The organism is Vibrio sp. nBUS_14 (assembly GCF_051201655.1).
Taxonomy (GTDB): Bacteria; Pseudomonadota; Gammaproteobacteria; order Enterobacterales; family Vibrionaceae; genus Vibrio.
In genome coordinates, this window is the sequence record NZ_CP179206.1 from 2,132,371 (window position 1) to 2,247,713 (window position 115,343).

General features: G+C 43.8%; 73 protein-coding genes and 27 pseudogenes (2 of these 100 only partly in view). 49 read left to right on the plus strand and 51 right to left on the minus strand.

All coding sequences use genetic code 11. The features are described from left to right. From ACMAZD_RS10040 to ACMAZD_RS10050, 3 genes and pseudogenes are all read right to left on the minus strand, one after another. Window positions 1-678: the 5' portion of an ATP-binding cassette domain-containing protein gene (locus tag ACMAZD_RS10040; RefSeq protein ID WP_435247128.1), read on the minus strand. The gene continues 969 nt to the left of window position 1, outside the view; only the first 678 of its 1,647 coding nucleotides appear in the window; its start codon is at window positions 676-678; the stop codon falls past the left edge of the window. Continuing rightward, the gene (locus ACMAZD_RS10045) at window positions 675-2,285 is read right to left on the minus strand and encodes an ATP-binding cassette domain-containing protein (protein WP_435247129.1); all 1,611 of its coding nucleotides are present in this window, start codon (window positions 2,283-2,285) and stop codon (window positions 675-677) included. Before ACMAZD_RS10045 ends, ACMAZD_RS10040 begins: the two co-directional genes overlap by 4 nt. Before the next feature lie 80 nt (window positions 2,286-2,365). Next, window positions 2,366-2,822 (minus strand): annotated as a pseudogene (locus ACMAZD_RS10050) (IS5 family transposase); the annotation flags it as partial. An 899-nt stretch (window positions 2,823-3,721) separates the two neighbouring features. Between ACMAZD_RS10050 and ACMAZD_RS10055 the strand changes: the two are divergent. Further along, on the plus strand, window positions 3,722-4,342 hold the full coding sequence (locus tag ACMAZD_RS10055) for a DJ-1/PfpI family protein (RefSeq protein ID WP_435247130.1): 621 nt from the start codon (window positions 3,722-3,724) through the stop codon (window positions 4,340-4,342). Continuing rightward, window positions 4,339-4,773, plus strand: coding sequence for a MarR family winged helix-turn-helix transcriptional regulator (locus ACMAZD_RS10060; RefSeq protein ID WP_435247131.1), 435 nt, complete (start codon window positions 4,339-4,341; stop codon window positions 4,771-4,773). The genes ACMAZD_RS10055 and ACMAZD_RS10060 overlap by 4 nt, the downstream gene beginning before the upstream one ends. Window positions 4,774-4,930: 157 nt before the next feature. On the opposite strand, the gene ACMAZD_RS10065 is transcribed toward ACMAZD_RS10060, so the two are convergent. From ACMAZD_RS10065 to ACMAZD_RS10080, 4 genes and pseudogenes are all read right to left on the minus strand, one after another. Further along, window positions 4,931-5,986, minus strand: coding sequence for an ADP-ribosyltransferase (locus ACMAZD_RS10065; protein ID WP_435247132.1), 1,056 nt, complete (start codon window positions 5,984-5,986; stop codon window positions 4,931-4,933). A 24-nt stretch (window positions 5,987-6,010) separates the two neighbouring features. After that, a complete protein-coding gene (locus tag ACMAZD_RS10070) occupies window positions 6,011-6,454 on the minus strand; it encodes a CesT family type III secretion system chaperone (protein ID WP_435247133.1) in 444 nt (147 codons plus the stop codon). Between the two features lie 97 nt (window positions 6,455-6,551). Next, entirely contained in the window at window positions 6,552-7,313 is a 762-nt protein-coding gene (locus tag ACMAZD_RS10075) for an IS5 family transposase (RefSeq protein ID WP_435247134.1), read from the minus strand. Window positions 7,314-7,525: 212 nt separating this feature from the next. Beyond that, window positions 7,526-8,445: pseudogene (locus tag ACMAZD_RS10080) on the minus strand (IS5 family transposase); the annotation flags it as partial. 187 nt (window positions 8,446-8,632) lie between these two features. Between ACMAZD_RS10080 and ACMAZD_RS10085 the strand changes: the two are divergent. The 3 genes and pseudogenes from ACMAZD_RS10085 to ACMAZD_RS10095 all read left to right on the plus strand — a co-directional run bounded on the left by ACMAZD_RS10085 (window position 8,633) and on the right by ACMAZD_RS10095 (window position 12,527). Continuing rightward, window positions 8,633-9,334 (plus strand): hydrophilic protein virA protein, encoded by a 702-nt coding sequence (locus tag ACMAZD_RS10085; RefSeq protein ID WP_435247135.1) that lies wholly within the window; start codon window positions 8,633-8,635, stop codon window positions 9,332-9,334. A 189-nt stretch (window positions 9,335-9,523) separates the two neighbouring features. Continuing rightward, window positions 9,524-9,700, plus strand: a pseudogene (locus ACMAZD_RS10090) (ISL3 family transposase); the annotation flags it as partial. Between the two features lie 208 nt (window positions 9,701-9,908). Continuing rightward, the gene (locus ACMAZD_RS10095) at window positions 9,909-12,527 is read left to right on the plus strand and encodes a hypothetical protein (protein ID WP_435247136.1); all 2,619 of its coding nucleotides are present in this window, start codon (window positions 9,909-9,911) and stop codon (window positions 12,525-12,527) included. A 298-nt stretch (window positions 12,528-12,825) separates the two neighbouring features. On the opposite strand, the pseudogene ACMAZD_RS10100 reads toward ACMAZD_RS10095, so the two are convergent. After that, window positions 12,826-13,182, minus strand: a pseudogene (locus tag ACMAZD_RS10100) (transposase); the annotation flags it as partial. 10 nt (window positions 13,183-13,192) lie between these two features. Here ACMAZD_RS10100 and ACMAZD_RS10105 point away from each other — a divergent pair. Then, window positions 13,193-13,456, plus strand: a pseudogene (locus ACMAZD_RS10105) (group II intron reverse transcriptase/maturase); the annotation flags it as partial. A 245-nt stretch (window positions 13,457-13,701) separates the two neighbouring features. On the opposite strand, the gene ACMAZD_RS10110 reads toward ACMAZD_RS10105, so the two are convergent. Next, entirely contained in the window at window positions 13,702-13,983 is a 282-nt protein-coding gene (locus ACMAZD_RS10110; RefSeq protein ID WP_099165482.1) for a hypothetical protein, read from the minus strand. A gap of 156 nt (window positions 13,984-14,139) precedes the next feature. Further along, window positions 14,140-14,460: pseudogene (locus ACMAZD_RS10115) on the minus strand (GNAT family N-acetyltransferase); the annotation flags it as partial. 81 nt (window positions 14,461-14,541) lie between these two features. Here ACMAZD_RS10115 and ACMAZD_RS10120 point away from each other — a divergent pair. After that, window positions 14,542-15,461, plus strand: a pseudogene (locus ACMAZD_RS10120) (IS5 family transposase). Between the two features lie 40 nt (window positions 15,462-15,501). Here ACMAZD_RS10120 and ACMAZD_RS10125 read toward each other — a convergent pair. The 3 genes and pseudogenes from ACMAZD_RS10125 to panB all read right to left on the minus strand — a co-directional run. Further along, window positions 15,502-15,690, minus strand: a pseudogene (locus ACMAZD_RS10125) (MBL fold metallo-hydrolase); the annotation flags it as partial. A 55-nt stretch (window positions 15,691-15,745) separates the two neighbouring features. Beyond that, window positions 15,746-16,636, minus strand: a complete 891-nt coding sequence (locus tag ACMAZD_RS10130) for a hypothetical protein (protein WP_435247137.1) — start codon at window positions 16,634-16,636, stop codon at window positions 15,746-15,748. Between the two features lie 142 nt (window positions 16,637-16,778). After that, the gene (panB, locus tag ACMAZD_RS10135) at window positions 16,779-17,543 is read right to left on the minus strand and encodes a 3-methyl-2-oxobutanoate hydroxymethyltransferase (protein WP_435247138.1); all 765 of its coding nucleotides are present in this window, start codon (window positions 17,541-17,543) and stop codon (window positions 16,779-16,781) included. Window positions 17,544-18,001: 458 nt separating this feature from the next. Between panB and ACMAZD_RS10140 the strand changes: the two genes are divergently transcribed. Then, complete coding sequence (locus ACMAZD_RS10140; RefSeq protein WP_435247139.1) at window positions 18,002-19,825, plus strand: M4 family metallopeptidase; 1,824 nt, start codon at window positions 18,002-18,004, stop codon at window positions 19,823-19,825. Window positions 19,826-20,412: 587 nt separating this feature from the next. On the opposite strand, the gene ACMAZD_RS10145 is transcribed toward ACMAZD_RS10140, so the two are convergent. From ACMAZD_RS10145 to ACMAZD_RS10175, 7 genes and pseudogenes are all read right to left on the minus strand, one after another. After that, complete coding sequence (locus tag ACMAZD_RS10145; protein WP_435247140.1) at window positions 20,413-20,811, minus strand: MaoC family dehydratase; 399 nt, start codon at window positions 20,809-20,811, stop codon at window positions 20,413-20,415. Continuing rightward, complete coding sequence (phaC, locus tag ACMAZD_RS10150) at window positions 20,811-22,562, minus strand: class I poly(R)-hydroxyalkanoic acid synthase (protein WP_435247141.1); 1,752 nt, start codon at window positions 22,560-22,562, stop codon at window positions 20,811-20,813. Before phaC ends, ACMAZD_RS10145 begins: the two co-directional genes overlap by 1 nt. Before the next feature lie 73 nt (window positions 22,563-22,635). Beyond that, on the minus strand, window positions 22,636-22,986 hold the full coding sequence (locus ACMAZD_RS10155; protein ID WP_435247142.1) for a phasin family protein: 351 nt from the start codon (window positions 22,984-22,986) through the stop codon (window positions 22,636-22,638). Between the two features lie 310 nt (window positions 22,987-23,296). After that, window positions 23,297-23,488, minus strand: a pseudogene (locus ACMAZD_RS10160) (dihydromonapterin reductase); the annotation flags it as partial. Window positions 23,489-23,520: 32 nt separating this feature from the next. Beyond that, window positions 23,521-23,640: pseudogene (gene folX, locus ACMAZD_RS10165) on the minus strand (dihydroneopterin triphosphate 2'-epimerase); the annotation flags it as partial. 146 nt (window positions 23,641-23,786) lie between these two features. After that, window positions 23,787-24,856 (minus strand): annotated as a pseudogene (locus ACMAZD_RS10170) (efflux RND transporter permease subunit); the annotation flags it as partial. Between the two features lie 49 nt (window positions 24,857-24,905). Beyond that, window positions 24,906-25,073 (minus strand): annotated as a pseudogene (locus tag ACMAZD_RS10175) (transposase family protein); the annotation flags it as partial. Window positions 25,074-25,422: 349 nt separating this feature from the next. Between ACMAZD_RS10175 and ACMAZD_RS10180 the strand changes: the two are divergent. After that, a complete protein-coding gene (locus ACMAZD_RS10180; protein ID WP_435247143.1) occupies window positions 25,423-26,631 on the plus strand; it encodes a DUF3103 domain-containing protein in 1,209 nt (402 codons plus the stop codon). A gap of 92 nt (window positions 26,632-26,723) precedes the next feature. On the opposite strand, the gene ACMAZD_RS10185 is transcribed toward ACMAZD_RS10180, so the two are convergent. Beyond that, a complete protein-coding gene (locus tag ACMAZD_RS10185; protein ID WP_435247144.1) occupies window positions 26,724-27,041 on the minus strand; it encodes a Dabb family protein in 318 nt (105 codons plus the stop codon). Between the two features lie 214 nt (window positions 27,042-27,255). Further along, entirely contained in the window at window positions 27,256-27,495 is a 240-nt protein-coding gene (locus tag ACMAZD_RS10190) for a hypothetical protein (RefSeq protein WP_435247145.1), read from the minus strand. A 241-nt stretch (window positions 27,496-27,736) separates the two neighbouring features. Between ACMAZD_RS10190 and ACMAZD_RS10195 the strand changes: the two genes are divergently transcribed. Beyond that, window positions 27,737-28,615, plus strand: a complete 879-nt coding sequence (locus tag ACMAZD_RS10195) for a LysR substrate-binding domain-containing protein (RefSeq protein ID WP_435247146.1) — start codon at window positions 27,737-27,739, stop codon at window positions 28,613-28,615. Between the two features lie 122 nt (window positions 28,616-28,737). On the opposite strand, the gene tnaA is transcribed toward ACMAZD_RS10195, so the two are convergent. Further along, window positions 28,738-30,210 (minus strand): tryptophanase, encoded by a 1,473-nt coding sequence (gene tnaA / locus ACMAZD_RS10200; RefSeq protein ID WP_435247147.1) that lies wholly within the window; start codon window positions 30,208-30,210, stop codon window positions 28,738-28,740. Window positions 30,211-30,802: 592 nt separating this feature from the next. After that, window positions 30,803-32,422 carry an IS1634 family transposase gene (locus tag ACMAZD_RS10205; protein WP_435247103.1) on the minus strand — a complete coding sequence of 540 codons (1,620 nt, stop codon included), beginning with the start codon at window positions 32,420-32,422 and terminating at the stop codon, window positions 30,803-30,805. Window positions 32,423-32,609: 187 nt separating this feature from the next. Here ACMAZD_RS10205 and tnpA (ACMAZD_RS10210) point away from each other — a divergent pair, with 187 nt between their 5' ends. Genes tnpA (ACMAZD_RS10210) through tnpC form a run of 3 tightly spaced genes read left to right on the plus strand, consistent with a single transcriptional unit; the run spans window position 32,610 to window position 34,857 of the window. Further along, a complete protein-coding gene (tnpA, locus tag ACMAZD_RS10210; RefSeq protein WP_016767112.1) occupies window positions 32,610-32,921 on the plus strand; it encodes an IS66 family insertion sequence element accessory protein TnpA in 312 nt (103 codons plus the stop codon). Continuing rightward, window positions 32,918-33,271: an IS66 family insertion sequence element accessory protein TnpB gene (tnpB, locus tag ACMAZD_RS10215; RefSeq protein WP_016785808.1), complete on the plus strand. Its 354-nt coding sequence runs from the start codon at window positions 32,918-32,920 to the stop codon at window positions 33,269-33,271. Before tnpA (ACMAZD_RS10210) ends, tnpB begins: the two co-directional genes overlap by 4 nt. 59 nt (window positions 33,272-33,330) lie before the next feature. Beyond that, the gene (gene tnpC, locus ACMAZD_RS10220) at window positions 33,331-34,857 is read left to right on the plus strand and encodes an IS66 family transposase (RefSeq protein ID WP_435247148.1); all 1,527 of its coding nucleotides are present in this window, start codon (window positions 33,331-33,333) and stop codon (window positions 34,855-34,857) included. A 259-nt stretch (window positions 34,858-35,116) separates the two neighbouring features. Here the strand turns inward: tnpC and ACMAZD_RS10225 are convergent. Then, window positions 35,117-35,371: pseudogene (locus tag ACMAZD_RS10225) on the minus strand (GTPase family protein); the annotation flags it as partial. After that, window positions 35,350-35,703 (minus strand): annotated as a pseudogene (locus tag ACMAZD_RS10230) (GTPase family protein); the annotation flags it as partial. The pseudogenes ACMAZD_RS10225 and ACMAZD_RS10230, both read right to left, overlap by 22 nt. A gap of 204 nt (window positions 35,704-35,907) precedes the next feature. On the opposite strand from ACMAZD_RS10230, the gene ACMAZD_RS10235 reads away from it, so the two are divergent. The 3 genes from ACMAZD_RS10235 to ACMAZD_RS10245 all read left to right on the plus strand — a co-directional run bounded on the left by ACMAZD_RS10235 (window position 35,908) and on the right by ACMAZD_RS10245 (window position 39,106). Then, window positions 35,908-36,402, plus strand: a complete 495-nt coding sequence (locus tag ACMAZD_RS10235; protein WP_435247149.1) for a peptide-methionine (S)-S-oxide reductase — start codon at window positions 35,908-35,910, stop codon at window positions 36,400-36,402. Between the two features lie 181 nt (window positions 36,403-36,583). After that, a complete protein-coding gene (locus ACMAZD_RS10240) occupies window positions 36,584-37,201 on the plus strand; it encodes a toxin-antitoxin system YwqK family antitoxin (protein ID WP_435247150.1) in 618 nt (205 codons plus the stop codon). A 351-nt stretch (window positions 37,202-37,552) separates the two neighbouring features. Then, entirely contained in the window at window positions 37,553-39,106 is a 1,554-nt protein-coding gene (locus ACMAZD_RS10245; protein WP_435247151.1) for a methyl-accepting chemotaxis protein, read from the plus strand. A gap of 128 nt (window positions 39,107-39,234) precedes the next feature. Here the strand turns inward: ACMAZD_RS10245 and ACMAZD_RS10250 are convergent. Further along, a pseudogene (locus ACMAZD_RS10250) lies at window positions 39,235-39,987 on the minus strand (FadR/GntR family transcriptional regulator). 7 nt (window positions 39,988-39,994) lie between these two features. Then, window positions 39,995-40,756, minus strand: a complete 762-nt coding sequence (locus ACMAZD_RS10255) for an IS5 family transposase (protein WP_435247152.1) — start codon at window positions 40,754-40,756, stop codon at window positions 39,995-39,997. 213 nt (window positions 40,757-40,969) lie between these two features. Here ACMAZD_RS10255 and ACMAZD_RS10260 point away from each other — a divergent pair. From ACMAZD_RS10260 to ACMAZD_RS10270, 3 genes and pseudogenes are all read left to right on the plus strand, one after another. After that, window positions 40,970-41,179: pseudogene (locus ACMAZD_RS10260) on the plus strand (sugar kinase); the annotation flags it as partial. A 73-nt stretch (window positions 41,180-41,252) separates the two neighbouring features. Beyond that, entirely contained in the window at window positions 41,253-41,879 is a 627-nt protein-coding gene (locus tag ACMAZD_RS10265) for a bifunctional 4-hydroxy-2-oxoglutarate aldolase/2-dehydro-3-deoxy-phosphogluconate aldolase (RefSeq protein WP_435247153.1), read from the plus strand. A gap of 181 nt (window positions 41,880-42,060) precedes the next feature. Then, window positions 42,061-42,858: pseudogene (locus tag ACMAZD_RS10270) on the plus strand (transporter substrate-binding domain-containing protein). 75 nt (window positions 42,859-42,933) lie between these two features. On the opposite strand, the pseudogene ACMAZD_RS10275 reads toward ACMAZD_RS10270, so the two are convergent. From ACMAZD_RS10275 to ACMAZD_RS10285, 3 genes and pseudogenes are all read right to left on the minus strand, one after another. Beyond that, window positions 42,934-60,503, minus strand: a pseudogene (locus ACMAZD_RS10275) (retention module-containing protein). A 339-nt stretch (window positions 60,504-60,842) separates the two neighbouring features. Further along, window positions 60,843-61,271 carry an IS200/IS605 family transposase gene (tnpA, locus tag ACMAZD_RS10280; protein WP_140150538.1) on the minus strand — a complete coding sequence of 143 codons (429 nt, stop codon included), beginning with the start codon at window positions 61,269-61,271 and terminating at the stop codon, window positions 60,843-60,845. Window positions 61,272-61,699: 428 nt separating this feature from the next. Next, window positions 61,700-61,810: pseudogene (locus ACMAZD_RS10285) on the minus strand (agmatinase); the annotation flags it as partial. Between the two features lie 389 nt (window positions 61,811-62,199). Here ACMAZD_RS10285 and ACMAZD_RS10290 point away from each other — a divergent pair. From ACMAZD_RS10290 to ACMAZD_RS10310, 5 genes and pseudogenes are all read left to right on the plus strand, one after another. Then, window positions 62,200-63,393 (plus strand): IS91 family transposase, encoded by a 1,194-nt coding sequence (locus ACMAZD_RS10290; RefSeq protein WP_435247154.1) that lies wholly within the window; start codon window positions 62,200-62,202, stop codon window positions 63,391-63,393. A 404-nt stretch (window positions 63,394-63,797) separates the two neighbouring features. Further along, window positions 63,798-65,234, plus strand: a complete 1,437-nt coding sequence (locus tag ACMAZD_RS10295; RefSeq protein WP_435247155.1) for a coniferyl aldehyde dehydrogenase — start codon at window positions 63,798-63,800, stop codon at window positions 65,232-65,234. Continuing rightward, entirely contained in the window at window positions 65,231-65,830 is a 600-nt protein-coding gene (locus ACMAZD_RS10300; RefSeq protein WP_435247156.1) for a TetR/AcrR family transcriptional regulator, read from the plus strand. Before ACMAZD_RS10295 ends, ACMAZD_RS10300 begins: the two co-directional genes overlap by 4 nt. Continuing rightward, window positions 65,793-66,470, plus strand: a pseudogene (locus tag ACMAZD_RS10305) (ATP-binding cassette domain-containing protein); the annotation flags it as partial. The gene ACMAZD_RS10300 and the pseudogene ACMAZD_RS10305, both read left to right, overlap by 38 nt. Window positions 66,471-66,585: 115 nt before the next feature. Then, window positions 66,586-67,824 (plus strand): leucine-rich repeat-containing protein kinase family protein, encoded by a 1,239-nt coding sequence (locus ACMAZD_RS10310; protein ID WP_435247157.1) that lies wholly within the window; start codon window positions 66,586-66,588, stop codon window positions 67,822-67,824. Window positions 67,825-67,968: 144 nt separating this feature from the next. Here ACMAZD_RS10310 and ACMAZD_RS10315 read toward each other — a convergent pair whose 3' ends face one another. The 7 genes and pseudogenes from ACMAZD_RS10315 to ACMAZD_RS10345 all read right to left on the minus strand — a co-directional run bounded on the left by ACMAZD_RS10315 (window position 67,969) and on the right by ACMAZD_RS10345 (window position 73,356). Beyond that, window positions 67,969-68,343 (minus strand): hypothetical protein, encoded by a 375-nt coding sequence (locus ACMAZD_RS10315; RefSeq protein ID WP_435249361.1) that lies wholly within the window; start codon window positions 68,341-68,343, stop codon window positions 67,969-67,971. A gap of 103 nt (window positions 68,344-68,446) precedes the next feature. Then, entirely contained in the window at window positions 68,447-68,764 is a 318-nt protein-coding gene (yqfB, locus tag ACMAZD_RS10320; RefSeq protein WP_435247158.1) for a N(4)-acetylcytidine aminohydrolase, read from the minus strand. Between the two features lie 174 nt (window positions 68,765-68,938). Beyond that, window positions 68,939-69,292 carry a 50S ribosomal protein L20 gene (gene rplT, locus ACMAZD_RS10325; protein ID WP_004733517.1) on the minus strand — a complete coding sequence of 118 codons (354 nt, stop codon included), beginning with the start codon at window positions 69,290-69,292 and terminating at the stop codon, window positions 68,939-68,941. Between the two features lie 42 nt (window positions 69,293-69,334). After that, window positions 69,335-69,529 (minus strand): 50S ribosomal protein L35, encoded by a 195-nt coding sequence (gene rpmI / locus ACMAZD_RS10330; protein WP_004738430.1) that lies wholly within the window; start codon window positions 69,527-69,529, stop codon window positions 69,335-69,337. A 104-nt stretch (window positions 69,530-69,633) separates the two neighbouring features. Further along, window positions 69,634-70,104, minus strand: a complete 471-nt coding sequence (gene infC / locus ACMAZD_RS10335; protein WP_009846505.1) for a translation initiation factor IF-3 — start codon at window positions 70,102-70,104, stop codon at window positions 69,634-69,636. A gap of 83 nt (window positions 70,105-70,187) precedes the next feature. Further along, entirely contained in the window at window positions 70,188-72,116 is a 1,929-nt protein-coding gene (gene thrS / locus ACMAZD_RS10340) for a threonine--tRNA ligase (protein ID WP_029223062.1), read from the minus strand. A gap of 320 nt (window positions 72,117-72,436) precedes the next feature. Beyond that, a pseudogene (locus ACMAZD_RS10345) lies at window positions 72,437-73,356 on the minus strand (IS5 family transposase). 485 nt (window positions 73,357-73,841) lie between these two features. Between ACMAZD_RS10345 and ACMAZD_RS10350 the strand changes: the two are divergent. Next, window positions 73,842-74,396, plus strand: a pseudogene (locus ACMAZD_RS10350) (IS1634 family transposase); the annotation flags it as partial. A gap of 36 nt (window positions 74,397-74,432) precedes the next feature. Here ACMAZD_RS10350 and ACMAZD_RS10355 read toward each other — a convergent pair. After that, entirely contained in the window at window positions 74,433-75,380 is a 948-nt protein-coding gene (locus ACMAZD_RS10355) for an IS30 family transposase (protein WP_435247159.1), read from the minus strand. Between the two features lie 105 nt (window positions 75,381-75,485). Here ACMAZD_RS10355 and ACMAZD_RS10360 point away from each other — a divergent pair. Continuing rightward, window positions 75,486-76,553, plus strand: a pseudogene (locus ACMAZD_RS10360) (IS1634 family transposase); the annotation flags it as partial. A gap of 46 nt (window positions 76,554-76,599) precedes the next feature. Here ACMAZD_RS10360 and ACMAZD_RS10365 read toward each other — a convergent pair. After that, entirely contained in the window at window positions 76,600-76,890 is a 291-nt protein-coding gene (locus ACMAZD_RS10365; protein ID WP_241902041.1) for a putative quinol monooxygenase, read from the minus strand. Between the two features lie 185 nt (window positions 76,891-77,075). On the opposite strand from ACMAZD_RS10365, the pseudogene ACMAZD_RS10370 reads away from it, so the two are divergent. Next, a pseudogene (locus ACMAZD_RS10370) lies at window positions 77,076-77,450 on the plus strand (DUF3187 family protein); the annotation flags it as partial. Window positions 77,451-77,540: 90 nt separating this feature from the next. On the opposite strand, the gene ACMAZD_RS10375 reads toward ACMAZD_RS10370, so the two are convergent. Continuing rightward, window positions 77,541-78,284 carry a sporulation protein gene (locus ACMAZD_RS10375; RefSeq protein WP_435247160.1) on the minus strand — a complete coding sequence of 248 codons (744 nt, stop codon included), beginning with the start codon at window positions 78,282-78,284 and terminating at the stop codon, window positions 77,541-77,543. Between the two features lie 181 nt (window positions 78,285-78,465). Between ACMAZD_RS10375 and hutC the strand changes: the two genes are divergently transcribed. The 6 genes from hutC to ACMAZD_RS10405 all read left to right on the plus strand — a co-directional run bounded on the left by hutC (window position 78,466) and on the right by ACMAZD_RS10405 (window position 85,855). After that, window positions 78,466-79,179, plus strand: coding sequence for a histidine utilization repressor (gene hutC, locus ACMAZD_RS10380; protein ID WP_372226478.1), 714 nt, complete (start codon window positions 78,466-78,468; stop codon window positions 79,177-79,179). Window positions 79,180-79,292: 113 nt separating this feature from the next. Next, window positions 79,293-80,543, plus strand: coding sequence for an imidazolonepropionase (gene hutI, locus ACMAZD_RS10385; protein ID WP_435247161.1), 1,251 nt, complete (start codon window positions 79,293-79,295; stop codon window positions 80,541-80,543). Next, window positions 80,530-81,594, plus strand: a complete 1,065-nt coding sequence (gene hutG / locus ACMAZD_RS10390; RefSeq protein ID WP_435247162.1) for a formimidoylglutamase — start codon at window positions 80,530-80,532, stop codon at window positions 81,592-81,594. Before hutI ends, hutG begins: the two co-directional genes overlap by 14 nt. Before the next feature lie 66 nt (window positions 81,595-81,660). Continuing rightward, complete coding sequence (hutU, locus tag ACMAZD_RS10395; RefSeq protein ID WP_435247163.1) at window positions 81,661-83,355, plus strand: urocanate hydratase; 1,695 nt, start codon at window positions 81,661-81,663, stop codon at window positions 83,353-83,355. Between the two features lie 14 nt (window positions 83,356-83,369). Continuing rightward, complete coding sequence (gene hutH, locus ACMAZD_RS10400) at window positions 83,370-84,902, plus strand: histidine ammonia-lyase (protein WP_017085756.1); 1,533 nt, start codon at window positions 83,370-83,372, stop codon at window positions 84,900-84,902. A gap of 227 nt (window positions 84,903-85,129) precedes the next feature. Further along, window positions 85,130-85,855, plus strand: a complete 726-nt coding sequence (locus ACMAZD_RS10405; RefSeq protein WP_435247164.1) for a DUF3581 domain-containing protein — start codon at window positions 85,130-85,132, stop codon at window positions 85,853-85,855. Between the two features lie 127 nt (window positions 85,856-85,982). On the opposite strand, the gene ACMAZD_RS10410 is transcribed toward ACMAZD_RS10405, so the two are convergent. Then, entirely contained in the window at window positions 85,983-86,444 is a 462-nt protein-coding gene (locus ACMAZD_RS10410) for a methyltransferase family protein (protein ID WP_435247165.1), read from the minus strand. Between the two features lie 67 nt (window positions 86,445-86,511). Then, window positions 86,512-89,547 (minus strand): D-2-hydroxyglutarate dehydrogenase YdiJ, encoded by a 3,036-nt coding sequence (ydiJ, locus tag ACMAZD_RS10415; protein ID WP_435247166.1) that lies wholly within the window; start codon window positions 89,545-89,547, stop codon window positions 86,512-86,514. A 222-nt stretch (window positions 89,548-89,769) separates the two neighbouring features. Between ydiJ and ACMAZD_RS10420 the strand changes: the two genes are divergently transcribed. The 8 genes and pseudogenes from ACMAZD_RS10420 to ACMAZD_RS10455 all read left to right on the plus strand — a co-directional run bounded on the left by ACMAZD_RS10420 (window position 89,770) and on the right by ACMAZD_RS10455 (window position 95,899). Beyond that, window positions 89,770-90,453: a DUF3334 family protein gene (locus ACMAZD_RS10420; RefSeq protein ID WP_017106717.1), complete on the plus strand. Its 684-nt coding sequence runs from the start codon at window positions 89,770-89,772 to the stop codon at window positions 90,451-90,453. Window positions 90,454-90,661: 208 nt separating this feature from the next. Beyond that, window positions 90,662-91,351 carry a DUF2786 domain-containing protein gene (locus ACMAZD_RS10425; protein ID WP_029223537.1) on the plus strand — a complete coding sequence of 230 codons (690 nt, stop codon included), beginning with the start codon at window positions 90,662-90,664 and terminating at the stop codon, window positions 91,349-91,351. Between the two features lie 114 nt (window positions 91,352-91,465). Further along, window positions 91,466-92,134 carry an OmpA family protein gene (locus ACMAZD_RS10430; RefSeq protein WP_435247167.1) on the plus strand — a complete coding sequence of 223 codons (669 nt, stop codon included), beginning with the start codon at window positions 91,466-91,468 and terminating at the stop codon, window positions 92,132-92,134. A 157-nt stretch (window positions 92,135-92,291) separates the two neighbouring features. After that, window positions 92,292-92,874: pseudogene (locus ACMAZD_RS10435) on the plus strand (tetratricopeptide repeat protein); the annotation flags it as partial. An 80-nt stretch (window positions 92,875-92,954) separates the two neighbouring features. Further along, window positions 92,955-93,392, plus strand: a pseudogene (locus ACMAZD_RS10440) (hypothetical protein); the annotation flags it as partial. A 165-nt stretch (window positions 93,393-93,557) separates the two neighbouring features. Continuing rightward, complete coding sequence (locus ACMAZD_RS10445) at window positions 93,558-93,746, plus strand: hypothetical protein (RefSeq protein ID WP_017078672.1); 189 nt, start codon at window positions 93,558-93,560, stop codon at window positions 93,744-93,746. A gap of 353 nt (window positions 93,747-94,099) precedes the next feature. After that, window positions 94,100-94,507 carry a SulA-like leucine-rich domain-containing protein gene (locus tag ACMAZD_RS10450; RefSeq protein WP_435247168.1) on the plus strand — a complete coding sequence of 136 codons (408 nt, stop codon included), beginning with the start codon at window positions 94,100-94,102 and terminating at the stop codon, window positions 94,505-94,507. A 288-nt stretch (window positions 94,508-94,795) separates the two neighbouring features. Next, the gene (locus ACMAZD_RS10455) at window positions 94,796-95,899 is read left to right on the plus strand and encodes a phosphoribosylaminoimidazolesuccinocarboxamide synthase (RefSeq protein WP_435247169.1); all 1,104 of its coding nucleotides are present in this window, start codon (window positions 94,796-94,798) and stop codon (window positions 95,897-95,899) included. Between the two features lie 155 nt (window positions 95,900-96,054). Here the strand turns inward: ACMAZD_RS10455 and ACMAZD_RS10460 are convergent, their stop codons facing one another. Further along, complete coding sequence (locus ACMAZD_RS10460; RefSeq protein WP_435247170.1) at window positions 96,055-96,432, minus strand: transporter; 378 nt, start codon at window positions 96,430-96,432, stop codon at window positions 96,055-96,057. A 203-nt stretch (window positions 96,433-96,635) separates the two neighbouring features. Then, complete coding sequence (locus ACMAZD_RS10465; protein WP_435247171.1) at window positions 96,636-99,035, minus strand: helicase-related protein; 2,400 nt, start codon at window positions 99,033-99,035, stop codon at window positions 96,636-96,638. Window positions 99,036-99,219: 184 nt separating this feature from the next. Between ACMAZD_RS10465 and ACMAZD_RS10470 the strand changes: the two genes are divergently transcribed. The 4 genes from ACMAZD_RS10470 to ACMAZD_RS10485 all read left to right on the plus strand — a co-directional run bounded on the left by ACMAZD_RS10470 (window position 99,220) and on the right by ACMAZD_RS10485 (window position 104,708). Next, window positions 99,220-100,908, plus strand: coding sequence for an NAD-dependent malic enzyme (locus ACMAZD_RS10470; protein WP_102434882.1), 1,689 nt, complete (start codon window positions 99,220-99,222; stop codon window positions 100,906-100,908). Between the two features lie 173 nt (window positions 100,909-101,081). Continuing rightward, window positions 101,082-101,834, plus strand: coding sequence for a SanA/YdcF family protein (locus ACMAZD_RS10475; RefSeq protein ID WP_435247172.1), 753 nt, complete (start codon window positions 101,082-101,084; stop codon window positions 101,832-101,834). A gap of 245 nt (window positions 101,835-102,079) precedes the next feature. Next, complete coding sequence (locus ACMAZD_RS10480) at window positions 102,080-103,450, plus strand: SLC13 family permease (RefSeq protein ID WP_435247173.1); 1,371 nt, start codon at window positions 102,080-102,082, stop codon at window positions 103,448-103,450. Window positions 103,451-103,883: 433 nt separating this feature from the next. Further along, window positions 103,884-104,708, plus strand: a complete 825-nt coding sequence (locus tag ACMAZD_RS10485; RefSeq protein WP_435247174.1) for a DUF2797 domain-containing protein — start codon at window positions 103,884-103,886, stop codon at window positions 104,706-104,708. A gap of 149 nt (window positions 104,709-104,857) precedes the next feature. Here ACMAZD_RS10485 and ACMAZD_RS10490 read toward each other — a convergent pair whose 3' ends face one another. Then, on the minus strand, window positions 104,858-106,150 hold the full coding sequence (locus tag ACMAZD_RS10490; protein ID WP_435247175.1) for a sensor domain-containing diguanylate cyclase: 1,293 nt from the start codon (window positions 106,148-106,150) through the stop codon (window positions 104,858-104,860). Window positions 106,151-106,312: 162 nt separating this feature from the next. Here ACMAZD_RS10490 and ACMAZD_RS10495 point away from each other — a divergent pair. Continuing rightward, window positions 106,313-107,463, plus strand: a protein-coding gene (locus ACMAZD_RS10495) for an IS3 family transposase (protein ID WP_435247176.1) whose coding sequence is annotated in 2 segments (ribosomal slippage) — window positions 106,313-106,556 and window positions 106,556-107,463 — 1,152 coding nt in all. Because the reading frame shifts where the segments join, the coding sequence is not laid out codon by codon here. Window positions 107,464-107,682: 219 nt separating this feature from the next. Here ACMAZD_RS10495 and ACMAZD_RS10500 read toward each other — a convergent pair. After that, window positions 107,683-108,567 carry a LysR family transcriptional regulator gene (locus ACMAZD_RS10500; RefSeq protein ID WP_435247177.1) on the minus strand — a complete coding sequence of 295 codons (885 nt, stop codon included), beginning with the start codon at window positions 108,565-108,567 and terminating at the stop codon, window positions 107,683-107,685. Window positions 108,568-108,782: 215 nt separating this feature from the next. Here ACMAZD_RS10500 and ACMAZD_RS10505 point away from each other — a divergent pair, with 215 nt between their 5' ends. Continuing rightward, window positions 108,783-109,454: a type 1 glutamine amidotransferase domain-containing protein gene (locus ACMAZD_RS10505; RefSeq protein ID WP_435247178.1), complete on the plus strand. Its 672-nt coding sequence runs from the start codon at window positions 108,783-108,785 to the stop codon at window positions 109,452-109,454. Between the two features lie 148 nt (window positions 109,455-109,602). Here the strand turns inward: ACMAZD_RS10505 and ACMAZD_RS10510 are convergent, their stop codons facing one another. The 4 genes and pseudogenes from ACMAZD_RS10510 to map all read right to left on the minus strand — a co-directional run. After that, window positions 109,603-110,841 (minus strand): cysteine desulfurase-like protein, encoded by a 1,239-nt coding sequence (locus ACMAZD_RS10510; RefSeq protein WP_435247179.1) that lies wholly within the window; start codon window positions 110,839-110,841, stop codon window positions 109,603-109,605. Further along, window positions 110,825-111,481 carry a 2OG-Fe dioxygenase family protein gene (locus ACMAZD_RS10515; protein ID WP_435247180.1) on the minus strand — a complete coding sequence of 219 codons (657 nt, stop codon included), beginning with the start codon at window positions 111,479-111,481 and terminating at the stop codon, window positions 110,825-110,827. Before ACMAZD_RS10515 ends, ACMAZD_RS10510 begins: the two co-directional genes overlap by 17 nt. 765 nt (window positions 111,482-112,246) lie before the next feature. Next, window positions 112,247-112,675, minus strand: coding sequence for an IS200/IS605 family transposase (tnpA, locus tag ACMAZD_RS10520; RefSeq protein WP_140150538.1), 429 nt, complete (start codon window positions 112,673-112,675; stop codon window positions 112,247-112,249). Between the two features lie 154 nt (window positions 112,676-112,829). Next, window positions 112,830-113,380: pseudogene (gene map, locus ACMAZD_RS10525) on the minus strand (type I methionyl aminopeptidase); the annotation flags it as partial. 323 nt (window positions 113,381-113,703) lie between these two features. Here map and ACMAZD_RS10530 point away from each other — a divergent pair. Both ACMAZD_RS10530 and ltrA read left to right on the plus strand, forming a co-directional pair. Continuing rightward, on the plus strand, window positions 113,704-114,183 hold the full coding sequence (locus ACMAZD_RS10530; protein WP_435247181.1) for a GNAT family N-acetyltransferase: 480 nt from the start codon (window positions 113,704-113,706) through the stop codon (window positions 114,181-114,183). Window positions 114,184-115,030: 847 nt separating this feature from the next. After that, window positions 115,031-115,343, plus strand: partial view of a group II intron reverse transcriptase/maturase gene (gene ltrA / locus ACMAZD_RS10535; protein ID WP_435247182.1) — the 5' end (the start) only. Its footprint extends 1,160 nt past the window's final position; the window shows 313 of its 1,473 coding nt (coding positions 1-313); the start codon lies at window positions 115,031-115,033; the stop codon falls past the right edge of the window.

Sequence of the window (115,343 nt, forward strand, 5' to 3'; positions counted from 1 at the left end):
ATGTACTTTTTCTTGTGTACACCAACTTTGCTCAATCCTTTCTATCGCTCGTTCAGGTCCTGCCGATGAACGAAGCAAATCAAGGTGATCTATGAGTTCGAGCGTTGATTTTGTGGCTTGAACATCAGCGTTGTGTCTTTCGCTGTCAGAGTTATTGAGGTGATTCTGTGCTTTGTATTGCAGCAGCAATGCGCCTATCAATGAGACTGCACTGATTAGTGCAACATCTGCTCCCCCAACGATTCCGATGCCAGCGATCAAGAATAAGGGTACTAATGGCGTGTGCAAAAATGTTTGTAATTGGTGAGCTGGGATTGACATAAAGCCAGGTATGCCTCGTTCGGCAAGTTGAGTCAGTTGCGTTCGATGCTGATCGCTAAACCAAGAAAGTTTTGCTTTACTAAGAGATTGACCGACTGCTGAGTACAAATCGCCGGCTAGTTGCGCACCAGATAGAAAACCCGATCGGGTTACTAGAACCGTCACCAAAATAGCGACAATTGCTGCTGATATGACACCTAGTGGCGGGGCTTGTTTTACTAATGATAGTGCAAGAACTGTGTAGGTTAAGGCTTCGAGTGCTGCAACCAACACCCATCCAGATCCCACTCGGTATAAACGATATTTTGCGCTCGCGGGAATGTTTGATTTGGAAGATGGGGTATTTTGATATGTCATACTTCTTCATCCTGTAATTGAGCATTTTTTGGTAGTGTCAATATAAAGTCGGCTCGTTGGGCTAGCTCTGCATCATGGGTTACCATGACTATGGTTTTATTTTTTTTCTGCGCGAATTCCGTTAGGTTTTGCATGATGGATAAGGCTGTTTTTTTATCAAGTGCACTCGTTGGTTCATCTAACAAGAAAATGCTGGCTTGATTGAGAAATATACTAGCTAGAGCGACGCGTTGTTGCTGGCCACCAGAAAGAAGGCTGGCATCATGATCGAGGTTGATATCCAGTTCGGCTAGAGTTAGTGCCTCAAAAAATTCGTTATCGCAGGTATTTGGTGCCGTTAGTTGTAAGTTCTGTCTCACTGTCGTTTTAAGTACCCCGATATCTTGAGGAGCATAACGTATCGCCATGTGACGTGACATTTCGGTAAGTGTGGACAGTTCATAACTGCCAAGCATGATGTTTCCTGAATGAGGTACTTCTTGACCCGCTAAAATACGCAGCAACGTACTTTTTCCAATGCCGCTTGGCCCCATAATGGCAGTGCATGAACCTGTTGGAAAGCAATGGGTGAAGCTATCGATAATGGTTGTGGTGTCATTAATTACCGAGATTTTTAAAGCCTGTAAAGGAAGTGTTTTTGAACCTACATTGACGTTTCCACAACCTATAGGTGTTTGTTTCAAAAGCTTACCAATGTTCTTAGCTGCATTCTTACCTGCAGTGACATAGTCTAACCCGTGACCAAGCTTTAATACTGGTGATACGACAGCCAGGCCGAAAAAAAACACAGAAGCCATTGCTGATGGACTTAGTCGGTAAGAAATGGAATAGGCTATAGCAAAAGTAGAAACTGCTTGAAGTAAAGCTATAGCGATGGAAGCTGGAAGTGCCACATTCCCTACCCATTTTATAATGCCACTAGTGAAACGCTGAGTTGCCCCGTGATAACTCGCGAGCGCACCTGATTGAGTTCCATAAATCCGGTTAACTCTAATACCTCTGGTATAGTCATTTACTGCGGTGACGATTTCTCCCATGATGCTCATACGTTCTGCACCATATTTAGCTGCGAATCTAGGCAGAAAGACAAGGTAGTATAATGATGCAATAAGGCCAGGGAGTAAGGTGAAGAGCGCTATAGGACCAGCCATTTTTAGCATAATGGTAATGGACATTACCGGAACAATGGCGAAAGTTACAAACTCTGAAGGCAGGTGAGCAACCATATGATGTAGAGTATTGATGTCTTCTGAAACCAAGCGGCGAAGCTGATTATCACCATACCGAGAGAGAGTTTTGCTTGGAAGGCGCGTTAAGTGTCGCGCCACCTGACGACGTAATCTTGCTGAAAATAGAGATTCAGCATTGTGCACTAACCAAGAGGACAAAGATGATAGCAATGCGCTAAAAATCCAAAGTCCGATGGCTCCGTAAACCCATTGGTTAGATAGATCATCGATTAATTGTATTAAACATAGCAATGCACCAATTTTTGCCACTGCAGCAAAAATTTCGCTTAAAGTCCCTAAAGTAAGTTTTGCTAATGAAGGCCTTAAGGCTGGCATTAAGGCTGGTGTAACGTAATGTTGGCTGATCTTATTTATCATTTTTTCACCCTAGTTAACCCACAAAGGGCTTTGTTGCGTAATTCGGACAGAAAATCAAATAGCCCGAAATTGAGCAATGATTAAACAACACACTGAGTTTCAGGCATACCAAGCCCTGTAAGCTTGTTCTGCGCTTTAATCATGGCGTAGGTTTCGACAAATGAGCATTGTAGTTTCTCAGGCTTAACCTCCCACCTAGCAACTGCTTCACGCGATACATGGCTGTTTCAGAGAGCGAACGCTTGTGATAACCATAACGCTTTTTCCATTTCTTGTTGGAGCCGTAGAGCTTCTGACAACCTACTGGTGCCCTTGCTCCCATTCTCGTGACGGGATAAGCGGAACCGCTCGCTTTATCCGTATGGCATCATGGCAATTTCTTGTGTCATAAGCACCATCACCTGATATCTCAATGATTTTGCGACGTGTCTGTTTGAGTAAGTTGGGGAGCACTTCGGCATCAGTTAGGTTAGCTCTGCTCTGCTCTGCTGCGACTATTTCGTGGGTGCTTGTATCTACTGCGATATGCAGCTTACGCAAGAATCATACGAGAAGTCATTTAGAATGCTCTCCAAAATAGTAGGAATATTGAGACGCATCTAAATTCAGGGAAAAAGCAAATAGAATTATCATAAAGAAAATGTCGAATTCTAAAAAATGGTAACTAGGTTTATTTTTAATGAAAAATAAGATCACAACTAAGCTCTCAAAATTTTTAGAGCGACTACAGATGTAAAGTAATTTGGGTCACAGCAGAGACTCACGACTTTGAGCACGGTTAAACTCGCCTTAATAATAATGAGAACCATTGCCAATCCGAAGCAATACTATACTTGACGCATATTTAAATCAATGAATGCTTGTGAATTTACTGCAAAAACATGTAATTACTAAACTATGACTAGGGACTAACATGCTTAACTTCAAGACAAAACATAAAATTAATCTGTCAAATTAGTAAATGATATATTCAAGTAGCTGCCTAAGAACCTATTGGCGGTTCTACAAATACTGAAAGCGACCAGTCGAAATAACCGATTTCCACGTAATTTTTATAACAAATGAGATCATCTCGAAAATATGATCTTAGTCTTAGGAGACGGTTTAGATGAGTCAATAAAAAATGGGGGAATGATTAAGAAAAAGGCCATGCATAAGTTTGTGTTTTAAACTAGTTGCAGCAACCTACTAACTTAGTCTAAATAATAAGTCGACTGTTTTGAGAAGCATCTTTCCTAAGGGAGTTGTACTGAGATAATTAATGTAGGTGTAAAGTTTTTGGACAGAAACTTGATAGGCTGAACTCTGAAATATCAACTTAATTAATGCAAGGTTTGTGAGATTGTATGCTGATCCCATTGAGTTTCTTCCCTTGCAATTATGACAGCGCACTGACACAATGTAAGCCTGTTGTCATTTTTTTTCAGGTGTAATTTATGAAGGAATCTATTTATCTAGCTGTATATGACGGTATATCTGATTGGGAGTATGGGTATGTCTTAGCTCATATCAACTCTCAAGATTTTCAAGCTTTCCCTGACAGGTTTGAAATAAAGACGGTTGGGCTAAATAAAGAATCGATTAGAACTAAAGGTGGATTAACTGTAGTGCCAGATTTATCTCTCGATAAACTAAATCCCTCTGATGGTAAAATGCTTATTCTTTGTGGTTCAGATAATGCTGCTACAGGCGGTATCGATGATTTTGTAGATGCAGCCAAGCGTTTTATCGACAATGGTATTTGTGTAGCAGCTATCTGTGGTGCAACCGCTGCTTTAGCGAGAAAAGGTATATTAGATAATGTTCCGCATACTAGTAATGCAAAAGAATTTCTGGAAATGACAGGATATGCAGGTAGCCAGAACTATATCCAAGAACCCGTTGTATCGACAGACTATTTGATCACCGCAGGGGGTATTGAACCTATTGCTTTTGCGGCAGAGATATTCAGGAAGTTGGAGATCTATTCTGAAACTACACTAAATTCTTGGTTGAAATTATTCGAACAGCGGGACATAACTGGTTTTTACGAGTTAATGGAGAGTCCCCTTCAATGAGTGACCCAAGACATGACCTCAGTACTTTAGCCCTAACTGTTTTTTCTTTAAATGGTCAGTTTTTATCAATAGCTGAGAATATTGCTTCTCGGGCAGATCTCACCGCAACTCGCTGGCAAGTCTTGGGGGCTCTTGTTAATGACCCTCTTACACAAGCTGAAGTCGGACGTCAAATGGGGATCACACGTCAAAGTGTTCAGAGAACCAGCAAACAGCTTATCGATGAAGGTATGTTAGAAACATTAACAAATCCATCTCATCAAAAGGCTATGCTACTTCAGCTAACACCAAAAGGTCATAATGCTCTGTCAAAAATAAGACCATTTCATAAAGCATATGCTGAGCAACTAATTGATACGGTTGGGGAAGAAAAAGTAGCTGAAATGGTCAAAGCCATAACTGAGCTATCAACCGCAATGAAAAGCCTTTAATCTGTATGAGTGATACAGATGGTTCACTCTTATCGCGGTGAACAGCGCTTCATACGACTTCAGGTCGCACGGACAAAAGTCAGTTAGGGTCGAACTCTACTGACTAGTCTTATTTCCTCAAGGTTTTAGTTACCTTATTTCTTCTCTGGCAAGCACATTACGCCAGATCGAGACCGCGCATCTTCAGACGTATATCTTGCTCAGCCGGTTTACCGGTGCTCTCTGTCTCCCTGGCCAGATCCAGCGCATTAAGCAGCCCTTTGTGATGGCAACTCTGCGCTCCCAATGTAGCCTCTTCTAGCACTCGCCGGGTGACTCCCTTCTCATCTTTGGCACTGAACAAGACCCGCATATCGGTTTCTTTGTTATAGAGGATCTCCTGCTCGTCCCCTTCGATAGAGATGTCGCTAACATCGATACCCGAGCGACCGAATACCGTCGAAATGGCACCCGCCCCCCCAAAGTTTTTGGCTACCTGAGGATCCCGAGAAGTCGAAAGATAGGCGGCATCATGACCGACTTCCCCCTCGGTCACACCGTTAAAGGCATCTCCACCACGCGTACCGCGGAATGACTTTACCACCTGCTCGCTATGAGCACTCTTCTCAAATGCGGCAGACATGCCTTGAGCGATCATTGTGTTGTCTGTATTTAGCGGTTTTCCCTGACGCAGCGCACGATTAAGGTCCTGATACTCACCGTTGGTATAGAGCCCAAGGGCCATCACCTCAGCATCGCTGTAAGTAGCGTGAGGTTGTTCACCCAGATATTGCTCGGCTTCCAACCCGAAGTGATTCTGCAAGCTCTCGGCCAGCGCCTTATCGACCGATTCCCTTTTAACCTTACTCTCGGCGGCTGATGGCATGACGGTCAGCTTGGTTTCTCGAGGAGTCGCTTCTGAGTGGCAGTCCAGCACCTTGTTTTGAGCAGCAGCTGCTTTGTTGCTTTTCTTGCTAAAAAGATTGCCTAACGCGTCTGAAATCTGGCTGAAGAAATTTCGGATAGAGCTAAACAGAGACTTTTTCCCTTTACCTGTTGCTTCAGCCTGAGGTGATGTTTCAGTCAGCTTCACTGATTGCATTTTTCCACCTAACTCAAGATGGGTTTCTTGCCCCACTTTATTATTCGGTGTTTGTTCAAGGTTTGTCTTAAATTCTGCGTGTACCTGGGGTGATACTATTGATGTACTCCCAGCCATACTTGGTACAGTCATATACTTATCCTTTACTTTTGCTTACTAACAGCGAATGCCTTGAAATGCTTTTGGAGATACTAACAGTTGATTTTCGGTTTCATCTTTATTAAGCACGGTTTGAATCGTCTCATTGGAAGAAATAACTGCTTCCAGTTGCTCCAGAATACTTTCTTTTGTTGACCCTTGCATTGACTGCCTGTTCCAGAGTAGGAACTGTTGATTCTGTTGATCATATGAAAATACTGGTGGCATAAGTTGCTCAGAGAAGTGGTTTTCATTAAGAATACTTAAAAGTTCTTCCATACTAATTTCTGGCATTTTGTCTAACAAGGAGTAAATAACTAGGTTGTCTGTCGGGAATTCTTTAAAGTGGTATGTAAAATTACCTACTTCTAGAGAAATTATTTCTTTGTTTAAATCTTGTACAGTGGCATCAAGGCCAATTTTCTTCAAAAGTAACTTAAAGCAATTGTGTAAGTTAGACACGTCTTCGAACCTGACATAGCTTGTTGGAATTAAAATAGTGGTTGAATTATAGATGTGATTAACTAGGGCGTGTTGATCTTTGCTGTACATTCCGTGTTCAACAATACATCGGTAGCCACATTAACATGAATGCCAGTGATAACATGCTGGCATAATTCCTTTCTAGCTTGTCATATCTACTTGAAATAGCTCGATAATGCTTAATTCTCCCAAAGGCATTTTCGACCAAGTGACGATACTTGTATAGACACCAATCCATACTGTCTTTGTCTATATCTTGTCCGTAATTGCGTTTAGCAATTACTGTTTCTCCGCCACGTTCCTTAACAAAAGTACGGAAAGGTTCGCTGTCATATCCTTTATCACAAACGATGGTATTAACTTCATCGAGTTGCTCAACTAAGCTTTCGGCATGCACTATATCGTGGCGTTGTCCCTCTGATAAATCAAAGTAAATCGGCAGGCCACCACTATCTACAGCTAAGTGAATTTTGGTTGAGTTGCCCCCGCGACTTTTTCCTATTTGCTCTGAACTTTCAGTAGCTGCACCTGTACTATGCTGATGCGCTCTAACTATAGAGCCATCAAGAAATACCCATTCAAAGTCAGCCATGCTAGATAAGCTTTTGAAAAGATTATCTAAAATCCCTTTCTTTGACCAAAGATTAAATCGTCTGTAAACGGTACTCCACTCTCCGAACTCAGAGGGTAGATCTCGCCAAGGAATACCTGTTCTCATTCGATAAAGTATTCCTTCAAATGTCATTCGATGTTCAGTTTTATCGTAAATACGACCTGTACTTTTCATAACTTGGAGTAGCAGTTCCCAGCGAATATCAGTTAGCATTGTTCTTGGCATGGTATTGGTTATGGTTTTACTTTTGGCGAAGCAAATTATAACTCTTTACCATGCTGTTCAAAAAACACTCACGAAAGATCAACACGCCCTAGTCAGGTTAACAAAAATAAGTTTTATTTTTTATATAAAAGACGAATTGTAGGACTATCAGGGCGCTGGCGGATCAGTCGAGATTGATGGCGCCACGAGGCTTTGTTGCTTAATTCACAATCAATATACTGTGTTTCAGGTATACCCAGTCCTGTAAGCTTATTCAGGGCTTTGATCATAGCGTAAGTATCGCTAACTTGAGCGTTGTAGTTCCTCAGGCTTAATTTCCCACATAGTAGCTGTTTTACTCGGTACATTGCGGTCTCTAATAGAGAGCGCTTATGATAGCCATACCGCCTTTTCCACTTCTTGTTAGAGCCGTAGAGCTTCTTACAACCTACTGCTAAATTGCGAGGATGCCCTTGTTCCCAGAAGGCTGCCCCTTCTCTTGGTGGGATGAGCGGAACAGCTCGCTTGAAGCGTATGGCATCATGGCAATTCCTTGTGTCATAAGCACCATCACCTGATATCTCAATGATTTTCCGGCGTGTCTGCTTGAGCAAGTTGGGGAGTACTTCGGCATCGGTTACGTTAGATAAGCTCAGCTCTGCTGCGACTATTCCGTGGGTGCTTGTATCTACTGCGATATGCAGCTTACGCCAGACTCTGCGCTTCCCGTCAGCTCCATGCTTCTTGACCTTCCACTCACCATCGCCATAAATCTTGAGGCTAGTGGCATCAATGGCTAGATGTTGTATCGCACCTCTGGTTTTAGTTTTAAATGAAACCTCAACATCCTTAGAACGGTGGCTTATACAGGTCAGGTGTAGTGTGGACAAACCAGCGTGATGTTAGCCAGCATAAATACTGAGTCTAGAAAACCTTACAGCGCTCTCAATGGCATAGAGAAAACGCGTTTCACCATCATAGCAGTACTAATGGCTAAGTCGCTGAATCGACGAGGTCTACCACGCTTGCCTTGTTTGTTTTGCTTCCACTCGGCTATCGCTTCCTCTTCAATCCAAAAGGTCAGAGAGCCACGGTTAATTAAGGCTTTATGATACTGCTTCCAGTTAGTTGTTTTGTAACGAGGTTTAGGCATGAGACTACGACGATTGATGGGTGTAGCCGATCAGATCGTAGCTTCCTGATTTAGTTCCATCGATTTAAGCAACAAGGCCTTAAATAATTTTAAAATATAAATTAACATATTTACGACGTAATCTGATATAGATAATTGCTTCCGGTGAATATATTTAGTTTTTATCTTTACAAAAGATGTTTACGTTATGCCCAGATTAAAGCCAAATTTACCACCTCTTATTGTTTCACAGAATACTCCATCACCTGCGCCTAAAGTTTCTCACGAGCTCAAAAAGGAAGATGTGGGAAAATTAATAAAAGATATAGAGGCTCAGCCTAAATCAAGTTTTAGAAATGCAGACTTTCATGGTAGCTATCACGAGTTATCTCAAGGAGGCTACAAGAATGAGTTTTCTGGTTATAAGCTGTCTAATGTGCCATTTGGCGATGTATTTATACATGCGAATAAAGATAATGAATCCCGAGAGTATTTAGGAGATAAAATCCATATCAGCATAGATAAGGCTCAGCTTATCTCCGGGTTTGATGACATTTTACCTATCCTGCTGTCTGAAGACAGTCCGATAGATAAATGGAAAGTAACCGACCTGAATCGTTGCCCACCAGATTCTCGTGTTGCGGAAGGAGCACAGATAACTCTTTATGTTAAAGCTGATAAAGAGTCCGGATATGTCCCCGCTGAATTAAAAAAAGTGAAAGATTTTCTGGAGCAGATTGAGCTCACTTTAGGTCAGAGCAATGTGACACCTGGTGAGAAGCCTCAATCTGACGTATCAGCTGCGAACTGGAATTTTATCTCTTACCGGAATGAGTATAGAAGTGATCGTGAAGGAGGCGCTTCACATCAACTGTTTGAAGAACCATTTTTCCAGGTTATATCAAGCTAGTCGTTTTAAAAGCACATTACCATACTGTCAAAGTCCGAGTGTATTCGGTTGCCTATTGACGGGAGTGAATAGTGTTCAACTTAATCGAATCATTTTTGGTAGGGAGAAACGCACGCACTCTAAATTGGTTTTGGACAAAACCTTGATAGCGACTTTCCTAATTTAGCAAATCATTAATAACTACAGAGGATCTGTAATTATGCAAAATATCAGTTGACGAATGTCCGAGTGGAACCTAGGAATGTATCGATAGGCCTTCTTAGACGGAGAGCCCTAGGAGTCGGGGATACTGATTACTTTAAACTGAAGATTAGACAAACCTCAATCCTAGAAACTCACTCTACCATTTACCCAGAAATCAAGCTCACCTTAGCGGTAAAGGGCCTCACAGGTATGGCTAACTACTTAATACTTTCTCTTAGTCCAATATGGAACTGTATCAGCCCTAAGGTCACAACCTTGCCGATCATATAATCAGCTCAAAAGACAACAAAACAATTGATAATAAAAATGATAATAAATATCATAGACATTTATTAGTTTTATCATAAACATTGAGTTATTCGGAGTATCAATGATTGGAAAATCGTTCAAATTAGTAGGAGTCTCACTCGCTTCCACACTTATGGCTGCTTGCGGGGGAGCGGAGTCTGACCCCAAAATTAATCAATCTCAATCTCAACCTCAGTCCCAATCGATATCGGGTATTGCATTAGATGGTTATTTGCACAAAGCCAAGGTCTGTTTAGACAAAAATAACAATGCGATGTGTGATTCTGCCGATGGAGACATTGCGACAACTGACGCCAAAGGACAATTCCAACTTGATGTCGACGACGATATGGCTCAATACAAAGTGCTGGTTGAAGCCGTAGCAGGCATCACCGTAGATATGGACTCCCCTAACCAAGCCATTGAATCTGGGTTTACCTTAGAAGTACCAAGTAACAAATCGGACGTAGTGAGCCCAGTGACCTCACTGATTGCCAGTGTGTCAAAGTCCAGCGGTATCAGTTTCGATGACGCAACTGAGCTTGTTGCTAACGACCTAGGGATCGACAAAAGCCTAGCATTGGGTGATTACTCTGCATCAAATTCGGTAAAAGGCCGTGAAGTGCACATGTTTGCGCGCGGTGTGACTCGCGCACTGCAAGAAGCCCAAAGAGCTTCAGTAGACGCAGGTATCGACCAAGTTAACGCCCGTAAAGGCACTATGCTCAAATTAGCTGAGCTTGATTTGAAAACGTTAAAAAAAGAGACCGATAAGATCCCTCATGACGTCACTGTAACAGAGGACGCACTAAAACAAATCGGCAACGATTTCTATAATCATATTAAAGTGTCTAATAAAGATATCGGCTCCAACGGATTCGTCGTTAAACCACCGACACCAAAGTCACCTAAAGGTGGCTCAGTCAATGATGCATCAGACACTTTTGACTGGGAATTGGTGCGAGGCTTTAAGCAGCTTAGCGATTACGAGTATTCGTTGGATTCAGGTCAAACCTGGGAAACAGTAATAAATAAACCATTGAATGTCGGAAAAGAGGCGCTAGAGAAAGGTACTGTGCAAATTCGAGTGGCCGCCTCTAAAGAACGTAATCTACCAGCAGGTTCAGCCCTCGTTTCAGAAAAACCGTATACTCTAACACCTGTCCCAGCTTCGCCGAGCTCGGTAACGGCAGACAACGCAACCAACCAATTTGATTGGGCGCTTGTCGAATCATTTCAGACTCCTGAGTTATACGAGTATTCATTAGATAATGGGCAATCTTGGCAGCCAGTAACAGAAAAACCGCAGCAAATTGATGACATATATATCCCAAAAGGACACCTAAAGATTCGCATTGCGGAAAATGAGGCTCTAGGTCATCTAGCGGGATTAATTGCAGCTTCAGATCAACCGATGACAGTGACCCCTGGTAAACCCGAAGCGCCAACTTCTCTTTCTGCAGATGACACTACGAACGATCTAACATGGGATTATGTTGACGGATATGAAGATCCCTCGTTCTATGAAATAGACTTAGGTAAGGGGTGGGTCGATGTAAACGGCTTGCCGCATAATGTCGGCAACATAGACCTACCTGAAACCAAAATATTGATTCGAGTAAAATCAAGTGATTTAGATGGACGCCCTGCTGGTGACCAATCGGATATTAATTTTACTTTTACTCTCTCTGAAACGCAACCTAAGGCGCCTACTACACCAAAAGTCGACGATATTGACGATACATTCGGATGGACAGAGGTTACCAAGTTTCCTGGTATCGAATTCTACGAATATTCCATAGATAGTGGACGTAATTTCACTGATACCACCCAGAATCCACAACCAATCCCAGAAGATGCGTATGCAAAAGGTGAAGTCTGCGTAAGAGTAAAAGCTAGCTCGTCTCCTCAAAGATATGCGGGTGAAAAGTTATGCTCAGATAAACCCTATACAGAAACGCCAAGTGCACCTGATGCACCAACTCAACCTATATCTGATGATGATAAGAATACATTTGATTGGACATTCGTTTCAGGATTCGACAGCAAAGACGATTATGAAATTCAAATTGAATCATCTGGTAGTTGGGAGTCGGTGACAAGCAAGCCCTATCAATTAGAAGAAAAAAATTACTCCATAGGTTCGATCGTCGTTCGAGTTAAGGAGAATCTCCTCACTGGCCGACCTGCGGGCATCGAATTAACCAATGATCAGCCATTTACTGTTAAGAAAATAACGGCAACGTGTACCGTTTTAGGCTTAACCACAGCTGAGGCGTGTATTGATATCTTGGACAGAGACGGTAAGTTATTTACCAACTCACCATCAGATAAATATTTAAATAGCATTAGTTACAACAACAAAACGATGGGTGTCGGTCTAGAGCATGGATTTTCTGGGCCTAAGGGTTCTTTTACCCTTTTCAACCAGAGTCAGGCAAAGGCACTATGCGAGACCTACAACGCCAATAATCTTAACGGCCGATCTAACTGGCGATTAACTACATTGGATGAGTTAAATTTTGTGCGATACGACGAAAGCGATATTCCGTTTAAATCTCTCGGTTGGCCAGCCATTTTTGCATACTGGTCGACGACAATAGATGAAGGTCTTTACATGGCTCTTCATCTTTTCTATGGCCGTGAGACAAATGAATTAAATATCGATGAAGGTTACGCATCCTGCGTCTCGGAGCCTTAACGGCATAGACTTAGAGTTTTAATGTTGAATTGCCAGAGTAACATCTGGCAATTATTGGGAAGAACATGTTTGCATGCCTTAAGAACGTATAGCGTAAGCGTCTGCGACCGACTCATTGTCTTTCTAATATCTACGCAGATACCGCCAACTAAGCCGGTATCTGTCATTCTGAACGCTATTCAGGGAGGGTGGACTATTCCGTTTTGCTATGTTCCAAGGTAGAAGATGACCAGGCTTTGTTGCGTAATTCGGACAGAAAACCAAACAGCCCGGAATTGAGCAATTACCAAACAACACACTAAGTTTCAGGTATACCAAGCCCTGTAAGCTTGTTCAGCGCTTTAATCATGGTGTAGGTTTCGCCAACTTGAGCATTGTAGTTTCTCAGACTTAACCTCCCACCTAGCAACTGCTTCACGCGATACATGGCTGTTTCAGAGAGCGAACGCTTGTGATAACCATAACGCTTTTTCCACTTCTTGTTGGATCCGTAGAGCTTCTGAGAACCTACTGCTAAATTGCGAGGGTGCCCTTGCTCCCAGAATGCAGCTCCTTCTCGTGGCGGGATAAGCGGAACAGCTCGCTTTATCCGTATCGCATCATGGCAACTTCTTGTGTCATAAGCGCCACCACCTGATATCTCAATGATTTTGCGAAATTATAAACCAACAAAGTCTAAAACTTGGATTGCCCTAAAGTACTTCATCAACCGAAAAGGCCAATGGCAGTTTCACGGTTGGCAGAAGATCATGGATATGGATTGCCAGTTCAATCTCTTCCAAATAGCCAAAGTGCCAATAGAAAGGCATGTGAAAATCCGAAGTGCAGCGACACCCTTTGACCCTCTTTACCAAGAATACTTCGTAAAGAGAAAATCAAAAAGGCTAGCTCGTAACTATTGGAACGAACCTGCTTCGACTGTTTTATAAGTTGCTGGGTATCAAACGATGTCTTCGTGGAGGCTTGAGCCTAGTGCAGTGAAAGTTGCACGCTGGGTTCTTAGGGAGACGGCACTTGGTAACAAATGTCGTCCACCCGACAAGATTAGGTAAGCTGAAGTTTCACAAACTCGAAGAGAGATAGAAACAGCTTAAAGGGTATTACCTTAAGATCTAGGCAGCATTGCCGCCTAGTTTAAACCATCACATCATCAGCCAGCGCTGCTAAACAAAAACTAAAGAACCGCGACGCCTTCAATCTCGATCACTGAGTTAGCGTTTGCTCTCTCGATTATTTTTAATAAGGTTGTTTGAATGAGCTCATTGTCTCTGATTTCAGTTTCACATGAGAAGCGCTCTTCTTGGACACTATCGCCCTCGCCTAGCGTGAATTGAACAGCCACTTCAGTTGCGCACTCTTTAGTCGCTCCGTAGTACGCTAAAGTAATTTTAGGATAACCGTTGAAGCCTTTTTTGACCTGTTTAGCGATACGTTTTTTAGCTTTATCCAAGTTCATACTACTTCCTGTTTAATAGTGTTCCTAAGACCAATATAACGCCCAATTCATTAGTAAACCAACACAAATCTGAACCTCACGTAAAACGCCTTTGCAGTAAAACCATTAAGGATTGCAAATGCCAAGTAATAGGAATCATTTTTCAGAGCTTAGCTTTCAATCTGACTCTAGGTTGAACACCTTTTCTAACCACATCGAACTGATGTACTGCCCGTTTTTCTTTGCGTACTCTTTGAATACGCCGACTTCTCGAAAATCAAAACTCTTATGTAACGCAATCGAAGCATCATTTGGTAACGCGACACCAGATATGGCGCGATGAATGTCGTGAATGCGAATGGATGAAAACAACTGAGAATACAACTTCGAACCTAAGCCTTTACCTGTTGCTTCTTCCGACAGATAAACGGTGACTTCGACAGTATCTTCAAATGCTGACATCGCTCTGTACTGTTGAGAGCACGCGAAACCTAATAACGGCTTTGTTGCGTAATTCAATGGAACTAAATCCAGAGCCTAAGATCTGATCTGCTACGTCCACTATATCTCGTAGCCCTCATGCCTAAACCACGTTACAAAACAACCAACTGGAAGCAATACAACCAATCACTTATTAACCGTGGCTCTTTGACCTTTTGGATTGATGAAGAGGCGATAAGCGGGTGGGAGCAAAGCAAACAAAATAAGTGTGGGAGGCCACGTCGGTTCAGTGATTTAGCTATCACGACAGCGATGATGGTGAAGCGAGTTTTTCTATGCCGCTGAGAGCGCTGCAAGGGTTTATCGACTCGATCTTTAGACTTGCCCATATTCCATTAAGCTGTCCACATTACACTTGCATCAGTCGTAGAGCCAAGCAAGTTAAGGTCTCATTTAAGACTAAAACGAGAGGTGCGATACAACACCTAGCCATTGATGCAACTGGCCTTAAGGTTTATGGCGAAGGTGAATGGAAAGTCAAAAAACATGGGACGGATGGCAAGCGTAGAGTCTGGCGAAAGCTGCATATTGCCGTCGATACAAGCACTCATGAGATCATTGCCGCCGAGCTAAGTTTATCAACGGTTACAGATTGAGAAGTACTTCCGAATTTACTGAAACAAACACGCAGAAGTATCCTTGAGGTGTCTGGTGATGGCGCTTACGACACGAGAGCGTGCTACGCTGCTATTAAGATTAAACGAGCCGTTACGCTTATTCCCCCAAGAGAGGGGGCGGCCTTCTGGGAGCGCGGTCACCCTCGAAATCTCGCCGTGGGTTGTCAGAAGTTATACGGCTCGAATAAGTATTGGAAAGGGCGGTATGGATATCACAAACGTTCACTCTCAGAAACAGCGATGTATCGAGTTAAACAATTGCTAGGAGAGCAACTGAGCTTAAGAAATTACAATGCACAGGTAGGTGAAACTTACGCGAGGATAAAAGCGTTGAACAAGCTTACTGGGTTAGGTATGCCTGAAACTTGTCGTATTGGCTAAGAAATATGCGAAACGGGGTTGCTCTATCCCTAAATTTAATTACGCAACAAAGCCCTTTTGCAGTCTCAACCGCATAAGACGACACCCATCTATCACCAACGTAATAAACGTTATCGAACATTTGGAACGGTTCAACATAGCCGTTTTTAATTGACATTTCCGGTACGTCTTTAGATGCCATTGCACTGGTCGAAACCAATAACAACAAAGCCAAAACCAACTTTATCATTTTACTTCCTAGACTGATAACAACGCATAAGTTAGCTGCAACGTCCTAATTAAATTCACTGTTCTAACAAACAACACTGATACTCTGCGACATATTTTAGCTCTGTAGTATGTGCAGGGAATCGTTCCTGAAGAAAACACAGTGCATCCGCTAGCGTTATCTGGTGTAGATTCGACGTATACCCAAAAACCAATCGGTGGACATTGTCATGGAGCTCATCTGAATTATCCGAGCTTTGACACTGCGCCAGGATAACCTGATCAATCTCATCGTCAGGGTCTTCCAAAGGGCTATTGGCCTGTCGATAGAGATTAAAAAGCATTGCGTCATATTGCTCTTTCGACAGATCTTCCTTACAACGCATTATCCACGTAAGCGTAATAAGGTTATGCCCAAAGAAACCAAACTGTTTTAAGCATGCTCGTAATACGCTATTGAGCTCTACGACTTTACTTGTGCCAGTGCTTCGGTCACCCTCAGAACTTGTCGATGTGACAAATTCAGTAAAGCGGTTGAGGAATGCTGGAACTTGATACGGCTCTAACTCACGGTAAACACGATTCAGCGCCAATAAGATAGTCACATTGTGGGAAAGGTATTCGCTTGTTTGAGAAGCCTGTGCAACGTAATGCGAAAAGATATCTTGAAAGCTCTTGTTCTCATACCACTGCATTAAAGCAGCATACGCCGCTGGGTATACCCCGTTTCCCAATATCCTTTGAATACGAAAATCCGTAAACTTGGGTGCTTGTAGCGTTGCGGAGCACTCACCTAACACTTCAATCTCAGTTTGGTCTATCAACTCACTCGTTTTAAGCCACGCATTGTCAGATTTAGCGAAATACCCATTTAGATAACTCGCAGCCAAATAAGCTTTTAAAGAATGAGGTTGATGGATGCTGGCACTGCTATAAAGTGCCTTTTCTAATAGTTGGTCGCTTGTCATGTTTCCTCCGTGAAACTGACGTTTGGTAAGAGAATCAAAACAGCTCAACACCAAACGTCCAAATACACATCATATGCTTATCGTGATGCACGTAAAAATGCCATGCATTACGATTCAATCTAGAGCACTTTGTCTTGGTGGCCTATTTGCTCAGGTTGTTCGGAAATACGTTCGTTTTTACTTCCGTAGCAAACTCATTTGCTGCGTCAAAAATAGTTTGACTGCAATGGGCATACTGTTTTGAAAACGGAGGCCATCGGTTACCAAGTCCGAGCGCATCATTGATGACTAATACTTGCCCGTCACAATCGGCACCAGCGCCAATCCCAATCGTAGGAATGCTTATCTCTTGAGTGATCGATTCGCCAAGTGAAGAAGGTATGTGCTCAAGCACCAACATAAACGCACCCGCTTCTTGAATCGCTTTTGCTTCCTCGCTAACGGTTTGAGCATCTTCAGCAGATTGCCCTACTTTCTTGAAATTTGTTGCCGTTTGCGGAGTTAACCCCGTGTGGCCAACAACTGGAATATTGTTTGCGACAAGGTGAGCAATAACATCGAGTTTCGCGCCTTCCAGCTTTATGCTGTCGGCACCTGCCTGCATCAGCCTTTTAGCATTAACTAACGCTACTTCAGGAGATCGGTCGGTTAAGTATGGGAGGTCACCAATAATGTGAGTATTTGGAGCACCTCGACGCACTGCCCCTACATGATATTCCATGTGCTCAATGGTCACATCTCTCGTACTGCTAAAGCCCATTTCAACCATGCCGACAGTATCACCAACGAGAATAATAGGTATCTCAGCAGATTCGATACTTGCAGCCACAGGGAATGTATAAGCGGTCAACATAGGAATACGTTGTTTCCCTTTCATTTCCACAAAAGAACTTGGAGTGTATTTCATGTTCTTGCTCTCATAAAATCATACGTTATTAAAGCACTGATACTATTAGTTCTACTTAAACTATGGAAGTGAAAATATGGTGTTGGCCAGACGCCCCAAAATTATGTTCTAAGAGTTCTGTTATTTATTCATTTATAATTAAGCTAAAACAGGGAAAATATCAAGTTAGCTTAGATACTTTCACTCTATAAATTAAAACAAAGCGGATTTTAATAACTCCCGACCCTTCATACATTTACGATAAATAATAAAACTGTATTTTATAAAAAATTTGATCAATAAAAATTTTTGTAAACTTTGAATTACATACTTTAAAAATAAATCTCCCTGATAAACTTGTCATAACTCTAAATGCTCTACCAATCTTGATTCGCAACACGTGGGACAAGAGTGTTGCATATAGACTTCCTATAAAGCCGTTGGGAAGAAGGAGTTTATATTAAAATCAGGAACGAAAAATGAACCAACAACGTCAACTAAGCTGGAAAATAGCCGCTATTCTAGGTACGTCTTTTGGCTTCAATGCACACGCTGCAGAAATGGTCAGAGTCGATGAAGATGCATTACTACAACAAAGCCTCGTCGCTCAGTCGAAGAGTGTTGCCCCGCTAGAATTAGGTTTTTCTGAAGTGAAACGGGTGGTATTGCCCAATGGAAAAACGAAAGTCCGCTATCAACAAACTCACTTAGGTTTACCCGTCTTTGATACTTCGGTCGTGGCCACCCTCTCCAAGAGCCAACCTTCTCAGGTGTTCGGTTACATGGCACAAGGGATCAGTGGTGACCTTTCCAGCATCGCGCCAACACTGAATCGAGAACAAGCGATTGAAGCTGCAATATCCTCTCATCGCACGTTTACCGTCGGTAAAAAGTCGATTGAAAATAAAAACGCGAAACTGATGGTGAGATTGGATGAGAACCAAGTCGCCCAAGTGGTGTATCTGGTCGATTTCTTTATCGCGTCCTCTACGCCAGAGCGACCTTTCTACTTTATTAATGCTACGACTGGTGATGTGATCCAAAAATGGAATGGGCTAAACCACGCTAAAGCATTAGGTACTGGCCCAGGTGGCAACCTCAAAACCACTCGATATGAATATGGCAGTGACTTCCCTAGCTTTCCCATCGACAAAACAGGCACAACTTGTAAGTTAGAAAATGAATCAGTTAAGACCGTCGATTTGAGGAACGGAACGTCTGGCAGCGCAGCCTACCGCTACAACTGTGCTGACGGAACCAACTACACCGATCATAAGTACATTAACGGGGCTTACTCGCCTCTTAACGATGCGCACTACTTCGGTAATGTTGTGTTTGATATGTACAAAGAGTGGATGAATACGTCGCCTTTGACTTTCCAGTTGACGATGCGAGTTCACTACAGCACGGATTATGAAAATGCCTTCTGGAATGGTACATCAATGACTTTTGGAGATGGCAAAAATACCTTTTATCCATTAGTCGATATTAACGTGAGTGCTCACGAAGTCAGCCACGGGTTCACAGAGCAAAACTCCGGTCTTGTGTACCGAAATATGTCGGGTGGTATGAATGAAGCCTTCTCAGATATTGCGGGCGAAGCGGCTGAATACTACTTGCGTGGCAATGTGGATTGGGTGGTCGGTAGCGACATATTCAAGTCTGAAGGTGGCTTGCGTTACTTTGATCAACCTTCAAAAGATGGCCGCTCGATTGATCACGCCTCTCAATACTACGATGGTTTGAACGTTCACTTGTCTAGCGGTGTTTACAACCGCGCCTTTTACCTTTTAGCGAACAAATCGGGTTGGAATGTACGTAAGGGCTTTGAAATATTCACAGTCGCAAACCAACTGTATTGGACGGCAAACAGTACCTTTGATGCCGGTGCTTGTGGCGTAGCGAAAGCCGCAGCAGACATGGGCTATGTGGTTGCCGATGTTGAAGATGCTTTTAATACAGTAGGCGTTAATGCAAGCTGTGGTGTAACGCCTCCAACTGGCAATGTACTGACGAAAGGTACACCGATTGCGAACCTAAGCGGGAATCAATCTTCAGAGAGCTTCTACACGTTCACTGTTGATTCGGCATCCAGCGTGACGGTTTCAATGTCTGGCGGTTCTGGTGATGCAGACCTTTACGTGAAATCGGGAAGTAAGCCAACAGCCTCTAGCTACGACTGTCGCCCTTATCGTGTTGGAAACAACGAGCAGTGCAGTGTGAGTGCGCAACCGGGCGTGACTTATCATGTGTTACTGCGCGGATACACCAATTACTCTAGAGTGACTCTGCGCCTAGATTAAGACTACACACCTCGATTGCTGATACATAGCTCATTGCTCATAGGCTAATAATATGAAAACCTCCGATTATGCTAAGTGTAAACGGAGGTTTTATTTTGGGTCTTTTGTTTATTAAGATTCGGGTGGCACAGACATTAGATCATCAATCACCGGCCTCAATGCAGCACTTCGGCCAACTTAGCTTGGCACGGATTACAGAGTCCTATGAAAAGCACTACTTGAATGCTAAAAAAAATTAAGTAGGGAATTCCCTAAGATGACAAGCTCAAGCAGTCGTATCTCAAACATATTCTTTATTCAATAAACTAGGTAGATCCGAAGGAGATTTATTTTCTGGACAAGGGCGTTTTAGTGCCAAAGCACCAAAACGCACATTAGGGTTAGATTCTTCTTTGAGGAAACCGAATTGTACATCCGCTAAAATCTCAAGCGCTTTGGTTTTTTAGTAAAAGTCGAGATGAATAAAACCAGCTAACGCAACTACTTAATGTTGATTTGTTAATTTATCGATAGATGCCGTTAAGCAAATATCGGGTAGCGTACTCTCTATAGGCAACTAATATTACTTTAATTTTGAAGTTCTACGATTAAACGGAGTACATGACTGTCGCTTCACCATCGACGGCGACTTCACTTTTCGCGTTCAATACTTGAGTAGATATCACAGCGATAGGTTTGTCGTCGCGTACGCTAGTCACTTCCACTTTGGCAGTGACAGTTTCGCCAACAAAAATAGGTCGAACAAACTTCAAGGATTGTCCCAAGTAAATGCTGCCTGCGCCCGGTACTTTGGACGCTAGCAGACCGGAAATAAGGCTCGAGGCCAGCATACCATGTACAATTGGACTCTCGAATTGCGTGGTTTTAGCGAAATCTTCATCTAAATGGATTGGGTTGTAGTCTTCCGAAACGCTGGCAAACGCTTCTACGGTTTTCTTATCTAACGTCTTTTCTATGGTGGCAATTTGGCCGATTTCTGGCTTCATTATGCGGACTCCATTTCATTTTCTTTTGCGATGACATCTTGAATACGGTGCTTCACGTATTCACCTGGCGCATCCAGTTCCCCGTCCAACTCACGAGCTTTAATCATTTCTGAGAAATTACGCTCATCAACCCAGTTTTGCCAATGTGACCACCAAGAGCCATGGTGTTTGTTGGCACTGGAAAGCCACTGAGATGATGCTTGGTCGTTATTATCATTTGTCCAAAAGCCATATTTATTGGAATCTGCGTGGTTCATCGGCCCTGCAATATGACCGCTTTCGGTAAGTACAAATTTATTGTCTCCACCCAGCAGTTTTGTGCCTTCAAAGTTGCCGTCCCAAAGCGCGATATGGTCATCAATAGCAGAGAGAAAATAAGCTGGAGATTTTACTTTACCCAAATCAATCGCCACACCATCTATCACCAATTCGCCTTTAGCGAGTCGATTCTCAAGATAGCACTGACGTAATAGCTGGTTATGGGTCGCTGCAGTCACGTTGGTGTTGTCACAGTTCCAATAAAGGAGGTCAAATGCCATTGGGCTCTCCCCTTTCAGATAGTTGGAGATGTAGTAATTCCAATACAGGCTGTTTTCACGAAGCAGGCTAAATGACACGGCCATTTGGCGACCATCCATGTAACCACGTTGGTTGTTTTGCGCTTCGATGCTGCTAATGATCTGGTCATTGATGAAGACCCCTAACTCACCTGGCTTTTTGAAGTCTAGGATTGTTGTAAGCAGAGTGACCGATTTAATTCTCTGTTTACGGCGTTTACCAGAAAGGTAAGCCATGGCTGCGGCTAAGGTGGTGCCACCGATGCAGTAACCAATACCGTTAACTTCTCGCTCTCCTGTGACACTTTCAATGGCATCAAGCGCAGGTAATACACCGTGAGTCACATAGTTGCCAAAATCGACGTCTCGCATTTTAGCGTTAGGGTTCACCCAAGAGATCATAAACACCGTGTGACCTTGGCTTACCAACCACTTCACGTAGGAGGTCTCTGGATTGACATCCATAATGTAAAATTTGTTTACGAACGGCGGTACGATCAGCATCGGACGTTTATAGACTTGCTCTGTAGTCGGCTTGTATTGAATCAGCTCGAACATTTCATTTTGAAAGACGATTTTTCCGGGCGTTGAGGCAATATTCTCGCCCAAGGAGAACTGGTTCTTATCCGTCATTCGAATATTGAGTATATCGGCACTTTGCTCTAGGTCCTGACGGAATTGCTTCATCCCTTGGATCAGGTTTTCACCCTTGCTTTCCATGGTCAGCTTGAGTATCTCTGGGTTGGTCGAAACAAAGTTGCTTGGTGACATAGCATTCAGATACTGCCGAGTGAAAAATGAAAGTCGAGCTTTAGTCTCGTCGTCCAGCCCATCTGCGCTCTCAACTGATTGTTGAATGTTGTCACAAGCAAGTTTGTAGCTCCCTTTGATGTAACGATACAGCGGCGTGTCATTCCATGAGGAATCACGGAAACGACGATCGGTCTCTTTGGTTTGCTCTTGAGTGCCGAGGATACAATCGTTAAGTAAATTTACTTGCTGCGCCCACCAATTCATCTGTTGCTCGACTATATTGGTTGGGTTTTGGATCATCGAGCCCGACCACTTCGTAAAATCTTCCGATTGGATATTCATCAATGTAGATCGTGTTGGCTGACCTAGATTGTCCATCCACGCTTGTCCGTATTCGGACATGAGGTTCATCATACCTTCAAGGGGCGATTTATTTTCCATTCTGACATCCTTGTTAGAAGTGACGCTGAGAGATGGCGATGCTAGACGTTACGCTCCGCCATCAAACGATAAACTACGCACTTTTCGCAGTCTTTACCGCAGAAGCTGTAAGCTCGTCAGCGGCAGATTTAAAATCTTGACCAAGTTGGGTCAGCTTCTGACTATCTTCCATAAGTTGCTGTGAGATCTTACTCGCCACTTCCATCTGTTTTGAACCATAAGCCTGAATATCTTGTGGCTGCTTTAACGATGCTAAACTCTGCAAAGACTCATTGCCTAGTGCGCTGTAAGCCTGCAGGCTATCAAGCTGCATCTTGGTTAGTGTCTCTATGTTTTTAGTCACTAGCTGATTGAAGTTGTAGAACGGATTGGTTACAGACTCTAGCTGTGATGTAAAAGCCTTAAATGTTTCCTGATTAGACATAATTTCATTCCTTGTACTGAGCAGATCGAAGAAGTAAATGTGCGCTTCCAATACGAATTTTGTTTAATATCGTTGCGCAACAATGAACATATTGATCAAGTTCAAAGTGAAAGTCATCCCGTTAAATGCTCGGAAAATGGTTCCATAAATCAATCAATTTAAACATTTGTTTGAATTTTCTGATCGGATGCTCCTTCCCCTAAATGGGTAGGGGGGTTTCAAAGCGAAGCGAACATGAGCTCCGTTTAATACAGCTCACTGGATGCAGGAAATGAATTAACAAAAATGTGATAGTAGTCACATTGGGAAAGAAGCCTTCTACATTGTTTTGCTGATAAAAGTCGACTTTCTGTAAGTCAGCTCCCTTATCACGCAACTGTTGTAATTGAGGGTACTCGCTGCAGAAGGTACCAATCACTTGGTACCCGTTAGCCAAAAGTTGCTGAGCCAATACTAACTCCAGTAGCGTCCCTACTCCAGTTATCAGAATCGCCTCACTCATCGTAAAAACTCAGCTCTAGTTTGAGGATTGGTTTTGTAGTTGAGGGCATTGTCTACGTCATCAGAGAGGCAAAGATTGTTATCTGGATAATGGATCTCCGCGTTTATAACGATGTCTTGCTGCTTAGTCTTCTCTTCTTCATTAAAGCCTATGCCTGTCTAATATTTTTCATGCTTTCGTAGTTGAGACCACTTTATGCCAGATGTAAATGAGCCCCATAATTGTGTACTTCCCCCCTCTCCGATAATTCATAATTCATAATTCTAGCTAACGAGTGGTAAAATGAATGATTAAACCTTCATTTAACAGAGGGGGATAAGCTTATCCAACTAAGTTCACTCCTTGCACTAAATACCTTATTTAGTGCTATTGCGACCAAAAAAAGGGTATATAGACAAGGGATAACGATGAGCACTACAGGCAATGAAAACAAGAGCCCATAACCTAAGGTGAGAGACATAGGCCCTATATAGGCGTCAGTACCGCCAATCCCATAGGCAAGAGGCAATAGACCAACAACAGTGGTAATTGACGTTAACAGTATCGGTCTAAGTCGGCTTGCTGCGGATTTAATCACCGCATCCAACACCTCTGTGTATATTTCGATGTATTTTGCAGTTTCACTTGGGGAGATATCAAGCTTAAGTGTCGTCAATAATATCCCACTTCCAACAAGCGCTATGACAGCAGTTAGCAGTACAGATCTTTTTCAATTTAAACAATCAATTAAGAAAGAGTGGTATTGGTTAAAAACACGGTTGAAGCGCTCTTCTTTTTGCTTTTTCTTCTCTTCTTTCTTTAATGAATTCGCAAGATGAGCAGGCAACGTAAAGGTACATTCAATCAACGAAAACAAAAGCGCCGCGATTACAGTAATTGGGATCACCATAATGGCCTTCCCCATCGTTCCGGGGATTAAGAACATCGGAATGAACACGAGCGCGGTGGTAGTTAAGCTCGCAATAATAGGACGAATGATGCTTTGCACACCTGACTTTGCTGCGTCTAACGGTGCTTTTCCATTTTCACACTCTTGGTAAATACGCTCGGCAACGATAACCGAGTCATCAACAATAATGCCTATCACCAGTAGCATCGCCGCTAGTGTGATGCTATCTAGATTCATACCAAGTACTGGCAGCAACGCCATTACGCCAACTACACAAATGGAATGGAAACAGCAACCCAAAAAGCGACCGCGCGTTTTAAAATCATATTTCATACGATCAAAACAAGAATCAGACCAACACCACCGTTGGTAGTGACAATGGAGAACTTATCGCTCATATCATCCGCGAGGTTCAAAGATATAGGGAAAGAGAATTGACCGTTCAATCTTTCGTTTTCTTTTTCAAGCAACATTTTCAACCATGACAATGCTCTTTAAGTCTTTCTAGCGAGAGAAGTTACCTTCAAGTTCGGTGAGAGTATGTATTGATGACATCCAATTAATGAAGCACTCATGGAACTGTTCGGGTTCAATGGTAGAGATGATACGAGCTATAGTGTCATCAGCAAGGATACCATTCAAAAACAAGTCATTACGCTTAAACCAATCATGATGACCGAGAATATATTCACGTAAGCAGACGCTTCAAATAATTCGGAACTTAAGCTCAATATTTCAATGGTATACAGCTCTCTAAACTATTGGTTCACGATATCGTCACTGCGATTACTCTGGTAATACAAGTGAGTTATACAAAAAACACAGGTAGTTAATAATATTGTAAATTATATATTGACAATTTAATAAAGACAAAAATATCAAGTTTTTATTTAATACATTTTATAACAAACAATAAAACAAGATCTTGCGCTGAAAATTAAAACAAAAAAAATGACTAAGTTTTGAACACATTCATGTTACTGATAGGTTAATCCTTATAGGGCAAATGCTCTATTAATGATAAAAACCAAAATAAGGATTATTTATGAGACCATCTTTTTCTATCAGTATGGTAATTGCAACGACAGTGGTTGGCTTTCAATCCTATGCAAACAACATCGACACAACAAACTCACGCTCTCTTTCGGAGAACTCCTCAGCACAAAAGCGATCTTTGGCGTTGCAAATCAGTGCCCGCTACTCCGACCTTGAGCTCTCTTTAAAAGACCAGATAACAGGAAAGCAGCTGTCTACACCGATTGACAAGCTTAACTCAGCCAAGCCCTACTCCGCGTTTACAAGCAAGATGCAGAAAGCCGATCTTAGCTACCGTAAGATGAAAGGGGTCAACGACTTCAGTGACTCTTTGCTAGAGATTCGTATGGCCGATGAAGCGATGATTGAAGCTTGGAAAAACGGTGAGAGCCCGCTGTTTGCTTTCGAACCATCAGGCGATGATTCAAACTGGCAATACATCGAAGCCTATGATGTGTATGGGCAAGTTCACGAGCTAGACGTGTACCAAACACCAGATGTTCCCGTGTTTGTTATTGATAGTAATGGCGCAGAAGAACTCAAAGCAGGCCTAATGGCGATGCAGGCCGAGATGAACAAGCTGGGTACTGCAACTCAAATCAATGCCAACAGTGATAAAAACAGCGTCCACAAATCTCTAAAACAGCCTTTAAATAACAAAGTTCATCGCTCTATTTCAGAATCTGAACCTGAAGAACTGAACACCACCCAATTGTCTAAGATTCGTTTGGCCATTGATAGAGAACCGTGGATCTCTGGTAAAGCTGAAATCTACGCTATCGTGACCGGTGTTAATGCTAGTCGTTTAGAGCCGCAGATTGACCTCGTTGAGATGCCTTATCTGGACTACGACAAACAAACGTATTACCCAAATCAAACGGTAATCTTCTGGCCGCGTTACCGCTGGGGCGCTGCCGATATGATCTTGATGGAGCACGATGACGGCACCGATTATAAAGCGTTAGCAAAACTGCTAGTTGAAGCCGCTGAAGAAATATTGAAGGTAATTCCTGATCCAGAAGTTCAGGGTTATGCGATCATCCCTCAGATCACAGGCAAGGTTATCGACGTAATTCCTGATGGCGTATTAGTGAATGATGATGACTTCGTGGACGTGTATTACACCTTGATGCAAAACACCCCTTATGTTGACCGTCCTGGTGCTGGCGGCAATGCGGTTGCTTCGTTCACCCCGGTGACAATTTCGCCGACAGAGTAAATCGTTCCTTATTGGTTAGGGCTTAGTCATACAAGCCCTAACTCTTCATTATCAAAGGTGAGTAAAACATAAGAGACATACTGAGAAGCTGATTACAGGAAGTAATCAAACACGATGATGTCATCTAACAAAGGACGAAACACATCTTTCAGCGCATCATGCTCTGGGTGCGGAAGGTAGTTCTGACGGCCAGCTTCATCAGCGAACGTCATTAGCACCGAATGGTTATAACCTTGGTTCTTGTTTTCTGGGCTGTCATTTAGCCCCCACTCGACTGAAGTCACGCCTTCAACCTTACTTGGCATCGCTTCAAACAGTCCTTTCAGTTTCTCTATTTCAGAAACTTCTACCTCTTGTTTAAACTTAATCAGTAAAATATGACGAATCATTCCCGTTTCTTTTCGAATCATTCCTAGTCCTTTTCGAGTCTTCGTTTGCTTGTGTGCCATTCTTAGCCCACACCGAGTCGCAAATTAACGTTAATAGAAAGACAAAATGCCACACGTTACACACCCTGCCAAGGCTAGATAGCTGAATTTATTAAAGACTCCAAATCCCAAACAAAAAAACGCTGCACCCAAGGGCGCAGCATTTTTCATGACAATGGTAAGCACTGTTAGAAAATTAGTCGCGACGACCAGTCAGCTGAATCGCTTGGTCTTGATCAACGCTCGTTTGAAATTTAAATCCACCGACAGCGGCTTCGTTTCTTCCTTTCAGTGTTAAATCAGACTCAACGCGCTCTACGTTAACTTGATTATGATTACTCATCGTCATATCGATGGTACCAGTGTAAGAACCATCTGCAGCAAAAGCTGTATTCATTGAAATAGCCATTAAGCCTAGTGCGATTAACTTGTTCATACATCACCTCGTTCTATTTTTATACTGTATTGTTTTGTTGAGATTACTTTAGCGCTCAAGTGATAGCGACACGAGGAAAAGCAGGATTTACCAAACGGAAAATCAAAGGGATTAGAGAATTCTGACTTAGTGCTGTCTTATGGGTTTTACATTAGCGCGATGATATTAGAGTCACATGATCTTTACGCTTTAGCTACACCAAAGATTAGTATCGTTACCATCTAAGCAATTTGGAGTGCTTGTGGACATCAATCTAGATATTCAGAATATCTTGGTCATCAAACGTATGTACGAACTTCGCAATGTGGGGTTAGTTGCGGAGTCACTAGGAAAAACTTCAGGGGCGATAAGTAAGAACCTTTCGAAGTTAAAAATACAGCTCGATGATCCGCTGTTCATTCAAACCAAACACGGGTTTGAACCAACGACTTTTGTTGAAACCAATATCGAGAACTTTGAGCAGATATTGAGCAGCGTTGAAGCGATAAAACACCAAGTATTCTCACCAGAAACTTACCACGGCGATATCAAAATCTACGCGAACACACTATTCTGGGAGCGCTTTGGCTCGAAGCTCTACTTCACACTGACCAAAGAAGCCCCGCATGCTCGCTACTCATTCGTTAGATGGGGCAGCAATGTTAAGAACAGGCTCATCGACGGCGAAGAGTCCGTGGCGATTCACTACTTTGATGAAACTCTACCGCAGTCGATTTCTCAAATGGAATTCGGAAAAGGAAAAGTGGTGTTCTTCGTAAGAGACGATCATCCGGCGAAAGACTTTGAGTCGCTCGCCGACTATCCAATCATTATCTTTAAAACCCCAGGGTGGAATAACAATAATTACCCAATCCTTGAGCGCCTTAAAAATATAGGTTTTCACGTCAATCCACGAGTGGAAGCTGATCACCCTGCAATGATTCACGACATCGTCTTAAAATCTGACTATTTTGGTATCACCCTAGATGGCAGCGTACCAGACGGTTGCAGCAGTATTGATTTACCTGAAAATCTAACGATCGATGTGAGCTATGTGATGAGCTGCCGCCGTTCGCAAAAAGACGCGCCTTTGAATCAATGGCTATTTAAAATCCTGAAAACCACACTGGAAAACAAGTAAACCTAGCCACTTAAAACCGACTGATAACGGCTTCACTGTTCCAGCACCCGCTTCAGAAAAGAAAAGGCTCCAAGAGGAGCCTTTAATTATGGTTCTGATGACTATTCGTCTATTTTATTATTTTAAAATGCTTCTTCGATCCTTGGTTCGCTCTTTTTGTCTGGTTGATGCTCATAGGCTTCCACCTCTTTCAAACGAGCGGTGAAATGCCTAAGCACTGGCGGTTCGTAGACAAAATCGAGCCCTTTCACCTTACTCGCGTTCTCTTTTACTTTCTCGAACGCTTCAATAATGAAATCCATGTGTGTTTGTGTGTACGTCGCGCGTGGAATGGTTAAGCGCAATAGCTCTGCAGGGCATGGATGCTGATCACCCGTTGCTGGGTCTCGACCTTGAAGTAAAGAACCAATCTCAACCGCTCTGATACCTGCCACTTTGTATAGTTCACACGCCAAAGCATGTGCGGGGAATTGATCCGCTGAAATATGAGGAAGCAATTTACCCGCATCGACAAACGCAGCATGACCGCCCGCTTGCTGACACACGATACCTATGGCTTCTAAACCATCAACAAGGTATTGAACCTGACCTACACGGTACTCCAACCAATCTTGACGCATGCCGTCATAAAGGCCAACCGCCAAACGCTCCATCGCGCCGCCTTCTAACCCACCATAAGTTGGGAAACCCTCTTGAACGACACACAAGGTTCGACATTCTGTGTACACATCCATGAATGACGCATCTTTAAAGCAAAGTAAGCCGCCCATCTGTACCATCGCATCCTTCTTAGCAGACATCGCTAAACCATCCGCGTATTTGTAAGATTCGCGTGTGATCTGTTCGATTGTCCAATCTTGATAACCGACTTCACGCTGCTGAATGAAGTAAGCATTTTCAGCGTAGCGTGCAGAATCCATAATTACTGGGATATCGTACTTCTGTGCGATTTCATACACGGCTTTAAGGTTGGCAATAGAGACAGGTTGTCCACCAGCTGAGTTACAGGTAATGGTGCTCACAATATAAGGAACATTAGCCGCCCCTGCTTCTAAGATCGCTTCTTCCAGTTTCACCACATCGAAGTTGCCTTTGAAGTCCGCATTCACTGAGGTATCAAACGCTTCTTTGGTATAAACGTTTTTCGCGACACAGCAATTCACTTGAGTGTGGCCTTGCGTGGTATCGAAGAAGTAGTTCGACAAAGCGACCATTTTGCTGCGATCGAGTCCTTTTTCCATTTCGCGCTTCTTAATCAGAACAGGAATGTAAATCTGCTCTGCTCCACGCCCTTGGTGAGTAGGAATGGTCAGCTCATAGCCGAAGATATCTTTCACCGCATTCGACAATGCATAGTAGCTGCGGCTACCACTGTAGGCTTCATCACCCATCAACATCGCAGCTTGCATACGTTGAGTGATTGAACCGGTACCGCTGTCGGTCAGCAAATCGATGAACACATCATCACTGTCGAGCAAAAATGGGTTCATACCCGCTTCGACAATGGCTTGTTCACGATAGGCGCGAGTTGTTCTTTTTACTGGCTCTACAACGCGAATACGAAACGGTTCTGGTAGATGTTTGAAGTTTTCCATAATAGTCCCTTTCAACAAATTCAGCCTTAAAGCGAAAAATCTGAATTCATTATTTTAGATGTCACGAGTCATCACCATTAATTTAGTTTCACGCACGATCACTCTCGTGATAATTACGAAAAAAATTAATAGTTAGAAATAGATTATTTAATCAATGATGTATTGATTGGAATCCAATTAATAATGACTAGAGATAAGAACTGCATGCACCAAACCACATAGAGCGAACGCATGAAAAACGACATTCCTTAAAGACAAAATTAACAGGACTGGACAAAGCTCAAGAGCTCTGCTGGCGCGTGACGCCTAGAGGGTACTACTCTGAAGAAAGGTGGAACGAGAGCTGGTGATCTAAGGTGTACCAAGCTAACAAGGTTAGCCATGTTGTTGATTGCCATTTCAGATACATGTTCACAATATATCCCTTCGTTGAAATCAAGGTGATCCGGAATTTAAATATAGTGCAATTATTTTATAAATACAGCGAAAGAAAGTATAAATGTGATCAATATTTAGAATGACAATTAAGTACGATAGCGTGTTATATAAACTGTGAAGACCATCATTTTATATCCGACATTCCGCACCTCATTTAGGAATAAATTGCTTCATATAGCTTACCTAGCAATTGAAGCAATCTCCTCTGATGGTCTTGAATGCCGGTGATAAACCATTGTTCGCCGAACTCAAGTGTATCGACCCCTTCAAATTTTAAAAACACCCAGCGAGCAGTTGGCTTAGATGTGGTTTTGTTCTTAACCATGCTTGGAAAAAATTCTTCAGTAACAGCCAACTCTTCACGTATCTTATGCTCGAGTCCAGCATAAACCATTAGGCTTAAGGTCATTATCATGAGTAAAGCTTCGATGCGTTGTGGTTTTTTTAAGAAGATAGATGATGTTAAAAACTCAGGGCTTTTAAGGAAGCGAAAACCTCGCTCGACTTTCTGTTGTGACTTGTAGTGTTCCAGTAACGCAGCCATATCGAGATCGGTACTTTCAGTATCATTGGTCGCAAGAATGAACATACCAACTTTAAGCTTCGCGAGTTTTACTTTTTCTAAATCAGTGAACGGATTTGCTTCAATTTTGTAGTGGTATCCAGTTGGAACCTCATCTTTTTTAGGGCGCCCTCGGCCAGCAAACTCGGGCACTTGCCGTATCTCACTTTGCTCGAAACTCAACAGTTGGCATTGACTCTGAAATTCACTCATAGCCTTTTGTGCATCAGTCGCACAGGCAAATTGTTTCTTAGCTAATTGAGCTAGAGATTTAAGCTCTTTGGTCAGATTTTTATCCAAATTTTTATAAAAAGTGGCTTCTTCTCGCTTTGTCGCTTGCTCGCTGTTCACTAACAACCATCGCTGCTTCACGTTGCCATAATCAGATTCAATCCAGTGCCCCGAATAACCATTACCGATAGGCTCTAATTGCGCTGGCGATAATGCCAGTAGAGCTTGTTTGGCCATTTTAATGGTCATTGGGACGCGTGTAATGAACTTCTGCTTTTGTTCATCAAGTGAGCAAATACTGTCTGACGTGTATAAAGCTGCATCAGCAATAAAGTAACGACTATTTTGCGCGGCTTTAAGACAGTGAATATGGCGCTTAGTGACCTCTGCAAATGCTTTTGCATCGTTCGTGTTTCCACTGAGAGCCTGCATATAAACAGGGAGCCCTGCTTGATTTTCACAAATTAATTCAAGGACAACCTGATTCAATTCAGGTCGGTGATCTCGACTATAACCTTTGACGAGTTGAATAGAATTAATGTCATCCTCTGCTGATTGAGCATATTCACCATCAACATGGAAACTCGTTATATCAAGGTGGACAGACTCTGTCTTGAGGCCCAATTTTTCAACGGTATGCTCTGCAATAACTTGATATAAAATAGATACATCAGCTTCAAATAAAGCATCTAATGTGCGCCCAAGAACATCATCAGTTAAGTGGTGCGCTTCTATGTTTTTAGCAAGCAGCTTTGATATTGGCTTTGTCTCGAAAAAGTCAGAAAACATATGCAATGTTCGACTATGGAAGCCCAAACCGTTCAAAATCATGGCTAGAACGGCATCACCGTGTGAGACATTATGCTCTGAATACTTAGGAATTATGCGGTCGATAAGCCCGGGTAAATCAATCTCATGACAGAATGCAGCGATTAATCCAAGATGATCTAAGCGTTTTATGACAGGTTGAGGAGCAGACATCGCAAGTTACCGGCAAATAAAAGTAATAGATCAAAACGGGGGATCTGCGTCAAGTCTCAACTGCAATCATTATTGATAAATGATCGTGGGATCACACTAATTAAAATGTAAGCGCGTCATAAACCCCGCATTCTAATCGCCTAGCGCGAAGAATAAGATCAAGTCTCCAACCATAAGGAGATTTGAAATGGGAAAACGACACACTAATCAAGAATGGCAAACGCTCATCGAGCAATCTGAATCGAGTTCATTGTCAACGCTTGCATTTTGTAAGCTAAATGAACTCAACCCCTCGACGTTTTACGCTAAGCGCCAGCAACTCAAAAAAGCAGATGTCTCTCAAGGCTTTGTACGGGCAGAGATCGTCGAAAAGACAACGAAATATCAAGCTCAAATAGCCACCGCTAACATGACACTTCTCATCAATGATGTGGAGTTGAGCATTCCTCAAGGCACGCCCGCTACCTACCTGGCAGAACTCATTGGAGCCTTGTCATGAAACATATGCTCAGCGCACCAGAGATTTATCTGTATCGTGAGAGTGTCGATTTTAGAAAGTCCATCAATGGCCTCGCGGCGATTATCGAAAGTGACACCGATTTACCCTTGGGAAGTGGCGCACTGTTCCTGTTCACCAATAAACAGCGCGACAAAATCAAAGTGCTGTACTGGGATAAAACTGGCTTTGCGCTTTGGTATAAACGTCTTGAAAAAGCCAAGTATAAATGGCCTACAAAAGAGAAAAATGAAGTGTTTACCCTGACTCAATTCGAGCTTGATAGACTGCTTTCTGGCTTCACGATTATCGGCCATAAACCCGTTCAAATAAACGATTTTACAATGACTTAATCGATAATAAAGCCTTATCTACCAAGCGTAAATGGTATGATTTTAGTATAATCAATGCCATGAAAAAGACGCCAGATATCAACCCAGAAAGCCAAGATGTTGCCAAGCTACAAGCGATGGTGAAAGCGCTGATGGCGTCAGAAAACCAATGGAAACAAGAGCGTCAATCTCTGCTTGAGCAACTCAAACTTGCTTTCGACCGCCAGTTCGCAAAACGCTCGGAGGCGTTAAAGCCTTACGATGAATCTCAAGGTGACCTCTTCAACGAAGTGGAATGTGAAGCCGCTAAGGGAGAGGTGGTTGAGGTAACAACGACCACAACGAAGAAGCGTGGTAAACGCAAGCCACTTCCAAAGACTTTGCCTCGTGAGGTTATCGAACTCGATTTAGACGACCATGAAAAACAGTGTGCATGCTGCCAACATAGTCTGCATAAAATCGGTGAAGACCGCAGTGAGAAACTTGAGTTCTCACCAGCCGTGCTCAAAGTGCTGGAATATGTTCGTCCTAAGTATGCTTGTCGTCAGTGCGAGCAAACTGAAGACAAAAGCCACATCGTTCAAAAGCCAGCGCCCCAGAGCATCATCCCTAAAAGCTTCGCGACAGAAAGCTTGCTAGCCAACATCATCCTTGGCAAATATCAATACGCAATGCCACTGTACCGCCAAGAGTCGCTGTTTACCCAGTCGGGTATCGAGCTATCACGAACCACGATGGCAAGGTGGGTTATCCAAGTCAGTGAGAAGTTCACACCGCTGTATGCGGCCTTGAAAGAGCATCTACTCCAACAAGTGGTGGTTCAGGCAGATGAAACGCCGCTCAATGTCCTCAAAGAAGATAAACAGTGTTATATGTGGCTCTACTGCTCGGGCGCAGACTCGCCCGACGCTGCACTGCCGAATGTAAAGAATATCGCCTTGTACGACTATCAAAACAGTCGCGCGAGGGCATGCCCTGTTGCCTTCTTGGGGGATTACAGTGGTTATCTGCAAACCGATGGCTATGGTGCCTATGATGGTCTTCATCACGTAACCAATGTTGGTTGCTTGGCACATGCACGGCGTAAGTTCATGGATGCTAAGAAGCTTCAAGGTAAAGGTAAGTCAGGCAAAGCAGATAAAGCGCTAGCCAAAATCCAGAAGCTCTATGGGATAGAATCGCGCTTAAGAGGTGCGACTGTCGAAACACGAAAAGCAGAACGTCAACTGCATGCCAAGCCGATACTGGATGAGCTGTACGAGTGGATGACGACTCAACAAGTGCTAGCGTCTAGCTCGCTGGGCAAGGCGATAAAATACACGCTCGGCCAATGGCCGAAACTTATCCGCTATATCGATGACGGTCATTTATCTATCGATAATAATCGTGCTGAACGCGCCATTAAACCGCTGGTCATTGGCAGAAAAAATTGGCTCTTCTCGAACACACCAAATGGTGCTGATGCGAGCGCGATGCTTTACAGCATCGTCGAGACGGCGAAAGCCAACGGCCTTATCCTCTACGACTACATGGTCAAGTGCATGAAAGAGCTAGCGAAAGCTGAGCCTGATATCGATGCGCTCCTACCTTGGAACTTCAAACATTAACAACATCGCCTCGTGGGTTCATGGGGCGTTTACATTAAAATCTAGAATTGGCTGCGGAATGACGGTTATATACTATTAAACTAGTTCATGGAATTAACTAAGCGTTGAAAAATCTCTGCGGTAATAGAGGTTCAATAATAATGAATGGTAGATAAAAAGCTCTGATAATCACTGAGTTTCGTTAACTTCACCTTCAGCCTCATCAGAGCTTAATTGTTAGTGTTATTGCCATAGCTATTACCACTTCCACTAAATCAGGTTACTTCTTCTTAACCACTTGTTTAATCGCCATTTCAGCTAACTTCGGTGTCGCGGCTTTCAGTGCACTGGGTGCCACCTTCTTACCTACTTTTACCGCTTTGTTCAGCTGTCCTTTAAGCGACGTTCCTATTTTCATTGCTTCAAAACGTTGGCGATTTCTCTGCACGTTATTTGCCTCAGAGATACGCTCGAGCAGCGTTGGCCTTAGAGCATCTAAACCAAACTGCGCCTTTTCAGGAGCAATCGCGAGCGGCGGCTAACCTCTTCAAATAATTTAAGCCCTTCAGGAATCGAAAAATCGAGTGATTTCTTATCAAACTTTTTGGCGACAAACTCAAGCACCTCTAAACTGGTTTAGCCGAGGTTGCCCCACTCTATCTCGACCATTAATTGTTGGCGTACATAGTGTTTCGAGCCATTCCAAATCAACAGCTCAGCTTGCGACCATTCGTCAGATGCTTTGACCATCGCATCATTAGTGTCAGCACTCTTAGTCGGTGATTCGGTTTCCCCTTCGCTCACAGGGTTTGCAGACGCATCGCTATAAGTTGGTTCGCGCGAAGAACGGCTAGAAATGAATAAAGGGGTGATGACAAAGCAATACTGACTTATATAATCACAAATCATCTTAAACTTATGTTTGTTCAGCCGCACAGGTTTACAATACCTAAACGCTTGTTTTTATTTGTGCGCTCATTTTTATAGACGCTTTTTTATACGTGCGGGTATCATCGTATTGATTCACGCATCGAACGAACATCAACAAACACAGAGAGCTCAAAGAGAAATATGGAACAAATTTATTTAGCAGGCGGATGCTTGTGGGGTGTACAAGAGTTCATCAAGTATGTGCCCGGCGTGATCAGCACAGAAGCAGGTCGTGCTAATGGAAACGTCCAGCTAACCGAAAACGGGACGACACAAAGCGATTACGATGGCTATGCAGAGTGCGTACAAATTGAATTTGATCCAAGTATCACGTCAGTAACGATTTTGATGGAACACTTGTATGAGATTATCGACCCTTACAGCGTGAATAAACAAGGTGCCGATGTGGGAGAGAAATACCGCACAGGCGTATACAGCACCAACGCAGCACACTTAAAAGAAGCTAAGTACTATGTTGCCTCTCGTGACGACGCCGACCGTATCGCACTCGAGATATTGCCGTTAACTCATTATGTCGCGAGTGATGACATCCACCAGCATCACCTAAGCCACTTCCCTGAAGATCACCACTTATGCCATATCCCTTGGAATCTGCTGCATAAGTATAAATCTTAGTTCAAGAGCTTATCGATTGATCTATTTCACCATCAAATCGGAAATGAAAGAAAGTTCCCCAATACGACACACCAATAGTGAAAACTTGAAAACCAGTAATAAGTACTGACAGCAGTTCGAGAAAATGGAATGCTTTTAACACACCGATTACATTTTCCCCGTCCATTAAAAAGGTGTCATTATGAAGAAATACATCCCTATATTGATTGCTCTTAGTACGATGTCTTCTATGAGTTATGCAGCCACACCACGTGAAGATGCTGATGCTGTTGACTATTTACAGATGCGTAAAGGCTTGGCTTATCAAGTAAACCATTCAAAACCCTTTACTGGTCAGTTTGAAGAGAAGTTCGATAATGGTCAAGTCGCGACCCAAGCTCAATTTTCCGACGGCCTAGAACTTGGTTTAGAAACCAACTGGTATCCGAACGGCCAAGTTGCCTCTAAAGTGAATTACGTTAAAGGTGAATTACAAGGCAAAGCAGAAACCTGGTATCCCAACGGCCAGAAGAAAGCCGAGCTCAACTATAAAGACAACGAACTATCGGGTGTTGCTTCTCGATGGTATCCAAATGGCGAACAAAGCCTGACCGCTGAATACAGCGACGGACAAAAAGATGGTCTGGTAACGGGCTATTACCCTAACGGCAATAAGGCAAGCCAAGCGAAATTCAATGAAGGCGAAGTGGCGAATGGAAAATTAAAGCGCTGGAACCTTAACGGAGACAAGGTTGAAGAACTGACCTTTAAAGACCACAAAATCACGTCTAAACAAGTTTGGATGCCGACAGAAAGCTAAATACAAACGGATGAGTGCTCGTGTGACAAAGCACAAGTACTCACCTTCTTTAATCTCAGGTAAGCACCGAATTCTCCATTAACAAGATCTATCGTCCTCATCTCTGTCCCCTTCTTCTTCCGGTTCCTTTTACGCTCTAAATAATCATTAATAACAAAACAATCATCAATAGCCATTGAAAATAATGAATATTTAACTTGTTAATAATCATTTAATAAAATACTGTTATCAAACGTTTCCGTTGCGAGTCAGATCTCAATTACCGACCTCGTAAGCTATCTACACGCAAATAAGAGAAACACGATTCCAAATACGTTATTGAGTCATATTGTTTTGCTTTGGTGCCCGCCTATGAAAATTAAAACCTCCCTTTTCAGCCTTACTTGCTTGTCGATTATTTCGTTATTGGTTGTTGTGTCATTCACTGAACTGGCCAACCTGAAATTGATCAAACTTGAAAAAACGCTGATCAAAGTAAAGTCGCTCGAAGTCTCTATGCTTCAGCTCAATAGAACCGAATTAGAGTTTCTAATAAGCCACGAGAAAGCATTCAAGCCTGTGTTTGCTCAAGAGTACTCTCACTTTCAACAACTGATGAGCAGTTTCTCTGTCTTGCTTAAAGAGTCTGATATCGCAGTCCCTGAGTTAGAAAAGCTGACACTTGAAGTCAAGCAATACGACAAAGACTTTTCGTTAATGGTCGATGCCATAGACCACAACCCAGCTAAGGTCGCTGAACTCAAATCAGAAATGAAAATGCTGTTTGAAGATATCATCTCTATATTCATCAACGTTGAAAGCCGCTTGGAACAGCAGGTCGAATCAATTCAACAAACCATTACGACCTTTATTATTGGTTCCATTGTTACCGTCGCTGCATTACTGATGGCACTATCTTTTGGCATTTCATCTCGTGTCGCGAAGAAAATAGCCTCGTTAAACTCAACCATGTTGTTGGTCGCGCAGCAACGTGACTTTACCGTAAGAGCCGACGACAGCGGAACAGACGAAATAGCCGATATAGCAAGGGCGTTTAATACAGTACTCGCCGATATTCGTCAGCTTATCGGCCAAGTTCAGGGCTCTATTCAAGAGTTAGGCAACATATCTAACCAGCTTCAGCACGATGGAATGGAAGTTGAGAGTACTTTAAACAAACAGCAGCAACAAACCGAAAATATTGCGACCGCGATAAACCAGATGGGCAGCAATATTCAAAATGTGGCAACCAACAGTGAAAATGCCTCATCCAATGCACAAAGCAGTTTCGCCACAGCGAATGATGGCCTGAACGACGTGGCATTCACCAGAGACACCATCAATACGCTTTCGACTGATCTCGTCAGTGCGAGTGAAGAAGTGAATCGCCTCTCTGTTCATTCCGAGAAAATTAATACGGTTTTAGAAGTGATTAAAGGCATTGCAGATCAAACCAACCTGCTTGCTCTGAATGCAGCGATAGAAGCGGCACGCGCTGGCGAACAAGGTCGTGGCTTTGCGGTGGTTGCTGACGAAGTAAGAACCCTAGCGGGCAGAACTCAGCTTTCAACCGAAGAGATCTCAACGATTATTCAAGGTGTTCAAGATCAAACCCAAATGGTGGTTAACACGATTCAAAATTGTTGTGAAAAAGGTAACAGCAGTGTCGACTCTTGTGAGAAGGCACATTCAAGGATAACATCGGTTATCTCAGACATGGAAACCATTCTAAATAACAGTTTAGAAGTCTCCAATGCAATGAAAGAGCAAAGTGAGGTCACATCAGAGGTCATTGAAAACGTGAGTGCGATTAAGCAGCTAACATTAGCCAATGTAACGGGAGCGTCGAGAAACGCGGCTTCTGCAACGTCTGTGGTAGAACAAACCGACTCATTAGAACGTGCGGTGATTGATCTAAAGATCTAAACCGACTCTCATTGGTTTATTTCTTATTACGGATTAACTTAAATGTAAGTTATACAAATAGGAAAAGTTGAGGGACAAAAGCACGCTTAGCGTGCTTTAAAATAACCATGTGCTACTCGACTTACGCATCAACTACAAACTAAATACTCTGTTGTTAACTGATAGTTTAACCGCTGTAGGTGGCTTGCTGACGCCTGGCGTGCTTTATCACTATTACCAACCATAATTGCTTCGTAAATGGCACGATGTTCTTGGATACACGTGTTGCCCTGTTCTGAGGAGTGAGCAATAAAGTGATTAAACATGGTCGTTAAAATGTGACCAAATGGTAGGTAGAAGTCATTCCCTGTTGCCCTAAAAATAAGGCTATGGAACTTCATATTAATGTTTAACCAACGCTCTTTATCCAACGGTTATTGTCTAGAAATATCGACCATCTTTTGGAAATTTTCCGATAATTCAACACGTTGCTCAACACTTGCAAATTTAGAAGCTAACGCACAAGTTTCTGGCTCAATAGCCCGGCGTAATCCTAAGAATTGATGACAGAATTGGTCGATACCTGTGAGCCCATCCATCCACTCAATATGCTGTGAATCTAAAACATTCCAGTATGCTCGGTCAACGACTCGAGTACCAATTTTCGGACGGGATTCTAGCAACCCTTTGGAAGTGAGAAGCTTAACAGCTTCTCGTAATGCCGTTCTACTAATACCAAATTGCTCACACAGAGCCATCTCGCCTGGGATGATCGAGCCCTGAGGCAAATCACCCGACAAAATACCGCGAGCAATTTCACGTGCCACTTGCACATGTAAGCTTCGCTTAGAGCCTGAAATTGAATTAAAAGTGCCTAGGGCGTGTTGATCTTTGCTGTACATTCCGTGTTCAACAATACATCGGTAGCCACATTAACATGAATGCCAGTGATAACATGCTGGCATAATTCCTTTCTAGCTTGTCATATCTACTTGAAATAGCTCGATAATTCTTAATTCTCCCAAAGGCATTTTCGACCAAGTGACGATACTTGTATAGACACCAATCCATACTGTCTTTGTCTATATCTTGTCCGTAATTGCGTTTAGCAATTACTGTTTCTCCGCCACGTTCCTTAACAAAAGTTCGGAAAGGTTCACTGTCATATCCTTTATCACAAACGATGGTATTAACTTCATCGAGTTGCTCAACTAAGCTTTCGGCATGCACTATATCGTGGCGTTGTCCCTCTGATAAATCAAAGCAAATCGGCAGGCCACCACTATCTACAGCTAAGTGAATTTTGGTTGAGTTGCCCCCGCGACTTTTTCCTATTTGCTCTGAACTTTCAGTAGCTGCACCTGTACTATGCTGATGCGCTCTAACTATAGAGCCATCAAGAAATACCCATTCAAAGTCAGCCATGCTAGATAAGCTTTTGAAAAGATTATCTAAAATCCCTTTCTTTGACCAAAGATTAAATCGTCTGTAAACGGTACTCCACTCTCCGAACTCAGAGGGTAGATCTCGCCAAGGAATACCTGTTCTCATTCGATAAAGTATTCCTTCAAATGTCATTCGATGTTCAGTTTTATCGTAAATACGACCTGTACTTTTCATAACTTGGAGTAGCAGTTCCCAGCGAATATCAGTTAGCATTGTTCTTGGCATGGTATTGGTTATGGTTTTACTTTTGGCGAAGCAAATTATAACTCTTTACCATGCTGTTCAAAAAACACTCACGAAAGATCAACACGCCCTAGCATAAGTCTAATTACGTATTAGATATGTATTATTAAACTACACTTTAGCACTGAAAGTACGATGCACCAGATCGGCCCACCGACCACGAAAGTTCCCTTGAGATTCTTTGGTTTAGTGCCATCGTACTCATACGTTGCAACACCAACAGTAATCAATATTGTTGATACTGCAGCTGCTGGTGACTTTTTCCGTTCAAGATCCTAGTTAAGTGCTTGGAACGGTGGTAATGCTAGCGATGCAGCATTAGCCGGTCATATTGTGGCAGGGACTGTGATTCCGCATCCAGGTGCTATCATACCTCTAAAAGCGACGCCTGATTTGTCTTTATAATTACGGACTTTATATATTAATCAAGGGTTTGCTTAGTTGAAAGCAAGCCCATAATTAACGTGAGAAAGAATTCATGACTACATTAAATGAACAACTAACAAGCCTAAAAGTAATCCCTATAATCGCTATCAACCGTGCTGAAGACGCTATCCCTCTAGGTAAAGCACTTGTTGAAAACGGTATACCATGTGCAGAAATCACACTACGTACAGAATGTGCAATCGAAGCGATTCGCATCATGCGTAAAGAATTTCCAGACATGCTAATCGGTTCAGGTACGGTACTGACTAACGAGCAAGTTGACGCATCTATCGAAGCAGGCGTTGATTTCATCGTAAGCCCAGGTTTCAACCCTCGTACTGTTCAGTACTGTATCGACAAAGGTGTTGCGATTGTACCGGGTGTAAACAACCCAAGCCTAGTTGAGCAAGCAATGGAAATGGGTCTTCGCACGTTGAAGTTCTTCCCTGCTGAGCCTTCTGGCGGTACTGGTATGCTTAAAGCACTAACCGCAGTTTACCCTGTTAAATTCATGCCAACTGGCGGCGTAAGCTTGAAGAATGTAGATGAATACCTATCTATCCCTTCTGTACTTGCGTGTGGCGGTACTTGGATGGTTCCAACTAACCTTATCGACGAAGGTAAGTGGGATGAACTAGGCAAGCTTGTTCGTGACGCAGTTGAATTCGTTAATAAGTAAGCCGCATCACCTACTGGCATTTTAACGTATTAATTTTTAAGATATAAAGCGATCGCGAGATCGCTTTTTAATACTTCTAGAGCTAAAAATAGCTACTAAATCGCACTCTTAACTCCTCGATTGCCTCTCAACTCCGACCTTTCCAATGGTTTGATCTCTTTCTCTGATTGTTTCTGTTACTTTGAATGACAACACAAACACAACAGACAATTACAATGAAAAAATATCACTATTACTTGCTTCCATTACTCTGGTACTTTCTGATGTAGCACAAGCTGACCAGCTAGAGGACATTCAAAAGTCAGGCACACTTCGTGTCGACACCACAGGCGACTACAAATCTTTTTCTTACTTCGACGGCCAAACCTACTCTCGTTATGACATTGACGTAGCCAAGCATATTGCTGAGCAGTTTGGGCGTTGAATTACAGATTGTCCGTACCACATGGAAAGATCGGCTAACTGACCTCGACAGCGATAAATACGACATCGCGATGAGCGGTATCACACGTAAATTGCAGCGTCATTAAACGCAGAACAAACTCAAGGCTACATGACCTTTGGTAAGCGTTTCTTAGTTACGAAAGGCAAAGCGGAACAATACAACAGCATTGAGAAAGTGAACCTTTCTTCTGTGCGTGTTGGCGTTAATATCGGCGGGACTAACGAGATTCTTGCGGATGCTAACTTGCAAGACGCGATCTTTACACCTTACGAGAACAACCTAGACGTTCCGCAAGCCGTTGCGGAAGGTAAAATTGATGTAATGGTGACAGAAACTCCTGAAGGCCTGTTCTATCAAGTGACAGACGAGCGCCTTGAAGCCGCTCGTTGTGAGACACCGTTTACCAACAGCCAATTCGGTTACCTGATTCAAAAAGGTGAACAACGCTTGTTGAACACAGTGAACTTCATTATGGATGAGATGAAATTGAAAGGCGTTGAAGAAGAGTTCCTGATTCACAACTCTCTTAAGTAACTCTTTACGATTTATACAGTGACAAAAAAGAGGCCAGCAATGCTGGCCTCTTTCGTTACGGTTTAATGATTCGCGTTAACCGTGAGTGATCACGTTCTGCTTTACTAACGCATCCAAAATATCCGAAGGCATGATGCCACTTAAGGTTAGCTGAGGAGCAAGATCTTCAACCACAATCACCTGTTCAGTAGTACCTAAACCATCAGACTTGATCGTAAGCTCAATATCATCCCCTTCCACTTTTGCGTCTATCTGTTGCAGTAAAGCCGTCATGTCTGGAGATGTGTTCTTCAGCTCTGGCAATACTTCGCGCAAGTCGATCTGGTCACCTTCAGATAGGCTGAAATCGGTAATGGTGTCTTCAACGCCATCTTCGATATTAAGCCATACGAACGAATCCATCCCGTCACCACCGGTTAGGATATCTGAACCACCCCCGCCAATGAGTGTGTCGTTGCCATCACCGCCAACCAGCGTATCGTCACCCGCGCCACCTTCCAGTCGATCATTACCTGAACCACCAGTTATATCAGTCGCATTCGCGCCAGCCAATAGCTGAATATCGTCGGTTTCCGAAGCCAGGTTAATGTCGACCGCGTCCGACACAATGTTCAGATTAAGGTCGATTGAAGCCGAGGTCGCCGTGTCGTTGTTGTCAGTCTCTTCAGCAACCGCCTCAACTTTAAGCGTGTAGCTACCCGGAGTTTGAGAAAGCCCTACCGCCTGCAAGCTATCGATCGCATCTGCCGTTGCCACCCAAACACCACCACCGAGATCAGTCACAGAACCAACGTCACTGGTGATTTGAGCACCAGCAGGTACATCACTGATATGCAGCGTTAGCTCCTCTGTAATGTCCGTTAAGGCGGCGATAATTCCAACCAAAGGAATACCACTCGCACTGACTGACTGACTCGCAGTAATGTTTCTCACGTAATTAGACGCTGTATCAATCGATAAGGTTGGCGCATTCGCGACTGGCGTTACCGCGATATTGTAAACAACAGGCGTTGTCTCTATCGCGATACCAGAAGGGTTGCCGCTGTCATTGGCGACAACTTCTAAGCCAATGCTATTGGTTGGAGACAGGCTCGCATCAAGGTAAACACCATTTGGACTGGTTGGCGTATCAATCAGTGCATTTAGGTCACTCAGAGTACCGACTAATATGACCGAACCGGTGTTGTTGCCGTTGACCATCACCGTCGTCACTGCCGGAAGTGTTACATTCAATGTACCGTAATCCACTGTCAGAGTGACGGTCATAAGATCATCAGAAAATGTATCAACATAATCAGGGTCACTGACATTGATACCACTCAATAGCTGACCTGCATCCTCGTCAATAGTCGTAGTGACGCTGTCACCATTAACAACAGGTGTATCGTTCACTCCATCGACAATCGCAGTGATCTCTGCAGTATCCGTTAGGAAGTCATTAGCGTCATTGGTTGTGCCATCGTCCTCAACGGTATAAGTGAACTTAACATCACCGCTGTATTCGTCGGCTGCGGTAAATACCCAGTACGGGCCAGTGATCGCAGCGTCATCAGCACCGCCTACATTCTCAAAGCGCTGTAATTGACCCTGACCTTGATCGAGCACCAAACTGTTCACAGTAATCGTATCGTTTTCCGGATCAGTGGTTGCAGAAATCAAGTCTTCTTCTTTGATGATCAACTGACCTTCTTCAAGTATGGCGCCCAAATCAATGTCCGATGCCACTGGCTGATCATTCACTTCAGTAACGACAAGGCTAATTTCAGCATTATCAGTTAAGAAATCATCCACACCATTGGTGGTACCGTCATCAATGATGTCGTAATTGAACTTCACATCGCCATTGAAATCATTGGCTGCAATGAATATCCAGAATGGTCCAGTTATCCCAGCGTCATCAGCACCACCAGCATTTTCAAAGCGCGTTAGCTGACCTTGTCCCTGAGTCAGGGTGACACCTGTTACCGTGAGGTTGTGGTTTTCAGGGTCAGAACTCGCTGCAATCAAGTCACTTTCAACAATCACGATTTGACCGTCTTCCGCAATCGAGCCTAAATCGACATCAGTCGCGACCGGAGCGTCATTCACTTCCGTCACCTTAATGGTGAACGTAGTTTGATGGGTTTGAGCGGTATTCGGATCACCCGCGTCAATCAAGCCGTTATTACCACCATCATCGAGCGTTGCATTGATTGTGACTAAACCACTCTGGTTGAGGTAGTTCTGGTTTGGGTCGGGTTTAAATGTCACAGCCCCATTAGTCAACGCGGCATTGATGTCGGCTTCTTTACCTGTAATTACAAGCGAACCATCAGGTTGCAATCCAAACGTAACACCTGCAGAGTTTGTAAACTCTAACACACCCTGAGCTCCCGGCAATGATTGGTCAATTTCCAACGTCAGCACGTAATTTGCATCTGGGTTGTCAAAGCTAGCATCAACATCATAAATATTAAATTGGTCTATATCGACACTAATGCCTTCAGGTGTTTCAATATGAGTTGCGTTCACAAACGTCGGCTGATCGTTGATAGGATCAATAACCAAATCAACGTCGAAGCTGGTTGGTGTGCCTAGATACTCTATATTATCAGCGTCAGTGTCTACCGAGCGCACCGTAATCTGCAATGGGCCACTAATACCCTGCGTATTGCCAGTGACACTGTTGTGTTCACCTGAGTTAAATACGATCTTATCTAACGACTGTGTTGGAACATCTAACGTCCAGATCTGCATCGCTGGATCATAGATGCCCAAAGTGGTTCCGTCTGGATAGTAGATAGAAGCATATTGAGGCACGCCGGCCACTTCTACCCGAAGTGTTTCGGGTGCATTTTCGGTATAAGTGCCACTACCCGTTGCAGATAGCTCTTTGTCCAAAATAGAAGCATTGATCACAATATCAATATTTTGCCCTTCATTGCCCGAAATAGAGTCGGTAGGAGGAGCATCAACATCAACAGTTGTATCAACAACATCGCCAACAGGTACCACATGCAGTTTGAAGCTTGGCAAGTTTGCCGCCGCAGTAGGCACACCCAACAAAGATTCTTGAGTGAAGACTTCAACACCAAATTCAGCTGTACCACTGAAATCTTTAGGTGGTAAAATCGAAATCTCACTTAAGTCGAATGACACCCCTGAAGTTTGAGGTAATTGAACCCCCCACTCACCCCCGCCATTGTGCTTCACGATATAAGCCGAACCAACATCAGCACGAATCTGAAAACCATCAGGAATATCTGTAAACTTAATTGACACAAACTGTTCTGAGCCATCGAGGTCAGTTAAAGCCATTGATACAGGATTTGTACCTGCCAAAGAAATGAGCTGGTCTTCATTGCCCGTAATCTCAATGACATTCGGGGTACTGCCAGGTCCAGTTAAAATTACGTCATCGACAACCGGAATAACCCCGAAATTAAGGGTCGTACTAAACGTATCTGTGTCAATGGTTGTGCCAACAGGAGAAGAGACGTCGTTGTAACTTGCAGTATCTGTAATTGTACCGCTAACGTTGATCTGTACTTGGTTCACATCATTTCCAGTTGGGAAGTTTTCTATTGCTTTAAAAAGCACATTATCGAGTGCACCCGCTGCTATTTGCGCTTGGTTAAACGTTATAGATGTACCTAGTGATACTCCTGTATTTTCATAGAATGCACCGATTGAAGGATCGTCCAATGTTAAAGTAACTGATGTGAGCTCCTCCCGACCACCCTCGTCACCAGAAACCTGATCCGTGATCGTTGAGTTGAAATCAAGCTCAATATAGGTATCTTCGTAGCCAACTGGATCTTGTCCGGGTTGACCATCAGTATCGACAGAATTAAATGATTCATCGAGCGAACCAACAACCGTAACATCAATGTCTGGATTACCTTCAACGTCAGGAGCGACTTTAATAACTACATCAGTCACCAAGGTTTTCTCATCACCAGACTGTGTATCTTTAGTCACGATGGTGATTGGCAACCTAAAATCGCCAGAATAGTCAGCAGGCAGGTTGAGCAGCAGGCCAGAGAAATCTGTCAGAACGCCCTGATCGACGGTAGTTTCGAACACATACTTCCCATTTACAAAGTCAACATCACAGTCTCCTCCTAAACTGATTGGGAATGTCCCTCCTGGGGTAATGGTAACAGAGTCATCAATAATGACAGTCACTTGGTCTGTTGAAGTATCTTCCCCGGAGAAAGTGATCAGACTATTTAGCGCATTCCCCAAATCTAGCTGTGTGTCCTCTATAGCATCGACAACACTATCTTGTATCATCGTAATATCTGAAGCCACCTCATTCCCACCAACAAGCACTTCCGGGAATGACAAGTTCACTTCTTCCTCCCTTTGAACCACAGGTGATGACTCAGTTTCGGTGCCATCACCTCGATCAATCACGGTACTAAAGATGGTCATTTTAATGTCATTGAAAGTGCCTGGAATGTTAGATACTGGCGGGAACGCAAGACCATTTGGTGCACTAATACTAAATAGATCTTCATTTGTTACCACCCAGCGACCATTGCCTTCATAAGCAGCTCCAATAACAAGTAACTGATTGAGCACATCATCTGATAGCGCTGAGTCGTTCAAGTTTGTTAATTGAATAACTAACTGGTCCACTTTTTCGATAGCGGACGAAGCATCTGTTTCTTGGTAACGAATCACGAATTCATCCGTTTCCGATGTATTGTCACTGTTGGTTGTAAATTTGAGGACGCCGGTCAGAGCATCCGCAACCACTGTTGTTAGATCTGTTAGACCTGCAACCTCATCAACCACAAGTTTGTTGCTGGTATCTTCAGGTTCAACCGCAGGTCGCACGACAACGTTAATAGAGCCAGTAATAGTTGTTGTTACGATCCCCTGACCTGGGGCAGTAACATCAACATATTCATGGTCTGTCTCTTCAAGTGTGACAACCGTATTGAGAACAAAATCGATACTCGAATCTTGGGCTGACATTATTTGAATGAAGTTGTTATTCAATGCGATCTGAGTAAACTCTTCCGCTGTCTGACCAATTTTGGGAGATATAGTTAAAGTACCAGCAGCAGAATCGTAAACCCAAGTCACATCGCCGTTAACAACGACATTTTCAACATCATTTGGAATTTCGCTGATAGTAATTGATGTAAAATGCTCATCCGAATCAATATAATCTGTCCCTTCGGGATGCCAATCAATATTAATAACAGTATCTTCATTCCCATTTGTGACATTGTTGTAGGTCACAGAGGTATCGATGACAGGCTCAACCAGAATCCGAATCTCCTGATCAAAAGACAGCGTGTGTCCGTCATTTTCGGTCACGATCACTTTACCCTGAATATGAATATTTTCAGTCGAAGAGTCGACAGGTCGAATACGGATGCCCGGCGTTGTACCAGCCACAGTGATATTTGCTTCATATATTGGTTTAGACAGGTCAGGACTGCCAGCCATATTAGTTTCATAGCCGACAAAGTTGAGGTCAATCGCGGTGCCGTCTCCATCCTCCAAAATAACACCTGCAGGAATGCCCGATAGGACAACGGTTACTGATTCCGAACCGTCGCCTAGTAGAGGAGTCGAACCATTTAAAGGTCTTCTCTCTCCCGACAATAGCGTGAAATCAAGTTCGGCAAAACTACTGCCATTTTGACTCTCCTGAATCGTGGTTTGAACGCCAGTTGTGGTACCATCTACAAATTCACTCCAATCGGTACCGTCCGTGAAACTATAAGGGCTATCAGCAACACCGATCACCTCAACGTTCACCGTATTAGTACTCAATACTTCTTCATCAACTTGACCTCCCGCTGAAAGGTTCGCAGTATCTTTTACAACCCCCGTGACCTCAAACGTAAAATCTTCGTTACTGTGTTCGGCCGGGACAACCTTAGTGAACGCCAAATTAGAATACGCTACTTCCTGATAATCAACACCATTGATTGTGACTGTTGGTACTGGCTCTGTGCTTCCTACGGGATAAAGAACCGCACCTCCGGTTATATTACTGACGCGAACAAACAGCTCTTCAGAACCATCAGTGTCCACCGAGCCATTCATGGTTATCACTTCGTCCAGCGTGAAGGTATCTTTATTGGCAAGAACTCCAGTATAGTTTGGGTCATCAATATTATCTTCATTGATGCGTATCCGGTTAACACTAATCCTACCAATATCAGCATCCGCTGTGACGTCAATAATGATGGTTTGCACCTCAGAGCGAGCAATTGTTTTGTCGTTTAACCCTCCGTTAGCCGAATCATCATATGGGTTGAGCATCTCCTCAGTAATAGCAGTAGCTATAAACTCAATTTGCCCAGAAAAGTTATCGATTGGGTTAACCATCGTAGTATTAATATCCGCAGAAGCAATAATATAGATGCCATTAACTGGTGCTAACGTATTGCCAAATTGATCCAAGAGATCGAAATTCCCGTCACCTTGGATTATTTCAAGCTCATAGGTGATGGTCTCTGTATTACTACTATCTTGTGACTCGGCATTCAGCTGAAAAGTCACATTATGGTCATCTTCATTGACTTGATATTGATAGGTACTATTCGCATTATCCCAAGTCGCTATGTCGGCTACCGCTTCAACCTCGATTCTAAAGTTTGAGTTTATTGTATGATCAAGAGCACCATTATTATCAATTTCGAGTTCATAGTTAATCTGAATACCATTTTGTACGGAACCAATATTTTGTTGTGGAACAAAGAACAAATTATCGATTGTCGCGATGATGTCTAATGGTTGGTTTGTGCTTGGAGCAAAGCTCTGCTGCATTTGAGGTGAACCAAACAAGATATCACCGTTTGGTTCAGCAACGAGCTTGTGATATTCCGCTCCATCAAAGTAATAGAAAGTTCCCTTGTGGTTTCCACTTTGAATCGTCAACTGGCCGATGGACTCATTGTTATCTTGATCCTTCAGATTAACCTCTAGTGTAACTTGCGCTGGCGCATCTGCTAATCCACTTTGGTTATCTTGAATATTTTCAAGAACTGGAGTATCACCTGTCGCAAAAGGTATTATTGAGTCTCTACCTACATCCTCAAACGTAGTCACTTTGAGCGCGATGGATGATGAATTTCGATCCGTGATGGTGATATCTAACGGTGTTTCAGAGGTATCTAAATCTGCATCAGTGGCAATCACATTAATTGAGAAGTCGATAGTGTCTCCATCGTGCTCTAGATGATCGCTCGCTCTAAACTCCACTTCACCATTTGAATTAATACGTAAACGACCAAGTTCACGGGTGTCGATACCGCCACTACCATCGTCGGTTTGTTCATACACTCGTATCTGCTGAGTACCACTGTTTAAATCAAAGCTGCTGCTGTACGGCCCACTGTTTACTGCTCGAAAAACAATATCTACACCGTTACTAGTAGTGCCTTCTATGCGAGTCAGTGCTGCGCTATCAGCGCCAATATCCGTCGCGTTCGAAAACATATCGACTTTTGAACCACTATAATTCTGACCTTCAATTCGCGTGATCGATTGAGTGGTCACCAATGGAACATCATCAGTTACAGTAATCGTCAGATCGATCGCATTCGACTGGTCTTGGTCAAAATCTTCAGCCACGACAGAGAAATCAAGATCTATGGTGTTTTCATTCGCGCCATCAGGATGCTTAAGTGGTCTAAACAGCTCAAATTGATAGCTGTTGTTTGAGGTATCAAAAATGATTTCAAACACAGGCTGATTGCTGGTTACCGTCTGTGCAACATAAGTGAAGGTTGTACCGCTTTGTGAAACAGGCAGCCACTCTAGGCTTTCTCCATCAGAAGTTAAACCTGCAATCACTAAGTTTTCATCGACCAATTCGTACTTAACAACACCATCAGCGCCTTCATCAACGGTGAATAGTCCGTTAATAATGGTATCTTCGGATTGATCCGAGCCAATACCGATAAGATCGTCTTCATCGACAACTGTTTCACCAGTCGGAGCTGCCATCAAAGGCACATCATCGAGCACTTCGATCGGCAATTCATACTGATTAGAGTCATCACCGTCACCATCAACCGCAACGACATCGAACGGAATCATTAAGGTATTGGAATTCAGACTTGTTGGATGATTTAGAGGACCTAACAAGGTAAACGTATAAGAGCCATCATTCGCTAGCGCGAGCGTGAAGATAGGAGCCCCGCTTGTCGTCGTACCTTGATAAGTCGTTGTGTTCGCAATCCCTGTGATTTCTGTAATAGAAATCGATTCAGTTCCAGAGGTCAATGTCGCTTCAAGAGCAGAGATATTACGCAGTTCGTAAACCTCTACTTGGTCAGCACCTTCTGTGGTAACAAATGCACCTGTTGCTTGAGAAACCACAGATCCAAGATCATCTTCATCAACTACAAGTGTACTGGTCGCTGTCATATTGGTAATGACAGGCACATCATCGGTGATAGTAACGGACAGAGGTTTCATCACAGAATCGGTATTATCTTGGTCGACCGCGATCACAGGCAGACTGAATACTTGATCGTTGTTGCCTTGTACAGACAGATGATCGAGCTCTTCCAACAGAGTGAACGTGTATTCGCCTAACACTACACTACTAAAAGTGATGGTAAAGATATCCGTTTGAACACCCCCACTTTCAACGAAACCAATATAGGTTCCGCTGTTGGCTGGATCTTCTTTAAGCTGAACCACTAGACCATCCGATTTCAAATCACCAGACGTGTTGAACTGAGTGGTATCAATACGGAAATGACTCACATCATCACTTCCCGCTGTGAAAGTAATGGTTTCAGTTTGGCTCACAGGTAAGCTCGGAGATGAGCCATCCACGAGATTCGCTTCTTCCAATGCAACTGTGGGTACAGTATCAATTACCGGTGGCGCACCATCTGAAATCGTCAGTGTCACAGTCGAAGTGACAATATCGCCGTCTTTGTCTTCCGATGTCACGGTAATCGTCTTAACGATATCACCACCAGAATGATTCAGATTTCGATTAGGCTCAAAGCGCACATCGCCTTCAAGCGTGATAAACAACGAACCTTCTGTAAATACGAACTCTTGCTGACCAGTATCGGTTTGCACCAGAGATTCTTCAGGCTGACTACCATAAGTAAATTTGGTTATGGTGGCGCCATCAGCACTTTGCGCAGGCATCACATCAAATGTCGTTGTGGTAGGAGTACCCGTGCTTGGTTCTGTGATACTAAGAGCACCAGATTGCATCAGTTGAACGTCATCACTGATGGTCACAGAAAGCGGTTTAGACGGTGAAATATCGCCATCGGTGTCTTGTGCATACACCGACAAGTCAAAGCTGAGATCGTTGTTTCCTAATCCGTCAACATGATCCAAACGCTCTAACAAAGTAAACGTGTACTCACTCGGATTGGTGTTATCAAATTCTAGGGTGAAGATAACTTTCTCAACACCCGAGCCATCCGTTGTGAATGCTATATAATCACCTGAACCAGCAGGCTCTTCACGTAAGCTCAACTCAAGGCCATCAGACTTCAATACACCGCTGGTATTAAACAGCCCTACTTCAACGACAATTTTCTCGATGTCATCACTGCTTGCGAGTGAAGTAATGGTTTGGGTCACACTGACTGGGCTGCCACTCGGCGTTGAACCATCAGCCAACAAGCTTTCAGACAAGCTAACGCTCGGAACGACATTCAACGTTGGTCCATCACCATCAACGATAGTAAGTGTGACCGTTGAAGAGAAAATATCCTTATCAAAATCAGATGAAGTAAATTCAATCAGCTTAACAATGTCGCCTGCTGAGTGGTCAAGATTACGATTTGGTTCAAACCTTACATCGCCATCCAAAGTGACAAACAGCGAGCCTTCAGTGAAAACAAATTCCTGCTCACCGATGATGCTTTGATCCAAAGTAATCGCAGATCCACCGTCATAGGTGAACTGTGTAATGGTTGCCCCATCAGCACTTGGCGTAGGCAAGACATCAACGGTCGAGGTAGTTGGTGTGCCAGTATTTGGCTCTGTGATGGTTAACGTGCCATCTTGCATTTGTTGAAGGTCATCTTGAATGGTCACAACAACATCACGCTTAACCGAGTCATCACCATCAGTATCAACCGCATAAACAGGTAAGTTGAAGTTAAGATTGTTATTAAGCGCGCCATCAAGGTGATCGAGTGCCTCAATCAGCGTGAAGGTGAACTGACCTTTATTGACACTATCAAAATCAATGGTAAATACATTCGTTACGTTACCTGCCCCATCATCAGTAAACCCGATGTAGTCACCCGGTGAAGCCGGATCTTCTTTTAGCTGAACAACAAGACCGTTTGATTTTAACACATCACCTGGGTTGAATTCGTTGGTCGCGATTCTAAAGTGGCTTAAATCATCACTCCCCACGGTGTAGGTAATGGTTTGTGTTGAACTCACCACAGAACCATTCGGCGTTGAGCCATCAGCTAGGTTCACTTCCGATAAGTTCACGCTCGGAACAACATCGATAACCGGATCAATACCATCTTGGATCGTTAATGTTACATCCGCGGTATCAGTATCATTATCAAAGTCGCTGGTCGTTACCACAATCGTTCTAACAAGATCACCCGCTGAATGATCCAGGTTTCGATTTGGCTCAAAGCGAACTTCGCCTTCAATCGTGATGTACAGTAAACCATCGGCTACGGTAAACACCTGCTCTGTCGATACATTCGGATCCAAGGTGACAGCAGTACCACCATCGTAAATAAATTGGGTAACCTTTGCGCCATCAGCACTTTGAGTCGGCATAACATCGATGGTTGGCGTAGTTGGAGTACCTGCCACGAGATCAGCCAGTGAAGGTTCAACAATGGATAACGCCGCGTCTTGCATGATTTGAACATCATCGTCAATCGTGACACTTAACGGAGACATCAGCGAGTCATCGCCATCACTGTCCACCGCGTAAACCGGCACATCAAAGCTCACATCGTTAGTGATGAGACCATCGGCATGGTCTAATGCTTCCAGCAACGTAAAGGTATATTGACCTAAATTGGTCTCTGAGAAGCTTATCGTAAATACATTGGTTTCTACGTTAGCACTGTCTTTTACAAAGCCAATATAGTTTCCAGAGTTCGCTGGCTGCTCTTTAATCTCAACCTCTAAGCCATTCGACTTCAAAGCCCCCGAAGTATTGAACTGAACAGGGTCAATTCTGAAATGACTAACATCATCACTACCCTCGGTATAGGTAATCACTTGAGTCGTCGATACTGGATTGCCTATTGGTGCAGAGCCATCAGCCAGATCGACTTCAGAAAGACTCACGCCAGGGATGACGTTGATGATTGGTAGATCGCCATCGGTAATGGTTAGCGTTACTGTCGAAGTCACCACATCACTATCAGAGTCACTTGAACTGACCACTATCGACTTAACGATATCCCCGCCCGAGTGATTAAGATCGCGGTTTGGTTCAAAGCGCACATCGCCTTGAAGCGTGATATAGAGCGAGCCTTCAGCAACCACAAACTTTTGCTCACCCGTATTACTCTGGTCAAGCGTAAACACGGTGCCATTATCGTAATTGATTTGGGTGATAGTCGTGCCATCAGCCCCTTCTTGATCAAGAACATTGACGGTCGTTGTTGTCGGCGTGCCCGTGGCTAAGTCAGCCACTGTTGGCTCTTCAATGCTGAGAGCACCATCCACCATGACTTGAATATCATCGGTAATCGTTACAGCCAAAGGCGACATCAGAGAGTCATCGCCATCACTATCGACCGCATACACAGGCAAGTTGAATGTTAGGTCGTTATTACCTTGAATTGGTGTATGGTCAATCGCTTCTAAAAGCGTGAAGGTGTATTCACCTAACGTCGTGCTGCTAAATGCAAGTGTGAAGACCGTGGTTTCTACATTTGAAATGTCCGTAGTGAATCCGATGTAGTTACCCGAACCCGCAGGCTCTTCTCGGATCTCAATCACTAAGTCATCAGACTTCAGAGTACCGCCAGTATTAAACTCACTCGGCTCTAAGCGGAATGTTACAACATCATCACTTTGGTTGGTAAAAGTGATGGTTTCTGTTTGGCTAACCGCACTGCCACTTGGTGACGAACCATCAGCCAGATCCGCTTCTTCAAGTGCAACACTCGGCACCGCATCGATAGTCGGGTTGTCGCCATCGGTTATGGTCAAAGTTACGGTCGCAGTCACCGGATCGTTATCAAAGTCATTGGATGTCACGACTATCGACTTAACAATGTCTTCGCTCGCGGAATGGTCTAAGTTACGGTTGGGCTCAAAGCGCATCTCACCTTGAAGGGTGATGTACAACTCACCTTCTGTGAAACTGAATTGCTGCTCGCCTGCGATGCTCTGATCCAACATCTTAACGACTCCACCAAAAGAAAACTCAGTAACCGTTGCACCATCAGCACTTTGGTTTGGCATTACATCAATGGTATTGGTTGTTACCGTACCATCAGCCAGATTTGGCTCAACGATATCTAACGTACCGTCTTGCATGATTTGAACATCATCGCCGATGGTTACATTCAGTTGAGACGCCAAAGAGTCATCGCCATCGCTGTCGACCGCATAGACCGGAAGATCAAAGCTCAGATCATTGTTCGCTAGGCCATCTGCATGGTCTAACGCTTCGAATAAAGTAAAGGTGTATTCACCAAGAGTCGTGGTCGAGAAGCTAACCGTGAATACTGGAATTTCAGTATTTGAGCCATCAATAATGAAGCCGATATAAGTGCCCGGATTCGCTGAATCTTCTTTTATCTCGACTGCAAAACCATTCGATTTCAGTGCGCCGCCGACATTGAACTCTATAGGTTCAATACGGAAACGGGTCACATCATCACTTTGATTAGTAAAAGTGATCGTATCAGTTTGACTTACAGCACCGCTACTTGGCGCTGAGCCATCAGCAAGATTGGTTTCAGACAGAGTAACACTTGGCACCGTATCAATGGTCGGGATATCACCATCAGTAATCGTCAGGGTGACTGTCGAGGTCACGGTATCCTTATCGAAATCGCTTGAGGTGACCTCGATCTGTTTAACGATATCTCCGCTAGTATGGTCGAGATTACGGTTCGGCTCGAAGCGAACGTCACCTTGAATAGTGATATACACTGAACCTTCAGCAACAACGAACTTCTGCTCACCAGTATCATTCTGGTCAAGCGTTAGTACAGTCCCGCCATCATAAGTGAATTGTGTGATGGTCGCGCCGTCTGCCCCTTCTTTATCAAACACATTAACGGTAGTTGTCGTAGGTGTACCCGCAGCCAAATCAGCAACTGTTGGCTCGACAATATTTAGAGCCCCATCTTGCATGATTTGAACATCATCACCGATAGTCACATTCAACTGTGACACCAATGAATCGTCGCCGTCGGTGTCTACCGCATAAACAGGAAGGTCAAAGCTAAGATCGTTGTTTGCTAAACCATCCACATGATCTAACGCTTCCAATAACGAGAAAGTGTATTGGCCAAGGGTAGTACTAGAGAAACTGATCGTGAACACGTTGTATTCGACGTTCAAACCATCTGTCACAAAACCGATGTAACCACCTGGTGTGCTTGGGTCTGCTTTTAGCTCGACCACCAGCCCATTTGATTTGAGCGCCCCACCAACATTGAATTCTGTCGGTTCAATACGGAAACTCGCCACGTCATCACTTTGATTCGTAAAGGTAATCGTCTCTGTTTGACTGACCGCGGCAACACTTGGTGTAGAGCCATCACTCAAATTAGTTTCAGATAAAGTAACGCTTGGTACATTGTCGATCGTTGGAATATCACCATCAGTAATAGTCAACGTGACTGTAGAAGTAACAACATCACTATCTGAGTCGCTTGAAGTCACGACTATCGACTTAACGATGCCTCCACTTGTATGGTCGAGATTACGGTTTGGTTCAAAGCGCACATCACCTTGCAGCGTGATGTAAAGCGAACCTTCAGCAACCACAAACTTCTGCTCCCCAGTATTGCTCTGGTCAAGCGTAAACACTGTGCCGTTGTCATAATTGATTTGGGTGATGGTCGTGCCGTCTGCCCCTTCTTGATCAAGAACATTCACGGTCGTAGTTGTCGGCGTACCCGCTGCTAAATCAGCGACAGTCGGCTCTTCAATCGTAAACGCGCCATCTACCATGACTTGGATATCATCGGTAATCGTCACAGCAAGTGGCGACATTAGAGAATCATCGCCATCGCTATCGACCGCGTACACCGGCAAGTTAAACGTTAGGTCGTTGTTACCTTGAATTGGTGTGTGATCAATCGCTTCTATAAGAGTGAAGGTGTACTCACCTACAGTCGTGCTGCTAAATGCAAGCGTGAAGACTGTAGTCTCGACATTTGAAGTGTCTGTGGTGAAGCCTATGTAGTTACCCGAACCCGCAGGGTCTTCTCGAATCTCAATCACCAAGCCATCAGACTTCAGAGTACCGCCAGTATTAAACTCACTCGGCTCCAAACGGAATTTTTCAACATCATCACTTTGGTTGGTAAAAGTGATGGTTTCTGTTTGGCTAACCGCACTACCACTTGGTGATGAGCCATCAACCAGATCCGCTTCTTTGAGTGAGACGCTCGGTACCGCATCGATTGTCGGGTTATCACCATCGGTAATGGTCAGAGTAACCGTTGATGTTATTGGATCTTTATCGAAATCACTTGAGGTGACCTCTATCAACTTCACGATGTCTTCACTCGCAGAGTGGTCTAGGTTACGGTTTGGTTCAAATCGTACCTCACCTTGCAGCGTGATAAACAGCTCGCCTTCCGTGAAACTGAATTGCTGCTCACCCGTGTCATTTTGGTCAAGCGTTCTAAGTTGGCCGTCATAGATGAACTGAGTAATCGTCGCGCCATCAGCACTTTGGTTTGGCATCACATCAATGGTATTAGTGGTCACCGTGCCATCAGCTAGATTAGGCTCAACAATGTTCAATGTGCCATCTTGCATGATTTGAACATCATCACCGATAGCCACATTCAGTTGGGACACAACAGAATCATCGCCATCGCTGTCTACCGCATATACCGGAAGATCAAAGCTCAGAACATTGTTCGCTAGGCCATCGGCATGGTCCAACGCTTCCAATAGAGTAAAGGTGTATTCACCAAGCGTGGTGGACGAGAAGCTAATCGTAAACACTGGAATTTCAGGGTTTGAGCCATCAGTAATGAAACCAATGTAGGTACCTGGATTCGCCGAGTCTTCTTTTATCTCAACCACAAAGCCATTCGATTTCAGTGCGCCGCCGACATTGAACTCTGTAGGCTCAATGCGGAAATTCGCCACGTCATCACTGCCAGAAGTAAAGGTGATAGTGTTGGTTGCACTTACTGCACTTCCACTTGGTGCAGAGCCATCAGCTAGATTGGTTTCAGATAAAGTAACAGGTGGAATCAGATTGATTGCCGGATTTTGACCATCGGTAATACTTAACTCAAGCGTTGATGTATCAGTGTCCCCATCACCATCTTCTGCTAAGAATGAAAACTGTTTGATGATAGTTTCGCTACTTGAATGATCGATATCACGAGCAACTTCAAAGCTGAAATCACCGTTTAGCGCTATAGTGACCACACCTTCAGTAAAACTGAAAGTTTGTGGAGCATCAGGCAGTAAGCTTTGATCAAGTGAATAATCAGAACCATCGTAGTTGAATGATTGAATTGTCGAACCATCCGCACCTTCGAAATTAAACAGGTTATACGAGACAACGGTATCGCTAGCTAAAGTCGGCTCGGTAACAGATTCAACCTTATCAACCAGTTCAACGACATCATCTTTAACGTTGATAAGAATCTGGGCAGCTTCTGGAGTACTTGAACCACTAGATAACGCCGATCTATCGCCATCTGCATCTACCGCATAGATAGGCAGTGCAAAGGTTAAAAGTGCGTCTTCAGCACCTTGATGCGACAATTCTTCATAGAGGTTAAATTCATAGCTACCCAAAGATGGGCTATCAATTTTTATATCAAAAACCGTAATTCTTGCGCCATTAACCTCAACATAGCCTTCGTACGTTCGCACACCATTGGTTTCATCAACCAATTCGAGTAACACACCCTCGCCGTTTAATATCAGTGTGCCACTGGTATTAAACTCTGCAGGTTCAAGTTCATGATGATCGATAAGGTCACTGTCAAAAATTTCTGAGGTGACACTGCCACTCCCTGAGACCGTTGCCGTCCCTTCTTGAGAACCGCCAACAATGCCAGCTTCATCAACATCTATACTGTCGACATTGGTAATGACTGGTTTATCGCCATCAGAAATAGTGAGGTTGATGGTATTGGTTACAATATCTTGGTCAAAATCGGTAACCATCATTGGCAAAGAGAAAGAAAGCGAATCAGTGCCTACTTGCTCTATTGGTCTCAACTGCTCAAATCGATAGGTACCATCAGTATCTAAGCTAACGGTTAAAATAACGTCGCCGCTACCTTGGATTGACAGTGTGATGGTACTTCCATCAGCAGACAAGGATGCAACGGTCGCCTGATTATCACTGAGCACACCATCAAATTGAGCAAGTGCGCTAGGGTCAAAACAGCTGACTGTAGGTTATCACTACCAATATTTGAAAACGTGCCTTCAATTGCAGCACTGCTTGTTTCAACATTATCGATGACACGCTTTCGGCAGACGGATCGACCCCATCAAGGACGGTTACTTGCGCATTAATTGGTGTGACGAGCTGATTACCTGCGGTGTCTTGGCCCTGTATGTCAAAAGCGATGTTGATTTGGTCGCCCGTAAAGGAGACCTGTCCGCCACCAATCGACGGAGCATGATCTATCGGTTGAGAAACGCTTGTGGTCAGCGATAGTTCAATGTCATTTCCGACACTTACGGCATCAATGTCGATACGTAATACTTCGTCGGTACCTTGAACACCAACGATAGAATTGGTCGCCACATCGTACGTGAAGGTGACAGGCTGACCACTTGAGGTAATGTCACTGATTAAATTCACTAAGCAATGAAGCGAGGGATAGCGTTTCTGGGACGAAAGAGTCAGGGGCAAGAGCTAAACTACCAGCAATAATCGTTTCTGTCGTTGTTATAGATTGGGGATAGGTATTGCCAGAAATGGAGCCTTCCGTCAGTGTTTCACTGATTGATTGACCACCTGAGGAACGAGTGATCGACCTGAATTCTTCTCGATCTTCATCAACGGTTTGCCCTGCTAGACCAGCGGTCTCAAAGAATGTCGATGGATGAGTTTCTGTGTAGTTATAATCAATCGTCACAAAGCCGGCATTTGCAGAACCTAGTCCGCCACCAGCAGCCGTTGCTTCTAAGATTTGAGTAGGATCGGCACCGCCTAAAATGGCTTCTTGAATTGCAGCAAGGTCATCTTCGGTGAAGGTTTCTGCGTCTGCTTGTTGTAAGTCAAAATTAACCTCACCGGCGATCGGAGCGTCTACCCATGCAGCGTTTTGATCAACACAACCGACGCAATTATCTGCAACCGGAATCGAATCATTCTGAACGCCTAATACAAGCTCTGACTTGTTGGCCGAAATCACGATCTCATTTTCACGGATGGTATCGCCAACTGAAACTTTTCTTGCGCTGCCGTCTGGCTTAACTACGACGACATCTCCACTAGTTGCTTCAACTACCGCAACCTGGCGCGAAACTTCGATATCCATATATCCCCCGTTGTCACAAAGCACTATTCTCTAGAGCCGTGAAAATTATTTGTAATAGCAATTTCAGGTTTTAATTAAACGCATACTAGCTCTCATCAATGGCAATCCATTGTTATGCCCAATCGGCTTTATAAGAGAGAAGTATTTCACCTGTTTTTTTTATAGTTTACTTACCCTTAAGCCTAGTCTTCCCCATAAAAAATGTCATGTCTGTACGACGAGACGTCTTTTCACAAATCCAAGTATTCTGGCTAGGTTTTGAAAACCTGAGTTAAAAGTTAGTAGGATGCTGATTTATATGAAAGTAGATACCCCCGTGCATGCACGGGGTACTTACTGTTACAACTCCATGCGGAGTTGACCAGAATCCTTTTCGCCCTGGTGTCTAACGTAATTCGCTATAACTTGTTCATTCACGCCTACGCTACTGACAAAGTAACCTGGCGACCACACAATGTTCTCTTTCCAGTAAACCTTACTTAGCCAACTGAACGTTTTTCGCATGTGGTGCGACGATTGGCTTTTTAGTTTACCCATGACGTCTGAAATACTGTATTTCGGTGGGATAAGCATCATCATATGCAGATGATCTTCATCAAAGCCTATCGTCTCAATCTCAACGCCAGGTAAACTTCGCAGTAACTTTGGCATAACCTTCCGTAGGTAGCTGCACATACCAGGATTCAGGATTTTCCGACGGTACTTAGTTACCCAAACTACGTGATACTTCGTGTAGTAGACACTATGGGATGAGGTGTAATATTGCATTTATCCATCGTACCGTCTCCAAAGGCATTCATCCACGGGTAAACCCGTGGTTTTCTGTATCCACAGAATAAACACACAATGTAATTGCACCTCTTCGTTTTATAAATATATACAGTAATAAGGTTGATAAATCATTAGCGAATATGGGGCATTAATAGAGGTGAGTTATGCGTTAACAATAAAGCAGAGGTAAGTCCCACATATGAGACAGCAACCAGAGTAAAGATGATGTATTTCTATCCAGAGTCAATTGTACGACTTGCATAAGGTACACCTGATAGCGCATTAGTTCATAACAGGGATCAACTGCTTATTTCCAACGATGAGTTGCTCTATTTATCCACCACCAAAAACAAAAAAGCCCACTAAGTTGAACTTTAGTGGGCTTTAAAATCAGTATGTAGCGTTATGCTGTTAGCTTTAAAAGATTATGATTTAGCGAGGCGATTCGCCTTCCAAACATAAAGCAGTTCAAGCGCAATCGTCGCGCCAGCCAATGCGGTAATCTCACTTTGGTCGTACGCTGGAGAAACATACACCTCGCCGTTATCATCAATTCCAAAAAACCTTGGCTCCAGTGCTTTACATTATACTCAGCACAGATGCGTTCCAAATTAACCGAATTTTTCCAATTCTGGAGACCTCACACTATAGAGCCATCGACAGAAGATACCTCATTGGAATAGCGAGGTATAACTCAACAAAAAACGTTCAAAAACGATTTGTTGGCTGCATTAACCGATATTATTAAGAGTGAGTCCAACCATTGATATTTGTGGTTACGATTACGTTTTTTATCGACGATCCGACTTAAAGTGACAGGTAAGGAATTAGAACCGGCGACGGTGTCGCCTGAGCGGCCTACGGCCGAAAACAAAGAGACTCAACCTACTAGGGTGCTTTACATGGATCGTTTATCCTATAGGTCATGCATCCGAATAAGCCCATCAAACAACTCTTCAATGCCAACGATACTTGGCTGAACTACCTCAATAAGTACCGAGAAACCCTCCGAACCGTCGTCATTGAAAACGTCACCAAGATGCTCGCTTGCAGTACCGCTGCTTTTGGCTCTAAAGAGTATCGATGCACTCATGCTGACTGCACCCATCACAAATACATTCACCAGACGTGTAAATCTCGCTTTTGCAGCAGTTGTGGCATAAAAGCCACAGAGCGGTGGATACGAAAGCAACAACATGTCTTTCCTGAGTGTGAGTATCAACACGTTACGTTGACGCTACCACACACGTTGTGGCCCATCTTTCGGGATAATCGTTTTCTTCTCAATCATCTCTTTAGCTGCGCAGCCAAAATCTTCTTAGGATGGGCAAAGCAACTCGATATCGATATTGGCGTGTTCTGTGCACTTCATACCTACGGCAGAAAGCTGAATTGGAATGTGCACATCCACTTATCTGTCACCCGCGGGGGCTTATGTAAGAGGACAGGTCTATGGAAGCCCATTTTCTTTAAAGCTAAGACCACTGAGAAGTGTTGGCGTACCGCCATCACTCAACTTCTTAGCTCCAATTACTCAGAGTTAGACTTAAGTGGAGAAAACTGCCCTTTTATTCGCAATGAGCAAGATTGGTCCCGATTTTTAACCAGCCAATATTGCCGTCGATGGAAGCTGCACTTTGCAAAGAAAACAGCCAACGTGACGCCAACCATGACTTACCTCGGCCGATACCTAAAACGGCCACCGATATCGGCGTCGCGTTTACGACATAACTTCCAGGGAGGCTTGGTGACGTTTGATTACCTCAACCATAGGAATGGTCGAACGGAATCCCTCATTTTGAGTCCAGAAGCTCTGATAGAGCGCATGATTGAGCATATTCCAGATAAGCACTTCAAAATGATTCGATACTTCGGTTTTCTATCAAACCGACGTCGTGGTGAGATGCTCCCTAAGGTCTACGGTGCCTTGGGTGTCGCTCCTAAAGACGCACCTGAAATGCCCGGTTACGCAGCTATGCTGAAAGGGTATGTGAAGGTTGATCCGTTTGAGTGCATTCTTTGTGGGCACCGTTTAACGTTTCTTCGCTTTAGGGCTGGGGAGCCGCTGTCAGAGCTGGTCCACCATGCTCTGGTTCAAGCCCAAATCAGGTCAATTTAGGCGTTTCACAGGATGGGTGTATCTGAAATGGCGAAAACAGCATGAAAGTGTTCAACAAACATCCGTGTTTAGATTGTAGAGCAGAAGTTAGATGAGTCAGCGACTCATTCCGACGAGAGTTATGCCGCGATCGTTCAGGTCAGGAAACATTGAGATTCCTTACCTTCAAGGTTTTAGGCCAAATATAACCACTTCTCTACCACAATCATCGCTATCACCAACACAAACTGTATCCCGCGATTCGATGCCTATTAACACTTCGTTCTTCCAACTAAAACTCGCTCACTTCCATGTTGTAAACGCTCAAATATTGAACTTTTCTGCTCATATCTTGTAAATACCAATATCTTCTAGTAACTTCAACTGACCAATCAATCGGTCAGCTTTCGAATTTAGGGGATACTATGAGCCATAATCTAGATCTTGAACCAACCACGTCGAACATCAACGGCATGGATCAAATATTCAACCGACAAAAAGATCACTACCGCAGTAATGTTAATCCAGCGCTTGAGCAGAGAAGAAAAGACCTCTCGGAATTAAAAGCGTTGCTAATGCGCTACCAAGGGCAATTGATTCATGCGGTGTCTGAAGATTATGGCCATCGAGCGAAACACGACAGCTTGATTGCTGATATCACCCCTTCTCTTCACCAAATCAATTACAGCCTGAAGAACCTTAAGAAATGGTTAAAGCCATCTCGCAGAAAAGCAGGCTTAATGCTAACACCCGCGAAGATCACCGTTCATTATCAGCCAGTGGGTGTTGTCGGTATCATTGTTCCTTGGAACTTCCCGGTAATGCTCTCTTTAGGGCCCCTCATTACTGCGTTGGCGGCAGGTAATACTGCAATGCTCAAGATGTCTGAGTTCACTCCAGCGACCAACCGAGTTTTAAAAGCCATGTTGGCTGAAGGATTTAACAAAGATCAGGTTGCGATTATCGAAGGCGAAGCGGATGTTTCCGCGAAATTTAGCCAACTACCGTTTGATCATATTCTATTCACAGGGTCGACCTCTGTGGGTAAGCACGTAATGAGAGCAGCAGCCAACAACTTAACGCCTGTCACTTTGGAATTAGGCGGCAAATCTCCAACGATTATTGCCCCTGACTTTTATGTGGCTGATGCCATTGAACGCATCCTATTTGCAAAAAGCTTAAACGCTGGCCAGATTTGCGTGGCACCCGATTACATCTTATTGCCACGAGAAAAAGTCGACGCGTTCATCACAGCTTATAAGCAGTACTTCAAAAAACTTTATAAAGAAGGTATTGAAAGCATAGACTTAACCTCAGTGATCGATATGCGCCAATACAATCGTTTGAAGGGTGTAATTGCAGATGCTCAGTCTAAAGGTGCGGTTATTCACACTGTCACCGAGCAAGCACAAGACGATGTGAACCACAGAATGACACCACACCTTCTAACCGAAGTGAACGACGACATGGTCGCGATGCAAGAAGAGTTGTTTGGCCCTATTCTGCCTATCGTGCCTTATGATTCTATTGAAGAAGCGATCAGCTACATCACAGCAAGAGAACGTCCACTTGCTTTGTATCTGATGAGTCATGATAAACAGACCCAAGAACAGTTCTTATCGAATACGCATTCTGGCGGTGTTTGTATTAACGACTCGCTAGTGCATGTGGCAGCAGAAGACGCACCGTTCGGTGGCATTGGCCCTTCAGGCATGGGACACTACCATGGTATTGAAGGCTTCAAGACCTTTAGCCATGCCAAAACCGTTCTAAGTAGAGGAAAAATTAACTTCACCAAGTTAATGCACCCTCCTTACAACAACCCAATTAAAAAGATTCTGTTCAAAGTACTAAATAGATGATTACGAAAAGGCAAAAAATCCTAGATGCTGCGCTCCTGCTCTTCTCTCAGCAAGGGCTAGAGGGCACATCTACAGGACAAATAGCGAAAACAGCAGGCGTCGCAAAAGCGACACTGTTTCATCACTTCGAGAACAAACCGTTATTAATTGATGAGCTGTTTCGCGAGCTAAAACTGGCACTATTTTCTAACCTTCAACCACACACTGATATCGCTGAACAAGATCGCTACCAAGCCTTTAAGTTAATGTGGATTACAGGGCTTGAATGGGCGTTAGAAAATCCAATTGCGATGAAGTTCTTCACCAATGTTCATTTCGATCCGACGACTCAAACGCGAGAAGTCATCGTCTCACAGATGTTCGCATCATTAGACGAGATCATTTTGAAAGGACAAGAAATTGGTGAACTGATGGTGTTAGACATCAACCTTGTTAGGCACTTCATCCACAGCCACTTTCTGATTTGTGCAAACTGGTTGATTGAGCAGAATGAGTTACCGCCAGAGCGGTCAGCCAAGTACATCAGCGATAGCTTCGACATGTGCTGGCGAGCTGTCGGCGGAAAAAAAACGACTCGAGCGCCAAGCTCAGATTAACAAGGAAAAAGCACAACAAGAGCAACCGAAGCCACAAGCGTTATACCTACAACAAGTGAATAGTTCTAAAAAACACTCACTACTAACCGTTTAAGAGTGTCGCCTAAATTTTGGTTCTGGTGCTCCTATTAGCTTCTCTCTATCACAAGGGGAACGATGCTATCTAACCGGGGCTAACGGGTGCGGAAAATCGACACTGTTAAAAGCCATTCATGGCCAACACTCGAACTATACCGGTTCCATTAAGCACTTAGGGGCGACCGTATACTTGGATCAACACTTTGGCCTGTTAGACACCAACGACACCATATTCGATAGTTTGATGACACACAGCTTTGAGTTAACAGAAAGTGACGCTCGAACCTTGCTCGCTGGAATAGGGTTCAGTCGAGACTCCGTATACCGAAAAGTGGCTCATTTAAGTGGTGGTGAAAAAATGAAACTGGCGATGCTGATCGTTAGCCACAAGCAAGGCTCCCCGCTTCTATTACTCGATGAACCGGACAACCACCTAGACATCGACTCAAGGCAAATATTGGCGTCCGCTTTACATGAATACCGAGGCGCTTTTATCTTAGTCAGTCATGACGTGGATTTTGTTGAGGAGGTCGGCGTTAGCCAAAATCGTATTCAGCTTTAACCTTGATATCATCGACCGCTGAGCTTAGGTAGACGAGTATTGTTACGGGTACTCGCCTTTCTCGATTGAGACAAGTAAACTACGCGCCTCGAACATCTAATCATAAGGCTAAGGTTTGCATACTCTAGAACAATTAAAATCAGGGCAACTTAAAGGTATTAAGCGCTTAAAATTATCAGAAGATCTCACTGAGTTTCCATTAGAAATCTTGGATCTCGCCGATTCACTAGAGATTCTGGACCTTTCGGGGAATCAGCTGTCAGAATTACCAGAAGAGTTATCACAGCTGACTAACCTGCGTATTATCTTCGCGTCGAATAACCAGTTCACGCACCTGCCTGATGTTCTGGGGTCACTTCCTAAGCTCGAAATGGTTGGCTTCAAAACCAACCAAATCAAAACCGTTAGCGAGCAGTCTCTGCCGATTCAACTATGTTGGTTAATCCTGACCGACAATGCGATCGAGGTTCTGCCTAGCTCGCTAGGTGAAAGACCACGACTACAGAAACTGGCATTAGCAGGCAACAAGATTCGGGTTTTGCCAGAAAGCATGGAAAACCTATCAAACCTTGAACTGGTTCGTCTGTCTGCAAACCAACTGACTGAATTCCCAGAACTCCTTATCAAGCTACCCAAACTGGCTTGGTTAGCCTTTGCGGGTAACCCGTTTTGCAAACACCCAGGCAGCTTAGATAGCGTGCCTGCCGTAAGCTCACAATGCTACTCACTCAATCAAGTGCTGGGCCAAGGTGCGTCTGGGGTAATTTCTCATGCTAACTGGTTAAATCGTGTCTTTGATTTCCCACAAGAAGTGGCGGTTAAAGTCTTCAAAGGCGAAGTGACCAGTGACGGCTACCCACATGATGAACTTGAAGCGTGTCTTCAAGCAGGCCAACATAGCCACCTAGTGAAGTCTATCGCTCAAGTCGACGAGTCAGACTACCTAGCGTTAGTCATGGAACTGATCCCGAGCAACTATTACAACCTAGGTTTGCCCCCTACTCTTGAAAGCTGCACTCGCGATACATTCAACGAAGGCTTTAAGCTTTCAATTGCTCAGATCAACAGCATTACCGAACAGATGATTGATGTGTTTGAACACCTTCATGCCAACAAAGTTTGTCATGGTGATCTATACGCACACAACACTTTGGTTAACGAGCAAGGTCTGATGATCTTTGGTGACTTTGGCGCTGCGACGATCTACGGTTACCTGACTGAAGAGCAGCAACAAGGTATTCGTAGAATTGAAGCGCGTGCATTGAAGTACTTTTTTGAAGACCTACTGACGGTTTGCGCTGCAAGCGATATCAATTCAGAGTTGTATAAGAAACTCGAAAGCTATCACGCATAAGAGCGACCAAGCTTAAGCGTTCAATCAAGGTTCGATAGAAATGAAAAAGCTAACGTTTATCGTTAGCTTTTTTTGTTTTGGAATTTGATGAATCCAATCAGACTCAAGTTTGGCTTGCTTCTGTTATTTCTCTTACTTAATAACTTAACTAGCTTCCACCTGAACAAGCTTGAGGTAAGAGTGGAGTTCTTGATTCTTATACTCCACTGCCGAATGAATATTGAGGTCTTTACACGCGACAACATCAAACTGGTAACGATTGTCACCTTTATTGATTTCAACTTGCAGCAACCCGCTTTTCAATAACCAATGACCTTGTGTTTCAAACCGGTCAAACAAACGATGTTCAGTTAAGCTACCATCAGAATGAAAGTGAACCTCGGTAATGTACCCTGCTGGACAACTTTTTACCCAAGTCCGCCCTAAGACATCTTCTTCAACAAAGTTTCTTTTGCTCTCGCACCACTTTAAATAATCGGCACTCTCGCTCAGTTCACTATCAAGGTCATTCTTAGACAGTAACGTTTAGTCTTGCTGTTCACGACAGTAAAGCTGAAGTAGTGTCTGCTGGTTATTACTCATAAAACGCCATCCCTAGCTAGTCAATCCAACCCAATTAGGCTTAAGCTATCAACTCATAAGAGACAACATAAAACTCAGAGATCCCTGGGTAGATATCTTGAATCACACCCTTCAGAACTTCCAGCGTCATGTTCTCTTGCTCCGCATGGAACTCACCTAAGTCATCAAACAGGATTGGTTCAACGCTAATGATCTTAAGATTACAGAATACACGTCCCTGCTCTAGCGTTGATACTTCTACAACACTGCCCGGCTGGTAATTGCGCTCAGATTCATCACGAATTGTGATGGTCTTTTTGCCTGAAAGGATATCGGTTTCAAAACGTTCGAAGAACGTCATAGTAGTAGGTGCGGTCATTTATCTCGGTCGCTTAACATTAGAGGTTAGGTAGATGTTTATATACCAGAATGCCTGTTCAAGCGAATAAAAATTAGATGCGAGATGCGAGAGAATGCGGCAAAGCCAAATAGCAGGCAATAAAAAAGGAGAACCGAAGTTCTCCTTTTATTAAACCTTTAAGCTAACTCTAAATTATAGAGATGCTTTCGCTTTTTCAACTAGAACAGCAAATGCTGCTTTGTCGAATACTGCGATGTCAGCAAGAATCTTACGGTCGATCTCGATAGATGCTTTCTTAAGGCCATTGATGAAACGGCTGTAAGATAGACCATTTTGACGAGATGCCGCGTTGATACGTGCAATCCAAAGTTGACGGAATTGACGTTTCTTGTTGCGACGGTCACGGTAAGCGTATTGACCAGCTTTGGTAACTGCTTGGAAAGCTACGCGGTAAACACGTGAACGTGCTCCGTAGTAACCTTTAGCTTGTTTTAGAACTTTCTTATGACGTGCACGAGCTTGTACACCACGTTTTACGCGAGGCATTATGCTTCTCCTAAACTAAACGAATTTATAAACTAAAAAGAATTAAGCGTATGGCATCATACGTAGAACTTGAGCAACTTCACATTTAGGAAGGATTGAGTTCGGACGAAGCTGACGCTTGTTCTTAGTAGTACGCTTAGTCAGGATGTGACGTTTACCAGCGTGCTTAAACTTAATACCACCAGCAGTTTTCTGGAAACGCTTAGCAGCACCTTTGTTGGTTTTCATCTTAGGCATGATGAATAACTCCGCATTGTTGAGTTGTTAATAACATAGTAATTAGGGCGAACAAAACCCCGCAACCTGAGGCTGCAGGGTTTAATTACTTGCAAAGCCGTTAATTACTTCTTTTTAGGGGCCAACACCATGATCATCTGGCGACCTTCAATTCTCGTTGGGAAAGATTCGACAACTGCAAATTCTTCAGTATCTACTTTCAAACGATTAAGAACGTCAACACCGATTTCTTGGTGAGCCATTTCGCGGCCACGGAAGCGAATTGTTACCTTCACTTTGTTGCCGTCTTCAAGGAAACCAGTCAGGTTGCGTAGTTTTACCTGATAGTCTCCAATATCAGTTCCAGGTCGGAATTTGATTTCCTTGATCTGAACCTGCTTTTGCTTTTTCTTCTGCTCTTTCGCAGCTTTGCTCTTCTCGAAGAGGAACTTACCGTAGTCCATCACACGACAAACTGGCGGCTCGGCGTTAGGGCTGATCTCTACAAGATCCATACCAGCTTCATTTGCAGCTTCCATCGCTTCAGCGATTGTTACTACACCAACAGCTTCGCCGTCTGCGCCAGTTAGACGCACTTCACGAACGCCACGAATGTCACCGTTTAAACGGTGCTGGTTTTGTTTGGCCGGTTGTTGGCCACGTCTTCCGCCTTTAATAGCTATTCCTCCAGATTGAGCTTACGGCTTGAAACCTCGGCTTGGATGTATGAAATAAAGTCATCCACTTTAAATTTGCCAAGGTCCTTACCTTTACGTGTACGTACTGCAATTTCGCCGGCTTCCATTTCTTGGTCACCACACACAAGCATGAACGGTACACGTTTCAAAGTATGTTCGCGGATTTTAAAGCCAATCTTCTCATTTCTCAAGTCTGCTTTGACTCTAAATCCACTTTTTTGCAGTTTTTTCGCAATTTCTTGTACATATTCAGACTGTTTGTCTGTAATGCCCATAACAATTGCTTGTTCTGGCGCCAACCACGTTGGGAAGAAGCCAGCGTATTCTTCAATAAGAATACCGATGAAGCGTTCTAGTGAACCTAAAATCGCGCGGTGAATCATAACTGGCGTGTGACGCTCGTTATCCTCACCTACGTAAGTTGCACCTAAACGTTCTGGTAATGCAAAATCGAGCTGCACTGTACCACATTGCCATGCGCGGTCCAAACAATCATGCAAAGTAAATTCAATCTTAGGTCCGTAGAACGCACCCTCGCCTTCTTGAATCTCGTATGCAATCTCCATCGCCTCAAGCGCTTGCTTAAGATCGGCCTCTGCACGGTCCCACATTTCGTCTGAACCTACACGCTGTTCTGGACGAGTAGATAGCTTAACAACGATGTTTTCGAAACCGAAAGTTGTGTAAGTATCGTAAACCATTTCAATACAAGCTTTAACTTCTTGCTGAACTTGGTCTTCAGTACAGAATACGTGAGCATCATCTTGAGTGAAGCCACGAACACGCATAATGCCGTGAAGTGCGCCAGACGGCTCGTTACGGTGACATGAGCCGAACTCGGCCATACGTAGCGGTAGATCACGGTAAGATTTCAAACCTTGGTTAAAGATTTGAACGTGACCAGGGCAGTTCATTGGCTTAATCGCGTATTCACGGTTCTCTGAAGAAGTCGTGAACATCGCTTCAGCGTACTTATCCCAGTGACCAGAACGTTCCCAAAGAACACGGTCCATCATTAATGGGCCTTTTACTTCTTGGTAATCGTACTCAGTCAGTTTCTGACGAATAAAGACTTCTAGCTCACGGAAGATAGTCCAACCGTTGTGATGCCAGAACACCATGCCTGGTGCTTCTTGCTGCATGTGGAATAGATCTAAGTGCTTACCGATTTTACGGTGATCACGCTTAGCCGCTTCTTCTAGACGCACTAAGTGAGCCTTGAGCGCTTTCTTGTCGTGGAATGCAGTGCCGTAGATACGTTGAAGCATCTTGTTGTCACTATTACCACGCCAGTAAGCACCCGCTACGTTAAGTAGCGTGAAGTGCTGGCAGAAGCCCATATGTGGAACGTGTGGACCACGACACATATCGATGTATTCTTCATGATGGTACAGGCCTGGACGATCGTCTTTAGAAACGTTCTCATCCAAGATTTCGATTTTGTAAGTCTCGCCGCGAGCTTCGAATGCGTCACGCGCTTCCTGCCAGCTAACTTTCTTCTTAACAACCTGATACTTGGTCTTCGCTAGCTCTTTCATACGCTTTTCAATCTTTTCTAGATCTTCTTGCGTTAGAGAGTGCTCAAGGTCGATATCGTAGTAGAAACCGTTATCGATGGTAGGACCGATCGCCATTTTCGCTTCTGGAAAAAGCTGCTTAATCGCGTGACCTAAAAGGTGAGCACATGAGTGACGAACGATCTCAAGGCCATCAACTTCATCTTTAGCTGTGATGATTTCTAGGCTTGCATCGTTTTCGATAAGATCACAAGCATCAACACGCTCGCCGTCTACACGACCAGCAATGGTTGCTTTCGCAAGACCAGGACCGATTGATAGGGCAACATCTAGAGTTGATACAGGGTTGTCAAATTGACGCTGACTACCGTCAGGAAGAGTAATAATTGGCATTATTTGTCCTTTACAGTGGTGTTGCACACCAAGCAACACATGAAAATTATTTAATATATTTAATTCAAAAAGTTAGATAACTTGATGGGGATATATGTAAGAATTGGTACAAATTTAGGTACAAATACAGATGCACCCTCATTTATTCCAAAGGTATTGTAACGAATTAACATGAAATGACAATAATGTACTGGATAAGAGCTCGAGGAAAACTGTCATCTCTAAATGACAGTTCTTTTTATGATCAGCGGTCAAGCATATATAAGCTTTGTTGCACATCTAAATTTAGGGATATAGAGCAACCCTGTTTCGCATATTTCTTAACCAATACGACAAGTTTCAGGCATACCTAACCCAGTAAACTTGTTCAACGCTTTTATCATCGCGTAAATTTCACCTACCTGTGAATTGTAATTTCTTAAGCTCAGTTGCCCTCCTTGCAATTGTTTAACTCGATACATCGCTGTTTCTAAGAGTGAACGTTTGTGGTATCCATACCGCTCTTTCCAATACTTATTCGAGCCGTATAACTTCTGACAACCCACGGCGAGATTTCGAAGTTGACCAGGCTCCCAGAAGGCTGCCCCCTCTCTTGGGGGACTAAGCGCAACGGCTCGTTTAATCTTAATAGCAGCGTAGCACGCTCTCGTGTCGTAAGCGCCATCACCAGACATCTCAAGGATACTTCGGCGTGTTTTTTCAGTAAGTTAGGGAGTACTTCTCCATCTGTAACCGTCGATAAACTTAGCTCGGCGGCAATGATCTCGTGAGTGTTGGTATCGACGGCAATATGCAGCTTTCGCCAGACTCTACGCTTGCCATCCGTCCCATGTTTTTTGACTTTCCATTCACCTTCGCCATAAACCTTAAGGCCAGTAGCATCAATAGCTAGGTGTTGTATCGCTCCTCTCGTTTTAGTCTTAAATGAGACCTTAACTTGCTTGGCTCTACGACTGATGCAAGTGTAATGTGGACAGCTTAATAGAATATGGGCAAGTCTAAAGATCGAGTCGATAAACCCTTGCAGCGCTCACAGCGGCATAGAACAAACTCGCTTCACCATCATCGCTGTCGTGCTAGCTAAATCAATGAACCGACGTGGTCTCCCGCGCTTATTTTGTTTGCTTTGCTCCCACCCGCTTATCGCCTCTTCATCAATCCAAAAGGTCAAAGAGCCACGGTTAATAAGTGATTGGTTGTATTGCTTCCAGTTGGTTGTTTTGTAACGTGGTTTAGGCATGAGGGCTACGAGAGATAAAGGACGTAACAGATCAGATCATAGGCTTTGGATTTAGTTCCATTGAATTACGCAACAAAGCCTTCTCCCTTCCCCTTTAATGCATTAGCCTTTTTATGCAGTAGTCTATACATCTCGCATTTTCTCATGAGATAAAACAAGTAAATTAAATATTTTCACCCATGACTTTATTTTGAATTTTATTAATAAAACCCAGAGTACTTCAATCTGAAATCTTATTTACAAATAACATACCAATTACACCAACCATCTATTTTTATAACATCCAACCACTGACCGATAATAATAAATAAAACATTGAAAAAGTAATCATTTAGTTATAAATTCCAATTTTAACCGTCATTCCGCAGCCAATTCTAGATTTTAATTAGTGTGATCCCACGATCATTTATCAATAATGATTGCAGTTGAGACTTGACGCAGATCCCCCGTTTTGATCTATTACTTTTATTTGCCGGTAACTTGCGATGTCTGCTCCTCAACCTGTCATAAAACGCTTAGATCATCTTGGATTAATCGCTGCATTCTGTCATGAGATTGATTTACCCGGGCTTATCGACCGCATAATTCCTAAGTATTCAGAGCATAATGTCTCACACGGTGATGCCGTTCTAGCCATGATTTTGAACGGTTTGGGCTTCCATAGTCGAACATTGCATATGTTTTCTGACTTTTTCGAGACAAAGCCAATATCAAAGCTGCTTGCTAAAAACATAGAAGCGCACCACTTAACTGATGATGTTCTTGGGCGCACATTAGATGCTTTATTTGAAGCTGATGTATCTATTTTATATCAAGTTATTGCAGAGCATACCGTTGAAAAATTGGGCCTCAAGACAGAGTCTGTCCACCTTGATATAACGAGTTTCCATGTTGATGGTGAATATGCTCAATCAGCAGAGGATGACATTAATTCTATTCAACTCGTCAAAGGTTATAGTCGAGATCACCGACCTGAATTGAATCAGGTTGTCCTTGAATTAATTTGTGAAAATCAAGCAGGGCTCCCTGTTTATATGCAGCCCGAATTCAACTCCGAAGTGCGACACTCTCCAATATCAAGCAGCCAATACCATTTCTTTAAAGACAATCGCTGGTTGCTTGAAGTCTAAACACTTTTTCGGTCGATAATTTATCCGTGATACAGCGAATTCAATATCGCTGTCTGTTACCGTTGTTAAGTCGGTTCCTTTCTTCACATATTGCCTTAAAAGCCCGTTAGCATTCTCATTGGCTCCACGCTCCCAAGAACTATAAGGGTGGGCAAAGTACACATCAGCCTCCAACGCCTTTGCGATGGTTTCGTGGCCTGCAAACTCTCTCCCGTTATCTGCCGTGATGGTATGGACATGTTCCTTATAAGGCATGAGTAGCTCGATGGTGGCTTTGGTGACATCATCTGCTGACTTCGATGGCACTTTCTTGACCACGTAAAATCGTGTTTTACGCTCTAAAATTGTCACCATAGCACCAGTGCCATGTTTGCCTAATACGGTGTCGATTTCCCAATCACCCAATCGCTCCTTACTGTCAACGATGCTTGGCCTATCATCGATAGAAACAGCATTCTTGATCGCTGGCGCTTTCTCTTTTCTACCGCGACGATACCGCTTGTGACCTTGCCTCAAGTGGCGATATAACTTGCCTCCCAAGCGTTTATCCTGCGCAACAAATCGGTAGATCCACTCATGGCTGACAGCGGCACCGACTCTCGTTAATACACTGGAAATCTGCTCTGGACTCCAATCCGATTCCAAAAGGAGACGGATAAAATCAACACGCTCCTGAGGTATTCTGTATTTACGAGCTGATGTGCGTTTTTTGATTGAGAATACCTGAGCTTCGCTTGGGCAATAATGACTGCTTCTACTGCCGCGTTTAAGCTCACGATATACCGTAGAGCGATGGCACTGAACAGTTTTAGCTATTTCAGAAACCGAAATCCCCCGTTCCAAAAGAGCAGAAATCTGGTATCTTCTGCCCTCGGTCAACTGCTGATAATTCATGGTAGTACTGCTTGTTTCTTTGGCGAGAAGAGCGTACCACTTTCAGCAGTTGGCTTCCTCTTCTACACCTTTCCATGAATGTCGCACTTATTATCTGAAATCGGGCAGGCTCTCAGTGGAAACACGAACGATGCAAAAGCATTTGCAGAGGTCACTAAGCGCCATATTCACTGTCTTAAAGCCGCGCAAAATAGTCGTTACTTTATTGCTGATGCAGCTTTATACACGTCAGACAGTATTTGCTCACTTGATGAACAAAAGCAGAAGTTCATTACACGCGTCCCAATGACCATTAAAATGGCCAAACAAGCTCTACTGGCATTATCGCCAGCGCAATTAGAGCCTATCGGTAATGGTTATTCGGGGCACTGGATTGAATCTGATTATGGCAACGTGAAGCAGCGATGGTTGTTAGTGAACAGCGAGCAAGCGACAAAGCGAGAAGAAGCCACTTTTTATAAAAATTTGGATAAAAATCTGACCAAAGAGCTTAAATCTCTAGCTCAATTAGCTAAGAAACAATTTGCCTGTGCGACTGATGCACAAAAGGCTATGAGTGAATTTCAGAGTCAATGCCAACTGTTGAGTTTCGAGCAAAGTGAGATACGGCAAGTGCCCGAGTTTGCTGGCCGAGGGCGCCCTAAAAAAGATGAGGTTCCAACTGGATACCACTACAAAATTGAAGCAAATCCGTTCACTGATTTAGAAAAAGTAAAACTCGCGAAGCTTAAAGTTGGTATGTTCATTCTTGCGACCAATGATACTGAAAGTACCGATCTCGATATGGCTGCGTTACTGGAACACTACAAGTCACAACAGAAAGTCGAGCGAGGTTTTCGCTTCCTTAAAAGCCCTGAGTTTTTAACATCATCTATCTTCTTAAAAAAACCACAACGCATCGAAGCTTTACTCATGATAATGACCTTAAGCCTAATGGTTTATGCTGGACTCGAGCATAAGATACGTGAAGAGTTGGCTGTTACTGAAGAATTTTTTCCAAGCATGGTTAAGAACAAAACCACATCTAAGCCAACTGCTCGCTGGGTGTTTTTAAAATTTGAAGGGGTCGATACACTTGAGTTCGGCGAACAATGGTTTATCACCGGCATTCAAGACCATCAGAGGAGATTGCTTCAATTGCTAGGTAAGCTATATGAAGCAATTTATTCCTAAATGAGGTGCGGAATGTCGGATAGAATAACGTAAACTAATTTACACTTTAAGTATGTGTAACAGACTGATAAATAGTTATATTAGGCGCTATTTCCAAAAAACTCAGTAACATCGAAAAATCTCCTCTTTCTTCTCGCCACTCTAGATATTTGTCTAGATCTCTCTCAGATTCCCAATAAACACAAATCATAAATTCATATTCAGACCGACGGAAAACTTGTGCCCCTTTATTTCCAGGAAATTCTCTGGTTTCTGGCAAGATTCTTTTAAAGAACGCTAACAAATTTTCTGATTCACCTGGTTTCGCTTGAAATTCAAATGTTGTCATTTTCTGCATAACTTACTCACAAATATTTTTATTATTTACTGAACTAACTTCAAGGTGACTTGAGATTAGTTCACTCAACGATCTACTAACTCGTATTATGAAGTGAGCCCCTAGAAACACTAATGGCAAAAGTGACACAATAAATGCCAAAAAAGACAAATCTTAAAAATGATAGGTTTGGGTTTTACATATAAAATTTTCATGACCTATCTCACGTCGACCAAGCAGGCCTAAACCGGAAAGAGAAACACTAATACAACATCTATGCGCCAGACCACAACATCAATACTAGAGGCTTCTCTGGCGACACGCTGACTAGCGCTTTCACCCTCTACACTTAATACCAAATCATAGACCTTATAAACCACGAGTTGCACCTTGAGTATCGTTGGTATGAAGGCGCAGAAGACGGTGAAACTGAATTTTCAGAAGCCGCCAATGAAATGATGTTTGGGTATCGGTATCTCATGCAACGCTCAGCGGTCGATATATTCATTATCGAGAACATCTTCAACATGGACAACTCCACTGACGTTGTATTCCAATTGACCTATCGGCATCATTGGTAAACACATCTGAGGTCGAGAGTAAAAACAAAAAAGCCGAACTAAAAAGTTCGACTTTGGAAGACTATGTTGTTTGTATATAAGTCAGAGCAACTATCTACTCATAATTCTTGAGATTGCGTTGCGAATGTCTGAGTCAGCCGCGTTTACTGGTAAGCTGAATGAGATATATTGGTCGCCACGAAAGCTCATTGAGCGGTCGATTTCTGCTAAACAGTGAACCACTGAACCTTCAACGATGAATGATAGCTCGATCTCTTTGTTGTTCATGAAGCCGCCGCTGCGAAATTCAATCTCTTGGTAGCAGCCCGAGCGTGAAGCGAAAGTGTTCCCTTTCAAGAAGCCTTTCTCTACGTCTGCTTTCACCATTGCCATGCCCGATGCTTCGACACCTTGGATAATTTTAGCAACCGTTGGCAATGGATGAACAGAGATAAAGTCGCGGTCTTTAGGGTCAATCGCGAAGCCGATATCTAGGTTGGTTTCTACCCACACGTGGCATTGGTTCATTTGTGCGTTCAACGCGGTGACTGGCGTTTCATCATTCAATTTAAGACGGAAAGGAATCAGCTTGGTTTCGCCAGGTTGGATGACGAAAGGCTCTACCGCTTGAATACGACCCAGTGAAAAAGTTTCGTAGCTGGTGCTGTCTTCGGTTTCAACTTTCACTTCTGTGTTAAGAACTAAGTTGATCATGTCAATTTGTTGTTCAACGTCGCCGCCAACAATGTGAACATTGCCAGACAATTCTCCACCTTGGAAAACGTCAATATTATCTAAGACGGTATCAACTTTTGCTGCACCGATGCCCAACGAGGCCTTTAATTTCTTAAACATATTATTTCCCTTTCTAATTATCTGATTTACGAATAGTTATTGCGTGATAATTTGCGACACTTACCTCACAGAATCAAGCAGTTTGCCCCATCTATGTTGAATAAGGTCACATTGCCCGAGGAAATGTTGTAATCGTGAAAAATTCCGTTACTCTATTTGTATAGTCAAATAAGGTTTCATTATGTCGAAAGCGCCGCTCTACCTTCAGATAAAACAGTTCATAGACGACAATATCACCAGTGGTCACTGGCCAGTGGGTTACCAGATAACCACAGAGCTAGAACTCACCGAGCAGTTCAAAGTGAGTCGAATGACAGTGAATAAGGCCATTCGAGATTTGGTGTCTGAAGGTAAGCTAATCAGGAAACCAAGGCTGGGTACTTTTGTTTGTGAACCAGACGAAAAAGCACAATCTCCCCTGCTTGACATCAACAATATCGCGCAAGAGATCAAAGACCGAGGCCAAACGTATGCTAGTCAAGTTATCAAGCACAAGAGCATCAAGGCTGATGAAAGCACCGCCACACGGTTAGGTGTCATGATCAATGCTGAAGTATTCTATAGTGAAATCATCCACTTTGCTGACAACACACCGATTCAATTGGAAGCGCGCTGGGTGAACTCTCAAGCCGCTCCAAAATATCTAGAGCAAGACTTTTCAACCTCGACACCCAATGAATACCTTTCAAAAAGCTGCCCGTTAAGTGCTATCGAGCACACGGTTGAAGCCATTATTCCTGACTCTCAAATTAGAACGTCACTAAAGCTATCTGAATCAGAGCCTTGCCTACTTTTGAATAGAAGAACATGGAGTAAAGAACGCCTAATCAGCTTTGCATTGCTTTACCATCCTGGTTCTAAGTACAAATTAAGCTCTAAGATACTTCTAGATTAAAGAACATCATCCTGATCGCCGATCACATTTTTGCAACATCAACTTGATTCGGGTCAGCGTTTAGCCTATTTATTTGTATATACATTTGATGTTTAGCAAAGATCTAGGTGATTATGAATTTGATCCTCAAAAACGCACGAGTGGTCTCGATGAGCTCGGGAGCCGATGGTTATCAGCCTTCTTCCCCTCAAGATATCGTTATCGAAAACGGTAAGATCGTGTCCATCTCTCGTTCAAACCACGGCGCACTTGCTTCTGAGTTAGAACAAGTAAATGTTGATGGTTCTTTGGATTACATCACCTATGACTGCAAGAACAAGCTGGTAACACCTGGGTTAATTGATTGCCACACTCATCTCGTATTTGCAGGTAATCGTGGCAACGAGTTTGAGCAGCGTTTGAATGGTGTGTCTTATACCGACATCGCCAAGCAAGGCGGCGGCATTCTGGCGACAGTCACTGCGACACGCGCAGCACAAGAATCCGAACTGGTTGAAATGGCCTTGCCGAGACTTGATGGTCTGCTAAGAAGTGGCGTAACCAGCATTGAAGTAAAATCGGGCTACGGTTTAACACTTGAAGATGAGCTCAAGATGTTACGTGCAGCGAAAGCGTTAGAAAATCATCGTCGTATTAAGATCACCACAACTCTCCTTGCAGCACATGCTGTACCACCAGAATATAAAGAGCAGCCCGATCGTTATATTGATCTGGTTTGCCAAGAAATCATTCCTAAAGCTGCAGAGCAAGGGCTCGCCGATGCGGTTGACGTGTTCTGCGAATCTATCGGCTTCAACCTAGAACAAACCGAACGTGTATTTGCCGCAGCCAAAAAACATGGACTCGCGATTAAAGGCCATACTGAACAACTCTCTAATATGGGTGGCAGTGCGCTTGCAGCTAAATACGGCGCTCTCTCTGTTGATCATGTTGAGTACTTAGATGAAACCGGAGTAAAAGCGCTGGCTGAATCAGGCACGGTCGTCACCTTATTGCCCGGTGCTTTCTACTTCTTGAAAGAGACTCAGCAGCCACCCGTTGCCCTACTTCGTGAGTACAATATCCCAATGGCAATCGCGACTGACTTAAACCCCGGCACCTCTCCCTTTGCTGATTTAACGCTGATGATGAACATGAGCTGCACCCTATTTAGTACGACGCCTGAAGAAGCACTACGCGGTGTAACTTGTAACGCTGCTGCCGCCATTGGCGACTCAAAATCCAAAGGCAAAATCGAAGTGGGTTATGCCGCTGATTTAGCTATCTGGAATATCGATCACCCTGCCGACTTAAGCTATCAAGTTGGTGTTCCTCATCTGCATAAACGCATTGTTAATGGCGAGGTGTGTCATGACTCAATCTAATTCCAACGGCATTCAAAAGAACGCAGCAACCGTACATAACTTTGTATGGACGGGACGCAATGATCTTGAAGATGGTTTGCAAGGCACTCGCGTCCACCACATCACCAGTCAAGTGCAAAGTAGTCATTCAAATAACGAGCTTACTGATGGCGCTATCGCTTTGGTAGGCTTTGCTAGCGATGCAGGTGTGGCAAGAAACAAAGGTCGAGTGGGCGCGAAACAAGCACCCAACCTGATTCGCCAAGCGTTGGCTAATATGGCTTGGCACAGTGACACGCACATCGCGGATCTTGGTGATATCGAGTGCAATGATGGTCAACTAGAAGTCAGCCAAAAACAGTGCGCATCTGTGATTGCCAATGCCTTATCAACCAACAAAGTGATTACGCTTGGCGGTGGTCATGAAGTGGCTTGGGCATCTTTCCAAGGCCTCTCTGAGCATTTACATAAAGTAGAAAACCTAGATAAAACGGAACGCTTTGATAAAGATAAACCAGTACACAAACCGAAGATCGGCATCGTTAACTTTGATGCTCACTTTGATCTTCGAGAATTTGAAAGCGACATCGCCGACGTTAAACCCAGTTCAGGCACGCCTTTTAACCAGATCAGCGATTACTGCCACAAACATCAGTGGCCGTTTCATTACGCTTGTCTTGGTGTGAGTACTGCCAGTAATACCAAAGCGCTGTTTAACAAAGCCGACCAACTGGGCGTTTGGTATGAACACGACCGCAACATGACCCAAATAAACCAAGTCGCTCAACTGGGTAAATTACAAAAATTCATCGCTGAGTGTGATTACCTCTATCTCACTATTGATCTTGATGTGTTCCCCGCTGCGACTGCACCGGGTGTAAGTGCACCAGCGGCAAGAGGCGTGAGCTATGAAGCACTCGCTCCTTTTCTAGAACAGATTTTCCAACACAGTGAAAAACTCATTATCGCGGACATTGCGGAATACAACCCAGACTACGACATCGATGGCCAAACGGCTCGATTGGCGGCACGTTTGTGTTGGGATATAGCCAGTGCAATGGCCAGTGACTAATCCAGCTATACCGATAACTACAACTACAACTACAACGATATAACGTGAAATAGAAGGAATTCCAAAATGACGGAACACCACAATAGTGACCCTCGTCTCGACACGACTCGCGAAATTCGCGCACCTCATGGTACGACTTTGCGCGCTAAATCTTGGTTAACAGAAGCACCACTGCGTATGCTGATGAACAACCTAGACCCAGATGTGGCAGAACACCCACATACACTGGTTGTGTATGGCGGTATTGGTCGCGCGGCGCGTGATTGGAAATGTTATGACAAGATTGTTGAAGTATTAGAGCGTTTAGAAGACGACCAAACGTTGCTTGTTCAATCAGGTAAACCTGTGGGCGTGTTCCCAACTCATAAAAACGCACCTCGCGTACTGATCGCGAATTCTAACCTTGTTCCACACTGGGCGAACTGGGAACACTTCAACGAGCTCGATAAGGAAGGCTTGATGATGTATGGCCAAATGACAGCAGGCAGCTGGAGCTACATTGGCTCGCAAGGCATCGTTCAAGGCACTTATGAAACGTTTGTTGCTATCGCGAAGAAGCACTTCCAAGGCGAAGCGAGCGGCAAGTGGGTTCTAACGGGTGGTCTTGGCGGTATGGGTGGTGCTCAACCTCTTGCTGCAACAATGGCAGGTTTCTCGATGATTGCGGTTGAATGTGATGAATCACGAATCGATTACCGCTTACGTACTGGTTATGTCGACAAAAAAGCCACCAGCATAGATGAAGCGATGGCGATGATTAAAGAGTCAGACACACCAATCTCTGTCGGCTTGCTTGGTAACGCAGCAGACGTATTCTCTGAGCTTGTTGAACGCAATATCACGCCTGACGTAGTCACCGACCAAACCTCTGCCCACGATCCACTGAACGGTTACTTGCCTCAAGGTTGGACGATGGAGAAAGCAGCGCAAGAGCGCACCATTGATGAAGCAAAAGTAGTGAAGGCCGCGAAACAATCAATGGCGATTCAAGTTCAAGCCATGCTAGATCTTCAATACCGTGGCGCTGCGACCGTCGATTACGGCAACAACATTCGCCAAATGGCACTGGAAGAAGGTGTGGAAAACGCATTTGATTTCCCAGGTTTCGTTCCTGCATATATACGACCTCTTTTCTGCGAAGGCATCGGTCCATTCCGTTGGGCTGCCCTATCTGGCGACCCTGAAGACATCTACAAAACAGACCAAAAAGTAAAAGAATTGATTCCAGATAACCCGCACCTACACAACTGGCTAGATATGGCGCGTGAACGCATTCAGTTCCAAGGCCTACCAGCGCGTATCTGTTGGGTTGGTTTGAAAGATCGTGAGCGTTTAGGTCAAGCATTCAATGAAATGGTTAAAAATGGCGAACTGAAAGCGCCCGTTGTTATCGGTCGTGACCACCTAGATTCAGGTTCAGTAGCAAGCCCGAACCGCGAGACAGAAGGCATGATGGATGGATCAGATGCCGTATCAGATTGGCCTCTATTGAACGCTCTGCTAAATACTGCAGGTGGCGCAACATGGGTTTCTCTGCACCACGGTGGTGGCGTTGGCATGGGCTTCTCACAACACTCAGGAATGGTGATTTGTTGTGACGGCAGTGAAGATGCATCGCAGCGTATTGCTCGCGTACTTCACAATGATCCGGCCACCGGCGTTATGCGTCATGCTGATGCGGGTTACGATATTGCCAAGCAATGTGCTAAAGAGCAAAAGCTTGACCTACCAATGCTAAACGAAGAACTTCGTCGCCTTTAATGTCTGGAGAAAACATGTTGAATTTATTACTTAAACCAGGACTTCTAGGCCTACCTGAACTGCGTAAGATTAGCCGTAGCCCTGTGAACTTATCACTTGATCCTGCAGCTATTCCTGATATTGAAGCGAGCATGCACGTTGTCGAACAAGTGATTGCTGAAGATCGCACTGTGTATGGCATCAACACGGGTTTTGGCTTATTAGCGAATACCAAAATTGCCCCTGAAGATTTAGAAGTACTACAGAAAAGTATCGTACTTTCTCACGCTGCAGGCATCGGCAAGTTCATGTCTGATGAAACTGTGCGTTTGATGATGGTGCTCAAGATTAACAGCTTGTCTCGTGGTTACTCGGGTATCCGACTTAAAGTCATCAATGCTCTTATCGATCTAGTGAACGCGCAAGTTTACCCATGTGTTCCACAAAAAGGATCAGTTGGTGCTTCAGGAGATCTTGCTCCCCTTGCACACATGAGTACAGTTCTACTAGGTGAAGGCCAAGCACGTCACAACGGCAAGATCATCACAGGCTTAGAAGCAATGCAAATCGCTGGCTTAGAGCCAATCACACTTGCTCCTAAAGAAGGCTTAGCTCTGTTAAACGGCACACAAGCATCGACAGCATTTGCATTAGAAGGTCTGTTCGCAGCTGAAGACTTATTCGCGTCTGCAACCGTGTGTGGTGCGATGTCTGTAGAAGCAGCGCTAGGTAGTCGTCGTCCGTTTGACCCTCGTATACACCGCGTTCGTGGTCATCGCGGCCAAATGGATGCAGCACTTGCTTACCGTCATATGCTTGATCAAAAGAGTGAGATTGGCGAATCACATACTTGTTGTGAAAAGGTTCAAGACCCTTACTCACTGCGTTGTCAGCCTCAAGTGATGGGTGCGTGTTTACAGCAAATTCGTAACTCAGCAGAAACCTTAAACATTGAAGCAAATGCCGTATCCGACAACCCGCTTGTTTTCGCTGACGATGGCGACATCATTTCTGGTGGTAACTTCCACGCAGAACCCGTCGCAATGGCTGCGGATAACCTTGCACTAGCGATAGCAGAGATCGGTAGCTTGTCTGAACGAAGAATGGCACTGCTGATTGATAGCGCACTAAGTAAGCTTCCACCTTTCTTAGTCGATAATGGCGGTGTGAACTCGGGCTTTATGATTGCTCAAGTAACGTCTGCAGCACTCGCTAGTGAGAACAAAACCTTAGCGCATCCGGCGTCAATAGACAGCCTACCTACTTCTGCAAACCAAGAAGACCACGTATCAATGGCCACCTTTGCCGCTCGTAGGCTTAGATACATGGCTGAAAACACCCGTGGGATATTGGCAGTAGAATATTTAGCAGCAGCACAAGGGCTAGACTTCCGCGCTCCGAATCTATCTTCTCCTCGTGTGGAAGAAGCGAAGCAAATTCTGCGTGAGAAAGTGAGTTTCTACGACAAAGACCGATATTTTGCTCCAGATATTGAGCAAGCTAACCTGTTACTCAAATTATCCGTTCATAACCACTTAATGCCAGAAGGTACTTTGTGCAGTTTCTAGTACTTAAAATGCTGTAGTCGACACCAATTAAAGTATCATATAAACAAGGGCTATTAATTAGCCCTTGTTGCATTGAGCCAAAGGCCATATCTCCCTTAAAATCATCACATACCATCCAACGTATTTATCTAATTGACTGATATATAAGCATAGTTAACTGGATAGACCATTAGAACGAAGTTAGTTAGCTATAATCCACCCCAGATTTGATGACTAATAGCGATACTATGTTTCTGACACCTTACTTTTCTACTGAAGACAATCAATTTCAATTCACTCGTGAACAGGCTAGCCACTTTGCTAAAAAAGTAGCCGCTGACTTCAACCCAATTCACGATGAAGACAACAAACGCTTCTGCGTGCCTGGCGATCTTTTGTTTGCAGTACTTCTGCAAAAAGAAGGTATCAGCCAAAAAATGCGTTTTGATTTTTCAGGTATGGTGGGTAACGGTATTGCGCTAAGCGTTGACAACAAGTGTGAGAAAGAAAGCTCACTGGTTGACGAGAAAGGCAAAGAGTACCTACACATGTCTTGTGAAGGTGAAAAGAGCCACGATCAAGCTTTCATCGAACACGTAGTAACAAACTACGTTAAGTTCTCTGGTATGAACTTCCCACATATCATGGTTCCTCTTATGGAAGAGCAACAGATGATGATCAACTGCCAACGCCCTCTTGTAATTTACGAGAGCATGGAAGTTGAATTTACTCGCCTAGACCTGTCTCACCCAGAAGTTGAATTCTCTGGCGCGACTTTTGATGTTGAAGGCAAGCGTGGCATCGTGACACTAAACTTTGACTTTAAAGAAGACGGAGAAGTTGTCGGTAAAGGCGTGAAGCGCATGGTAGCAAGTGGCCTTAAGCCATACGACCAAGCTTCTGTCGACGACCTAGTAAACCGCTTCAACGAACGTAAAGAGATATTTCTAGCTCAGTTCGCAGCTGCCGCTTAATCAGCATCCTTATTTACACATCTCGATGTAAATAAGCTCTAGAATAAGATCAATAAAGCCCAGCTTGATATTCTCAAGCTGGGCTTTTCTTTTTAGATTCCGTTTACAAAAAACAATCAAATAAGGCTCAGATCCAGCGCCTAACCTTTTGTTTGTAATCAACATATTCCGCACCGAATAATTGCTCTAGAGCACGCTCTTCTGCCTTGATTTGGAACTGAGTCATGTAAATCACGAATACAAAGCTAAGCAAAACACTGAACAGGTTTTGGAAGAAGTAGCCAAAGCAAAACAGTAGAATGAATAGCCCTAGGTACATTGGGTTTCGCGTATAGCCAAAAATGCCGCTGTCCACGACTGACGAGGCGGTTTCGACTTTGATCGGATTAACGGTGGTTTTCTGTTTGCGAAACTCCCATATCCCTGATATTCCAATGATGCCACTCAATACAATCCCAATGCCGAGCACAACCATTCCATAAGGCAGTGCCAATGTCCCTAAGCTCAACTCCTGAGAGCAGAAGTACGAGGCAAGGAATACAATAATGAATAGTGCGACGGGTGGTACTTTTAACTCTAGAAATCTCATAGTTTTCCTTATTAACAATTCCATTGTTAGTTTAGAAAAAAGCCCAGCAATTGCTGGGCTAAATGTATTAAAGAATTTTGGCTAGCGCCTGTAATGGGTGGGCAAGCTTCTCACCCTCAAAACGCTTCACTTGGCTTCGACAGGAATAACCCGTCACTAAGCAACGCTCTTTGGGTAAGTCTTTCATCCTTGGCTTCCAACTTAGGCCGTATATATCTTTCGACATTTGCAGCTTATCGACTTCATGGCCGAAGGTGCCCGCCATGCCACAACAGCCGACAGGAACACTGGTTAACGCAGCGCCAAAGTGTTTAAAGATAGCGCCCCACTCTTTTTCAGCGTTTGGCATCTTGGTCTTCTCTGTACAGTGAGCGAACAAGTACCACATCTCTTCACTTGCAGAACGCGCTTCAAACTCACTCAACGATGGCATTAACCATTCGTGCACCGTCAGCACATCAAAGTCTCCGCGCTTGTCAGCCAAGATCTCGACGTATTCATCGCGATAACAAAGCACAAGTGCAGGGTCGACACCCACTAAAGGAATACCGATATCTGCCACCATCGACAAGAAGTCAGCAGTTGATTTCGCTTCACGCGCAAAACGACTTAAGAAACCTTTGATATGCAGCGCTTTACCATTTGGCTTAAACGGCAGTAATACAGGTGTTTTACCAAGCTTCTGAGTCAAAGTAACGAAGTCTTCGACCACCTCTGCATTATAGAAACTCGTAAACGGGTCTTGAACGATCAACACGTGCTGTTTCTTCTGCTCAGAAGAGAGCCCTTCTAGATATTGAAGATCGAACAGTTGCAGCTCTTTGCTCGCCAAACGATTTTTTAGCGTAGGCACCGACATCAACGGTGCATCGACATAACCGACCGTTTTCGCCGTTGCGGTTTGAATCCACTTTTGACCCAATGCAGCGTTCACTACTTTTGGCGCTTTCGCCATCAGCGGCAGCATGGCTTCAATGTTTGCGACTAAATAATCTTTTGCTGGGCGTTGGTAACGTGAGTAATAGATATTCAAGAATCGAGAACGGAAACTTGGCACATCGACTTTGATTGGGCACTGGCTCGCACACGCTTTACACGCAAGACAACCGTTCATCGCTTCGTGAACTTCATGCGAGAAATCGTATTCATGGCGTTTGTTCATTGTATTACGAACACGTTCCACCATGGTTTTGACCGGAGTATTGTCCTTCAGCGCTTCTTGCTCTAAATCGAGAATATCGACGCCTTGTTCCGTTAACTGACGCAACCACTCTCTTACCAAACCTGCGCGGCCTTTTGGTGAATGACGACGGTCAGCCGTAACTTTCATCGAAGGACACATTGGCGAGCTAGTATCGTAGTTGAAGCACAAACCGTTACCATTACATTCCATGGCTTGTTTGAAGCTATCACGAACTTGTACGTCGATCTGACGGTCGTAGAAGCCACGCTTGGTATCGGTGACTTTCACCAATTCAGCGTCGCTTTCTAATGGCGTACAGATCTTGCCTGGGTTCATCTTGTTGTGCGGGTCAAACGCTGCTTTAACACGTCTTAACTCAGTAAACAGCTCTTCACCAAAGAAGTCAGGGCCATACTCAGAACGGAAACCTTTACCGTGCTCACCCCACATCAAGCCGCCGTATTTCGCCACTAGCTTAACCACTTCATCAGAGACTTCGTGCATCAATGCTTCTTGCATCGGGTCACACAGATCAAGTGCCGGACGAACGTGTAATACGCCCGCATCAACGTGACCAAACATGCCATAGTTCAGCTCTTTTGAATCGAGCAGCACTCTAAATTCAGAGATGAAGTCCGCCAAGTTTTCCGGTGGCACACAGGTATCTTCAGCAAAAGCGACCGGTTTAGCTCGGCCTTTCGCCGCACCTAACAGACCCACCGCTTTTTTACGCATGTTGTAGATTCGACCTATGCTCGCTAAATCGCTGCACACTTGGAAGCCAATCACACCCGCTTCTTCGGTTTCTACCATGCTTTCAAGTTGTGCAGTCAGCGCTTGAACTTGTTGTTCAACTTCCGCTTCATCTTGACCCGCAAACTCAACCATGTTGATGCCAAGCATCTCTTTATTTGGAACATCCATCAGCAGGTCGCTCACGGTGTGCCAAACGATGTCTTGCTTCGCTAGGTTCAATACTCTTGAATCCACGGTTTCTACAGACAGCGCTTTCGCTTCGACCATGAACGGCGCATTACGCAGTGCAGAATCGAACGTGTTGTATTTCACGTTAACCAGTGTGCGCGCTTTCGGAATCGGTGTGAGGTTCAGCTTTGCTTCCGTAATGAATGCTAATGAACCCTCTGCGCCACACAGGACACGAGTAAGGTCAAAGCTATCATCTTCTTCGTTAATCGCATTCTTCAGGTCATAGCCCGTAAGGAAGCGGTTTAACGGAGGAAATTTATTGAGGATTTGAGCGCGCTTATCTCGACAAACGGCTTCAGTGACTGCAAGTGCATGGTGAGCAAATTCACCTTCAGCAGGCAAACCGTGTGATAGATCAGATTCGAGACATGAACCATCCGCGAATACCGCTTGCAGTGACAACACATGATCGGAAGTTTTGCCGTACTTCAAAGACCCTTGGCCAGAAGCATCGGTATTGACCATGCCGCCTAAGGTTGCTCGGTTACTGGTTGAAAGGTCTGGAGAGAAAAAGTAATCGAAGGGACGCACAGCATCGTTCAATTGGTCTTTAACGACACCAGACTGAACTCTCACCCAGCCCTCTTTTTCGTTAATTTCAAGAACGTTATTCATGTGTCGTGACATGTCAACCACGACACCTTTCGTCAACGATTGACCGTTGGTTCCGGTACCGCCACCGCGAGGTGAAAAAGTCACTCGTTGGTAAGCGGGCTGAGCACCCACTTTACCGATCAGAACAACATCGTTTGTTGTCTTGGGAAGAATGACCGCCTGTGGCAATTGCTGATACACACTGTTATCAGTCGCCACGGCCAAACGGCTCGAATATTGAGACTCAATGTCGCCAGTAAAGCCCGCGATTTTTAGCTCATCTAAAAAGCGTACGACAACTGGATCGACATCAGCATTGAGTTGAAGTCTTGGTAACATTTGCTTCCTGCCCCTACTTCGCTGATCCGATCAGCATTGGGTTATCTGAGATTTTTAATAATTTTCTTTGAATTTCGTCACTTTACTACTATTAAGATCATATAAAAAGATGATCAAATCAGAATCTGAATGCAAGAATGGAGAAATAGTCACTTTCGTCTTAATTCAGTCGCGATATACTGAATAACATTTTGTTTAAGACATCTCCATGAGCACATAACAATGAAAAAAAACAAAACAGTCACAACTGAAGATATTCTTCTTAAGCTATGCCAATCAGTATCAAGCGTACTCACTTCAGCGACGGCTTCTCAGGTGTCCTATTCAGCTATGGTGCAAAAGATTAACAAGACCAGTCTTAAACCAGATTTTGGTTGCTTCGTTTTATTTGACGGCGGCTTTTCTGGTCTTGTTGTTATTAATTTTACGTCTAAAGCGGCGCTAGAGATCTATACCAATTACATGCGTAACATGGGCATGCCAGAAGATGAGCTCGCTGTTCTTCACACGTCTGACGAAGTGGGCGATGTTTTGGGTGAATTAATGAACCAACTAGTTGGTGATTTCACGAACAAAATTCGTAAGGAACTGCAAACCAACATCACACAGAACCAACCTAAAATGCTGGCACTCAACAAGCAAGTGAACCTTTCAGTTGATACTAACCTCGATCGTCCACAAGCTCGTCGTGTGACTTTCTCGACAGCGAACAACAACATCTTCTATCTTGAGCTTGCAATGGATAAGACAGAATTCATCCAATTAGAAGAATTTGAAATCGCTGAAGACGAATGCCCAGATAGCATTCTTGAAGCGACTCAGAAAAAAATGCAAGAAGCGAACAAACCAGCACAAAGCTCAGGTAACGATGCAGCAGCAGATCTACTCGATGAACTTGGGATCTAGTTTGCTAAAGCTCTAGCCATAATGACAAATTATGTCACTAACGCCATCAATGCTCTTGATGGCGTTTTTTATTGCCCCTCAATATTGCCTTCCACACTCCCATCAGAGCCCTTTTAATACGATCCAAACCAGTTTGGGCTTTCTGTTATCTGACAAAACATGTAAAATGTCGGACTTTTCAAAATTTGCGGTAATGATTAAGTAGTCGATGGATAAGAAAAAAGCCCTAAAGAAAATAGCCAAGTGTCTTGAGCTTGGAAATTCAGCAAACGTCAACGAAGCAGCCAATGCAATAAAGATGGCGCATAACTTGATGCTGAAATATGGTCTCGAGAAAGACGATATTGAATTTATCAAAATGGGGAAAACTCAATCCAGTCACCTGTTGCCAGCAAACATCAGCTCTACTCTGCTGCGCGTTATTCGTGGTATCAACACTAAGTTTGGCGTAGAAGCCGTGTTACTGAACCACAAAGGCCTTAAGCGTGTGGAATTCATTGGCGAAGCTGACCGCGCGATCTTTGCTGCCTTTGCTTTCGACATCATTTATCGTGAATTGAACGAGCATACTGGCCAATTCAGAAACAGCTTTGCTGGATCAGGTACAGGTTCACTGGAAGTTACTCGTCGCGTAAATTCTTACGTTTCTGGCTGGGTAGAAGGTGCGCTTGAAAAGTTGCCAACCATTACCCCGGACGACGAGTCAAACAACAAAATCAATAACTACATTGATAAAGAATTTGAAAATATTGACCGTGAAACCTTCAAACAACAACTAAGAGAGGCAATGAAAAACCTCACTGCTGACTACGAAGTTGGTTTGAAAAAAGGTCGTAAGTTGTCTGTTAATCGTCCAGTTGGCGGTGCCCAAGCAGTTAAAAAGATAACTAAATCATAGTGCCACTTTACATTGCTTCAACGTATTGATAAAAACCATCATTAAGACTTACAGGACTAATTGTTGTCATTCGGTACTTATATGTTTGACAGAAGTACATTATGGAGAAATACGTTGAAAAAAATCACACTAGCCCTCGCGCTTACTGTCGCTCTAACGGGATGTCAGGCAACCCAACGCCAAAACGCTACAACTGGCGAATCTGAGACTAACTCTGCAACTCAAGGCGCTCTAATTGGTGCAATCGCTGGTGCCGTTACTGGTGCAGCTACTGGTGACAACTCTAAAGATCGTGGCAAACGCGCACTGATTGGTGCGGCAGGTGGTGCAGCTGTTGGCGGTGGTATTGGTTACTACTTTGACCGACAAGAAGCGGCACTTCGTGAAGAGCTAATGAACTCTGGCGTTCAAGTAGAGCGTGTTGGTGAGAACCAGCTTCTACTTCGTTTAGAAAACGGCATTGGCTTCGAATCAAGCTCTTACGCTTTAGAATCAAGCATTCACAACACACTTCGCGGTGTTGCTCGTATCTTAGTTGAATACCCAGACACGAGCCTAGTGATCGAAGGTCACACTGACAGCACTGGCAGTGAGTCGACTAACCAAATCCTTTCTGAGCGTCGTGCTGAATCTGTTCGTGCATTCTTGATTTCTCAAGATGTCGCTGCAGGCCGTGCCATTGCTCGTGGTAACGGTGAACGTTACCCTCTATGTGACAACAACACGTCTCAAGGTCGTGCTTGTAACCGTCGCGTAGAAATTCAAATCTTGCCGCTTAAGTAGCACGGTTAAAGCCCAGTTACCTTTATCTATTGAATTAACCACTATATAGTTGCTTGTCAACCGTATCGCTTATTTTAAGCGTTACGACTTAACACTCAGCCACATAGCGTATTCATACTGATACATCAGCACTGGGCTTTTTTACGAGACTTATCTTTTGCTTATCTTATCCAACTTCTGGTCATCCTCACTACTCAGAACTCTATTTCTAGCCCTAGCCTTTTCCGCGATACAATTACTCAACCCACATTTCGTTCATGCTGAAAGCAGTGTTGAACTTTCGTTATCTCTACAACCTCAAGATCGACAACCTCAAGACTCAAGGTCTCAGTATCAATTGGCCCAATCGTATGAACTGGGTACTGACGTGCCTAAAAACATCGATGATGCATTTTATTGGTACTCGCAGTCAGCGGATAACGGCAATGCAGATGCACAATTTAAACTGGGTGAATGGTACTTAACGGGAACAAGCGTAGAGCAAGATAACCAACTTGCTTTGGAATGGTTCATCAAAGCGGCGCTACAAGGTAACAAGCGCGCTCCCAATGAGGTGGCAAAGCTCTATGAATCCTCACTTAATAAAGAACTACTGCAACCGTTAGATGCAGCGCAGCTATGGTATGAAGCGGCCTTAAAAGACAACCCCGATGCAGAAGATGGCTACAACCGTGTTCTAGAAGCACAATTCAACCAACAGCGTGCTAAGCAGATATCTTCAATAGAACAGCTCGATGACAGCATCGACTCTGAAATAGACACCAGTCAGGAGTTATCTCAGCAAGTACAATCTAACCAAGCGACACGCTCTAACCTCTCCAGTTCTAATCTAACCAGCTCTGACTATATGATTGGTACTGCGTTGGCCCTACTGATTGCGACCTTGAGTATCAGCGCGACTCTGGTTATCTCACGAAAGCGACAGATTCTGAAATCTGGTGAGTTGAATCAGCAGCAACAGACGCTTGAAGCACAGCTTAGCTCCAAGGATTTCACCATTAAGCAGCAAAAGCGCCAACTTCAAACCATCTATAACGAATTGAAGAAGCAGAAAAACAACAAAGGTCTGAATGCTTTGCAAGTAGCCTGCGCTCTATTTGGGTACACACCTAGCTCTATTCCTGACCAAAAAAGCATTAAGATTCGATACAAACAACTCTCTAAAATCTATCACCCTGACGGTCATGGATGTGACGAAGAAATGAAACGTTTGAACAATGCGCTAAAAACCATCTTACAAAATGTTACAAAACCGTAAATAACCACATATATTCATTTTCCAAGATCGCAAAGATACCGATTTTATTAGTGTTGCAATCGATCCCCCTCTCAAAAACGGGTAACAAACTATTAACTAATGGGTCTTGCTTGTGTCATAATCTGCGCCGAAAATACACCTGATTTAAACAGGTGAGGAGAAGATATGTTCACAATAGAAGGCGTTTGTGATTGGTGCAAAAAGCCAAGCCTAGTAAAAAAGCACGACTACCTAGATGGTAAGTGTCATCATGCATGTAAAGAGTGCAATGATATTGCAACCATTGATGTTCGCCAGTTCAATATTGGTGAAATGGAAATGAGAACAAAACTCTCCCAAGCGACACTGAGATAAGTAACACCGTTGAAATATAAGAAAGCGCCCAAGGCGCTTTTTTTGTATCTGGGATTTATCTTCTTATCTTCTTATCTTCTTATCTTCTTATCTTCTTATCTTCTATACAGGTGTATACAGTATTTTTCTGTAAAAACCACTGTATACACCTGTATAGAAATCACATTCTTTCAATTTATGAGACAAAATATAAAAATCAGTCCAATTTAATTTTCACTTTAATATCAATAATTTAAATAAAAACCGCATACTCATCCGCAAGAAAACGACCAATAATCCCACAAAAACTGCTTGATCTTATAAGCAACAAAAACTACTGTATACACATACAGCATGTATATAGGGACAGTAAAATGATTCAAGCACACGTTAAAGCCCAACACTCTAGCCCGCTAGTTCACTGCGCATTTACATCAGTTTCTCGTAAAAGCAAAAACTCAAACGAGGAAGCGTTGTTCGCAAGAATGGCGTTACTGTCCAATCAACATCAATGGCTGCTGTTTACTGCTCAAACGCCAAGACCATCTGCTAAGCAGCTTAAGCAACACAATGTTTGCTGCGAGCATGTTATCCATATGAAAGCGTCGAACCAAATGAATGAAGTAGAGACAGTCGAGAAAGCAATACGCTCAGGAAACGCGAGTGCAATCGTTGCAAGCACGTCTATCGACTCATTCAACCAACAATACCTAAGAACGTTAGGCCAACGCTTTCAATGCGAAGTGTTCTTCATTGATGAAACTTCAGAGCGTATTCACTAAGCCAGCCTCGCTTAGCAATTAGGCTTAACAACTTGGCTCACAAACATAGTTCAGAAACATAGCTCAATAACATGGCGCCAAAACACAGCCCAACAGACTGCCTTCCCCTGCACTACAATCCGCTAATTTTCTAGCGAATAGTTAGGCGGGGGTTTTATTTGATCAATAGAATTAGCAATCGTTTGCTTTTTATCTGGAAGCAAATAGTAGATTGGGTATAATGCCTGTCTAATCATGTGCACACCGCACTTCTCTGTATGACGTTTGATAAAAGATAGGAATGTCTAAATGAGCCTTGCTGATCAAGTTCTTGCCGTAAATGATGACCTACCAATCCGTACTGATAAACCTGTCCACAGTGGCAAGGTTCGTTCGGTCTACTGGTTAACTGAAGAAGATAGCCAACGACTAATTAAAGAGAAAGGCTACAATGTAGCGCCAGATGCTCCTTTAGCCATCATGGTGATCAGTGACCGTATCTCTGCGTTTGATTGTATTTGGCGTGGTGAAGGTGATCTTAAAGGTGTCCCAGGTAAGGGAGCAGCTCTGAATGCTATCTCTAACCACTGGTTCAAATTGTTTAAAGACAACGGCCTTGCTGACAGTCATATTCTTGATATCCCTCACCCATTCGTATGGATCGTACAAAAAGCTCGCCCAGTCATGATTGAAGCGATTTGTCGTCAATACATCACAGGATCTATGTGGCGTGCATACGCGAAAGGCGAACGTGAATTCTGCGGTATAGAGATGCCTGAAGGCCTTGAGAAAGACAAAAAGCTACCTGAGCTTCTAATCACGCCTTCTACAAAAGGGATTTTGAAAGGAATCCCTAGTGTACCAGAAGCTGACGATGTGAACATCACTCGCAACAACATCGAAGACAACTTCGCAGCGTTCAACTTTACTCAAGCAAGTGACATTACGCATTACGAAAAACTTTTAAAAGAAGGCTTCAACGTAATTAGCCAAGCACTCGCAAACGTCGATCAAACCTTTGTCGATACCAAGTTTGAGTTTGGCTACGTGAACGATGCTCAAGGTAAAGAAAAGCTGATCTATATGGACGAAGTGGGCACGCCAGACTCATCTCGTATTTGGGATACTCAAGAGTACAACAAGGGCAACATCGTCGAAAACTCAAAAGAAGGTTTCCGTCAGTTCTTGCTTAACTACTTCCCTGATGCAGACATTCTGTTGAATAAAGAACGCATGCCAGAGCGTGAAGCATTAGCTCGTGACAATGAACTTCCTTTGGATGCATTGATGTCTCTTTCTCGCACTTACCTTGATATCGCAGCGAAAATCACTGGTAGTGAGATTGTATTAAGCGACAATCCGAAACAAGAAATCATTGATGTGCTTCGTGCCGATTATGGGCTAATCGATTAGTCTACTAATCGCATGCTAGAAAGCTGATAAGTTAATAAGCTCGCTAGTAAGCATAAATTTCAGATACTAAAAGGGCCTCAATATTGAAGCCCTTTTTACTATGTAGATTTCATTAAAGCTATTGAATGAGCATCGCTAACCGTGAAGGTTAGTGCTCAAAGCTTGATAGTGAACTCTTCACCAGAGTTATCTGCAATCACCAAATGACTGCGTGATTCAATATACTCAATTTGCTCATCTTCAAGCGAATATGGCATCACAACTTTCAGCTCGTTGATCCCTTCTAACTTTGCTAGCTTAAGCAAAGTGACAATATTAGATTCATCGCTTTTACGTGTAGACATTGATTTCAATGCCATTTGCCATAAACGATCTTCTGGGCTGGCTAGCTCTTTGATGCTATCCCTCCAGACGGTACTGAATACTGGTGCAATGGTGGTGAGTGCTTCCAGAAAAGTCCATTTTTTACTGCATGAGGCGCCAAGAAAGGTTGTGTAATCGAACTCTACACGCGTCTCTATCTGTTTTTCCATGATGTCCCCCGACACTTTGACAACACAATATACTCAATATCTATCAACTCTTTCTTTATAGCAATAGGATATATAAGAATGGTCTTTTATGACCTTTTGATTGGTTAAAAAGGCATATAAAAATCAAGTTTGTAACAAAATAAGCACTTAAATATCATATATGCACCTATTTGATTAATATTTTAGAGATAAAACTTATCCATCTATTTGATATCAATTATCCGGCTCGCTTTTTTGTACTGAATACGCCACCCAGACCATGTTGGCAGTTCCCAACGTTTTGGGGATAACTTCCGACTACCCAATTGATAATGAACGTAAATCAGCTTTCTTGCGGGCAAGTATTCTACATCGAGTTGCAAGTCGGCAAGGCTCAATGAGAACGGATATTTGTCCGAGAACTCTGAGTAAGCCCATGTAGGAATGCCATCAAAAGGGATATCAGAGTGTTCAAACATGTCTAGCTCACTGACATCCGTCACACCTAACACTTCGAGTTGCTCTATAAACCATAGTTCAAAGCTCAGTTGCTCGATCTCAGGGGTATATTCTGTCTCTTCATCGAGCCCAAGCTTCACATACAGTTGCCAATGTTTGATTTCTCGAGTGCGAGCCTCTGCAAAACCAGGAAGTTGGGCACCACTTACCACGAGATCGACGATAGGCTTCAAAGACAACTGACCTTCAGTCGCGACTTGCTTAGTCGAAATCGTGCGGCCTGCATACACCAAATCCATCTCAGTAAAGACGCCATCATCATTGACCACGGTTTCACCTTGTTGCCATTCACCTAACTCCGCTTCAACGACGATATCTAAAGGAATAGGCACAGTCACTGTCGCTAGGGTTAGTGTTTGCTTAACACCTCTTCCCGGCAAGCTGTGCGTGTCCAGCACCAACATCGCTTGCGCATTATCAGGGAAACGATTCTGACGACCGAGTACCACTTCTAACGCTCCATTGGCAAAGGCTTCTTTTCGTTTCAGCCTGCGCACAAACACCAGTTCCGGGTGAAGTTGAACAATAGTGTTGAGCAGTTCAATACGCTGGAAACGAGACGCGACCTCTAACTGAGGAAGTTCGAACACCTCACGCATTTGCTTGGCTAACCCTTGCGCTTCATTCAGTGCTTGCTGGTCGATTTTTAGATGCGGATAATCGCGACCACGAACAATCTGAATTAAAAGGCTTAAATCACAGCCTTCTTTTTCTTGTTGAGCGAGCGCTTCAAGATGTTCTGCATTGTTCGGCAACTGATACAAGCGAGCCGGAACGGACAATGCCGCCGTGAGATCGACCATGGCTTCTTTAAGTGCTTTGGCTTTGATTCGAGTAACGATGTCGGCATACAAAGCATCAATCGGCAGCGGATAAAGCTTTTTGCCATGACCCGTAATTTGATGGTCGGTATTAATCGCTTCCATCATTAGCAAAGTTTGAGTCGCGCTGTTTAGCGATTTCTCAGGGATAGGGTCGAGAAAAGATAGGCTCTCAAGTGGCGCTCCACAGCATGCAGCTGCAAGCATTGGCTCTGTCAGTTCTTCGCGTTGTAATTCAGGAGGTGTGACTAACTCTAATGCAGCGTGTTCGCCATATAGACGAATGCAGACACCATCCATCACCCTACCCGCTCGGCCAGCTCGTTGTTTGGCACTGGCTCGTGATATGGATTTGAGCATCAGAGTCGTTCTGCCGTTACGTTGAACGGTACGTCTTTCCAATCCTGAATCTATCACCACACAAATGTCGGGAATGGTTAATGAGGTTTCTGCCACGTTGGTCGCAAGAATAACTTTTCGTAAACAGTCGCTGTTGTCGGTATTGATGTGGGCGTTGTTATCAGTGTTGCGGCCAGACAACGCGAGATCTCGTTCCTTATCACTCACCGAGGCATGCAATTTCACTACTTGGATATCTGGGTTCTTTGCCAAGGCTTGTTCACATTGCACTATCTCTTTTTTACCCGGTAGGAAAACCAGCATATCTCCACTCGAAGCAATGAGTTGATGATTCACTTCTTCAGCAATGCGTTGCTCTAGACATCGAATATCAGGTAATGCTCTCGATTCATTCGCTCGGTGTTCAATCGCCACTTGATAGGCGCGACCTTCGCAGCTTATCCGACTCGTATTTAAATACTGAGCAAGACGTTCCCCTTCGATGGTTGCAGACGTGATCACCAAACGATGACTCGCTTTCTGTTTGAGGATCGCCACCAGCAGATCGATGTCCCAACGTCTTTCATGAAATTCATCGACAACAATGACATCGAAATTTGCGAGTCCATCTTCTGATAACCAGCGCAGTGCGATACCGGGAGTCACAAACACAACGTTGGTTTGCTCGTTGTATTCCGATTCAAGCTTAATCGCATAGCCGATCTTACTACCCAATTTTTCACCCGATTGCTGCGCGAGATATTTAGCCAATGACGTACAGGCGATTCTTCTCGGTTCCACCACCAATACTCGACCATGCTCAGATGCCCAAACCGGTAGACGTGTTGATTTACCCGATCCAGTTTCAGCTTCGACGACAAGATGAGAATTGGAGAGTTGTTCATGGAAAGTATTTTGATAAGAATCGATGGGGAGTGATGACATACAGAGGGTAGCTAACGAAAAAGTGTGAGCGAAGTATAACGAATTATGGCGGTAGAATTCGAGAATTGTGGGACATAAGTAAGAATATCATTTTGTTTGCTAAGATCGGAGGGAAACTATTTACAATTGAATAACTAAACCGTTATCATTTTTCAGTTATTCTTTCTCCCATATTAGGCATCCAATGAACAACGATAAACGCCCTCTATATATCCAGTATGCAGGTCCCGCTCTACTTAGTACTCCTCTTCTAAACAAAGGCAGCGCATTCTCTGCTGAAGAACGTAGCTCTTTTAACCTTGAAGGCTTGTTACCTGAGACAACGGAAACAATCCAAGAGCAAGTTGGACGTGCGTACAAGCAATACTGTAACTTCGAAAGCGATATGGATAAGCATATCTACCTTCGTAACATCCAAGACACAAATGAAACGCTTTTTTATCGTTTAGTTCAAAACCACATCTCTGAAATGATGCCTATCATTTACACGCCAACGGTTGGCGCAGCATGTGAGAACTTCTCAAATATTTACCGTCGTGGCCGTGGTCTGTTTATTTCATACCCGAACCGCGATCGTATCGATGATCTACTGAATAATGCGACAAACCACAACGTTAAAGTTATCGTGGTTACGGATGGTGAGCGCATTCTTGGTTTGGGAGACCAAGGTATCGGTGGTATGGGTATTCCAATTGGCAAGCTAGCACTTTACACAGCGTGTGGCGGCATCAGCCCAGCTTACATGTTACCAATCGTACTCGATGTTGGTACCAATAACCCTCAGCGTCTTGCAGACCCAATGTACATGGGCTGGCGTCATCCTCGAATCACAGGTGCGGATTACGATGCATTCGTTGAAGAGTTCATCCAAGCGGTTCAACGCCGTTGGCCAGATGCTCTAGTTCAGTTCGAAGATTTCGCACAAAAGAACGCAATGCCACTGCTTGAGCGTTACAAAGATCGCATCTGTTGTTTCAACGATGATATCCAAGGTACAGCAGCAGTGACAGTGGGTTCTCTACTTGCAGCATGTAAAGCAGCAAACAGCAAACTTTCAGATCAGCGCATCACCTTCTTAGGTGCGGGTTCTGCAGGTTGTGGCATTGCTGAAGCTATCATTGCTCAAATGGTGTCTGAAGGTATCAGCGACGAGAAAGCACGTTCACAAGTTTACATGGTTGACCGTTGGGGTCTTCTACAAGAAGGTATGCAAAACCTACTTGATTTCCAACAACGCCTAGTACAAACCAATGCGAACACCAAAGATTGGGAAAGTGACGGCACTGGCTTCTCTCTACTCGACGTTGTTCGTCATGCTAAACCAACTGTACTGGTTGGTGTATCTGGCGCTCCAGGTCTGTTTAGCAAAGAAGTCATCAAAGAGATGAACCTTCACTGTGAACGCCCTATTGTGTTCCCACTATCAAACCCAACAAGCCGTGTTGAAGCAACACCAAACGACATTATTCGTTGGACTGATGGCCAAGCACTTGTAGCGACAGGCAGCCCGTTTGAGCCAGTAACTCATAACGGTACTACTTACCCAATCGCTCAGTGTAACAATAGCTACATATTCCCAGGTATTGGCCTTGGTGTGTTGGCTGTGAATGCTTCACGCATCACTGATGAAATGCTGATGGAATCAAGCCGTGCGCTTGCAACGTGTTCTCCACTGGCTATCAATGGTTCGGGTGCACTACTTCCACCATTGGAAGAGATCCACACCGTATCGAAAAAGATTGCTCTTGCAGTTGGTAAAAAAGCGATTGAACAAGGTGTTGCACTAGAAATCACTGAAGAAGCATTACAACAAGCGATTGACCAACACTTCTGGCAGCCGGTCTACCGTCGCTACAAGCGTACTGCATTCTAATAAAGCGTACTACGCTTGAAATAAAGAGCGTTAACGACTCTTATATGAGCCTCTGCAATTGCAGGGGCTTCTTTCTTTACACTGTCTTGTCTTTTTAACTGATTTTTCTCATTTTTATTTGGTATTATCGAGCACTCAAAAAAATAATGCTCATTCAAAGGACCTTACCGAGAGTGAAATTCAATTCTCAAATTATCCGTAACAACTTACTTAAGGCTTGCAAGAAACTGCAAGGTTTTCTGTATGGCTCCTTCCTCGTCTTTCTGATGGGCAGTGCTGCGGTTATTACGATCGATTATTGGGTTTCATGGCAGGCAGAAGACCGCATCATCTACGAGATCGATGAAGTACCTGAACGCGAAGTGGCCGTTGTACTTGGTACTAGCAAATATTTAGGCAGAACACTCAACGACTATTACAAATATCGAATTGAGGCCGCGATTGAGCTGTTTGATCGTGAGAAGGTCAATCAATTCCTACTGAGTGGCGATAACGCCCACCGTTCTTACAATGAACCTTGGACGATGAAACGCGACCTATTAAGAGCAGGTGTCCCTGACGAGCGTATCAATCTGGATTATGCTGGCTTTCGAACATTAGATTCCATTGTTCGTGCGAAGAAGATATTCGATACTGATAACTTCCTGATCATCACTCAAGAGTTCCACTGTGAAAGAGCACTATTTATCGCAAACTCTTATGATATTCATGCGCAATGTTTGGCGGTTTCCGGCCCAACTCATCACTCAGGCCTCTCAATACGTTTAAGAGAAGTTTTTGCACGAACCAAAGCGTTTCTTGATCTGTATATTATGGGCACGACACCCAAATTTCTAGGGCCTAAAGAACCGATTCAGCCGAACCCAAAACAAGAATCATCCCCTATTCCTAGCCCAATTGCAGACCCAGCAGATACCGATGTGTAGAAATCTACACATTTTAAATTTGTTGCCTCACACTTCCCCACTGTTACACAAAAACACACCAACACGCCTTTATTAACTTAAGTAACATTATCCCAACAAAGTCGGACCCTACATCAAGCCATACATCTCGAAGCTTTTTACTTTGAGGACTGTATAACTTGAAAACAAGATACCTCGAAAATAATAAGCATCACTCAATGAAGTTGGTGCACCACTAAAACGAGGATAAACAAAAGGAGCGTCTTATGACGGCACTTGTTACTACACTGAAACACTGGTTGTTTACCCGCAACAGCATGATATTAATCGGCAATTTCGCGTTATTTGCACTTTTGATCAATACCCTCCCTTTCGAAACACAAGTGAACACTGGCCTAAGTATTCTCGTGTTTGTTGCGATCTTATGGTTAACCGAGGCTATCCACGTCAGCATCACCGCTTTGCTCGTTCCCCTATTGGCTGTCTTGTTAGGTGTATTTAACACGCCCGCTGCTTTGGCTAACTTTTCTAACCCAATCATCTTCCTATTTATGGGCGGTTTTGCCCTTGCCGCCGCGCTCAACAAGCAAGAGCTAGATAAAGCGATTGCTGACAAAGTGCTGATACTGGCGAAAGGCAAAATGTCAGTGGCAGTATTCATGCTATTTGGTGTGAGTGCTGGATTATCAATGTGGATTTCAAACACAGCAACCACTGCGATGATGCTGCCTCTTGTTCTCGGCATCATGAACAAAGTCGACCAAAGTGAAGACCGCAACACCTACGTTTTCGTACTATTAGGTATCGCTTACTGTGCATCGATCGGTGGTATTGCAACCGTAGTAGGTAGCCCACCAAACGCAATCGCAGCCGCAGAAGTTGGCCTGAGTTTTACTGAATGGATGGCACTTGGCCTACCTATCTCAATGATCTTATTGCCAATCACGATGATTGTTTTATACGTGATGACTAAGCCCAAGCTCGACCATAAATTTGAGCTAGACCACGCTCCTGTAGAGTGGACAAACAGCAAAAAAATCACACTATCTATCTTCCTTTTAACTGTAACGCTTTGGATATTCGGAAAGCCAATCAACGCGATGATTGGCGGTTTCTCTAAATTTGATAGCTTGGTGGCGATTGGTGCCATTGTACTGCTTGGCGCTTCAAGAGCGGTTGAATGGAAAGATGTCGAGAAGACAACGGATTGGGGTGTGCTTATCCTATTCGGTGGCGGTATCTGTTTAAGTAACATTCTTAAAGCGACTGGCACCAGCGTATTCCTAGCACACTCATTAAGCGGATTTTTAGAAACAGCAGGCGTTCATCTTACGATTCTAGCCGTAGTAGCGTTCGTGGTATTCCTAACGGAATTTGCGAGTAACACAGCGAGTGCGGCACTGCTTGTTCCTGTATTCGCAACCATTGCTGAAGCGCTGGGTATGTCACCTGTTATCTTATCTGCACTAATTGCGATTGCCGCATCTTGTGCCTTCATGCTACCAGTCGCGACACCACCTAATGCGATTGTATTTGGCTCTGGTCATATCAAACAAAAAGAAATGATGCGAGTCGGTATGGTGTTGAACTTAGTTTGTATCTTAATACTGACACTGTTCGCTTGGATCTTCTGGTAATAAACACTGATAAAGAGAGCAGCATAAGCAGATGATCTGACGAAACTGGCTGCAGTTCCCCCGCTCAGCAAGTATAAAAATGCCCACTCAATGGGAAGCCATCATTTACTTGAGGTTATCACTAAGCGGGCATTTAAAAAGAATAATAAAACGATTTCCCTTTTTGGTGGCTCCTCACCACCTTTTTTGTTTAGGTATTTACATCCCTATTACGTCATCATTCCCGTTCTAAAGACCACCTCTCACGCCACGCTTGGCGCAACACGCGTCCAGCCGATAAGCAACATATTATTTACGTCGAGAATCAAGTGATATTGCGTATAAAAACAGGCTCTATTTGTTATACTCATCGCATAATCATCGTTAACCGTAGCGCCTGCTTACAGAGCGTCCGAGTCGACGAAATAATAATCAAAATACAACGAGTAATGTCATGTCTTTATTAGCAAAAGGAACACTCAAGAAAATGAGTGCTTCGCTTGAGGGTGCGGTTACCTACCGTTTACCTGTCGGTGAAGAGTTTGTAGAGCTAAACCCTCTGATTGGTAAAACCATCAACCTCACTCACACCGGTAATATTTTTTGCTGCTCGTGTGGTAAGAAAACCAAGAAAAGCTACTCTCAAGGCCACTGCTTTGTGTGCATGAGAAAGCTAGCAAGTTGCGACATGTGCATCATGAAGCCGGAGACTTGCCACTACGATGAAGGCACGTGTCGTGAGCCTGAATGGGGCGAAGCGAACTGCATGGTTGATCACTTCGTTTACCTGTCGAACACATCAAGCCTTAAAGTGGGTATCACTCGTCATACTCAAATCCCTACTCGCTGGATCGACCAAGGTGCTACTCAAGGCCTGACAATCTTGAAAGTGAAAACACGTCAGATTTCTGGCCTGATTGAAGTTGAGTTAGCAAAACACATCGCTGACAAGACTAACTGGCGCACGTTGCTAAAAGGCGACGGTGACGATATGGAGTTGGTAGAAAAAGCCAAAGAACTCTTGCCATTAGTTGGGGATAAAATCCAAGAGATCAGAGCGAAGTTTGGTGACGATGCTATCGAGATCCTAAGTGAGAACATCACTTCACTCAGCTACCCAGTTGAACAGCACCCAGTAAAGATTGTCTCGCACAACTTTGATAAGAACCCAGAGGTGACAGGTGTACTTCAAGGCATTAAAGGCCAATATCTAATCCTAGATACAGGCGTGATTAACATCCGTAAATTCGGCTCTTATGAAGTGGAAGTTTCTGCATAATTTATAGAACTTAAACGTTTCTCATAGTGAGAACCGTTTAGCCGTTTAGCCGTTTAGGTAATAGCCAAAAGCTAAAATGCCCTGAAGCTAACACTTCAGGGCATTTTTCGTTAGCAATTGGCTTCGTTTTAAAACATTAATTCGAGGAATTAGAGCGCAACCACATCGCCGCACACGCGATTCTTACCAGCCGCTTTCGCTCGATAAAGAGATTGGTCAGTTAGGTTAACAAGCGCATCGATAGACACTTTTCCATCGCAAGCTCGACTATCACTCACGCCGATACTCGCGCTCACATTAAAACGAACCTGCTCATCAATCCTAAATTCGGTTTGATTAAACTGTTGGCGGATCAGATCAGCGACTTGACACGACACTTGGGATGACGCGTTAGGGATAAAGACAATGAACTCCTCACCACCCCATCGACCTACAACACCACCCACAGCCTCAACATTACGCTTGGTAATATCAGCCAATGCGCAAATCACCTCGTCACCCACCATGTGCCCATAAGTGTCATTGATCGATTTAAAATCATCGATATCAAGCAGCATACATACGAGATGAGTATCAGAGACGAGATGCTCCCTTAACCATTCATAAATCGCCCTGCGGTTAAGCAAGTCGGTCATTTCATCGTAATTCGCTTGGTGAACCAACTGCTTTTCCAACATCACCTTTTGAGTCACGTCTTCGAGCACCACCTGAACAGCAGGCTGACCTTTCCAAGTGATCGCATTATCGTAAATATTGAAGAATCGATGAACGCCATCTAAGCAAATGTTTTCAACAACCGTGCTCGTACCCGACAACTCACCAGACACGATCGCTTGATAATGGCTGCGAATGCCTTGGGTATCTTTCTGTGGCACTAAGTCGAGGATAGATTCTAGCTTTAAGACTTGCTCAATCGACTCGCCGCCTTGCTGTTTTACCCATGATTGATTAGCCATCAACGGCTTGAAATCTCGGTGAACCAAGATACCTTGCCCTGATTGCATGATCATATCGTGGTACATCTGGTCTTGCTCACGCACCACGTTTTGCAGCTGAATCGCAGGAGAAAGATCGATGACTGTCACTTGCAGTGCTGGTCTACCTTGCCACTTAGTCACATGGTCAATAGAGAACACAGTGAACTCTCTGCCATTGCGGTCAACATTGGTAAAAGTATGAACCTGAGGGTCTCGTTGACCACCGACGGTTTCTAGATAATTTTTATAGGCCGCGACATGAAACTCTTCTGGAATGAGATCCAGAAAGCTATCTATTTTAGACAGCAGTTCTTCGGGGGATGGGTATCCATAGATGCGCGCATAATTAGCGTCGACACTAACCACATTCATATCTTGAATAGTTATTACACCGTACGTGGATTCGAAATTTATTGAAGACATGGCCAACTCCGCACTCTCGCTATACTTCATAAACTGGAGCATAACTACATATCCTACTAACGCTTCCACATAATCCTTTACGCGTTATGGGGAATTAACAATACAACTAGTATATCGTACTGATATAGGCTTCTCTACAATTTGATCTGCACCAGAAGTTTTGGACACTGAGTTAAGTGAGTACAATCACTAACGAGGTGAACAATGACAACTAAAAAAACACGAATCAAACATGCTCCTGAATTTAAATCCGAAGCACTTAAGTTGGCAGAGAAAGTCGGTGTCGCTGCTGCCGCACGACAGCTATCGTTGTATGAATCTCAAATTTATGGATGGCGTAAAGCCGTCAAAAAAGATGCGAAAATCAGCGATAGAGAAAGGGAACTCACCACTGAAAATGCCAAACTCAAACGGTTATTGGCTGAGCAAGCTGAAGAGCTAGATATCGTAAAAAAGGCCGCCACCTACTTCGCGAAAAATCTAAAGTAGATTGCTATGAGTTTATGCTCGAACACCTTATGCAATATAGGATTGTCCGTATGGCTAAGGTGTTTGGGGTTTCTCGAAGTGGGTTTTATTATTGGATTGATAATCGCCATAAAGTCACTCAACGCAACGAGCACCGAAAGCAGCTTGACAGCAAAGTTCGAGAAGTCTTTGATGATAAAAAGGAACGTGACGGTGCAAGGCGTATTCAAAAAGAACTTGAGGCAAATGGTAATAAGCACGATGTAAAAACCATTGCCGCGAGCATGAAGCGCCAGAGCTTAGTCGCGAAGGCAGCCCGTAAGTTTAAATGTACGACAGACAGCAAGCATAGGCTTCTTGTTGCCCCGAACTTGCTAGAGCAAGATTTTAATGCGACAGCACCAAACCAAAAATGGGCTGGAGATATTACCTATCTAGCGACAAGCGAAGGTTGGATGTATTTGGCGGTTGTTATCGACTTGTACTCACGGCAAGTAGTTGGTTGGTCAATGAGCACCAGAATGACCGCGACTCTGGTCTGTGATGCGCTATCAATGGCATTGTTCCGTAGAGGCATGCCCGAAGGGGTAATTATCCATAGTGATAGAGGTAGCCAATATTGTTCAAAAGACTACAGAGACTTAATCTCAGCCCATAATTTAAAACAAAGTATGAGTAGGAAGGGAAATTGCTGGGATAACGCCTGTGTTGAAAGCTTTTTCCACTCAATGAAAGTAGAAGCCGTTCAATACGAGCCGATAATGACGCGAGAAGAGATGCGCCAAGCACTTTTTGAATATATCGAAGTTGATTATAATCGAACAAGAAGGCACAGTGCCCTTGGGTATCTAAGTCCAGTTAACTTTGAAAAACAATATGTCGCTTAATGCGGTGTCCAGTCTAACTGGAGCAGATCAATTCTATCGCTAACAGCAGTTATCAAAAGTAGACAAGTATCTCATTCCTATTATTCGCGTCAAAAAACACAAATAGATAACCTATATCAATGTAAGTATTACCTTTTTCTACTTTTGGCTTTGAGCTGAGTTAGCACTCTAGTGTTCACCGCCTCAAACTTGTTCGCTATTCTTTTAAACCTGCGCGCGTTATTCATTCCAATCGGAAAAATAAGAGACTAAGAAATTAATCGCAAGGCGTGCTCTCTGTGGAAGGAAGCGACGGTTTTGATATACGATCCAACTGCTTGTTCCTGCTCCCCAATATTCTTCTAATATTGGCATCAATTTTCCATTGGCAAGGCCGCCATTGAAGCTGCTTTTAGGGAGGTAAACAATCCCAAGTCCCTCTTCACAAGCTTTGAGTACCGCGCTCGAGCTATTGCTTTTCCAACGTCCATGCACTCTTACTGCATTTAATGGTTTTCCATCTTTCTCAAACAACCACTGATCACTGTTGGCAATAATACAACTGTGCAACTTCAACTGCTCAGGCTGGGTTGGTGAACCAAATTGATCTATATAGTTCTGGCTCGCGGCCGCTGCCATCGGACGATCCACCAGCTTCCTTGCCACTAGACCTGAATCGTCCAATCGGCCATAACGAATCGCGAAATCAATACCATCTTCGATGAAGTTAACCATGTTGGTATTGAAGTTCATTTCGATAGTTAGATCAGGGTGGTCTTTCGCAAATTCCATCAACGCCGCTGCAACATGATTTTCAGCAAACGCACCCGCCGCACTCACGCGTAAAGTACCGCTCAGCTGAGCTTGTTGAGACGTGACTTGTTCATTCGCCTGTTGCAGCCCAATAACCAGATCTTTGCATTGTTGATAATAGGTATGCCCAGACTCGGTCAAACTCACCATACGTGTTGAACGCGCCAACAACGCCACACCTACCCTTTCTTCTAGTCTCGAAACTTGGCGACTGACATGGCTAGTACTGCAACCCAGTTGTTTCGCTGCAGCAGAAAAGCCGTGACACTCCGCTACCGCCACAAATTCATTAATACCTTCAAAGCTATCCATACTTCACCTGCTTACATTTAGCTGATTCGCGTCCCGCAAGTTCGCATCTCACTAGTTCAAACCCGACTCATTCATATCTTCACATTCAACTGTTGCTATATAGCAATAATGTTTTGTTTATTACCTATATTATCACTCATACGATTTGCAATTAATATAACGACATCAGCAATTCAACTATGCTTAGACAAACATCAGCCCTGAAGGAACAAATCATGAAAAAAATACTAATCCCAGTGACTAACCACGCAACACTTGGCGATACAGACCAAGCGAACGGTACTTACGCTCCAGAACTGACTCATGCATTGAAAGAGATCCTTGCCGCTGGTTTTGAGTACGACATCGCTTCTATCAAGGGTGGTAAAGGCCCACTGTACGGAACCGATATTGAAGGTGATTCAGTAAACGCCGAGATCTTGGCTGATGATGACTTCCAGAACCGCATTAATAACACGATTCCTGTAAGCCAAATTAACATAGAAAACTACGATGCCATCTTCTACCCAGGTGGATTCGGCCTACTTTCTGACTTAGCAACCGACGAGCAATTCGCAACGATTGCAGCTAAACATTATGAAGCTGGCGGTGTGATCGCATCAGTATGTCACGGCCCAGCAGCACTGCTCCCGATTGTTCTGAGCAATGGCGAAAAGCTACTAAGCTCTAAATCAGTGACTGGCTTTACACGCGAAGAAGAAATTGACTTTGGCACCATCAACGACATTCCGTTCTTACTGGAAGAGTCTCTTGCTCGCAGCGCAGCGCGTTTCAATAAGGTTCAACCTTGGCAAGAACTTGTGATTGTTGATGAGCGAGTGATTACCGGCCAGAACCCAACCAGTGCTCACGCAATAGGCGCGGCTCTCGTTAAGCAGTTGTCTTAGTTAAATCACGGACTGAATCGAGTAACGGTTTTAGTCTTAGTAGACTTTGCTAAACAGATATACGTCCATGAAACAAAAAAAGCATACTTCCTACTCAATATTATCGAGAGAAGTATGCTCTTTTCTAATTCTATAACAGCTAAAATTGTTAGTTATTACTGCGTAAAATTCCTTCAAGCACATTGAACAGCAAGTCGATCTCTTCAATCGAGTTGTAATGCATACAACCAATACGCACCACGCCCTGCTCTTCAATACCCAACTGCTTCACCAGCCCTAACGCATAAAAATGACCATTCCACACACAGATATTATGCTCACCCAACTTCTTAGCGATGAACTCTGGAGAATGGTTATCAAAGGTAATCGCAAACGTTGGAGTTCTTAGGTTCGAATCAAACTCGGTTTTCCCATAAAGCTTTGCCTCTTCAAGGTCGGCCAAGCGCTTAAGGAAGTACTCACTGAGTTGGCTTTCATGCTTATTATACAGCGCGTAGCTTTGCTCTAAACGAGAACGCAATGAATCGTCTGGATCACCAAACTGCGCCAAATAATCCACCGCCGCAATCACACCAGCAAGGCCTTCAAAACTTTGTGTTCCTGTTTCAAATCGACCTGGACCGATGTTAGTCGCAGGCTCTACTTTGTAAGGCTTTAAAGTATGCAGCCATTGAGGCGCAACATAAGCAATGCCAACATGCGGGCCGAAGAACTTATACGCTGAACACGCTAAGAAATCACAATTCAGTTGCTGAACATCAATCAAGTGATGCGGTGCGTAATGCACGGCATCGACATAAACCTGCGCACCATGCTGATGTGCAAGCTCAATAACTTTCGCCATGTCGACAATCGAGCCCGTCGTATTCGAAGCAAACGTTACCGCGACAAGCTTGGTTTTCTCGTTAAGCAGCGATTCAAAATGCGCCATGTCCAAACTGCAATCTGACTCGTCTACACGAACTTGGCGAACAATCGCGCCTTTGTCGTCTGCCGCTTGCTGCCAGCTCGACACGTTTGAGTAATGATCTAGCGCAGTGACGATAACTTCATCGCCCTCTTTCCAATCGCGGCTGATCGCTCGGCTAAGTTGAAAGGTCAACGATGTCATGTTCGCGCCGAACACAACGTTGCCAGAAGATTCTGCATTAAGCAGTGCTTGCGCCGCTTCTCGCGCTTGCTGCATTAAGCTCGTGGTCTTTTGGCTAGAAAAATAGTGGCCGCCAAGGTTTGAATTGAAATGCCCTAGGTATTCCGTCATCGAGGCTAAAACATTCTCAGGCACTTGAGACCCACCTGGCCCATCAAAAAAGGTCACAGGCTTACCGTTGTGATATTGGCCTAAAGCACTAAACTGTTGGCGTACATCATTAAGAGTGAAGGACATTGCGCGCATCCTTAGCCGTTAGAACAAACACATCCATATAGCCTATCTCATCGTGGTCTATGGTACGAATCGGCTGTGCATTGTGCCAAAGCTTACTGTCTGCCAGCATCGCAACTTCGCCATCGCCTAACACCTTTCTAAAGAATGGCGCTTCATGTGAGTCTTGGTACAGCATGATTTCGCCACCTACAATGTTGTGTCGGTTCACACCGATTAAAGCGATATGGTCAAAACCATCTTGGTGCACACCTTCAGGAGCAACCTGAGTTTCTTCAAAAATAGCGGCAATACGGATCTGATGGATTTCGATTTCTTGCCCGTCTTCAAGCCCGTTGGTTTCAATAAACAGCTCACACATCTCTTGCATGCCTTCGCTGCTTAGGATTGGTGCTTCAATCGGCTCGAACTGACGAACAACGTCACCTTGAAAGTGATTAATGTTTTCAGACTGAACAAAGTTATGTTTGTCTTGCTCAACGACTTGTCCATTACTGAATTCAACCACCGAGTACCTTCTCAATCGAAACTGGCCATCCGCATGCTCTGTGCTTGGCAGCTTAGAGAATGACGGTGACAACTCCTCAACCGCGTGGTTACTGAGGTGGGTAATATGTAGGGTATTTTCGTGAGCATGTAACATCATCGACTCCTTAATGATTGTTAATTTACTTTCGATATTTAACGTTTTGTTTACATAAAGGATACTTGAAGATCTTGTCAAATCAATATTAAACAATCATTTATCCCGCCAGATTTAATAATTCAGACACTAAATCCAACTTGGAAATAAAAAGCAGTGTATAACACCAGAATAAAAGATGACCAACTCTTAAAACTAGCACACTCCACTAGCTAGTTATAAATCCCTAAAAATTTAAATTTAGCGATATTATAAACTAGCAAGCTATGTTTCATATTGTGTCAGCCTAAGCCCTCCAATACGTCAGCCTCCTTGCATGAGTTCAGCCTTCACTCTCGCCATCATTCATTTCTATACTTTTGAACAGAAAAATACGAGCTACCTATCAGCTGCCAAGCCATTGATTATTCAGATAAAAAAATAAAATTGGTTAATTTATGACTAAGCCAGAAACCAAACGCCTTTGCTTGCGTGTCTGGAACAGGTCGAGTTCGGGGGGAACTCGGCCGCCCCAAATCAATTTTCTTCCTTTCACTGAGCAGCTTCACTTACCTTTCAGTCACGAAAACACTCAGCTTTAAACGGCGCACATCTAACCCGAATTGATGATGCGGTTTATGTAGATTACTTGAGGTAGAATATTGCGAAGGGAATTTACTTAGTATTTTTGACAGCCCAGAGCCCCAATAGGTGTTCACAAATGTTTGATGTTCAGGCATGCTGGGGGGATGTAGATACCCCCGTGCATGCACGGGGTACTTACTGTTACAACTCCATGCGGAGTTGACCAGAATCCTTTTCGCCCTGGTGTCTAACGTAATTCGCTATAACTTGTTCATTCACGCCTACGCTACTGACAAAGTAACCTGGCGACCACACAATGTTCTCTTTCCAGTAAACCTTACTTAGCCAACTGAACGTTTTTCGCATGTGGTGCGACGATTGGCTTTTTAGTTTACCCATGACGTCTGAAATACTGTATTTCGGTGGGATAAGCATCATCATATGCAGATGATCTTCATCAAAGCCTATCGTCTCAATCTCAACGCCAGGTAAACTTCGCAGTAACTTTGGCATAACCTTCCGTAGGTAGCTGCACATACCAGGATTCAGGATTTTCCGACGGTACTTAGTTACCCAAACTACGTGATACTTCGTGTAGTAGACACTATGGGATGAGGTGTAATATTGCATTTATCCATCGTACCGTCTCCAAAGGCATTCATCCACGGGTAAACCCGTGGTTTTCTGTATCCACAGAATAAAACACGAAATTGCCCCATTATTAAATTGTGCCGATGGGGCGATTTGGGACATTAGCTTTGACCGAAAGTCTTACTCTCAACCACTACATCATTGGCAACTTCTCGTCTTCTCTCAGCGTGAGAACCTCATAGCCTTTACGAGTGACTAATACTGTATGTTCCGATTGGGCAGAGAGCTTCTTATCTCTAGTAACTACCGTCCATCTTTTTTGGTTTTTATCTTCGCGGTACCTTGGTTCACCATTGGTTCAATAGTAAATATCATTCCCTCTTTTAATGTGAGTCCGCTATTTGGATGACCATAATGGGGCACCTGTGGTTCTTCATGCATTTCACGACCTATTCCATGTCCACAATACTCTCTTACAATACTGTATCCATGTGATTCTGCATGCCTTTGTATTGCATGACTAATGTCACCAAGTTTTGCTCCGGGTTTTACGTTCTTAATACCTTCCCACATAGCGTTATAAATTGTATTAACCAATTGAATAGCAAGCGGTGAGGCTGAAGGCATCACATACATTTTGCTTGAATCTGCAATGAATCCATTCTTTTCTAGAGTTATATCTAGGTTGATAATGTCGGTATTTTTTAAAACCTCAGTCTGTTTAGGTACTCCGTGGCACACTATGTAGATTAGTTTCTATTCGATAATTGATTCCTCGGCACGTGCCTCCCGTAACTCTCTTGTATTCAGCTTTTCTTCAAGCCAGATGTTCCTTACTGTTTTACCCCCGTGTTGTATCACTGAGTAAATTCGACCATGTTTCAACGAATCGATGACATCGTGATTAGGCTTAAATCAGCAATTAAACATATATGTTATTAATTTATGTAATTGAAAATAAGGAGTTAATCTATTGGACTCACTGTAAATAGACAGCATAATTCACGAATTACATGAGGCTAAGAGTCATATTACAAGCGTTAGATTACACAGAGGGATATCAGGTTATGCAAATAAAAGAGTATAAAGCTGAATACAAAAGTGAAGTGGTCGATTTAATACTAAATATTCAGGTTAACGAGTTTGGCATATCGATTACGGAGCGAGAGCAGCCTGATTTACAAGACATTTCCAAGTACTACCAACACGGAAATGGTAATTTTTGGGTATGTCTCTATGATGACCATGTTGTAGGCACAATCTCCTTGCTCGATATTGGAGGTGATATGTTGGCGCTTAGAAAGATGTTTGTTCGCCAAAATTTTAGAGGGAAAGGGCGTGGTGTTTCTTCTTTACTTTTAAGGCATGCGCTTGATTGGGCTAAATCAAACTTTGCACAATCTATTTACTTAGGTACCACAGCAGAGTTTTTATCTGCACACAAATTTTATGAAAATAATGGTTTCTCAGAGGTTTCGGAAAATACTCTCCCTGAGTCATTCCCAGTAATGTCTGTAGACACAAAATTTTACGTACAAGCCATCTAGCAAACGTTTAAGGTTTAAAGTTACTTTTTTAATTCAAATCTCGCATTTTAGAACCAATACTCTTACGTATTTTTGTCCATTTTTTGAGAATGGTCAGTTGTCATTATGAAATCTGTTGAGTATTATTAATTGCGCATACTTTGCTTGAAATAGTAGTAAAACCTCCTTTGCCCACTCCCATCCAGTTTAAGAGTGGGCTTTTTTATTTGCCATATCTGTATTTATTGATGGTTTGCTAATTTAGAAAAAGCGCTGGCAAATTTTTGTCCGTGCGACGTGAAGTCGCATGAAGCGCTGTTCACCGCGATAAGAGTGAACCGTTTGTATCACCAGACGACCCTAAGGCTCTGAATAAAGCAGCGAGCCTGACAATGTAACGAAGTTTGGCACTGTGCCAAACGGGAGCAAAACCGTGAGGGAATGCTCCTCCTGATAACCACGAATTGGGTGAGTGCTAGGGAATCAGTATGATGAACGAAAGTGAATCCATGTAAGGTGCGTCATATTTGAAGCAGCGGAAGTGGTTAATACGCTGTGGCCAAACGGCGATGGGAGTAGGAAAGAGGTTGGACAATACTCTTTCGTGATCGATAGGCTCCTCGCACTATAGTGGGCATCTACCCTGATATTGCGCGACATGCGGAACACGGTAAGCCAGTATCGTTCCTTCGGGAAAGCTGTCTGTGAAGAGAGCCGATAGCGGTGCTGGTAAAGGAGGTTGGAAAAAGCGAATGCTGCATTGTAATGATGCAGATACAGACGGATATCTGACACGAAAGTGTGCCCACTTCCAACTGGTCTCCCATTGCAAGATGATTTGGAAAACTTTATTTAAGAAGGAACGCAGATGATCTCTTCTCATGAAGTGAGTGCCCCTTCTGGCAGCGCCCAATGGCAATCCATCGACTGGAAAGCGGTTGAGCGCCATGTGTTAAGGCTCCAGATGCGCATTGCAAAAGCAATCCGAGAAGGTAAACACGGTAAGGCGAAAGCACTACAGTGGATACTGACTCACTCGAAAGCAGCAAAACTTCTCGCTGTTCGTCGAGTATCACAAAACAAAGGCAGTAAAACGCCAGGAATTGACGGCGACATCTGGAACACCGATGCACGTCGAATGGCGGCAGTCAGCTTACTGAGCAGAAAAGGCTATCGAGCTA

What these genes read in the sequence shown, in the direction of transcription:
- ACMAZD_RS10505 (WP_435247178.1), top strand. Translation starts at nt 108,783, where the DNA reads ATGAAAAAAATACTAATCCCAGTGACTAACCACGCAACACTTGGCGAT.
- ACMAZD_RS10265 (WP_435247153.1), top strand. Translation starts at nt 41,253, where the DNA reads ATGACTACATTAAATGAACAACTAACAAGCCTAAAAGTAATCCCTATA.
- ACMAZD_RS10500 (WP_435247177.1), bottom strand. Translation starts at nt 108,567, where the DNA reads ATGGATAGCTTTGAAGGTATTAATGAATTTGTGGCGGTAGCGGAGTGT.
- ACMAZD_RS10480 (WP_435247173.1), top strand. Translation starts at nt 102,080, where the DNA reads ATGACGGCACTTGTTACTACACTGAAACACTGGTTGTTTACCCGCAAC.
- ACMAZD_RS10410 (WP_435247165.1), bottom strand. Translation starts at nt 86,444, where the DNA reads ATGAGATTTCTAGAGTTAAAAGTACCACCCGTCGCACTATTCATTATT.
- ACMAZD_RS10065 (WP_435247132.1), bottom strand. Translation starts at nt 5,986, where the DNA reads ATGACTGTACCAAGTATGGCTGGGAGTACATCAATAGTATCACCCCAG.
- ACMAZD_RS10490 (WP_435247175.1), bottom strand. Translation starts at nt 106,150, where the DNA reads ATGCTCCAGTTTATGAAGTATAGCGAGAGTGCGGAGTTGGCCATGTCT.
- ACMAZD_RS10155 (WP_435247142.1), bottom strand. Translation starts at nt 22,986, where the DNA reads ATGTCTAATCAGGAAACATTTAAGGCTTTTACATCACAGCTAGAGTCT.
- ACMAZD_RS10095 (WP_435247136.1), top strand. Translation starts at nt 9,909, where the DNA reads ATGATTGGAAAATCGTTCAAATTAGTAGGAGTCTCACTCGCTTCCACA.
- ACMAZD_RS10255 (WP_435247152.1), bottom strand. Translation starts at nt 40,756, where the DNA reads ATGCCAAGAACAATGCTAACTGATATTCGCTGGGAACTGCTACTCCAA.
- ACMAZD_RS10190 (WP_435247145.1), bottom strand. Translation starts at nt 27,495, where the DNA reads ATGAACAAGTTAATCGCACTAGGCTTAATGGCTATTTCAATGAATACA.
- hutI (WP_435247161.1), top strand. Translation starts at nt 79,293, where the DNA reads ATGAATTTGATCCTCAAAAACGCACGAGTGGTCTCGATGAGCTCGGGA.
- ACMAZD_RS10425 (WP_029223537.1), top strand. Translation starts at nt 90,662, where the DNA reads ATGGATAAGAAAAAAGCCCTAAAGAAAATAGCCAAGTGTCTTGAGCTT.
- ACMAZD_RS10455 (WP_435247169.1), top strand. Translation starts at nt 94,796, where the DNA reads ATGAGCCTTGCTGATCAAGTTCTTGCCGTAAATGATGACCTACCAATC.
- hutU (WP_435247163.1), top strand. Translation starts at nt 81,661, where the DNA reads ATGACGGAACACCACAATAGTGACCCTCGTCTCGACACGACTCGCGAA.
- ACMAZD_RS10235 (WP_435247149.1), top strand. Translation starts at nt 35,908, where the DNA reads ATGGAACAAATTTATTTAGCAGGCGGATGCTTGTGGGGTGTACAAGAG.
- hutG (WP_435247162.1), top strand. Translation starts at nt 80,530, where the DNA reads ATGACTCAATCTAATTCCAACGGCATTCAAAAGAACGCAGCAACCGTA.
- ACMAZD_RS10060 (WP_435247131.1), top strand. Translation starts at nt 4,339, where the DNA reads ATGAGTGACCCAAGACATGACCTCAGTACTTTAGCCCTAACTGTTTTT.
- thrS (WP_029223062.1), bottom strand. Translation starts at nt 72,116, where the DNA reads ATGCCAATTATTACTCTTCCTGACGGTAGTCAGCGTCAATTTGACAAC.
- ydiJ (WP_435247166.1), bottom strand. Translation starts at nt 89,547, where the DNA reads ATGTTACCAAGACTTCAACTCAATGCTGATGTCGATCCAGTTGTCGTA.
- rplT (WP_004733517.1), bottom strand. Translation starts at nt 69,292, where the DNA reads ATGCCTCGCGTAAAACGTGGTGTACAAGCTCGTGCACGTCATAAGAAA.
- ACMAZD_RS10450 (WP_435247168.1), top strand. Translation starts at nt 94,100, where the DNA reads ATGATTCAAGCACACGTTAAAGCCCAACACTCTAGCCCGCTAGTTCAC.
- ACMAZD_RS10470 (WP_102434882.1), top strand. Translation starts at nt 99,220, where the DNA reads ATGAACAACGATAAACGCCCTCTATATATCCAGTATGCAGGTCCCGCT.
- ACMAZD_RS10530 (WP_435247181.1), top strand. Translation starts at nt 113,704, where the DNA reads ATGCAAATAAAAGAGTATAAAGCTGAATACAAAAGTGAAGTGGTCGAT.
- ACMAZD_RS10355 (WP_435247159.1), bottom strand. Translation starts at nt 75,380, where the DNA reads ATGAATTATCAGCAGTTGACCGAGGGCAGAAGATACCAGATTTCTGCT.
- panB (WP_435247138.1), bottom strand. Translation starts at nt 17,543, where the DNA reads ATGAAATACACTCCAAGTTCTTTTGTGGAAATGAAAGGGAAACAACGT.
- ACMAZD_RS10515 (WP_435247180.1), bottom strand. Translation starts at nt 111,481, where the DNA reads ATGTTACATGCTCACGAAAATACCCTACATATTACCCACCTCAGTAAC.
- ACMAZD_RS10405 (WP_435247164.1), top strand. Translation starts at nt 85,130, where the DNA reads ATGTTTCTGACACCTTACTTTTCTACTGAAGACAATCAATTTCAATTC.
- ACMAZD_RS10420 (WP_017106717.1), top strand. Translation starts at nt 89,770, where the DNA reads ATGAAAAAAAACAAAACAGTCACAACTGAAGATATTCTTCTTAAGCTA.
- hutH (WP_017085756.1), top strand. Translation starts at nt 83,370, where the DNA reads ATGTTGAATTTATTACTTAAACCAGGACTTCTAGGCCTACCTGAACTG.
- ACMAZD_RS10145 (WP_435247140.1), bottom strand. Translation starts at nt 20,811, where the DNA reads ATGAAGCCAGAAATCGGCCAAATTGCCACCATAGAAAAGACGTTAGAT.
- ACMAZD_RS10045 (WP_435247129.1), bottom strand. Translation starts at nt 2,285, where the DNA reads ATGATAAATAAGATCAGCCAACATTACGTTACACCAGCCTTAATGCCA.
- ACMAZD_RS10290 (WP_435247154.1), top strand. Translation starts at nt 62,200, where the DNA reads ATGCATCCGAATAAGCCCATCAAACAACTCTTCAATGCCAACGATACT.
- ACMAZD_RS10110 (WP_099165482.1), bottom strand. Translation starts at nt 13,983, where the DNA reads ATGAACTTGGATAAAGCTAAAAAACGTATCGCTAAACAGGTCAAAAAA.
- ACMAZD_RS10055 (WP_435247130.1), top strand. Translation starts at nt 3,722, where the DNA reads ATGAAGGAATCTATTTATCTAGCTGTATATGACGGTATATCTGATTGG.
- ACMAZD_RS10295 (WP_435247155.1), top strand. Translation starts at nt 63,798, where the DNA reads ATGAGCCATAATCTAGATCTTGAACCAACCACGTCGAACATCAACGGC.
- ACMAZD_RS10130 (WP_435247137.1), bottom strand. Translation starts at nt 16,636, where the DNA reads ATGACAAGCGACCAACTATTAGAAAAGGCACTTTATAGCAGTGCCAGC.
- ACMAZD_RS10075 (WP_435247134.1), bottom strand. Translation starts at nt 7,313, where the DNA reads ATGCCAAGAACAATGCTAACTGATATTCGCTGGGAACTGCTACTCCAA.
- ACMAZD_RS10240 (WP_435247150.1), top strand. Translation starts at nt 36,584, where the DNA reads ATGAAGAAATACATCCCTATATTGATTGCTCTTAGTACGATGTCTTCT.
- phaC (WP_435247141.1), bottom strand. Translation starts at nt 22,562, where the DNA reads ATGGAAAATAAATCGCCCCTTGAAGGTATGATGAACCTCATGTCCGAA.
- ACMAZD_RS10185 (WP_435247144.1), bottom strand. Translation starts at nt 27,041, where the DNA reads ATGATTCGAAAAGAAACGGGAATGATTCGTCATATTTTACTGATTAAG.
- rpmI (WP_004738430.1), bottom strand. Translation starts at nt 69,529, where the DNA reads ATGCCTAAGATGAAAACCAACAAAGGTGCTGCTAAGCGTTTCCAGAAA.
- ACMAZD_RS10300 (WP_435247156.1), top strand. Translation starts at nt 65,231, where the DNA reads ATGATTACGAAAAGGCAAAAAATCCTAGATGCTGCGCTCCTGCTCTTC.
- ACMAZD_RS10445 (WP_017078672.1), top strand. Translation starts at nt 93,558, where the DNA reads ATGTTCACAATAGAAGGCGTTTGTGATTGGTGCAAAAAGCCAAGCCTA.
- yqfB (WP_435247158.1), bottom strand. Translation starts at nt 68,764, where the DNA reads ATGACCGCACCTACTACTATGACGTTCTTCGAACGTTTTGAAACCGAT.
- ACMAZD_RS10140 (WP_435247139.1), top strand. Translation starts at nt 18,002, where the DNA reads ATGAACCAACAACGTCAACTAAGCTGGAAAATAGCCGCTATTCTAGGT.
- ACMAZD_RS10245 (WP_435247151.1), top strand. Translation starts at nt 37,553, where the DNA reads ATGAAAATTAAAACCTCCCTTTTCAGCCTTACTTGCTTGTCGATTATT.
- ACMAZD_RS10085 (WP_435247135.1), top strand. Translation starts at nt 8,633, where the DNA reads ATGCCCAGATTAAAGCCAAATTTACCACCTCTTATTGTTTCACAGAAT.
- ACMAZD_RS10465 (WP_435247171.1), bottom strand. Translation starts at nt 99,035, where the DNA reads ATGTCATCACTCCCCATCGATTCTTATCAAAATACTTTCCATGAACAA.
- ACMAZD_RS10365 (WP_241902041.1), bottom strand. Translation starts at nt 76,890, where the DNA reads ATGCAGAAAATGACAACATTTGAATTTCAAGCGAAACCAGGTGAATCA.
- tnpB (WP_016785808.1), top strand. Translation starts at nt 32,918, where the DNA reads ATGAAACATATGCTCAGCGCACCAGAGATTTATCTGTATCGTGAGAGT.
- ACMAZD_RS10180 (WP_435247143.1), top strand. Translation starts at nt 25,423, where the DNA reads ATGAGACCATCTTTTTCTATCAGTATGGTAATTGCAACGACAGTGGTT.
- ACMAZD_RS10205 (WP_435247103.1), bottom strand. Translation starts at nt 32,422, where the DNA reads ATGTCTGCTCCTCAACCTGTCATAAAACGCTTAGATCATCTTGGATTA.
- tnpA (WP_140150538.1), bottom strand. Translation starts at nt 61,271, where the DNA reads ATGCAATATTACACCTCATCCCATAGTGTCTACTACACGAAGTATCAC.
- tnpC (WP_435247148.1), top strand. Translation starts at nt 33,331, where the DNA reads ATGAAAAAGACGCCAGATATCAACCCAGAAAGCCAAGATGTTGCCAAG.
- ACMAZD_RS10485 (WP_435247174.1), top strand. Translation starts at nt 103,884, where the DNA reads ATGTCTTTATTAGCAAAAGGAACACTCAAGAAAATGAGTGCTTCGCTT.
- tnpA (WP_016767112.1), top strand. Translation starts at nt 32,610, where the DNA reads ATGGGAAAACGACACACTAATCAAGAATGGCAAACGCTCATCGAGCAA.
- ACMAZD_RS10460 (WP_435247170.1), bottom strand. Translation starts at nt 96,432, where the DNA reads ATGGAAAAACAGATAGAGACGCGTGTAGAGTTCGATTACACAACCTTT.
- tnpA (WP_140150538.1), bottom strand. Translation starts at nt 112,675, where the DNA reads ATGCAATATTACACCTCATCCCATAGTGTCTACTACACGAAGTATCAC.
- ACMAZD_RS10375 (WP_435247160.1), bottom strand. Translation starts at nt 78,284, where the DNA reads ATGTTTAAGAAATTAAAGGCCTCGTTGGGCATCGGTGCAGCAAAAGTT.
- hutC (WP_372226478.1), top strand. Translation starts at nt 78,466, where the DNA reads ATGTCGAAAGCGCCGCTCTACCTTCAGATAAAACAGTTCATAGACGAC.
- ACMAZD_RS10510 (WP_435247179.1), bottom strand. Translation starts at nt 110,841, where the DNA reads ATGTCCTTCACTCTTAATGATGTACGCCAACAGTTTAGTGCTTTAGGC.
- tnaA (WP_435247147.1), bottom strand. Translation starts at nt 30,210, where the DNA reads ATGGAAAACTTCAAACATCTACCAGAACCGTTTCGTATTCGCGTTGTA.